This is a genomic window from Bradyrhizobium sp. 197 (genome assembly GCF_023073375.1).
Lineage (GTDB): Bacteria > Pseudomonadota > Alphaproteobacteria > Rhizobiales > Xanthobacteraceae > Bradyrhizobium.
The window spans coordinates 1-111,750 of the sequence record NZ_JADPJJ010000004.1; the positions used below are offsets into that span (position 1 = coordinate 1).

Here is a 111,750-nt window from a genome sequence, read left to right on the forward strand (position 1 = left end):
ATGGAGAACCCGGGCAAGATCATGCTGGAGCTGATCGAGGTCCAGACCGGAAGCTATCTCGGCGAAGACGACATCATCCGGATTGAAGACGACTATCAACGCTCTTGAGCAGAGTGTCGCTCCCACATTCCGCGACCATTTAGAAATTGTCACGCGAACCGCGATGATCGGAACAGGCGATTATGACCGACGACACGCACACGATCCGCAGCGCCCGCCTCACCGCGACCATCAAGGCGCAAGGCGCCGAGATGTGTTCGCTGACGAGCGATGCTGGCGTCGAATTCGTCTGGCAGGCGGGGCCGGCCTGGCCGCGCCATGCGCCGCTGCTGTTTCCGATCGTCGGGCGTCTCGCCAATGACGAATTGCGGCATCGGGGCAGGACGTACCGGATGACCCAGCACGGTTTCGCCCGCGACAGCCGCTTTGCGTGGGCGGAACGTGGTGAAAGTCGCTGTGTCCTGGTGCTCGAAGACAGCGAGACGACGCGCGCGCTTTATCCCTTCGCGTTCCGCCTGACGGCAACCTATACGCTCGATGAATCCGGTCTCGATCTTTCACTCGCGATCGCCAACACCGGCAAGGAGACATTGCCGGCTTCGCTCGGCGGCCATCCCGCGTTCAACTGGCCGCTTCAGCCGGGAGCGGCGAAGGAGAGCTACGCGCTGACCTTCGCCAACGCAGAGCCATCTCCCGTTCGCCGTCTCGACGGCGGCTTGATGCGCCCGGCGACGGAGCCAAGTCCCGTCAGCGGCACTGTGTTGCCCTTGTCCGAATCCCTGTTCGTCGACGATGCAATCATCTTCGACCGGATCGCGAGCAATTCGGTCGGCTATGCCGCGGGGCAGGCCGCGTCCAGCGGGCCTTGGCTGAACATGTCGTGGCGCGGCTTTCGCGAGCTTGGCGTCTGGTCGAAGCCATCGGGCGCGCCGTTCCTCTGCATCGAGCCCTGGCGCGGCTATGCCACTCCCGCCGGCTTCGATGGCGAATTCACTGACAAGCCGGGCCTGATGCACATCGCAGCCGGCGCAGAAGAGCAATTGTCATTCCGCATCGACGTCGGATCGTCCTGAAGTCGGGTGGCCTCCGCGCGTATCCCGCTGCGGGTTGACGACAGCCCTTAGATCTCGATCCGCGTGAGGTCCTCGCCGAGCACGATGGGACCTGCGTAGTCCCGCCTTACGTCCGCGAGCAGTGCGTTCAACATGGAATCGTCGGTGCGCGGCCGGTGATGGGTCAGCGCGAGCTTCTTGACGCCGGCCTTGGCCGCGACCTTGCCGACCGTATCCCCGCAGGCGATGGTGAATTTCGCAAGCCGGCGCAAGTGCTCGTTGTTGATCTCCGGCGTTGCGAGAAGGCAGCACTGGACCAGCAGGTCGGCTCCCTCTGCCAATCGCTCGAGACCGGGGCAAGGCACCGTGTCGCCGGAAATCGCAATGATCTTGCCCTCGGCCTCGAAGCGGTAGCCGAGACACATCCAGCGTGCGAGGAAGGCGGGCGGCATGTCGAGGCCGTCGCCATGCGAGACGAGCTCGGCGCTGATCTTCCAGCGACCGGTATCGAGAACGGGGCCCGGTAGAATGTCCCTCGCGACGACCGGTTTCCAGCCGCCGAAGCTCGGCTCGCCCTGATCCCGCCAAGTGATGTCCTTGTCGTAGACCTGCGTGACCAGCGTATCGACGAGCCGTTCGGTATCCGGAGGCCCATAGATGCGCAAATCGTCCTTGCGCCCATGCATCCATGAATTGAGCATCACATCGTAGAGGTCGCCGATGTGGTCGAAATGGTGATGGGTGAGAAAGACCGTGTTGATGGAGCCAAGCGGCACACCGGCCTTGCTGAGCTGCACCATGACGCCGCGGCCTGCATCGATCAGGATGTTTTCCTCACCGAGCCTGATCAGCGTGGTCGTCGCCATGCGGCGCGGGTCGGGACGCGGGCCGCCGGTGCCGAGCAGGATGATTTCCATGGCATCTACTCCAGGTGCAGACTTTCGGAGCGTACAGTAGATTTGAAGCTGTTGGCGGGGCAAGCTGCAGCCGGTCGGCCGGGGAGAGAGATGCTCGGCGTCAAGGTCCGCACAACTGTCGCTTGTACCTGCGGCATCCCGCACATGATGCGCGGGATGGGAATTGTGGGCCAATTCATACTTAATGCGTCAAGATCGTGACCAATATTGTTTGGGCGTCACAACACGCCTAGTATTCCGGCAGGCAATGGGGGCTCGAACAACTCGTGAATGTACGTTCACAGGACGGCGCATCGCCCGGCGACCTGAATTTCCAGGTCGATTCGCAAGCACACAGAACATCCAAGATCGTGGCTGATTCCGCACTTCGGGAATTGCGTCCCGCTGGCCGCGAGCGGCTGATCGTCGTCGAAGACGATCCGGTGACGCGGACGATGCTGGTCGGCTATTTCAGCGAGAACAATTTTGACGTCGTCGGCGCCGGCTCCTGCGCGGAGTGCCGCCAGGCGCTGCGGGCGCGGACCGATCTCGTCTTCCTCGACGTGCAATTGCCTGATGGCGACGGCTTCGATCTCGCCAAGGAAATCCAGGCGACCAGCAACGCGGGCATCATCTTCGTGACGCGCCGCGACACCGACGTCGATCGTATCCTCGGCCTCGAGATCGCGGGCGACCATTACGTCACCAAGCCGATCAATTTGCGAGACCTGCTCGCGCGCGCACGCAGTGTGCTGCGGCGGCGCTCGATCGATCGTAAGGCGGCGCGCAACCACAATTCGATCGCCTTCGGCGACTGGATCATCGACCTGACACGGCGCGAGCTGCTCGGCAGCGACGGCAAGCCGGTGGCGCTGACGCGCGCCGAATTCGACCTGCTCGCGGCGCTCGTCGGTGCCGACGGCAGGCCGCTCAGCCGCGACTATCTGATCGAGGTCGTCAGCAACCGCCAGGCCGAGGTCGACATCCGCACCGTCGACGCTCTGGTGGCGAGGCTGCGCCGCAAGCTCGTCGGCAGCGGCACGCCTGTCATCACCACCGTCACCGGCATCGGTTACAAGCTTGCTCTCAGCGAGCGGCTCTAGACGCAAGCGCAGCACAAAATGGTGCCGGCTGCGCCATCGGGTTCAGCCACTGAAACCGACGAGGAACCGAATGGCAAGAAAGGCCGACAGCGCCACGGCGCCGGTAGCGACGATTGCGAACAGAACTCTCAAACTATTGTGCATGATCTCTATTCAGGTTCAGTTTCAAAAATGTTGTTCGTCCAACCGCTGCTCGTCTCAAGACAGGCAACTCTATTGACGTGATGCGACCCGTTTCCTCTTGGCTTCGATGCGGGCCTTGATGAGGCGGACCCGGGCTTCCTGTGCTGCCCAATATGCTCTGCTCGCTACGGCCGTGCCTTGACGGTAACGCGCGTAAACGTCCTTCGGCTGTGCCGGTCCCTTTTGATTGTGCGCTGACTTCGAGACGGTGGGCGCCGTAGTTGGCGCCGGTGCTACATCTGGGACGGTCGCAGCTTGGTGTCCCACCGTCGTCGAGTTCATGGAGACAACACGATTGCGGGCACGATTACAATAGACCTGCGAGCGCGGAGTCATGGACTCCTCGTCGTGACCTGCTCGATATTTCATCAGGGCACGGCAAAGGTCCCCGCCTGCCAGGCGCCATGCGCGGTTCAGATAGAGAACGCCGTAGTGGATGTTGATGTCGGGCTCTGCGAGCTCTGCGTTATTTCCCCGGAATCCGAGCATCGCTGCCGTTTCGGGCCGAATCTGCATGAGGCCGATCTCGCCGACTGTGCCGATGGTGCCCGGATTGTATCCGCTTTCAACGAACACGACGGCCTCCGCTATGTCGGCGGGCAGATTGGTCCTGGCCGTTTCTCTTTCGATAATTTTTCGGATCGCCGCCCGCGACGTCGGCGTCTCTCCAGCGCCGAGATCTGCATTGTGACCGCCAGTCGCCAACGTCGGTTCCGCGTCGTTCAGAGCGTTGTCCTGAGCGTGCACGGAGGTGGATGCCAACCAAAGCACAGCGATCGCAACGTGTTTCCACGTCGCGCGGGCATTGATGCGTGTTCGATCCCGCAGCATGGAGCACGTATTATATCCTTCGAGTTAACAACCGATTTTCTGGCGGCCCGGGGTGCGGCTCGGCTCGGAAGGCGCAAGCGGCCAACGGTGTAATGAGGCTATCGCGACCGCGAGCTCTGGTCGGTTGATGTGCTTTGAGCACCGCCAGCCAATTTGTCGTCGATCGCATAGAGCGCGCAGATGGGCGACCATTTCATGCAGGCGCCAAGCGAATCGCGCTGGGCGTCATCGGTCGTGTCACGCCCCGAACGCCAGCCGTAACCGCCGTTCGGCGACACCGCAAAAGCCTTGTGCGGCATGGTGCTGGCGAGATAGCGCGAGAATTCGGCGCGCGCGGTCTCATTGAGCTGGCCGGGCGGCGGCAGCGGATCGGGCGGGCTCAGGATATTATGGCCGAGGGAGCGCTCGCGCAGGAAGGCGTCGAGATACGGCGTCCATTGCGGGCGGCCCACCACCGAATAGAGATAATGGCCATCGTCGCCGTAAGGCGGCGCCGCACTGAATTTCGCGTTGCCGCCGGCGGCGCGAAATCCGTCATGGAGGCGGTGCGCGAGATCGGGACCGAAGAAGGAATCATTGGTGGCATAGACCCACAGCATCGGCACGCGTGAGGTCTTGCCGAAGGTGGCGAAGGCCTGCACCAGCCCATCGGGATTGCAGACGTCGTCGTCATCGCGCGAGCCGCGGCCGCCGGCAAAGCTGATCGCGGCGACGAGGCCGGCCGGCGCCTGCGCGGTCAGCGCGACGGTGGCGAGCCCGCCGGCGGAATGGCCGACCGCGATCATGCCCGACGTCGTCACGTCGGCCCTGCGCGCCATCGCATCGATCGCCGCGCGCAAATCCGCCACCGCGACCGCTGCCGCCGGCAGGTAAGCGGCATTCGCGCAACCGCCGACGCTGTCGACGCGGCCGCCCGGCGAGGTGCCGTAGCCGCGCCGCATCACGATCAGCGCGGCAAAGCCGCGCCGGGCATATTCAAGAGCGATGCCGTAATATTTGTGCGCGGACATCGTCGCGCGATCGTCAAAACTGCGCGGCGAGCCGTGGCTGAGCAGCGCAAGCGGATAGCGCTTCGTGCCGGCCGGCCGGACCAGGAACGCCTCCAGCCCCTGCGACCCGGCCTCCGCCATGGGGATGCGCAAATCCTCGGTGTAGAACTCCGCGGCCATCGCATCGGCCACGATGCCGGCCATCGCAAGCCCGGCAATCAGAACAACCAAGAGCCTCTGAAACAGCGTCATGCCCCGACTCGAAAAGCCCCGATCGAAAAGACCATAGCATGATCTCAGGAACGGCCGCCCCGCCGCGCGTGTTGTGCCCTTGGCGGGAGCCCGGCCGATGCTATGGTATTCCGCAATTTCTACGACAGGACGAGGTATATTCAGTGGCTGATGTTCATCCCGCGGCGGGCAAGCAGGCCTCGCCGGACGCGCTCACCAACATTCCGCGGCTGGTGACGGCCTATTTCGCTGGCAAGCCTGATGTCGCCGATCCCGCGCAGCGGGTGGCGTTCGGCACATCCGGCCATCGCGGCACCTCGTTCAAGAACAGCTTCAACGAGGGCCATATCCTCGCGACGACGCAGGCGATTTGTGATTATCGACGAGAAAAGGGGCTGACCGGTCCGCTGTTCATCGGCATCGACACCCATGCGCTGGCCGAGCCGGCGCTGGTCAGCGCCGTCGAGGTGTTCGCGGCCAACGGCGTCGACATCATGATCGACAAGGACGGCGGCTACACGCCGACGCCGGTGATCTCGCACGCGATTCTGACCTACAACAAGGGCCGCACCTCGGGCCTTGCCGACGGCGTCGTCGTCACGCCGTCACATAATCCGCCGGAGGACGGCGGCTACAAGTACAATCCGCCCCATGGCGGCCCGGCCGACACCGACGCGACCTCCGTGGTCGAGAAGCGCGCCAATGCCTATCTCGCCGATGGCCTCAAGGGTGTGAAGCGCATCGACTACGCCAGGGCGCGCAACTCCGCGAACGTCCACGCCTATGACTTCATCACGCCCTACGTTGCCGATCTCGGCAACGTGGTCGATCTCGACCTCGTCAAATCCGCCGGCATCAATATCGGCATCGATCCGCTCGGCGGCGCCGCCGTGCATTACTGGCATCCGATCATCGAGCGCTACGGCCTGAAGGCGACCGTGGTGAACGAGGCGATCGATCCGACCTTCCGCTTCATGACGGTGGACTGGGACGGCAAGATACGCATGGATTGCTCCTCACCTTACGCAATGGCCAGCCTGATCGCGATGCGCGACCGCTTCGACGTCGCCTTTGCCAACGACACCGATGCCGATCGGCACGGCATCGTGACGCGCACCGGCGGACTGATGAATCCGAACCATTATCTCGCGACTGCGATCTCCTATCTGTTCGCGCACCGCCCGAACTGGGGCAAGGATGCCGCGATCGGCAAGACCGTGGTGTCGAGCTCGATCATTGATCGCGTCGCCAAGAAGCTCGGCCGCAAGCTGGTCGAGACGCCGGTCGGCTTCAAATGGTTCGTCGACGGGCTCCTCAGCGGCGGTTTTGGCTTCGGCGGCGAGGAGAGTGCAGGCGCCTCGTTCCTGCGCCGTGACGGCACGGTGTGGACCACCGACAAGGACGGCATCATCCTCGGCCTGCTCGCCGCCGAGATCATGGCGAAGACCGGCCGCGATCCGAGCCAGCTCTTCAACGACCTCACCGCCGAGCTAGGCGTGCCCCATTACGCGCGCATCGACGTCGCCGCGACCACGCCGCAGAAAAACATCCTGAAGTCCGTCACGCCCGAGCAGCTCGGCCTGAAGGATCTCGCCGGCGATCCAGTCCGGGCGACGCTGAGCAAGGCGCCCGGCAACGGCCAGCCCTTCGGCGGCATCAAGGTCGAAACCGATTTCGGCTGGTTCGCCGCGAGGCCGTCGGGCACCGAGGACGTCTACAAGATCTACGCGGAAAGTTTTCGCAGCACCGAGCACCTGAAGCGGATCCAGGAAGAAGCGCAGGCGGGGTTGATGAAGGTGTTCGGAGCGTAAAAGGCGTAGGACAAGCGCCGGTCTTGCCTCCTTCGGAGATGGTGCTTCAGCCGCGGCGATTGTCGCACGTCATGGCCGGGCCTTGTCCCGGCCATCCACGTCCTTGCCGTGCCACGAAGGCTCGTGCGCAGCGCCTGTTCTTGTAGTTTCCTGGCTCTGTATACCGTTAGAGAGACAAAGGTATTTAGATACGCTGTTTCGCCCTTGAACGATTTCATTCCTGCGATATTGTATACACAACGTATTCAACAGCCTTGGGAGCGAGACCGGTGACAAAACCCTTCCCGATGAACGCCTGGTACGTCGCCGCGTGGGATGCCGACGTGAAGCCGGCGCTGCTGCCGCGGACGATCTGCGGCAAGCATGTCGTGATGTACCGCAAGGCCGATGGCTCGGTGGCCGCGCTGGAGGATGCCTGCTGGCACCGCCTGGTGCCGCTGTCCAGGGGCCGGCTCGAAGGCGACACCGTCGTCTGCGGCTATCACGGCCTGAAATACAATGCGCAGGGCCGCTGTACCTTCATGCCTTCGCAGGAAACCATCAACCCGTCGGCCTGCGTCCGCGCCTATCCCGTGGTCGAACGTCACCGCTACATCTGGCTCTGGATGGGCGATCCCGCCCTGGCCGATCCCGGGCTGGTACCCGACCTGCACTGGAATCACGACCCGGCCTGGGCCGGAGACGGCAAGACCATCCACGTCAATTGCGACTACCGCCTCGTGCTCGACAATCTCATGGACCTCACCCACGAGACTTTCGTGCACGGCTCGTCCATCGGCAACGAGGCGGTCGCAGAGGCGCCGTTCGACGTCACCCATGGCGAGAAAACGGTGACGGTGACGCGCTGGATGCGCGGCATCGAGGCGCCGCCGTTCTGGGCCAAGCAACTCGGCAAGCAACCCGGCAAGTCCGGTCTCGTCGACCGCTGGCAGATCATCCGCTTCGAAGCGCCGTGCACGATCGCGATCGACGTCGGCGTGGCCCCGACCGGCACCGGCGCGCCGGAAGGCGACCGCTCGCAAGGCGTCAACGGTTTTGTGCTCAACACCATCACGCCCGAGACAGAGAAGACCTGCCATTACTTCTGGGCCTTCGTGCGCAACTATCAGCTCGGCGAGCAGCGCATCACCACCGAGATCCGCGAAGGCGTCTCCGGCATCTTCCACGAGGACGAGCTGATCCTCGAGGCGCAGCAGCGCGCGATGGACGAGAACCCCGATCGCATCTTCTACAACCTCAACATCGATGCCGGCGCGATGTGGACGCGTAAGCTGATCGACCGGATGGTGGCCAAGGAAAACCCGCCGCAGCACCTCCAGGCCGCGGAGTAAGCGTATGGCCGAGCGTGAGGTCGACCGCTCCGTCTCGCAGACCGTAAAGGCGCAGCTCGCGCTGCGCGACCAGATCCTCTCGGGCGCGTTGCGGCCCGGCGAGCGCATCTCCGAACTCCAGGCGGTGGAGACCACCGGCGCCTCGCGCACTCCGGTGCGCATGGCGCTGGTGCGGCTGGAGGAGGAGGGGCTGCTGGAGGCGATCCCGTCCGGCGGCTTCATGGTTAAGGCGTTTTCGGAACGCGACATCTCCGATTCCATCGAGCTGCGCGGCACGCTGGAGGGCCTTGCCGCGCGCTTTGCCGCCGAACGCGGCGTCTCCGCGCGCGAGCTCGAGCCGCTCAAGGAATGCCTCGCGGCGATCGACGAGCTGCTGCGCCAGGTCCCGATCTCGGTCGATGCCTTCTCGTCCTATGTCACGCTGAATGCGCGCTTCCACGCACTGCTCACGGAATTGTCGCGCAGCCCACCGTTGATCCGGCAGATCGACCGCGCCTCGGCGCTGCCGTTCGCCTCGCCAAGCGGTTTTGTGATGGCGCAATCTGCATTGCCCGAGGCGCAGCAGATCCTGATCATCGGCCAGGAGCACCACCGCGTCGTGATCGACGCCATCGAGAACCGCGAGGGCGCGCGCGCCGAAGCCGTGATGCGTGAGCATGCGCGCCTCGCGGTGCGGAACTTGCGGCTTGCGCTACGCAACAGGACTCATCTCGACCTGCTGCCGGCGCTCGCGCGGATCAGCTCCGCCGCAACCGAATAGGGCAGTCACCATGCGCTTCATCGAAACCTGGATTCCGGCGACGCTCGTCTCGACGCGCGATCTCGCGCCGGGCATCCGCGAATTCCTGATCCTGCCGGACCGGTTCGACGGCGCCGCCTATCCGGTCGGCAGCCACGTCAATGTCAGCGTCACCATCGACGGGCAGCCCGAGACGCGGTCCTATTCGCTGGTCGGCGAAGCCTCGTCGCGCGGCTTGAAGATCGCGGTGCGCCGCGCGGAGGATTCGCGCGGCGGCTCGCGCTATATGTGGTCATTGCAGCCGGGCGCGCGGCTCGACATCACGACGCCCGCCTCGCTGCTCGCGGTCGACTGGGCGCGCCAAAACTACTGTCTGATCGCCGGCGGCATCGGCATCACGCCGATCCTCGGCGCCGCGCAGGCGCTGGCGCGGCGCGGCGCCGATGTGGTGCTGCACTATGCCGTGAGTTCGCGCAACGACGCTGCCTATCTCGACGATCTTGCAAGTCTGCTTGGTGATCGTCTGGTGGTTCATGCCAGCAACGAAGGCCGCCGGCTCGATCTCGACGCGTTGTTTGCGTCATTGGCGCCGGGCACGCTGGTGCTGTTCTGCGGCCCGATGCGGATGCTGGATGCCGCGCGACACGCCTGGATCGGCGCGGGCCATCCGCTTCCCGATCTCCGCTACGAGACGTTCGGCTCCAGCGGCACGCTGCCGACCGAGACATTTCGCGTGCGCCTGAAGGGCTCCAACGTCGAGCTCGAAATTCCGCGCGAGCGCTCGATGCTGGACGTGCTCAATGCCAACGGCCACGACGTGATGTACGATTGCAAGCGCGGCGAATGCGGCCTGTGCGCCATCGACGTGGTCGAGGTCGACGGCGAGATCGACCATCGCGACGTGTTCTTCAGCGACCATCAGAAGGAGAGCAACCAGAAGATCTGCGCCTGCGTCTCCCGCGCGCGAGGGACGATCACCATAGACACGCTGTTGCGCGCGGATGCGATTTGACGGAATTGCAGCGGGATCCAACTGGCGGAATGGAAGGCGCCACGGGCTCCACCTCGCCCGCAAGCGGGAGAGGTCGCGCCGAAGGCGCGGGTGAGGGCTCTCTCCTCTTGGGGGCTCCCTCTATGGAGACACCCTCTCCCCAACCCTCTCCCGCTTGCGGGAGAGGGAGCGCACCTCCTCCGTAGCAGCACCAATCCTACTCCTAACGCGCGCTACGCCGCGTAACTCGCCCGAAGCTTCTTCGGATCCAGCAGCGCTAGAACATGATCCGTCGACACCGGCCGGCTGATCAGATAACCCTGCACCTCGTCGCAACTGATCTGGCGCAGATATTCGAGCTGGTCCGCGGTCTCGACCCCTTCGGCGACCACGTCGATGCGCAGGTCGCGTGCGAGGCCGATGACCGACTTCACGATTGCGGCGCAGTCCGGTTGCACCAGCATGTCGCGGATGAACGATTGGTCGATCTTGATGCGGCTGAATGGCAGCTTGCGCAGGTAAGTCAGCGAGGAGAAGCCGGTGCCGAAATCGTCGAGCGCAACCGTGACGCCGAGTTCCAGCAGCGCGTTCAGGACCGACGCGGCCGAGCCGTATTTCGACAGCAGCATCGATTCGGTGATCTCGATCTCGAGCCGGTGCGGCGCGATCTTCGCATCGGCAAGCGCCTGCACGATGATCTGGAGGATGGCTGTGTTGTGAAACTGCGCGGCCGAAAAATTCACGGCGACCCTGATCTCCTCGGGCCACTCGGCAACCGTCGCGCAGGCGCGGCGGACGACCCATTCGCCGATCTCGTGGATCAACCCGGTCTCCTCCGCGATCGGTATGAATTCGCTCGGCGGCACCAATCCGCGCTGGGGATGCTGCCAGCGCAGCAGCGCCTCGAAGCCGGTGATGCGGTTGTCGCCGAGGTCGAGGAACGGCTGGAACACCAGGAACAGCTCATCCCTGGCGATGGCGCCTTCCAGATCCGATTGCAGCGCCTTGCGGTCGCGAGACACCTTGTCGTCACTGGCCTCGAAGAAACACACTGTGCCGGGGCCCGCTTTCTTGGCACGGTAGAGCGCGGCATCGGCATTCTTCATGACGTCAAGCGGTGTGTTGCCGTCCCGCGGAGCGAGCACGATGCCGACGCTGGTCGCGCCGACGACCTGGCGGCCCTCGATCTGGAACGCTTCGTCGAACGCCGCAATGAAGCGCTCGGCGATCTCGAGCGCATCCTCCGGCCGTGCCAGATTGGCCATCACCAGCGCGAACTCGTCGCCGCCGATGCGTGCGACATGCTCGGCCGCGCGGGTGCAGCGTTGCAGGCGGCCTGCGATCTGGATCAAAAATTCGTCGCCGGCGGGATGGCCGAACTTGTCGTTGACCTCCTTGAAGCGATCGAGATCGAGCAGAAGCACCGCGAATTCCTCGCCGGACAGAGCGAGCCGCTTCAAGGCAGCATCGAGCGTTTCGTTGAAGGCGACCCGATTGGGCAGATGGGTCAGAGAATCCTGCCGCACCGTGCGCTCGGCCTCGATCTGCCGCATCACGCGTCGTGCGAACGCCAGCGAATTGACGAATACCGCACGCAGCAGCACGCTCCCGTACACCACCACCAGGATAGCCATCAGCATATAGGCGGGATCACCGTCCCGGCCGAGGCAGATCGCGATGCCGATGAAGATCGGTGTCGTAAAAGCGATCGCCGCAATCGGGATCGTGGCGAAGGCCAGCGCGCCGCCGGCCAGCATGCCCGAGCAAAGGCAGGTAATGACGAGCTGGCCGCCGGTCGCTGCGTGGGCGAAGAAGGCGACCGGGACGATGCCCCAGGCGGCGCCAAGCACGAAAGCGTTGCGCACCAGCCGATGCATTGCCCGGCGCGAGACGAATTGCGGTTTGGTGATGCGGCGTGAGGCGTGCGATTGCAGGCCGAACGCGATCGCTGCGCCGGCCACGACGATGGCCCAGGCCAGCGCAAACTTCCAGTCGGGCGAATGCCACAGCGCAACAGCGAGTACGGCAGCATTGCAGGCGTTCGCCAGCATGATGGCGACCGAATAGCCGAGCACCAGCGACATCTGTTCGGCGCGGATATGGCCGGCGACGGCTTCGTCGGTTGCAGGACCGCCAAAGGCCGACAGATCGCCGGCGAACAGCCGCGCGAAATAGCTGGTCGTTTGAGTCCGCATTGCAGAGCCTAGCAGCATGGGCCGGTTGTCCGGCCCGACCCGGAGAATTCGCTGCAAACCTTTGACGAACTATGAATTATCCGAGCTTGCGACGATCACCGCGACCACTTCTGCGTGTTCGTCACGGAGTATCGATAACAAATCGATACAAATGCGCGGCGGTAACGCTCAGCCGAGAGCGGATGCTCTTGAACTCGCGCCGCAACCAGGGCGCGTTCCACCCATGTCGCGGAGCGGGTCAGAGGATCTTGTCGGGCCGCAAGCGGACTTGCGGCCCGACGCCTCATCATAAGTCCAAGCGGCCTTGAATCAGGCGAGGCCTTGTTCGGCCAGGAAATGCGTGAGCCTATCGATCTGCCGGAAGTCTACGAGGGCGGCAATGTAGCCGTCAGGACGCACCAGCACCCAATCCCCCGGCGACACGGAATATGCCGCGCGAAAGTGCTCGCTTTCGTCGACGAGCTCCGCACCTGGACCGATGCAGTGGATGTGCAGTCCATTGCACGCCGATAGCGCTCCGCGTTTTACCTGATAGCCAAGCAGCGTCCAATGCGGCCCCTTGAGCAACCCGAACAAGCGTATGGGCTGTCCGGCGGCCCCGCGTAGCGGCGCATCCGGTGCACGGTTTCCCCCGCGGGGACCTTCCAGACGTCCCGGTATTTCCAGCGTCAGCGGTGATCCCGGATAGCCGATGTCGAGTTGCTGCACCTCACGGCCGCGTCTCATATCGCCGCGTTTGGCGGCTTCCAGCAATACGGTGGCAAGGCCGAGCATGCTTGCAGCGACGGGTCGACGTTCTCTCTCATAGCTGTCGAGCAGAGTTGCGGAAGCGCCACGGATGACCGCCGCGAGCTTCCAGCCGAGGTTGTAGGCATCCTGCACGCTGGTGTTGAGGCCTTGTCCACCCGTCGGCGGATGAATGTGAGCCGCATCGCCAATCAGAAATGCACGGCCGTCCCTGTACCGATCGGCGAGGCGCGCGTTCATCTGATAGGCCGACGCCCAGTGCACGCGCCGGATGCGGATATCGTTGCGCCCCGTGCGCTCGGCGACCATCGCTGATAGCCCGTCGGCCGATAGATCGACTTCGCCTTCGAGCGGAACCGGTGCCTGCAACTGGAAGAGCTCCGTCCCGGCCAGTGGACACAGCGCGATCTGGCGATCCATTGCACCATCGTTGAAGCGGTGCCACGCCGTGCGGTCCAGCCCCGTCAGGACAATATCGGCGACGACGGCACGCACGCCAAGCGTCTTGCCTTGAAAACCGATATTGAGAGCGTGACGGACGAAGCTGCGGCCTCCATCGGCGCCGGCGAGGTAACGCACCCGCACCGTCTCCTCACCGGCCGGGCCTGACAGACGCGCAGTCGCGCCGTCCTGATCCTGCTCCAGGCCCACCAATTCGCGGCCGAATTCCACCCGCCCGCCAAATTCGAGCAGGCGTTCGCGCATCACGCTCTCGGTCAGAAATTGCGGGATCATTAGCGCCATGTGGTAGGGCTCTGCGGGTGTCGGGGCGGTTTGCTCAGAAACCTCCGACTCGATGAAGCTGCCATCGTCCCGATATTTCCGCTGTGGCGGGTAGAGACCGCCGGCCGCAACGATACGATCGATGATGCCGAGGTCCTCGAAAATCTCCTGGGTTCGGGGCTGGATTCCCTTGCCGCGAGACCCGTGAAACGGACCGTCGCTCTTCTCGATCAGCCGAAAGGATATGCCCCGCCGGGCGAGATCGATAGCGAGCGTAAGGCCCGCCGCGCCTGCTCCGCATATCAGAACATCCGGCTTGAATTGCTTTGTCATGGCACCCTCAATATGTGTAATATGCACGCATTAAGCAGAGGGCAATCGGAATGTCAAGAAGGGTGCAAAATACACATATTAAAAAGCAGGTGCGCTCTCTTCACGAAGCGTTGATCGACATCGCCAGTGTCATGAATCGCCGGCAGGGCGACGACATGATGATTCGCGAAGCGGGCATATCGCTCGATCGCGCGCTGTTTCCGCTGCTCGTGGGCATCGAGCGGCGTGGTCCGATCGGCGTCGTCGACCTCGCCGATCGCATGGGACGGGACTACACGACGGTCAGCCGGCAGGTCGCGAAACTGGAAAGTCTAGGCTTGATCAAGCGCCGCGCCAGCGAAGCGGATCGCCGTGTCAGTGAGGCCACGATCACCCCGAGCGGGAAAGCCATGACGGACGCGATCGACCGGGCACGCGAACGGATCGTCGCGGCGATGTTTGCGACCTGGGACGATCAGGATGTCGAGGACCTGGTGCGTTTGATGCGCAAGCTCGCGGACGCGATGATCGCGCCTGATCGTCCGACGTGAAGTCTGATCGGACGCCCGCAAGTGCAGCGCTTGGTCAGTGCCCCAGCTGCTTCGGGTCGTAATAGAACCGTTCTTCGATCAACTGATCGCCCCGCCACGTCTGCCATGCGATCTCATCCAACGTTCGGATGATGCCTTCGGCGTTGGTGAAGCTGAAGGTCCAGCGCGTCGCGACATGGTCGCCCTCGATCAGGCTTGGCCCGATGCGGACCGCCTTGACCTCCCTGGAGGCGGACAGCACGCCGCGCTCCTTGGCTACGAGCTTGTCGCGGCCGACCGTTGGTGCTGCGTTGTTCTCGTAGGTCGCAGCCTCGGGCGTATAGAACTGCTCGATCGCGCCGATGAAATCCCCGGTCTCCAATCGCTTGGCAAAAGCTTCGACGACGTCACGGCTCGGCATGGCACACCTCACGAATAACCGACTGATAGTCGGTAAATACCGACTGGTAGTCGAAAAGTCAACTGGCTGCCTGTGCCGAATTCGATTAGACGAAGACTCATGGCGAAACAGGCGGAGCGGCGGGCAGCGACTTCGGAGGCGATCCTGACGGCGGCGCGCCGCTTGTTGGGAGCACAAGGATTTGGCGCGACGACGATGGACGAGATCGCCGAAGCCGCCGGCGTCGCCAAGGGCGCGGTCTATCATCACTTCAAGACCAAGGAGGCGGTGTTCGAAGCGGTGTTCGACCAGGTCTCGCGCGATCTGGTCGCCGAGATCGACAGCGCCGCGCGGGCCGAAAAGGACGTGCTTGCTGCGATGGTCGCCGGCACCCAGCATTATTTTGCCGCAACCGCCAAGGGCCCGACCGGTCAGATCATCCTGCGCGACGGCCCGGCCGTGCTCGGCTGGGAGCGCTGGCGCGAGATCGACGCCAAACATTTCGGCGGCAAGCTGCCGCGTGCGATTGCGGCGGCGATGGAGGCCGGGCTGATCGCACGGCAGCCGGTCGAGCCGCTGGCCCGGCTTCTGCTCGGTGCGGTGACGGAGGCCGCGGTCGCCTGCGCCGGGCGCGCGGATATCGCAAGGGCAGGGGCGGAATACGCCCGTGCGTTCAAGTCGCTGGTCGAGGCGCTGCGCGTCGCTGCATGATCGTGCTAAGTGACGAAACGGAAACGCCCACACCCAACAAAAAGAACAGTAGCGCATGAACGCAACTTCCTCCCTCACGCCCTCCGATCCTGAATTCGACTACATCATCGTCGGTGCCGGCTCCGCCGGCTGCGTTCTCGCCAACCGGCTGTCGGCGAACGGCAAGCATAGCGTTTTGCTGCTTGAAGCAGGCCCGAAGGATTCCAACATCTGGATCCACGTGCCGCTCGGCTACGGAAAGCTGTTCAAGGAAAAGACCGTCAACTGGATGTACCAGACCGAGCCGGAGCCCGAGCTGAAGGGGCGCCAGGTGTTCCAGCCGCGCGGCAAGACGCTGGGGGGATCGAGCTCGATCAACGGCCTGCTCTATGTCCGCGGCCAGCACGAGGACTATGACCGCTGGCGCCAGCGCGGCAACACCGGCTGGGGCTATGACGACGTGCTGCCCTATTTCAGGAAGGCCGAGAACCAGTCGCGTGGCGCGGATCAATATCACGGCAGCGGCGGCCCGCTGCCGGTGTCCAACATGGTCGTGACCGACCCGCTGTCGAAAGCCTTTATCGACGCCGCCGTCGAGAACGGCTTGCCCTACAATCCTGATTTCAACGGCGCCACACAGGAAGGCGTCGGCCTGTTCCAGACCACGACGCGCAACGGCCGCCGCGCCTCGACGGCGGTGGCCTATCTTGGCCCCGCCAAGACGCGCGGCAATCTCAAGATCGAAACCGGCGCGCTCGGCCAGCGCGTGCTGTTCGAGGGCCGCCGCGCGGTCGGCGTCGAATACCGTCAGGGCGCGACGGTGCGCCGCGCCCGCGCGCGCAGGGAGATCGTGCTGTCGAGCGGCGCCTACAACTCGCCGCAGCTGCTCCAGCTCTCCGGCGTCGGTCCTGCCGACCTCCTGCGCAAGCACGGCATCGACATCGTGCTGGACGCGCCGGGCGTCGGTCACGACCTCCAGGACCACATGCAGGTCCGCATCGTGATGCGCTGCTCGCAGAAGATCACGCTGAACGACACCGTCAATCACCCGCTCCGCCGCACGCTGGCCGGCGCGCGCTATGCGCTGTTCCGGAAGGGATGGCTGACGATCGCGGCCGGCACGGCGGGCGCGTTCTTCAAGACCAGTCCGCGGCTGGCCTCGCCCGACATCCAGGTCCACTTCCTGCCGTTCTCGACCGACAAGATGGGCGAGAAGCTGCATGATTTCTCCGGCTTCACGGCGTCGGTGTGCCAGCTCCGTCCCGAAAGCCGCGGGACTTTGCGCATCAGAAGCGCCGACCCGACCCTGCCGCCCGAGATCCGCATCAACTACATGTCGACAGAGACCGACCGCACCACCAATGTCGAAGCTCTGAAGATCCTGCGCAAAATATTGCATGCGCCGGCGATGAAGCCGTTCGTGGCTGGCGAGTACGACCCCGGGGCGAAGGTATCCACGGATGCCGAGCTGCTGGATTATTGCCGTGAGCGGGGCAGCACCATCTACCATCCGACCTCGACCTGTCGTATGGGCAATGATGCGCTCGCGGTGGTCGACCAGCGGCTGAAGGTGAGGGGGCTCGAAGGCCTTCGCGTGGTCGACGGCTCGATCATGCCGGACCTCGTGTCGGGGAACACCAACGCGCCGATCATCATGATCGCCGAAAAGGCTTCCGACATGATATTGGAGGATGCGCGGTGAATCCGCGCATCGAGAAGGAGCATACGGCTTGGCTACGCGACTCAAGATCGGCACACGCAAGAGCGCGATGGCGCTGGCACAGACGGAAGAGATCGCGCGCCGCCTGATCGCTGCCATGCCCGATCTCGACGTCGAGATCGTCAAGTTCGACACCACGGGCGATCTCGACCAGACCAGCAAGCTGTTGCCCCATGGCGGCAAGGGCGGTGCCTTCGTGGCGCAGATCCGCGCCGCCGTGCTGTCGGGCGAACTCCATGCGGCGATGCATTCGCTGAAGGACATGCCCGGCAACGAAGACACGCCGGGCCTCGTGATCGGTGCCACGCTGTCGCGCGATCCCGCCAATGACGCGCTGGTGCTGCGTGACGGCGTGACGGTCGAGGCGCTGCGCCAGTCGGGCGGCAAGGGCTTTAAAGTCGGCACCAACGCCGTGCGCCGTGCCGCCTATGCGCGGCGGCTATTCCCCGACGTCGAGATCATCCATTTCCGCGGCGCCGCGGACACGCGCGTGCGAAAACTCGACAATGGTGAGAAGCAGCGCCTGCCGGATGGCGGAGCGGTGGGACCTGCGGATGCGCTGATCATGGCGCGGTCGGGTCTTGACCGCGTCGGCCTTTCGCAGCGCATCGCCTACGAGTTTACCGCGGCGGAGATGCTGCCCGCGGCGGGCCAGGGCATCGTCGCGGTCGAATGTGCCGCGCAGGACTGGCAGACAAGGCAAATCCTCGCATCGATCGACGATCCCTCCGCACATGCCTCTGCCGATGCCGAGCGCGAGGTGCTGTGGGTGCTCAACGGCCACTGCAACTCGCCGATCGCGGGCTTTTCGGCGATTGCGGGCGATCAGATGTCGTTGACCGCGTCCGTGCTCGATCTCTCCGGCGACACCATCATCGAAGCTTTGCGTTCGGGCCCCGCCGATCGCCCACGCGAACTCGGCCGTGCGGTGGGTCTGGATCTGTTGGCCAAGGGCGCCGCGGAGATCATCGAGCGTAGCCGGCCGCGCTAAGCTCTTACCGAAATGCTCATGGGGGCGATGATGGTATCATGCGCCTGTTTTGCCCGACGGGTCAAACGGCCTGGTGGCGGCCGCTCGAGCCATGCCAGCCAAACTTTTTCCCAGCCTAACTTTTTCCCAGCCTAACTTTTTCAATGACTTGGCTACTGTGCATGGGGTTGTTTTCGCGTTTTTTGTTTTTCCGCTCCCCCAAGGCGCGAAATAAATCAACCCCGCACGCGCTTCAGCATCTGCTCGACATGGGCAATCGGCGTCTCCGGCTGGATGCCGTGGCCGAGATTGAAGATCAGCCGCCCTTGCGCAAAATTCGCCAGCACGTTGTCGACCGCGCGATCGAGCGCGGCGCCGCCCGTGATCAGCGCCAGCGGATCGAGATTGCCCTGCACGGCGACTTTGCTTTGCACGCGCTCGCGGATGAAGGCCGGCTCCGCGGTCCAGTCGATGCTGACGGCGTTGACACCTGTTGCCTCGACGAAACCGGGCAATTGCGCACCGGCGCCGCGCGGAAAGCCGATGATCTTCGCGTCCGGCACCTTGGCGCGCACGCCTTCGACGATGCGCCGCGTCGGCTCGACCGACCAGCGCGCGAACTCGGCGGGCGGCAGCACGCCGGCCCAGGTGTCGAAGATCTGCAAGGCGTTGGCGCCGGCCGCGAGCTGCGCCAGCAGATATTCGATCGAGTTCTCGACCAGCACGTCGATGATCTCTGCGAACGCCTCCGGATGCCGGTAGGCCATCATCCGCGCCGGCGCCTGGTCGGGCGTGCCCTGGCCGGCGACCATGTACGTCGCCACCGTCCACGGCGCGCCGCAGAAGCCGATCAGCGCGATCTTGGGATCGAGCGTACCGCGGACGATCCGCAGCGCCTCGAATACCGGCGCGAGCTTGCTGAAATCGGCGTGCTTCGCCAGTGTCGCGACCTTGGCGGGATCATCCAGCGGTTCGAGCCGTGGACCCTCGCCGATTTCGAAGCGCACGGAACGTCCGAGCGCATAGGGGATCACCAGAATGTCGGAGAAGATGATCGCCGCGTCGAAGCCGAACCTCCGGATCGGTTGCAGCGTCACTTCGGCGGCGAGTTCCGGGTTGAAGCAGAGATCGAGGAAGCCGCCGGCCTTGGCGCGCACCTCGCGATATTCCGGCAAATAACGGCCGGCCTGCCGCATCATCCAGACCGGCGGGATGACTTGCCGCTGGCCGGTGAGGACGTCGATGAAGGGTTTTGTCGCAGACTGGGGCACGAACGGTCCTGAAGATGGTTACGGCTCCTGATACACCGCCGCAGCCCCGAGCGGAACAGGGGAACCAGCGCAACTGAACCGCGTTGACCAGCCAACGGAGGAAGAGATCATGGCTGAGACATTCAACCCCGCCCCGCATGACAAGCATGCCGACGATCTGCACGAAGCGCTCGCTGCCGACCGCCACGCCAAGCTTGACGCCGGGCTGGAAGATACCTTCCCGGCCTCCGATCCCGTGAGCGCCGCCCAGCCGGCGCCCTCGAAGGCCGATGCGGATGCCGACAATCCCTCGCTCTGGAACAAGGTGAAGGCCATCTTCGCCTAGCAGCCGGGACGCCGGATTCCGACAGGTTTGCTAATGCCTTGTTAGCGATGTGCTGATGCCGGCGTCCGTACGACTACGGGAAACCGGAGACGTAACCGCATATTGCTGCAGGCGTTTCAGAGTTCGATAACAGAAACGGCAGAGTTTCCGATCATCGGAGAAATCTGCCGCATGAACGCTGTGACCCAAAGAGCCGGATGGAGCCGCCTGCCGCTGCGGGCGGCCGCGTTCGTCGCGCTGACCTGCGCGACCATCCTCGGCGTCAGTGGCTGGCGGGAATGGGCGGCGCGCGACGCGGTGCTCAAGGGCGCCGAGACCGAGATGGCGAACGTTGCGCGCTCGCTGACCCAGCATGCCGAGGACAGCCTCGATCTCCTGGATTCAGGCGTCGTCGGCGTCGTCAGCCGGCTGGAGATGGACGGCACCGAGCCGGCCACGATCGCCAAGCTCAGAACCCTGCTGGAGGCGCGCAAGAAGGCGATGGAGCGCGTCCACAGCCTCGCCATCATCGACGACCTCGGCAATTTGTTGACCTCGCCCGGCACGATCGGCTCGACGTTCAACGACGACGCGTTTTTCCGCTATCACCAGCTCTCGCCGAAACGTGAGCCCCATATCGGCCGCCCGGTGAAAAGCCTGCTGGATGGCGAGTGGGTCGTCACCCTGTCGCGGCGCTTCAACAAGCTCGACGGCAGCTTCGGCGGCGTAGTGCTCGCGACCATCAGCTCGAGTTATCTCTCGCATTTCTACGAGCAGTTCGAGATCGGCCGCAACAGCTCGGTGGCGCTGATGCACGGCGACGGCATGATCATTGCGCGCAATCCCAGCAACGACAGGTTCGTCGGCCGCAGCGTCGGCGACACCCCGCTATTCCGCGACGCCGGCCTGCAGCAGCCGAGCGCTGCCTATCATTTCAAGTCGCCGCTGGACGGCGCCGCACGCGTCAGCTTCTTCAAGCGCAGTAGCCGTTATCCGCTCGTCCTGCTCGCCACCGTCGACAAGGACGAACTGCTGGCGCCCTGGCGCGCTGCAGCGATCTCGCGCATGCTCTACGTGCTCGCGCTGGTCATGCTGATCGCAATCATCGGTGCGGTGCTGGTGCGGCAGCTGCAGCGGGGCCAGCGCATGGCCGCCGCGCTGGTCGAGAAGGAAGCGCATTTCCGGCTGCTTGCCGAAGGCTCCAGCGACATGGTGACGCGTATCGGGCTCGACGAGCGGCTGCGCTATGTCTCGCCGTCGTCGATCCGCGTCGTCGGCTGGCGCGCCAACCAACTGATTGGAACGCCCGCGCTCGCCGGCGTTCACGCGGATGATCGGCCGCAGGTCCAGGCTCTCGTCGATGCCATGAAGCGCGGCGAGAAGGAGGAGGCGCGCGTCACCTATCGCAACGCGCACCGGCTGAACGGCGAAGTCTGGCTCGAATCGACCATGCGGGTGACCCGCAAGGACAATGGCCGCGCCGACGGCGTGGTCGCGATCTCGCGCGACATCACCGAGCAGAAGAAGCTGGAGACCAGGCTGGAAACCCTCGCGATCGAGGACAGCCTCACCGGGCTTGCCAATCGCCGCCGCTTCGACGAACGGCTGAAGGAGGAGTGGGCGCGCGCTTATCGCGACCGCTCCAGCCTCTCATTGCTGATGATCGACGTCGACCACTTCAAGTCCTACAACGACGAATACGGCCATCCCGCGGGCGATGCCTGCCTGCGGCTGGTGGCGCAGATCTTCGCCGCCGAGATGCAGCATCCCGGCGATCTGGCGGCGCGCTACGGCGGCGAGGAGTTCGCCGTGCTGCTGCCGAACACCGACGCCGCGGGCTGCGCCCGGATCGGCGAGCGGATTCGACGGGCGATCCGCGATGCGGGCCTCGTCCACACCAGCAACCATGCGTCCGGCTGCGTCACCGCTTCGCTCGGCGGTGCAGCCTGCCGGCCGGCGCTGGAGCGCACGGCTGGCGTTGTCTCGCTCGTCGAGGCCGCCGACCAGGCGCTCTATGCCGCGAAGGAGGCCGGGCGCAACCGGCTGATGATGTCGGGCGAGGTGACCAACCTTCTGCGCAAGGCGTCCGGTCAGTAACACCGCTCAATTCAATAATGTGGTGGGGGCTCATTGGCTGCTCCCGGCGCATTCGCCTCGGCCTCCTGCAGCCGCTCGCCGAGCTCCGCGATCTTCCGCGTCAGCGCGTCGATCTGCCTCCACTGCGCGGTGATGGTCTGGTTCAGCGTCTCGATCGTGTCGTCCTGATAGGCGAGGCGCGTTTCCATCGTGTCGATGCGCTCGCCGAGCGTCTTGATCTCATTCGTCACGTGCCGTGTCCTTGTCCCTTTCGCGCAATCCAAGTTCGTGCAATCCAAGTTCTTGCAATCCAAGTTTTTGCGAGCCAAGTTCTCGCAAACCATGGCCGAGCGCGACGCGCTCGTCGAACACGAAGCATTCGCCGCGCCAGCGGCTCTGCGCCTCCGGCACCTCTTCCAGATATTTGAGAATGCCGCCCTTGAGGTGATTGACCTCGGCAAAGCCGCGCGCGAGCAGATGCGCGCTCGCCTTCTCGCAGCGGATTCCGCCGGTGCAGAACATCGCGATCCTGCGGTGTTTGGCGGGATCGAGCTGCTCGGCTGCAAATTCCCTGAACTGGCCGAAGCTCTTGATGCCGGGATCGATCGCGCCGTCGAACGTCCCCATCGCCACCTCGAAGGCGTTTCTGGTGTCGAGCACCAGCGTGTCGGGCGCCGTGATCAGTGCGTTCCATTCGCTCGCCTCGACATAGGTGCCGACTTGGCGCGTCGGATCGGCGGCCTGATCGCCGAGCGTGACGATCTCTTTCTTGAGCCGCACCTTGAGCCGGCCGAATGGCATCGCCTCGGCGGTCGAGAATTTCAGTTCGAGATTGTTTAGCCTGCCGTCGAACATGTCGCTGTGCGCGAACTCATGGGCGAGAGCGTCGATCGCCTCGGCCGTGCCGGCGACTGTGCCGTTGATGCCCTCCTGCGCCAGCAGCACGCTACCCTTTAACGCCAGGCCTGCACAGAATGCGCGCAACGGCTCGCGCAGCTCGCGGTAATCGGGCAGGGCGGCGAATTGGTAGAAGGCGGCGACCTTGTAAATCATGGTGTCCGTTTAGCAGGCGGCCCGCGCCCGGAAAACCCGCAACGCGCAGCTCTATTCCCAGCGGGTAGCAGCCATTTCCCTGGTATGCCAGCATTGCCCCGGCGGGCCGGAATGTGTCATGTAAGCCCGGTTTTTCCGACCCCGGCGCACCATCCGCGCGAGACGCCCAACGAGAGCAAGGATTCGATGAGAAACTTCCATTTCCCCGGCAGGTCCACGGTCCACGCCACCAACGCAATGGTGGCGACCTCGCATCCGCAGGCGTCGCTCGCCGCGATCGAGGTGCTGCGCGAGGGTGGCACGGCGGTGGACGCGGCGGTGGCGGGCTCGGCGCTGCTCGGCGTGATCGAGCCGCAATCGACCGGCATCGGCGGCGACTGCTTTGCGCTGATCCAGCCGCGCGGCGAAGGCAAGATCATCGCCTATAACGGCTCCGGCCGCGCCCCCAAGGCGGCGAACGCCGATTGGTATATCGAGCGCAAGATCAACTCCGTGCCGCTGACTTCGGCGCATGCGGTCTCGGTCCCCGGCGTGATCGACGCCTTTGCGACTGTTTTGCGCGATCACGGCAAGTTCGGCTTCGACCGGCTGCTCCAGCCCGCGATCAAGGCGGCCGAAGAAGGCTACGTCGTCGCCCCTCGCATCGCCTTCGACTGGAAGAACCAGTTCGAGAAGCTGAAGCGCGGCACCAACACCGAGCGCTATCTGCTGCCGCACGGCAAGCCGCCGGTGGCCGGCGATGTCATCCGCCAGGCGGAGCTCGGCAAGACGCTGCGGGCGATCGCCAGGGACGGTCGCGACGCCTTCTACAATGGCCCGATCGCGGAAGACATGGTGGAGACCCTGCGCGGAATTGGCGGCCTGCACACGCTCGACGATTTCGCCGCGCACACCACCGAGACGACGACGCCGATCGGCACGATGTACAAGGGCTACGACGTCTGGCAGTGCCCGCCGAACGGACCCGGCCTCACCATGCTGCTGATGTTGAACATCCTGTCGCGGTTCGACCTGACAAAATACGCGCCGCTCAGCATCGAGCGTTTCCATCTCGAAGCCGAGGCCGCGCGCATCGCCTACATGCATCGCGAGCTGCATGTCTCCGATCCCGAGCATATGCAGATCGAGGTCGCCAAAATCCTCGCCAAGGAATTCTGCAACGAGCACATCGACAAGATCCGCATGGACGGTATGCTCGACCTGCCGAACGTCGCGCCGCCGATGAATCCCTCGACCATCTACATCACGGTCGTGGACAAGGACCGCAACGTCTGCTCGTTCATCAACTCGATCGCGCATTCATTCGGCTCGGCGATCGTCTCGAACAAGACCGGCGTCCTGCTCCAGAACCGCGCCGGCGGCTTCCGTATCCAGCCCGGCCACCCGAATTGCATCGCCGGCGGCAAGCGTCCGCTGCACACGATCATGCCGAGTCTGCTCACCAAGGACGGCCGGTCCGTGATGCCGTTCGCAGTGATGGGCGGACAGTATCAGCCGGTTGGCCAGACCCATGTGGTGACCAACATTCTCGACTATGGCTGTGACGTGCAGGAGGCGATCGATATGCCGCGCGGCCTGCATTACGAGGGCCAGTACCAGCTCGAGGACAGCATGCCGGCCGATATCGTCGAAGGCCTGAAGAAGCTCGGCCACAAGACTACCAGCGTGGTCGGTCCGCTCGGCGGCGCCCAGGCGATCTGGATCGACTGGGACAAGGGCACGCTCACCGGCGGTTCCGATCCGCGCAAGGATGGTTGCGCCCTCGGCTACTGACCACCGCGCACGGGGTTCCCTGCGCACGATCAGGAAAAATTGACGAAGGGCGACGCGGCATTTGCTGCGTCGCCCTTTCTCGTTCGGAACGGAGCTCATTGCTTCAGGTTAAGGGCGATGAGCGGTGCAGGTGTGCGCTGCTTTTGCTCGAAGCGGCGGAGGCCCTCCATGTCCGAAAAACCAGGTTCCGGACGATCCGGATTCGATCGGCGCGCCTTCATAGCGGGCGCTGCCGGCAGTGCGCTGGTCCCTATGACGGCGCGCGCGGCCACTCAGGATGCGAGCGTGTCAGCCGCGCAGGATCCGGCGCTTCCGGTTGATGTCACGCTGCGGGTCAACGGCAAGGACAAGCGCCTGCACATTGACGCCCGCACCACGGTGCTCGATGCGCTGCGTGAACATCTCAAGCTCACCGGCAGCAAGAAGGGCTGCGACCACGGCCAGTGCGGCGCCTGCACGGTGCTGATCGACGATCGGCGCGTGGTATCGTGCCTGACGCTCGCGCTCGCAGCCGAGGGGCAGGAGATCACGACGATCGAGGGCCTTGCCACCGACGATCATTTGCATCCGATGCAGCAGGCTTTTGTCGACAACGACGCCTTTCAATGCGGCTATTGCACGCCGGGCCAGATCATGTCCGCCGTGGCCTGCGTCAAGGAGGGGCATGCGGGCAGCGAGGCCGACATCCGCGAATATATGAGCGGCAACATCTGCCGCTGCGCCGCCTATCCCAACATCGTCGCCGCCGTGAAGCAGGCCGCGCCGGAGATCATGAAAGGCTAGGCGCATGCGACCGTTTTCGTATCAGAGAGCAACAGATCCTGACTTGGCCGTGCAGGCGCTCAGCGCTGCCGCGGCTGCGAACAATCCGTTGACGCAGGCCGCGGCACAGCCGCTCGCCGGCGGCACCACGCTGATCGACCTGATGAAGCTGGACGTGATGCGTCCCGCCGCGCTCGTCGATATCAATCCGCTTGCTAGCGGCTGGTCCGCGATCGAATCCAAAGGCGACGGCTTGCGGCTCGGCGCGCTTGCGAAGATGTCCGATGTGGCCGCGCATGCCGAGATCCAGCGCAACTATCCTGTGATCGCGAATTCCCTGAATCTCGCCGCCAGCGCCCAGCTGCGCAACATGGCGACGCTCGGGGGCAACGTGATGCAGCGAACGCGTTGCAGCTACTTCCGCGACGTCTCCTATGAGAATTGCAACAAGCGCAATCCTGGCTCGGGCTGTGCCGCCATGGATGGCGTCAATCGCATGCATGCGGTGCTCGGCACGTCCGATCAGTGTATCGCGACCTATCCCGGCGATTTTGCCCAGGCGCTGATCGCGCTGGACGCAATGGTCGAGATCACCGGCAGGTCCGGCACGCGCAACGTGCCGTTCGCAGATCTGCACAAGGCACCCGGCAGCACGCCCGACATCGAGACCACGCTTCAGCCCGGTGAGTTGATCTCGGCATTCTCCATTCCCGGCCGCTGGCCGCGCTCGGTGTATCTCAAGACGCGCGACCGTCAGTCCTATGAGTTCGCGTTGTCGTCGGCTGCCGTCGCGCTCGACGTGCAGGATGGCACGATCAGGGACGCACGCGTCGCGCTGGGCGGCGTCGCCACCGTGCCGTGGCGGGCGCGCGAGGCGGAGGCGCTGCTGAAGGGACAGAAATTCGACGACGATCTGGCGCAGCGTGTTGCCGCTGCCGCTTTCGCGGACGCGCGGGGACGCCAGCACAACAGCTTCAAGATCGCGCTCGGCAAGCGCGTGGTGGCGCGCGCGCTCCAGCAGGCCGTAACGATGGAGGTCCGATCATGACCGCTGCAGCTCCCGAGCCGAAGGCAAACATGGGCCAGCCCGTGCCGCGCTATGACGCCGCCGCAAAGGTCACGGGCCGGGCGACATATGCGTCCGACATGCCGCTCGACAATCCCGCCTACGCATTCCTGGTCGCCAGTGCCATCGCCAAGGGCCGCATCGACAGCTTCGATCTTGACGATGCCAGAGGTGTCCGCGGCGTGATCGACATCGTCACGCACGAGAACGCCCCGAAGCTGAAGGAGTCGAAGCTGTTCAGCAATGGCGGCTATGCCGGCACCACGATCCAGCCGCTGAAATCGGCCGACATCGCCCATGACGGCGAGATCATCGCGGTCGTCATCGCCGAGAACTACGAGGCCGCGCGCGAGGCCGCCAATCGCGTCAAGGTCAGCTACACGGCCGTAGCGCCGAGTGCGAGCTTCGACTCGCCGGGAACGACCACGGCTGCGGCGAAAGGGCAAAACTCGCAGTTCAAGGAAGACCCGGAGGTCGGCGATTTCGCCAAGGCGTTCGACCAGGCTGAGGTCAAGCTCACCGCCTCCTATGACACGCCGACCCAGCACCACAACCCGATGGAGCTGTTTACGACGAGCTGCGCCTGGATGGGCGATAACCTCGTCATCCATGAGGGCAGCCAGTATGTCTATGGCCTGAAGAACGGCGTCGCCGAGCAGCTCGGCATCGACGCCGACAAGGTCCGTGTCGTCAATCCCTATGTCGGCGGCGGCTTTGGTTCGCGCGGCTCGATGACGCCGCGAACCGCCATTATCGCCGGCATCGCCAAACGCCTGAACCGGCCGATCAAGCTGGTGCCGACCCGCGACCAGGGTTTCACCATCGCGACCTACCGCGCCGAGACGCGCCATGAGATCAGGCTTGGTGCTGGCCGGGACGGCAAGCTGGCGGCTTTGAGGCACGAGGGCTCCGAGGTTTCGTCGCGTCCGGATGCCTATTGCGTCGGCGGCACCAAGACGACGACGCGGCTCTATGCCTGCCCGAACGTCAGCAGTCTGGTGTCGATTGTGCGCGCCGACCGCAACACGCCGGGCTTCATGCGCTCACCGCCGGAGGTGCCATATCTCTTCGCGCTGGAGAGCGCGATGGACGAACTCGCGGCGAAGCTGAACATGGATCCGGTCGAGCTCCGCCGCATCAACGACACCACCGTTGAGCCGATCGGCGGCAAGCCCTATACGTCCCGGTCAATGATGGCGTGCTTCGATGAGGCCGCCAAGGCGTTCGGCTGGTCGCAGCGCTCGCCGCAGCCGAAATCGATGTCGGACGGCGACTGGCTGATTGGCTATGGCTGTGCCGCCACCTGCTATCCGACCCAGATGGCGCCGTCCGCCGCGCGCGTCCGCCTCCAGCGCGACGGCCGTACCCGGGTCGAGATTGCCGGTCACGAGATCGGTACCGGTGCATACACCGTCATCGCGCAGACCGCGTCCGAGCGGCTCGGCGTGCCCCTGGAAAAGGTCGCGGTCTTCGTGGGTGACAGCGACCTGCCGCCGGCGCCGGTTGCCGGCGGTTCGAACTCGACCGCCAGCACCTGCTCGGCAGTGATGATGGTGTGCGATCAGCTTCGCCAAAGGCTGTTCAAGGCCGTGATGCCGGGCGACAGCCTCGCCGACAAGGCCAAGGAGACTGTCGGCATCAGCCAGACGCGAAGCACGCAGGCGGCGAAGAGCGATCGTCCGCTCGATCTGGACAAGGCCTTCGACGCGCTCGGTGTCGGCGTCGTCGAGGAATACGGCGAGTGGAAGCCGGAAGGCGCGCCGCTGGACTCCTTCACGGCCATGCACAGCGGGCACGCGCGCCTCGTCGGTGGTCACTCGATGAAGGACAAGATTGCCTATGCCTTTGGTGCCGAGTTCGTCGAGGTCCGCGTCAACCGCTTTACCCATGAAATCCGTGCGCCGCGGCTGGTGGGAGCCTTCGCGGCGGGCCGTATCATGAATCCGCGCACGGCGCGCAGCCAGCTCATGGGCGGCTTGATCTGGGGCATGTCCTCGGCGTTGCTGGAGGCCACCGAGATCGACGAGCGCAATGCGCGCTACGTCAACGACAATCTTGCCGACTATCTCGTGCCTGTGAATGCCGACGTGCCCGGTGTCGAGGTGATACTGCTCTCCGAGCAGGACGATCACATCAACCCGGCAGGCGTGAAGGGCCTCGGCGAGCTTGCCAATGTCGGCACCAATGCGGCGATCTGCAATGCGATCTACCACGCCACGGGCCAGCGTATCCGCAAGCTGCCCGTGCGGCTGGAAAATATCGAGGTCTAGGGGTGGAAACCGCATGCTCGTTGCGCTAGACACCTTCCGCCTCAAACGGAAGGTGTCTTATGCAGCGTTTACAGCGCGTGCTCCTCGCCATCATGTCGGCACTTGCGATCACCGTGATCGGCAGTGTGTCGACGTTCGTTTCCACAACGGCCTCGGCCCAGACCGCAGGAAAGACCATGACCACAGCTTCAGGATTGCAGATCACCGATAGCGTCGTCGGCACCGGCGCTTCGCCGAAGCCCGGACAGATTTGCGTGATGCACTATACCGGCTGGCTTTACGAGAACGGCCAGAAGGGCAAGAAATTCGACTCGTCGGTCGATCGCAGCGAGCCGTTCGAATTCCCGATCGGCAAGGGCCGTGTCATCGGCGGCTGGGACGAGGGCGTTGCCTCCATGAAGGTCGGCGGCAAGCGTACGCTGATCATTCCGCCGCAGCTCGGGTATGGCGCCCGCGGCGCAGGCGGCGCGATCCCGCCGAACGCAACGCTGATGTTCGACGTGGAATTGCTCGGGGTGAAGTAAGCCCGCAAACAAAAGACCGGCCTCTCGGCCGGTCTTTCGCTTTCAGTCTTGTTTGTGTCAATGCTGGACGTGTTATTCCGTCCCGCGCTTGGCCGTAGCCGCCGCGCGATCGACCGCGTCTTTTGCGGCGTCCTTGGCGTCACCCATGGCCCGCTGGTCCTTGCCCTTCACTTCCTGGACTGCGCCTTCGCCCTTCATGCGGTCTGAGCCGGTGGCTTCGCCGATACCCTGCTTGGCCTTGCCCATTGCCTCGTTGGCGGTGCCCTTGATCTTGTCGGTCGTGCTACCCATGAAACTCTCCTTGCGGTTCGCTTACTGAGACAACGCCCGACGGCTATGAGGGTTCCGATTTTGGCATGGCTTGCGGGCGCGGCTTTGGGTTAGTTTGCCGCGCACGGAACCAACAGAAAGCAAGTCCCATGACCGGCCATGACCATTCGCATTCCCACCATGACCACGATCACGACGATCGCTGGAAACATGACGGCGTGCGCGTCATTCCCGGCAACCAGCTCGATACCAACGTGCCGTCGACGGCGGGCATGGACCGCGCGGCCGCGATCAATTTCGCGCGCGTCGGTGCGCAGAAATTGTGGGCGGGCACGGTCAGCATCAAGCCCGACGCCAAGACCGGCGCGCATCACCACGGCCATCTCGAAAGCGTCATCTACGTGGTGAAGGGCAAGGCGCGGATGCGCTGGGGCGAGAGCCTGCAATTCACCGCGGAGGCCGGCCCCGGCGACTTCATTTTCGTCCCGCCCTACGTGCCGCATCAGGAGATCAACGCCAGCCGCGACGAAGTGCTGGAATGCGTACTGGTGCGCAGCGACGGCGAGGCGGTCGCGATCAACCTCGACATCGAGCCGGTCGAGAAGCCCGAGACCGTGCTGTGGGTCGATCCCATTCACCGCGATCCGAACGAGAAGAAGTAAGGCTGCCCAAAACCGCGCGGGGGCGATGCGACAGAACCCCGCAGGTTAGGGAGCGAAAAATATCCGGAAGCGATGTCGGGTGGCTGCCCAGCCATCCGTCCTTGGGCAGAACCCCGTCCCAGGAGCTTTCGATGCCCAAAATGATTTTCGTCAATCTTCCGGTGACCGACCTCAAGCGTGCCACCGCCTTTTACGAGGCGGTCGGCGCGGTCAGGAACCCGCAATTCAGCGACGATACGGCGAGCTGCATGGTCTTTTCCGAGACCATCTTCGCCATGCTGCTGACCCACGACAAATTCCGCCAGTTCACACCGAAGCCGATCTCGGATGCCAAGACCTCGAACCAGGCGCTGTTCTGCCTGTCCGCGGACAGCCGCAACGAGGTCGACGATATCGTCGGCAGGGCCGCGGCGGCGGGCGGGGCGGCCGATCCCGGCCCGAAGGACGAATACAGTTTCATGTACGGCCGCAGCTTCGAGGATCCGGACGGCCACATGTGGGGTGTGAACTGGATGGACATGGCAGCCTTTGCCGCGCAGTCCGACATGTCGAACGCCTGATCCAAGCCACGACACCACGAAACTGAAGAGGAGCATTCAAGATGTCAAAGGTCGTGCCCTGCATGTGGTTCAACGGCGATGCCGAGGAAGCCGCGAAATTCTACGTCTCGCTCGTTCCGAATTCGGAGATCAGGCACGTTCAGCGCAACGTTTCGGACAACCCGTCCGGCAAGGAAGGCTCCGTGCTGGTGGTCGAGTTCACGGTCGCCGGACAACCTCTGGTCGCGCTCAACGGCGGCATGAAGATGGAATACACCCACGCGCTCTCGCTCATGATCCATTGCGACGATCAGGTCCAGGTCGACAGCGTCTGGAATGCCTTCCTGGCCCATGGCGGCAAGGAAGAGCAATGCGGCTGGCTGCATGACCGCTACGGCGTGTCCTGGCAGGTGGTGCCGAAGGTGATGTTCGAATTCCTCTCGAGCCCCGACAAGGCCGCCGCCGCACGCGCCATGCAGGCCATGATGAAGATGGTCAAGCTGGATGAGGATGTGCTGCGCCGCGCGTTCGAGGGCAAGTCGGCGGCGTGAGGCGGTGGCGGTTCGGCCTAAGACCGGACTCCTCATCCTGAGGAGCTTGCGCAGCAAGCGTCTCGAAGGATGAAAGGCCGAGCTGCTAAAGCGGGGCCTGCATGGTTCGAGACGGCGCGCGCGCGCCTCCTCACCATGAGGAATTAATAATTGATCCGCAGCCCCACGCCGCCATGGATGGTGTTGCCCACCGGCTGCGGACCCAGCGTGCCGTTGGCGAACAGGTCCACGATCCAGCCCTTTTGCACGCGGAAGCCGAGCCGGCCGCCATATTCGAACCAGCCCTGGTTGCCCATGGTCGGCACCACCGTGCCGTCGCCGGTCACGGTGGCGACGATGCCGCTATGGCTGGCGAACGACTGCACCCAGCCGCCATTGATGTTGGCCTCGATATTGCTGCCGTAGAGATGTGTCCACTGGCCGCCGATCTTGACCAGGTTGGTGCGGTCGGTGCCGGTCGCGATGCTGGCGTCGAGCGGATTGAACGCCACCGCGCTGTCGGTATAGCCTGAGACGCGCTGCCAGAGTTGCCAGACCTCGATCGAGGCGGCGACCTCATCGCGGGGCGACACACGGCTGATCCAGCCGGCGCGGCCGTAGACGGCGTAGTTCGAGACGTTGGTCGAACTCGTGACGCTCACCGGGCCGAGGCTGGTGTTGTAGCTGCGGGTGTAGCGCGCTTTCTCCCACGGCGTCAGGATCGTGCCGATGTCGAAGAACGGGCGCGACGAGCCCCAGTCGGTGAAGTCATAGCGCAGCGCGAAAGCGCCGATCGGCGCGCTGGTGATGTTGTAGCCGCCCTCGCTGTACTGCGTGTAGGCGATGCCGGCGAGCAGTGACAGATTGTTGGTCAGCTCCTTGCGGCCGTGGATGCCCGCCGAAAACGAGCCCGCCGAGCCGAACGCGCTGATGCAGTTGCTGCAATTGACCTGCTCGTTGACGCCGAGCAGCACCGTGCCGAGCACCCGGTTGGTGATCATCTGGTTGAAGCGCTGGTTGGCGAGGCCGCCGATCGAGTTGCCGCTGGAATCCGCGCCGGTCGGCGTCGGCGTCGGGCTCGGCGAGGAGGACGGATAAGGGCTCGGCGACGATGACGGGTAGGGGCTGGGCGAGGGCGAGGGGCTGTAGGTTGGCGTCGGCGAGGATGAATAGCTCGGCGCCGGGGTGGGCGTCGACCCTCCGCACTCGGACACGCAATTCGTGGCGGCTGCCGCCGGACGGGCATCGACCGCGACAAACGCAAACGCGGCGGTCAGCACGAGGATGAAGCGCCTGACGTTGAATACCTCCATGGTCAGCGCCCGCACAGCATGCCGTCGTCATGGACGGCGGGCGTGATGGTCGGCGACGCCTCCGCATATTGGTTGACCGCGCACAGCCCGGCGCTCGCGGCGCAGGTCGCGGCAAAGGTCCAGGGCGGCGTATTGGTCTTACTGATAGAGACCTTGCCGCCGGTCGAGGTGATGATTGCGGTGTCGCCGGGCTGCGTGAGCTGCACGCACTGCAAGCTCGTCGTGCATACGCTGGCGGCGCCGTCCTGCAGCACGACGACCGAGCGGCCGCGCTGGGACAGGATATCGAGCGTGGTGCCGCGCACGCCGATGGTCGCGAGCGGCGTCGTGATCTTGTAGGCGGTCTTCGCGGAATGTCCCGTAACGAAACGGAATGCGCCGGTGGTCATGCGGATCGCGACGTCGCGATAGCTGTGCTCGTCGTTGAAGACGGTGCGGTCGAGCTTGAGCGTCGCGCTCGGGCCGAGTGACAGATTGGTGCTGTCGGCCATCACGAAGCGCGCCGCGCTGTCGGCGCCGGTGCGCACGGTCTCGTCGCGCAGCATGCCATCACCGACACTGATCGGCGTCGTGGTCGCGGCCACGCGCACGACCTCGTTCTGGATCACGACGGCTTCACCGACGCGCGTCTGCGCTTGCGCGCAAGGCGCTGCGCACAAGGCGGCCGACAACAGCGTGGAGAAAAGCCAGAAACGCAAATTCATTTCGCAATCGATCGATTTGTCCCTGATCGTACCGGATCGCGCGCGCTTGCGATGTGGCGAAATTATCACAAGCGACGCGGGACCTGCGTTATGCTTAGTGACAGTTGCGGCAGAATGCGTTCAATGAAAAGCGCGATCTTTGTTTTTGTCCGCGGTGACGCAAATTTGCCACGCAAAACTTCTCCACAAATGCCGCTCGACTTGCCCGCAGTTCCGAAGGTGTCGCGGAGCGCAGTGATTGCTGTCGTGATTTTCCTGGTCGCGCATCTCGCGCTGCTGATCGGCCTCACGACGCCGGAGAAGTTCGTCTTCGACGAGGTGCACTACGTGCCGGCTGCGCGGCAGATGCTGGCACCGGCGATGTCGCAACCGATGCTCAATCCGATGCATCCGCCGCTGGCCAAGGAGCTGATCGCGGTCTCGATCGCGGGCTTCGGCGACAACGCGCTGGGCTGGCGCTATCCCGCGACATTGTTCGGGGCGCTCGCGATCGTCGCGACCTATCTGTGCGGCCTCGCGCTGTTCGCCGCGCAAGGACCTGCGATCGCCGCCGCGCTGATCGCCGGCTGCAACCAGATGCTGTACGTGCAGGCGCGCATTGCGATGCTCGACATTTTTGCGTTGGGCTTCGGCCTGCTCGCGATGGCCGCCTTCATGCACGGTTTTCGAAGGGATCGCCCGCATGCGTTGTTCGCGCTCGCGGGCAGCCTGTTCGGCTGTGCTGCGGCCTGCAAATGGAGCGGCCTGTTTCCGCTCGGAATCTGCATCGTCATGGTTGCGGTGATCCGCCTGATGCAGGGCTGGCGCACGCTGTTTGCCGACGCGAAGCCGAGTGACTGGTATCGGCCCGATCTGTGGCCCGATTTTCGGATGCAGCATGCCGCGCTGTGCTTTGCCGTGCTGCCGGCGCTGACGAATCTCGCCGCGTTCGTTCCGCTCTATGGATTGTCGCTATCGGATCTGATCGAGGCGCAGCGCCGGATCTTCGCCGACAACACCACGACGGCGATCGCCGGCCACACCTATATGAGCGCGTGGCCATCCTGGCCGTTGCTCGCGCGACCGGTATGGTTCCTGTTCGACAAGACCACGGAGGACAACGTCTCCGCAATCGTCTTCCTCGGAAATCCGCTGGTGCTGTGGCCCGCGTTGCTCGCGCTCGCGGTCGTGCTGCGCGATTTCGTCGTCGCGCGTCGCTGGGATGCGTTCCTGATTGCGGCCTTCTACTTCGGGTCCTGGCTCGCCTGGGCGTTGCTGCCGCGCACGCTCGGCTTCATCTACTATTATCTGCCGGCTGCGACCGTGGCGTCGCTTGCGCTGGTCTACGTGCTGCGCCGGGACGGTCTGCCCCGCTGGATGTTGTGGGCCTATGTCGGCATCGCAGCGATCGGTTTTGCGGTCATGCTGCCGATCTCCGCGGCGTTTGTCGGCGTGTCGATGCAAACCTTCGGCCGGCTGATGCTGTTCCAGAGCTGGATATGACATCGCCGCCTGCCGGGGGAACGGCGGGCGGCGTCTTCATTGGCAATGACCGGGGAATTACTTCGACGCGGACTTGGTGTCCATGTTGACGACCTGGACGCGGCGGTTGATGGGGTCGGTCCCGTTGGCGGTATCCTTCAGCTTGGTCTTGCCATAGCCGACGGTGACGAGATCGGTGCCGGTGAGGCCGTAGTTCTGCACCAGGTACTTCTTGATGGTGTCGGCGCGACGTTCGGAGAGGCCCTGATTGTATTCTTCGCCGCCGACCGCATCGGTGTGGCCGGCGACCACGAAGGTCGAGCCCTTGAGCGACGGATCGGACAGGGCCTTCCCGAGCGCCTGCACCGACGATACCGAGGTCTTGGCGATGTTGGCCGAGTTGTAGTCGAACTGGATTTCCAGATCGATGTTCGGCTTGGTCGCCGCGAGCTCGGCGATCTGGTCGCGCTCGCCGGTCGAGAGCGACCGGGTCGAGCGGTTGCGCACCGTATTCAGGAACGTCGATTCCTTGGCCTGCACCGTCGGATCGGCCTGCGGACCGGCGGAGAGGCCGCGGGTCGCCGGCTTCGGCTTCAGTGCATCCAGGATCTGGCCTGTGGAGACGTTGTTGTCGCCGGCCAGGGCGAGGCCCGCCGTCATCGACAGCGCTGCCGAGAGAGCAATCGCCTTCAGTCCAAAAAAATTAACAAAACGGGTCATTGTCGTATCCTCGCTGTTACGCCTGATGGCGATTTGATGCTGCGAGCATAGGGAAGGTTCAAAGCACCTAATGTGATCTTGGTCACGGTGGCTATAGCCGCTCCCGGAGTGATCCTAACGCATTTTGCGGCGTGGACATCGATCGTCGCAAAGCCGTCGCGGCATGGTCAGCTCGCGGACAAGATGTCGGCCAGATGCGCGCCTAGCCCCTTCAACCGACAATCACGAGCGAGGGAGCCGAGTTCCATCCAGTGCCGAGGCCAAGTGACTACCAGACCTATCGCAGTGGCCCGACGGAACGGACAGTGCCCCTGAGCTCAATGCCCGTCTATATCGGCGCGGCCATGATCGCGGTGGCGATCCTTCTATCGACGCTGATCACAGGGATGACCTCCCGCTATGTCGGGCTTGAAGGGTCGACCGACGAGAACATGTGGCTGGTCGATCGTCTCACCGGCAGTGTCTATCGCTGCCAGGCGGAGGGGCGCGGCAGAGCCGCGTGCGAGCCGGACGTCGCCACGGGTAGCGTCGGCGATCGGTCCAAAGCCCCGAAAGATGACCGCTGAGCCTCCACTTTCGCACCGCCGACACGCCGGCCAAGGTGGCGGCCAACAAGGAAATGGCCATGGCTAACACCGACATGAGCAATGGCAAGATGAAGAGCGCCTGCATGCACTACATGAAGTCGCAGAAGGCGATGACGATGACATAGGCGCGAGGCGCGCCCATCGACCGCGCTGTCAGCAGTTGGCAGCGCGTTTTTTCTTTGGCCGATGCTTTGCCGTCTCCTTTCTCCCGGCGCGAATTCCGCTACATTCCTTCCCGCAATGTCCCGCGCGCCCAAACCGATTCCACTCACCACGACACAGGCCCGGCAGATCTGGCTTCATGCCCAGCGGCTGGATGAGCGCGCGCCGTTCGGAGGCGGGGCGCAGGCCGTCGCCGACGCAGTCGCCCATCTCGGCTATGTACAGATCGACACCATCAACGTGATCGAGCGCTGCCATCACCACATCCTGTTCAGCCGCATCCCGTCCTACCGCCGCGCCGATCTGCGCCACGCCCAGAGCGTGGACAGAAGCGTCTTTGAATATTGGACGCATGCGCTCTCTTACGTGCCGGCCGGCGACTTCCGCTTCTTCCTGCCGGCCATGCGCGAGCACCGCCGCGAGGGGCACAAATGGTTCGCCTCGGTGATGCCTGCCGACATGCGCAAGGTGATGCGGCTGGTGCGCGCCGGCCCGCTGACGATCCGCGACATCGAGGACGACGTGCTCACCGAGAAGGAGCATCTCTGGCAGAGCCGAAAACCCTCGAAGCGGGCGTTGCAACTCGCCTTCTATACGGGGGCCGTGACCATCAGCGAGCGCCAGGGCATGCTCAAGACCTATGAGCTGATGACGCGCCATTTCGGCTGGGACAAGCTGCCGAAGCCGGCCTCGACCAAGGACATCACGGCCTATCTGCTCGACCGCGCGCTACGGTCGCAGGGCGTGGTGAGCCTCGATTCGATCTGCCATCTCGACGCGCCGCGCAAGGCGGCGGTGGCGGGCCTGATCGCCTCGCGCGCCCGCCGTGGCGAACTCGTGCCCGTGACGATCGACCGTGCCGGCAAGCAGGAGCACTGGGCACAGCCGGCAGCGCTCGAGCCGGGCGAGCGCGCGTCCTCCGATCTCGTCCACATCCTCTCGCCGTTCGATCCGCTGATCATCCAGCGCAAGCGCACCAATCTCTTCTTCGGCTACAACCATCTGTTCGAGGCCTATGTGCCCAAGGCGAAACGCAAGCTCGGCTATTTCGCGCTCCCCGTGCTGGTCGGCGACGAAATCGTCGCCGCGCTCGATCTGAAGACCGACCGGCAGGCGAAGAAGCTGCTGATGCAGAAATGGACCTGGGTCGGGCAGGGCAAGAAGACGGCGGCGCGCAAGGAGCTGAAGCAGAAGATCGAGGAGGAGCTCGATCGTTTCGAGAAGTTTCAGCTGGCGGAGTGAGGATGTCGTCGTAAGCCGGATTGGCGCAGCGTAATCCACCACTGTCTATTTCCGCGGAAGCGAAGGTGGTGGGTTACGCCTTCGGCTGACCCACCCTACGCATCGCGACGAATCGATCAATCCAAGCGCCGAACGCAATCCCGAAACCGTACGCCAGCAAATTCCACAGCGAGAAGATGCGGCCCAAGAGCAGCGCCCCGGCTGTGGTCAGCCTGAACGCATCGAGCCACGGCGTATGCACCTGCCGGGAAAACTCGACGACGACCGCGATCACCATCGCGATGGCCGCGATCTGCGCTCGTGGCAGCCGCGGCAGCAAAACGCCGGCCAGCAGAAACACCATCGTTGCCCACAGCAGCGAGCCGCCGTACTTCACCACGAAGGCGGGCAGGCCGAGCGGAAAACCGTACCAGCGCAGGGACAGCCTGCAGACGATCACCGCCAGCGCCAGCCCGGCGCGGATCAGGGATGTCCGTAACGGCGCAATAGGTTTATCCGGCTGCGCCCCTTGCATTGCTCGCTCCATTGACTCTCGGCCGATGATGCTCAAAACCGCTCTCTGCCAATAAAAGCAACAATCCCGGGGGGAAGCCATGAGCCAGACCACGACCTATGCCGGTTCGACCGGCGGCGCCAAGAGCGAAATCGAGGCCTCGACGATTCGCGCTATATCCTGGCGCCTGATTCCGTTCCTGGTGCTGGCCTACTTCTTCTCCTATCTCGACCGCGTCAATCTCGGCTTCGCTGCGCTGACCATGAATGCCGAGCTGAAGTTCACGCCGCTGATCTTCTCCTGGGGCGCCGGCATCTTCTTCATCGGCTATTTCATCTTCGAGGTGCCGAGCAATCTGGCGCTGGAGAAATTCGGCGCCAGCCGCTGGATCGCCCGCATCATGGTGACCTGGGGCATCATCTCGGGGCTGATGGCGCTCACGAGCGGTGTCACGAGCTTCTACGTCCTGCGCTTCCTGCTCGGCGTCGCCGAAGCCGGCTTCTTCCCCGGCATCATCCTCTATCTCACCTATTGGTATCCGGCCGAATATCGCGCCCGCTTTCTCGCGGCCTTCGCCATCGCCGTTCCGGTCTCGACCGTGATCGGTGCGCCGGTCTCGGGCCTGCTGCTCGGACTTGACGGTGCGATGGGGCTGAAGGGCTGGCAGTGGCTGTTCATCATCGAGGGCATTCCTTCCGTGCTGCTCGGCATCGTCACCTGGTTCTATCTCACCGACAGGCCGGAAAAGGCGGACTGGCTCTCTGCCGAGCAGAAGACCTGGCTCAAGTCCAGGCTCGATTCGGAAGTCGCGGCCAAGCAGGCGGTGAAGCATCTGTCGCTCGGCGAGGCCTTGTCGTCGCCGAAGGTGATCGCGCTCAGCCTGGTCTATTTCGGCTTCGTCGGCGCGCTCTACGGCATGCAGTTCTGGCTGCCGCAGATCGTCAAGGCGTTCGGCCTCACCAATGCGCAGACCGGCTTCGTCACCGCGATCCCATATCTGTTCGGCACCATCGCGATGATCCTGTGGGCGCGGCACTCGGACGCCACGCGCGAGCGCGTGATGCATGTCGGCGCGCCGCTGCTGCTTACCGCCGCTGCGCTTGCCGTCTCCTCCTATCTCACCGATCCCACCATGACGATGGTGGTGCTGACTGTCGCCGCGATCGGGGTGTTCTGCTGCTTCGGCGTGTTCTGGACCCTGCCGACCGCCTGGCTCTCCGGCACGGCGGCGGCCGGCGGCATCGCCCTGATCAACTCGATCGGCAACCTCGCCGGCTTCGGCGGCCCCTACCTGATCGGCTGGGTCAAGGAAGCCACCGGCCAGACCTCGACCGGCTTGTTGGTGCTGGCGGTCCTGCCTCTGCTCGCCGGCATCCTGGTGTTCATCGGCGGCCACGACAGCAAGCACGAGTTCGCCGAACAGGGGCGGCGAGGGGGCTGATATTCCGGGGTGCTCCTTCGGACCGTCCTGGAAGGGCGAAGCTGCTCCGGCGCACGGATCGCTAACCTGTGCCACGGGATTTTTGTGAGCCAGCCAGCCCGAGAAACACCAGCATGGCGCGATTGAGGCGCAACAGATCCTCGTCGTCGAGCCGCCCGATCAGCATGCCCATCTTGGATTTCGGTACCGTGGTGATCTTGTCGACCATCAGGCGGCATGCCACTCGGAGGCCGTTGCGATCGTTCGGTTCGACCTGCAATCTGAAGAGTGGTGCCTCAGTTTCGAATGTTGTTATTGGGCAAACCGTGATCGATTCCGTTGCGTCAAAATCGTCGTCTTGCACGACGATGATCGGACGCGGTTTCCCTCCGTAGTCCTTTGCGCCTGCTGCTGTCCAAACTTCGCCTCTCTTCATTGGTTCGTGAACCGCCATGCTGGGCACGCTCAGTTGCTGGACCTCCGTCCGCGCGCGGACGAATTTCAGTGGGAGCGAGTTTGGGCCAAAGCCTGCTGCGAAGCTGTTTCGGGCCTGAGGCCCTGCCGACGAGATTCCCTGCGCTGTTCACAGGTTATTCTGTCTCGCCAGGCCAATCGGAGATCGCATCGACGAAAGCCTGATCCTCATCCTCATGCGGGTTCGATGCGACCGCCAATGATTGGCGATGGGCTTCCGCCTTGAAAGAGGCTGAACGTACATCCGGAACCCAGATCTGGATCGGACGGAGCCCCTGCGCGCGCAGCCGCTCTCGATGCTTGCGGACCTTCGCTCGCGACGACTTCGGCTTAGAAGAGGACGGCATAGTTCTCTCCGTTTGGTTACATGTAACCATATCAGGCGAAGAGAGTTCCGCCAATCCACGGAATCTTACCATCCCTTAACGATCACGCTTTCCTGATGACTGACGATTATTGACTTTCATCAGCGATTAGTCGACATTCCTCTCATTGCAGCCGCAGGAGTGTTCTCCGATGTTCGTCCGGTCAGTTTTGTCAAGCTATTCCAAGCTGTTGGCGGGTGTGTCGCTGGCGTTGATGGCTGCCGCCCTGGGCGGGTGCAATGACACCGTTGCTGAAAAGGCCGAGCCGCCGCGGCCGGTTCTGGTCGCAACCGCCCATTATGATGCCGAAACGCCGGAGCGCAGCTTCGTCGGCACGGTCAGGCCGCGGATCGAGAGCGATCTCGGTTTTCGCGTCGCCGGCAAGGTTGCCAAGCGCCTGGTCGAGGTCGGCCAGACCGTCGAGATCGGCCAGCCGCTCGCGACCCTCGATGAGATCGACCTGAAGCTCCAGGCTGAGCAAGCGGTCGCCGAGCAGACCGCTGCGACCGGCGTGCTGGCTCAGGCCGCCGCCGCCGAGCAGCGCGCCAAGGATTTGAAGGCCAAGGGCTGGACCACCGATGCCCAACTCGACCAGAGCCGCGCTTCCGCCGATGAGGCGCGCGCGCGCCTGAATCGGGCCGAGCGCTCGGTCGAACTGACCAATAATTCCCTTTCCTACGCGACGCTCAACGCCGACGCCCGTGGCGTCGTCACCGCAACGCTGATCGAGCCAGGCCAGGTGGTTGCCGCAGGCCAGACCTCGATCCGTGTCGCCCGCTTTGCCGAAAAGGAAGCGGTCGTCGCGATCCCTGAGACGCTGGTCGGACGTGCCAAGTCGGGCGCCGCCAGCGTCACTCTTTGGTCGGAGCCGGGCAAGAAATATACGGCCAAGCTGCGCGAGATCGCGCCGACCGCGGATTCCGCCACGCGCACCTATCTCGCAAAATTCTCGCTGCCCGAGGCCGACGACAAGGTTTCGCTCGGCATGACCGCGACACTGACGCTGTCGGATGCCGCGACCGAGCGCGTCGCGCGGTTGCCGCTGTCGGCGCTGTTCAACGAAGGCGGCAAGCCGTCCTTCTTCGTCGTCGACGACAACGGCGCGGTCACGCTGAAGCCGGTCGCGGTGAAGTCCTACGAGAGCAACGACGTCGTCATCAGCGGCGGTGTCGAAGAGGGCGCCAAGATCGTCGCCCTCGGCGTTCAGAAGCTCGATCCGGGCCAGAGGGTGCGGATCGTATCGTCACTGTCCTTTTAAGTCTCGTTTACGAGTTACGTCGTGTGAGGTGAGTTTCGGCCTAAGCGCAAATGCTGGGGCTGAAGCGGCGAAGCGATCCAGAACCTGCCCAGCCCCCTGGATTGCTTCGCTGCCTCGCGACGACGCGTTGAACAGAGTAGCTGCCTTTTTTTGCAACCGGATCATCTTTGGAGAGTGCGATGAAGCGCTTCAACCTTTCGGCCTGGGCCGTCGGCCATCCGACCCTGGTCCTGTTCCTGATGGTCATACTCGGCATCGCCGGGTTCTTCTCGTATCAGAAGCTCGGCCGTGCCGAGGATCCGTTCTTTACGGTGAAGGTGGTCAACGTCTCCGTGATCTGGCCGGGCGCGACCGCGCAGGAAATGCAGGCTCAGGTCGCCGATCCCATCGAGAAGAAGATCCAGGAGCTGCCCTATTTCGAGAAGGTGCAGACCTATTCCAAGCCCGGCTTCACCGCGCTCCAGGTGACCTTCCGCGATTCCACGCCGCCGAAGGATGTGCCGTATCTCTTTTATCTGCTGCGCAAGAAGCTGGTCGACGTGCAGGCCCAACTGCCCGCGGGGATTCTGGGCCCCGTCGTCAACGACGAGTTCTCCGACGTCGATTCGATTCTCTACATGATGACCGGCGACGGCGCCGATTATGCGCAGCTCAAGAAGGTCTCGGAGGGTTTTCGGCAGCGCCTCCTGAAGGTGCCCGGCGTGACCAAGGTCGACGTCTACGGCAACCAGGATGAGCGCATCTTCGTCGAGTTCTCGCACGCCAAGCTCGCCACCCTCGGCATCACGCCGCAGGCGCTGTTCGATTCGCTCGCCAAGCAGAACAACGTGACCCCGGCCGGCACGGTCGAGACCTCGTCGCAGCGCGTGCCGCTGCGCGTCACCGGTGCGCTCGACGGCGCCAAGGCCGTGGCCGAGACCCCGGTCGAGAGCAATGGCCGCGTGTTCCGCCTCGGCGACATCGCTACTGTCACCCATGGCTATGTCGACCCGCCGAGTTTCATCGTGCGCCAGGAAGGCAAGGCCGCGATCGGCATCGGTGTCGTCACCGCCAAGGGCGCCAACATCCTCGATCTCGGCAAGGAGGTCGAGAAGGCGACGGCTGAATTCATGAAGGCGGTGCCGCAGGGCGTCGACGTCAAGCTGATCGCCGACCAGCCCAAGGTGGTCGAGCACGCCGTCGGCGAGTTCGTGCACTCCTTCATGGAAGCCCTCGTCATCGTGCTGTTCGTGTCGTTCCTGGCGCTCGGCTGGCGCACCGGCATCGTGGTCGCGCTGTCGGTGCCCTTGGTGCTCGGCATCGTCTTCGTCGTCATGAACACGATGTCGCTCGACCTGCACCGCATCACGCTGGGAGCGCTGATCATCGCACTCGGCCTGCTCGTCGATGACGCCATCATCGCGGTCGAGATGATGGTGGTGAAGATGGAGCAGGGTTGGGACCGCATGCGTGCGGCGTCCTTTGCCTGGGAATCCACTGCGTTTCCGATGCTCACGGGAACGCTGGTCACGGCCGCTGGCTTCCTCCCCATCGGCTTTGCCAACTCCGCGGTCGGCGAATATGCCGGCAGCATCTTCTGGATCGTGGCGATTGCGCTGGTCGCGTCCTGGTTCGTGGCGGTGATCTTCACGCCCTATATCGGCGTCATGCTGCTGCCCAACATCAAGGTGCACCATAATCACGATCCGCACGCGGTCTACGAGACCCGCATGTATCGGGGCCTGCGCGCCATCGTGCAATGGTGCGTCAACCACCGCATCACCGTGGTGGTCGCGACCGTCGGCGTTTTCATCGCCTCGATCGTCGGATTCGGCCACGTCCAGCAGCAATTCTTCCCGCTGTCCGAGCGCCCCGAACTGTTCCTCCAGCTTCGCCTGCCCGAGGGCACCGCCTTCAACGTCACGGAAAAGGCGGTGAAGAAGGCCGAGACGCTGCTCAAGGACGACAAGGACATCGAGACCTATACGGCCTATGTCGGGCAGGGCTCGCCGCGCTTCTGGCTCGGCCTCAATCCGCAGCTTCCGAACGAGGCTTTTGCCGAAATCGTCATCGTCGCAAAGGGCGTCGAGGCGCGCGAGCGCATCAAGGCCAAGCTTGAAAACGCCGTCGCCGACGGCGCACTCAACGAGGCCCGCGTGCGCGTCGACCGCTTCAATTTCGGCCCCCCGGTCGGCTTTCCGGTGCAGTTCCGCGTGATCGGCCCCGACGCCAACAAGGTGCGCGAGATCGCCTACCAGGTCCGCGACGTGATGCGGCAGAACAAGAGCGTCAAGGACGTCCAGCTCGACTGGAACGAGCAGTCACCTTACCTCAAGCTCGTCGTCGACCAGGATCGCGCCCGCGCCATGGGCCTGACGCCGCAGGACGTGTCGCAGGCCCTGTCGATGCTGATCTCGGGCTCACAGGTGACGACCGTGCGCGACGGTATCGAGAAGGTGGCCGTGGTCGCCCGTGCGATCCCGTCCGAACGCCTCGACCTCGGTGGCGTCGGTGATCTCACCATCACCTCGCGTAACGGCGTTGCCGTGCCGCTCCAGCAGATCGCCAAGATCGAATACGGCCACGAGGAGCCGATCATGTGGCGGCGCAATCGCGACATGGCGATCACGGTGCGCTCCGACGTCGTCGACGGCGTGCAGGCGCCCGACGTCACCGGCCAGATCACGCCGAAGCTGAAGGCGATCACGGACAACCTCGAGCCGGCCTACCGCATCGAGGCGGGCGGCGCGTTCGAGGAATCCGCCAAGGGTAACGCCTCGATCTTCGTTCTCTTCCCGCTGATGGTCATGGTGATGCTGACGCTGCTGATGTTCCAGCTTCAGAGCTTCTCCCGCTTGATCCTGGTGTTTTTAACCGCACCCCTCGGTATCGTCGGCGCCTCCCTCGGGCTCAACATCGCCAACGCTCCGTTCGGCTTCGTGGCGCTGCTCGGCCTGATCGCGCTCGCCGGCATGATCATGCGCAACGCGGTGATCCTGGTCGACCAGATCGAGACCGACGTTTCTCATGGCTTGACCCGTCGCGAGGCGATCGTAGAGGCCACCGTCCGCCGTGCCCGACCGGTGGTGCTGACGGCGCTCGCCGCCATCCTCGCCATGATCCCGCTGTCGCGCTCGGCGTTCTGGGGTCCGATGGCGATCACCATCATGGGCGGACTGTTCGTTGCGACCTTCCTGACGCTGCTGTACCTGCCGGGCCTCTACGCCCTCTGGTTCCGCAAGAGCCTGGATGAGGCAGGCACCCCCGAGCAGCCCGCCGCGCCGCAGCATGGGAGCGATGACGAGCACGCAATTCCGCTTGCTGAGGCGGCTGAATAAGTGAAGATGAACTGCTGATTGACGAGTCCTGACAGATGACACTGGTTTCGGAACATATCGAAGGCGACACCCGGGATCGTATTCTCGAGGTGGCCGAACGGCTGTTCCGCCAGATCGGCTATCTCAAGACCACGGTCGGGGACATCGCCAAGGAGCTCAAGATGAGCCCCGCCAACGTCTATCGCTTCTTCGAATCGAAGAAGGCGATTCATCAGGCGGTGGCCCGCTCGCTGATGTGCGAGGTCGAACTGGAAGCGCAGCGGATCGTGGCGAGGCCGGTTCCGGTACTCCCGCGCTTCCGCGAGTTGCTCTCCACCATCCATCGCATGAACACCGAGCGCTATGTCGGCGATTCCAAGTTGCACGAGATGGTCGAGATCGCGATGCAGGAGGACTGGGACGTCTGCGTCAACCACATGGAGTGCATTGCCGGGATCATCGGCCAGATGATCGCGCAAGGCGCGGCCTCCGGCGAGTTCGAGGCGCCGGACCTGCAACTGGCCGCGCTCTGCGCCTGCACCGCGATGATGCGCTTCTTCCACCCCCAGATGATCGCCCAGTGCGCCACCAAGCCGGGTCCGACCATCGACCAGATGATCGATTTCGTCATCGCGGGATTGTCCCCGCGGCACTGACGCGGCGGCGGATTTCTTCCTATAAGCAGGCCGACGTAGTCCGGATGGAGCGAAGCGCAATCCGGGCACAAGGACCGGGGAAAAGCCAGCGTGACCGACAAAGACCTGCACTTCTACGAGCCCGCCAAGGGCCACGGCCTCAAGCACGATCCCTTCAACGCCATCGTCGCGCCGCGGCCGATCGGCTGGATTTCGTCGCGCGACACCAACGGCCACGTCAATCTCGCGCCCTACAGCTTCTTCAACGCGTTCTGCTATGTGCCGCCGATCATCGGCTTCTCCTCCACCAACTGGAAGGACACCGTCGCGAACATCCAGCAGACCGGCGAGTTCGTCTGGAATCTCGCCACCATGGACCTGGCCAGGCACATGAACGCGACCGCCGCCCACGTCGGGCCTGAGGTCGACGAGTTCAAGATTGCAGGCCTGACCGCCGTGCCCGGCAAGCTCGTCAATGTGCCGCGCGTCGGCGAAAGCCCGGTCGCCTTCGAATGTAAGGTGGCGGATATCGTCCGCCTCAAGGGCGCCGACGGCAAGGAAGCCAATGCCTGGCTGACGCTCGGCGAAGTCGTCGCCGTCCACATCGATAAGGCCATGATCAAGGACGGCGTCTACCAGACCGCCGCCGCCCGCCCGATTGTCCGCGCCGGCCGCAGCGGTGATTATTTCGAGATCAAGCCGGAAAATATGTTCGAGATGGTGCGGCCGGATTAGCCCGGCCGACCTCGTCGCCTAGCCCCCTCCCGGAACTGCCACCACGCCCCGGCCGTTATAGCCTCTGGGCGGCCGCCCGGCCGCGTCAATTCGCGTATTTTCGCAGGCGAAGTGTTCACCTCCGCCGGCCACTTTTCGCTAAAATGCCCGACAGCCGCGCCGATGCACGAGGTCCGCTATGAGCTTCCGCCGCGATACCATCACAAAGCCGATCTTCTCCTGGGCGCGCGGCGTGCTGCCGGCGATGTCGGACACCGAGCGGGAGGCGCTGGAGGCCGGCGACGTCTGGTGGGACGCCGATCTCTTCACCGGCAACCCTGATTGGTCGAAGCTGCTGAAAGTCCCGCAGGCAACGCTGACCGAACAGGAGCGGGCCTTTCTCAACGGCCCCGTCGACGAGCTCTGCGCCATGCTCGACGAGTGGAAGATTTTTTGGGAATTGCGCGACCTGCCGCAGGACGTGTGGGCCTTCATCAAGCGCGAAAAATTCTTCGGCATGATCATTCCGAAAGAGTTTGGCGGCCTCGGCTTTTCGCCCTATGCGCATTCGGAAGTGGTGCGCAAGATTTCGACCCGCTCGATCGCCGCCGCGGTGACGGTGATGGTGCCGAACTCGCTGGGCCCCGGCGAGCTCCTGATGCACTTCGGCACCAAGGAGCAGCAGCAGCGCTGGCTGCCGCGTCTTGCCGACGGCCACGACATTCCCTGCTTCGGTCTCACCAGCCCGGAAGCCGGATCCGATGCGGCCTCGATGATCGACACCGGCATCATCTGCAAGGGCGATTTCGAGGGCCGCGAGGTCATCGGCCTCAGGCTCAACTGGCACAAGCGTTACATCACGCTCGGTCCCGTCGCGACGCTCTTGGGCCTCGCCTTCAAGGCCTATGACCCCGATCATCTCGTCGGCGATCAGGAACAGCTCGGCATCAGCGTGGCGCTGATCCCCACCCATCTGCCCGGCGTCGAAATCGGCCATCGCCATCTGCCGTCGATGCAGGTGTTCCAGAACGGCCCGAACCGGGGCCACGACGTCTTCATCCCGCTCGACTATGTCATCGGCGGCCAGGAGCGGTTGGGGCAGGGCTGGAAGATGCTGATGACGGCGCTCGCCGCCGGCCGCGGCATCTCGCTGCCATCGCTGTCCGCGGCCGGCGCCGCCTATGCCGCCCGCACCACCGGCGCCTATGCCCGCATCCGCGAGCAGTTCGGCATCTCCATCTCCAAGTTCGAGGGCGTCGAGGAGCCGCTCGCCCGCATCGTCGCGACCGCCTATCAGCTCGACGCGGCACGGCGGCTCACTTGCGCCGCGCTGAATGCCGGCATCCATCCCGCTGTCATCTCCGGCATCATGAAGCTGCACGCGACCGAGCGGATGCGCACCGCGGTCGACGACGCCATGGACATCCATGGCGGCAAGGCCGTGATCGACGGTCCGCAAAACTATCTCGGCAATCTCCACCGCGCCGTCCCGGTCGGCATCACCGTCGAGGGTGCCAATATCCTCACCCGCAATCTCATCGTGTTCGGGCAGGGCGCCATCCGCGCGCATCCTTATCTGCTCGACGAGATGAATGCGCTTGCCGATACCGACCGTGAACGCGGGCTCACCGCCTTCGACAAGGCGTTCTGGAAGCATGTCGGCCATAGTTTCGAGACGCTGTTGCGCGCCTTCGGCCGGAGCTGGACCTTCGGTGCCTTCGCGCCAGCGCCCGATGCGGGCGACGCCACGCCATTCTATCGCCAGCTCTCACGCTATTCGGCGGCGTTTGCACTCTGCGCCGACATGGCGCTGTTGACGCTCGGCGGCGCGCTCAAGCGCAAGGAGATGCTGTCGGCGCGCTTCGGCGACATCCTGTCCGAGCTGTATCTGCTCTCTGCCGCGCTCAAACGCTGGCAGGACGAGGGCCGGCAGAAGGAGGATTTTGCCGCGCTCGAATGGTGCATGGCGACGGGCTTCAAGACCATCGAGAACCGGCTCGCGGAGATACTCGCCAATCTGCCGAACCGCTTTGTCGCCGGTTTTCTCAAGCTGGTGGTCCAGCCGTTCGGCGCACGGGTGCTGGGTCCCTCCGACCGCGTCGTGCACCAATGTGCAAGCCTGGTGCTGGAGCCCTCGGCGGCGCGCGAGCGCCTTACGCCGGATCTTGCCCATGTCGATGACGACGGCGGCTTTGCCCGGCTGGAGCGCGCGTTCAAGCTGGTCGCAGGCACGGACGCCATCGCCAATCGCATGCGCGCGGCGCATATGAGCGACTGGAGGGATGCGGTCGCCAAGGGCGTGATCACGCAGGCCGAGGGCGAGCAGCTCGCCGCGGCTCGCGAAGCCGTCGCAAAAGTAATCGAGGTCGACGATTTTGCGCCGGAGGCGCTGTCGCCGATTTACAAGAAAACCGGCGACGTGCATCAGTTCTTCCAGGAACTCGGTGACCAAAGGGCGGCGAGCTGATGGCACGACCGGTATTCATCGTCGACGGCAGCCGAACGCCATTTCTGAAAGCGCGTTCGGGGCCGGGTCCGTTCACGCCGGTCGATCTCGCCGTGCAATGCGGCCGGCCGCTGTTGGCGCGCCAGCCGTTTTCGCCTGATACCTTCGACCAGGTCATTCTCGGCTGCGTCAACGTGATCGCGGACGAGATGAACCCGGCCCGCGTCGCCGCGCTTCGGCTCGGCATGGGCGAGGACATGGTCGCCTTCACAGTGCAGATCAATTGCGGCTCCGGCATGCAGTCGATCGACACCGCCTACCGCTACATCCGCGAAGGTCATGCCGACATGATCCTCGCCGGCGGCACCGAGGCGTTGAGTCATGCGCCGCTGGTCTGGCCGAACTCCGGCGTGCGCTGGTTCGCCGGCCTTGCCACCGCCAAGGGCGTGGCCGCGAAGCTTGCCGCTGCCTTCAAATTGCGGCCGCGCTATCTCAAGCCGATCATCGGGCTCGAGCGTGGTCTCACCGATCCCATCACCGACCTGAACATGGGCCAGACCGCCGAGGTCGTCGGCCATCTCTTCGGCATCACCCGCGCCCAGTCCGACGCTTACGCCGCCGAGAGTCATCGCCGGCTTGCGCATGCGCAGACGTCGGGTTTTCTGAGGGGCGAGGTCGAGACCGCATTCGCCCGTGACGGAAAATTCTTCGACCATGACGATGGCGTGCGGCCGGATTCGTCGGCCGAGACGCTGGCAAAACTGAGACCGGTGTTCGAGCGTCCCTGGGGCCAGGTCACCGCCGGCAACTCCTCGCAGATCACCGACGGTGCGTCCTGGGTGATCCTGGCTTCCGACGAAGCGGTCGCCAAGTACAAGCTGACGCCGAAGGCGGTTATCGTCGACAGCAACTGGGCCGCGCTCGATCCTGCTATCATGGGGCTCGGTCCCGTGATGTCGGCGACGCCGCTACTGAAGCGCAACAACCTCACCATCAAGGATGTCGAGACCTGGGAATTGAACGAGGCCTTCGCCACGCAAGTGCTCGGCTGCCTTGCCGCCTGGAATGACGACAAATTCTGCCGCGAGATTTTGGGGCTCGACGGCGCGGCCGGCGAGATCGACCGCGAAAAGCTAAATGTCGACGGCGGCGCCATCTCGCTCGGGCATCCCGTCGGCACCTCCGGCAACCGCATCGTGCTGCATCTGGTCAATGCGATGAAGCGGCTCGGCACGCGGCGTGGCGTTGCTACTGAGTGCATCGGCGGCGGGCTCGGCGGCGCCATGCTGATCGAGGCGGTGTGACCATGGATTCCAGGATCATGACCGCGCTCGGCGATCGCGTCCTCACGCTCGGGCCGCAGCCGGCGTCAGACAGTCCCTACAAGAACTTCAAGCTGGCGCGCGATGCCGACGGTGTCGCCTGGCTGCTGTTCGACCGCGCCGGTGCCAGCGCCAACACGCTGTCCTCGGATGTGATGGAGGAGTTCGACACCGTGCTCGCGGCGATCGAGACCGAGCGTCCTGCCGGCCTCGTGATCCGCTCCGCAAAATCGTCCGGCTTCATTGCCGGCGCCGACGTCAACGAATTCCGCGGCGCCAGCGATCCCGCAATGGTGGAGATACGGATCCGCGCCGCGCATGCGGTGGTCGATCATCTGGAGGCGCTGAGGCTGCCGACCGTCGCTGTCATCCATGGTTTCTGTCTCGGCGGCGGGCTCGAGGTCGCGCTCGCCTGCCAATCGCGTATCGCCATCGACGGCGCGCGCTTCGGCTTTCCGGAGGTGATGCTCGGCCTGCATCCTGGTCTCGGCGGCACAGCGCGTTTCACCGCGCTGGTCAATCCGGCCCAGTCGATGGCCCTAATGCTGACGGGCCGCACCATCGACGCGCGCCGCGCCAAATCGCTCGGCCTCGTCGACACCGTGACGCAGGAGCGCCATGTCAGCAATGCGGTGAAGGATGCGCTGTTTGGCCGGTTGAAGCGGGCGCGCCCGGGGATTCTCACCCGCGCCGCCAATTTCGGACCGGTGCGGGGGCTCCTTGCCAGGCGCATGCGCAGCGAAGCTGCGAAGGCTGCGTCCCGCGAGCACTATCCCGCGCCTTACGCGCTGATCGATCTCTGGGAGACCCATGGCGGCAGCAAAGCCGCGATGCTCAGGGCAGAGCAGGCCTCATTCGCCAAGCTGATGGTGACGCCGACCGCGCAGAATTTGATCCGCGTGTTCTTCCTGCGCGAGCAGATGAAGAAGGCGGCAGGCCCCGGCAACACGGTCAAGCAGGTTCACGTCATCGGCGCTGGCGCCATGGGCGGCGACATCGCGGCCTGGTGTGCGGGGCAGGGGCTGCGCGTCTCGCTTGCCGACATGAAGGCGGAGCCGATCGCGGGCGCGGTCAAGCGCGCCGCCGATCTTTTTGGCAAGATCATCCGGAAGCCCACCGATGTCCGCGACGCGCTCGATCGCCTTATCCCCGATCTGGACGGCGAGGGTGTCCGCAACGCCGATCTCATCATCGAGGCGGTGCCGGAAAAGCTGGAGCTCAAGCAGAAGGTCTATGCGAGTATCGAGCCGAAGATGAAGCCGGGCGCGATCCTTGCGACCAACACCTCGAGCATTCCGCTCCAGGACCTGCGCACGACGCTGGCGCGGCCGGAACGCTTCGTCGGCCTGCATTTCTTCAATCCGGTGTCGCGGCTGCAATTGGTCGAAATCGTCAGCCATGACGGCAACGATGGGCAGGTGCTCAAGGAAGCACTCGCCTTCCTCGGCGCCATCGACCGACTGCCGCTGTCGGTGAAAAGCTCGCCCGGCTTCCTCGTCAACCGCGCGCTGACGCCCTACATGCTGGAAGCGATGGTGATGCTGGACGAGAAGACCGACCAGCGCCTGATCGATGCCGCAGCCGAGCAGTTCGGCATGCCGATGGGGCCGATCGAATTGGCCGACCAGGTCGGGCTCGACATCTGCATTGATGTCGGCGACATGCTGCGCACCAAGTTCGGCGATCTGCTGCCGCCGACGCCGGCCTGGCTGCGCGAGAAGGTCGCCAAGGGCGAACTCGGCCGCAAGACCGGCAAGGGTTTCTACACCTGGAAGGACGGCAAGGCGGAGAAGGCGCCGTTGCCGGAAACCGGCCCCCGCGTCACCGAGCAGATGATCGACCGGCTGGTGCTGCCGATGTCCAACGTCTGCGTCGCGGCGCTTCGCGAGGGTATCGTCGACGATGCCGACATGGTCGACGGCGCCATGATCTTCGGCACCGGTTATGCACCGTTCCGTGGTGGTCCGTTGAACTATGCGCGCACGCGCGGCGTGGAGAATGTCGTATCCACTTTGCGCGCGCTGGCCGGGAGATTCGGCGAGCGCTTTGCGCCGGATCCGGGCTGGGACAATTTCAAGTGAGCAAATTTCAAGTGAGAGAGGCATGAACGAACAAGCCAATACCGGGCCGAGCGGCGATCTCTGCATCCGCACGCTGGCGATGCCCGCCGACACCAATGCAAACGGCGACATCTTCGGCGGCTGGCTGCTCAGCCAGATGGATGTCGGCGGCGGCGTGTTTGCGTCAAAAGCCGCGAAGTCGCGCACGGTGACCGTCGCAATCGAAGCGATGAATTTTCGCAAAGCGGTCTATGTCGGCGATCTGGTTTCGGTCTATGCCAATCTCGTCCGCGTGGGCCGTACCTCGATGACCGTGCATCTCGAAGCCTGGGCGCTGCGGCGCAGGGAGCTCCAGCCGATCCTGGTGACCGACGGCAATTTCACTTACGTCTCGATCGACGACGACGGCCGTCCGCAAACGATCCAGAGAAACGATCCATCAATCGCGACGTAACCGCGCGCGACGCATGACCGCGCGGCGTTGCGCCTGCCATCGTCGCGTCTTCGCCAAGAACAAGTCATAAAATGGATGAGGTCCCGGCGTACTCAATTTCCCGTCGATTCGGGTGGAAACAGGCTGATTTGCTCAAGGAACCTTTGGGCACCGATGCCGTTATTTGCCCGCACTGAGGAATCTAAGGGCCATGCCGGACAGCTACATCATCGAAGTCAATTCGCAGACCGCAGGTATCGTCGTTCGTTCTCAAGGGGGCTACTGCTTCTTCGCCTCATCCGACCGCTTCAACCGCCTTGAAGGCCAGCTCTTCCGCAACGCCCGCGAAGCCGAGCGCGCCGCGCGCAAGCTGGTTAACGGTGATGTGAAGGAAGCGGCGTAGTAGTCCCGCTGGTCATTTCGGGTCGCGCGTAGCGCGAGAGGTAGGAATCTTTTGCCGCGAACTCTGCCTTCCCTTCTCACCTTTATGGGAGAAGGTGGCGCGAAGCGCCGGATGAGGGGACGTTTCAGCAGATTCAGAAGCGAGAGATTCGTTCTCGGAGAGAAACCCCTCACCCGACTTCGCTTCGCGAAGCCCCACCCTCTCCCACAAGGGGGAGAGGGAAGAGCCGTTGTTCACAACTTCGTCGCCGACCTTGAGAGCAGCTTCCAGTCGTCGCCCTGCTTCTGCCAGTTCATCAGGATGTGAAGGTTGGTCGGCACTTTTTTCCCATCTGCCGCCATCTCCTGTTCCGCCACCCAATGGAAGCGCACGATCGCGGCGGGGCCGACGACCTTGATGGTCGGGTCCTTGTACTCGATCGACAGGAATTTCGACTTGCCGTCGGTGGCGTTGGTGACGAAGGTTGCCTTGTCCTCGACCTTGCCGCTGGAATGGCTGTAGCTGACATCGTCCCAGCACAGCGCACCGAGCGCCTTGGGATCGGCGGCGATCTGGGCGAGACGGAAGGCCTCGACCTTCTTCGCCACGGCTTCCTCGTCCGCCGATGCCGCCAGCGCCGGTGTCGTGACAGCTGAGACAGCAAGCGCCGAGACGGCAAGAGTCGAGAGAGCCAGATCGCGTCGGTTGATCGTCATCGTTTCCTCCTTTTTGATCTTGCAGCCAGTGTTGCAGCCGCGCGCGACTTTGTCGAGTGGCGCATCTTCGTCATGGGGATGCGTCATTGCGCGATCGAGAGCGTATTGATACGTCTTTCGCATCAATGCGCTGCGCATTTGGGAAAGTACGGACATGATCGACGCGATGGGCAGGGCGCTGCTGTTCGATATCGACGGCACGTTGGCCGACACGGATTTCCTTCATCGCGAGGCGTTCCATCGCGTGTTCGCCCCGCGCGGCCATATTGTGGATGAGGAGCGCTTCAAGCGCGAGCTCCAGGGTTTTTCCAATGTGTCGATCGGGGAGCGGTTTCTGCCGAACGAATCGCCGGAACGTCGCGTCGCAATCCTCGGCGAGAAGGAGGCGATCTTTCGTGACCTGGTGGTTGGACAGATCGTGCCGCTTCCGGGCCTGATGGCGCTGCTCGACCGTGCCGATAGCGCCGGCATTCCCATGGTGGCCGTGACCAACGCGCCGCGTCTCAACGCCGAGCTGCTGCTGTCGGGCCTCGGCATTACGGACCGCTTCAAGGCGATCGTGATCGGCGACGAGCTGCCGCACGGCAAGCCGCATCCGCTGCCCTATCAGGAAGGGCTGCGCTTCGCCGGCGCCAGCGCGGCGGCCTCGATCGCGTTCGAGGATTCCCGCTCCGGCGTGCAATCGGCCGCCGCCGCCGGCATTCCGACCATCGGGATGCGCACCACTCTCGGCCACGCCGACCTTGTTGCCGCCGGCGCGGTCGCTTCCGCCAGCGCTTACGACGATCCGACACTGCTGGCGCGCCTCGCCGCCGCGATGGCGTGGTGAGGACGTTGGTCCGTTAACCGTGATCGGCACGCGCATTGACCGAACGCGCGAACCGCCGCACCATGCGGCTTCCTGACTTGAGGCTATTGTCGTGACCGGACTGACTCATCGCCAAGCCGAAATCCTCAACATCGCGCGGGCCTCGGGCCGCGTCATGGTCGAGGAGCTGGCGCGCCGGTTCGAGGTCTCGGCGCAGACCATCCGCAAGGACCTCAACGATCTCTGCGAGCGCCGCTCGCTGACCCGTATCCATGGCGGCGCCATCATCGCCTCCGGCGTCGAAAACCTCGCCTATGAGGCGCGGCGCTTCGTCGCCGCCGACGAGAAGAAGGCGATTGGAGCCGCGGCCGCATCGCTGATCCCGAACGGCTGCTCGCTGTTCATCAACATCGGCACCACGACCGAGGAGGTGGCGAGCGCGCTGACCTCGCACGAGGACCTCCTCGTCATCACCAACAATCTCAACGTCGCCATGCTGCTCTACCGCCATCCCCGCATCGAGGTGGTGGTTGCCGGCGGCACGGTGCGGCGCGCCGACGGTGCGGTGGTCGGCTCGACCGCGACGCAGCTGATCGGCCAGTTCAAGGTCGACTACGCCATCATCGGGGCGTCCGCGATCGACGAGGAAGGCGCGCTGCTCGACTTCGACTATCGCGAGGTCCAGGTGGCGCAAGCCATCATCGCCAACGCCCGCAGCGTCATGCTGGTCGCGGATTCCACAAAACTTCGCCGCAGCGCACCGGTCCGCATCGCCCATATCAGCCAGATCCAGACCTTCGTGACCGATCAGGAACTCCCCGAGCGCCTCGCCACGATTTGCCATGCCAAGGGCATCGAGGTGATGGCAGCGATGCCGAAGGGGGCGGATATCGATGAGGCGGCCGAACCGGCGCAAGAGGCCGCGCCGGTCGTTCGGTTGCGTTAGATGGCTGCGATCGATCCGGAGCTGACATCACGCCGCAGTTCACAGACCAAAACGCTTCAGGTCCTCCGGCAGGAAATCTCGACCTGTCCGGTTCTTGACGCTTGGCAGATTTGATACTCTTTTCCGCCAGGCGATGAGGGATTTGCACGCATCGGGAATCGATATCCCCGCTGCGCCAGCGAAGTCCAGGCTCGCAAAGACCGTGATATCCGCCATCGAGAAGGCGTCGCCGGCAACGAACGGTGTGTTCTTCAGGACGCCGTCGAAATAATTCATGCCGCGGATGACCCTGGCGCGCTGTCGCTCACCCCATTCCTTCCTGCCGGCCCATTCCGGAGCCACATAGGGCTGCATCGCAGGCCCGAGGCCCGACGTGGCATAGTGAAAGTAGCCGTCGACCGCGCCCATGAGCTCGGCCTCGGCGCGATTCTGCATCATATGGATCACCGCCTTCTCGCGCGGTGTCCTGCCGGTGAGGACCGGATGGCCATCGAGATGGTCCAGATATTCGGTGATGGCCGTCGACTCCGAGATCAAGGTGCCGTCATCGAGTTCGAGCACCGGGATTTTTCCCGAGGGGTTGATCGCGAGAAACGGCGCCTGCTTGTGCTCTGCCCCGATCAAATCGACGCTGACGAACTCGACCCGGTCGTCGAGTCCCTTTTCGGAAAGGACGATGCGAATGCGCGAGGAATTGGGAAATCCGGGCCGATCGTAGATTTTCATGAGAACATTCCTTTATCTATCGATAGATAGGTGGGTAGCCGATATGGGGCCTTTGCAATGGCGGAGTCAAGGGCTATCTATCGGTAGATAGATGGGGGCGAACGATGACGGCCGATACCAAGCAGGTGATCATGGATGCGGCCCGCGCGATGGTGCAGGCGCGCGGCTACAACGGCCTGAGCTTTCGCGACCTGGCGAAGGAGGTGGGCGTCAAGAGCGCCAGCGTCCACTATCATTTTCCGACCAAGGGCGATCTTGGCGCCGCGCTTGCGCGTCGCTATGCCGACGAGGCGATCGAGATCTTCGACGGGTTCCTCGAAGCCTCGCAGGACGTCGGGGCCTGCCTGAGGATGTATACGGACGTCTTCCGTTCCGCGCTGTCGAACGACAACAGGATGTGTCTGTGCGGGATCATGGCCGCCGAGCACGATGACTTGCCGGCCGAAGTCAGAGCTGAGGTCGACAGGTTCACCGACGTCAACATCCGGTGGCTGGTCAAATTGCTGTCGCGTGGAAAGAAGGCGGCAACGGGAGCGATTGAGCAGCGGGCGCTCGCGATCTTCGCGGCCGTCGAGGGCGCACAGCTCGTCGCGCGCGGGCGAGGCGACATCGCGGTCTACGACCAGGCGATCGAGGCTTACAGGGCGGCAGGGCTGCTGCCCTGAGTTTTGGGTCGGCCGACGTCTTAGTCTTATACGTCGTCCCACGGGTTGAGCAGCACGACGCCGAATGCCGCAAAATCCTTCACATTGCGTGTGGCGAGTGTGAGGTCGTTTGCGAGCGCGGTCGCGCTGAAGAATCCATCTATCACGGACAGAGCGATGCCGCTGCGGCGGCTCTGCGCCATCAGGTCGCCCCAGCGCTCGGCGACCGCATGGTCGATCGGCAGGATGCGCCCGGCAAAACGCTCCGGCAGATCATGCGTGAGCCAGGCAGTCAGTGCCGCGCGCCGGCCGCCGTCATCCAGCAGTGCGATGCCACGGCGAAGCTCCGCGATCGATGCCACGCTGATGAAGGCGCGGTCCTCGTCGATCGTATCGAGCCACGCCAAAACTTTCGGGGAAGGCGTCGGCCGCCGAACCTCCGAGAGCACGTTGGTGTCGAGCAGCAAGTTCACGGCATCTCGTCGCGCGGCGTGTCATGCACGCGTTCAAGATCGAGGTCGGCGCCGCGTAATGGCGACGCCAGCAGGAATTCGGCCAGCGTGCCTTTGCGCGCCGTCTTGCGCGCCCACTCGTCGGCGGAAACGACAACCGCATTGGGCCTGCCGTGACGGGTGATGACCTGCGGGCCGGACTGGGCGCGGTCGATCACCTCGGAAAGCCGTGCCTTGGCGTTGGCAAGCGTCCAGATGTCATCGGTTGGAAGCGCATCGGGTGCAGTGTTGGAGTCGGCCATGAGAATATCGACCAATATGACTACTATGACTATAATTCTCTGAAGCTAAGCATTCAAGGGTGCTTTTGCCGCTGGAATTGCCAGCCCAGGCTGCTCAATTCCGCGTCTGTCTGCCCCACTTAAAAGTTCCGCTTTCACTTCCTTTCTTCTCTCTTTCATCTTGCTTTCGTTTTTCGGTGTGATCTAATCAAAAACGAAAGTAACCGCTCGATTGAACGGGCGGTCGCCGGGGGATGCGTCTGTTGGAGCGTATTTTTGACCTCGCCATCATTGGAGGCGGTGTTAACGGCTGCGGCATCGCGCGCGACGCGGTGGGCCGTGGCAACACGGTTTTCCTGTGCGAAATGAACGATCTGGCGAGCGGGACGTCGTCCTGGTCGACTAAACTGGTGCATGGCGGCCTGCGCTATCTCGAATATTACGAGTTTCGCCTGGTCCGCGAGGCGCTGATCGAGCGCGAGATCCTCTGGGGCATCGCACCCCACATCATTCGCCCCTTACGTTTCGTTCTGCCGCACCATGCAGGCCTGCGACCGGCCTGGCTGCTGCGCCTCGGCCTCTTCCTCTATGACCATATCGGCGGCCGCCATCTGTTGCCGGCGACCCGCTCGGTCGATCTCAGGCGTGACGAGGTCGGTCGCCCGCTGATCCCGAACCGCTATACCCGCGCGTTCGAATATTCCGACTGCTTCGTCGATGACGCCCGTCTCGTCGTGCTCAACGCGCGCGACGCCGCCGACAAGGGCGCCGAGATCCGCACCCGCACCCGGGCGACGGATATCAAGCAGTCCGACGGCATCTGGACCGTCAGCATGATCGACACGCTGACCGGCGCGCGCTCGTCGATCCAGGCTCGTGCGCTCGTCAATGCCGGCGGGCCCTGGGTCGAGGACGTGCTCGGCAGTGGCGCCGGCGTCAACGCGAAAGCCAAGGTGCGCCTGGTGCAGGGCTCGCACATCGTCGTGAAAAAACTCTACGACCACGACCGCGCCTACATGTTCCAGAACGCGGACGGCCGCATCATCTTCGTGATCCCGTATCAGGACGATTTCACGCTGATCGGCACCACCGACCGCGACTATGACGGCGATCCGGCCAAGGTGAAGGCGACGGCCGAGGAGATCCAGTATCTCTGCACCGCGGCAAGCGAATATCTGGCCAAGCCGGTCACGCCTGACGACGTGGTCTGGACCTATTCCGGCGTGCGCCCGCTCTATGACGACGGCGCCAGCGAAGCCAAGGCCGCGACGCGCGACTACGTGTTCGAGCTCGACACGCCCGGCGGCGTGCCGCTGCTGTCGATCTATGGCGGCAAGATCACGACCTACCGCCGTCTCGCCGAGGAGGCGCTGGAGCGGCTCGCGCCCTATCTTCGCAGTGCGAAAGCGCGCGAGGGCTGGACCGGCAAATGGCCGCTGCCCGGCGGCGACATGGGCGTCTCCGATGTCGACGGCCTGATCGCGGAGCTTCAGCGCGGCTATCCCTTCCTCAGCCACGAGCATGCGCGGCGGCTCGCGCGCGCCTATGGCACAAAGGCGATCAAGCTGCTCGGGGATGCGAAATCCGCGGCCGATCTCGGCCAGGCCTTCGGCGCGACGCTGAGCGAGCGCGAGGTCCGCTATCTCATGGCCAACGAATGGGCCGTCACTGCCGAGGACATCGTCTGGCGCCGCTCAAAGCTCGGCCTGCGACTAAGCGCCGACGAAATCGCGGCGCTTGACGACTGGATCAGGACCCACGCCGTGCAGCAAAGTCCCCTGCTGGAAGCCGGAGGACGCTCATGGCGGTGACACTCGATCACGTGACCCGGACTGTCGACGGCGTCCCGCACATCCGCGACGTCTCGCTGACGCTCGAGAGCGGTACGCTCAACGTGCTGCTCGGGCCGACGCTGTCGGGCAAGACCTCGATCATGCGGCTGCTCGCAGGCCTCGACAAGCCGACTTCGGGCAAGATCTTGGTCAACGGCAAGGACGTCACCGGCGCCGACGTGCGCAAGCGTTCGGTCGCGATGGTCTACCAGCAGTTCATCAATTATCCATCGCTTACAGTCTATGAGAACATCGCGTCGCCCTTGCGTGTGCAGGGCAAGCCGCGCGCTGAAATCGAGGCGCGCGTGGCGGAAGCCGCAAGGCTGCTCAGGCTCGAGCCGTTCCTGAAGCGCACGCCGCTCCAGCTTTCCGGTGGCCAGCAGCAGCGCACCGCGATCGCGCGCGCGCTGGTGAAGGGCGCCGATCTCGTGCTGCTCGACGAGCCGCTCGCCAATCTCGACTACAAGCTTCGTGAGGAGCTGCGCGCCGAGCTCCCGCGCATCTTCGAGGCTTCCGGCGCGATCTTCGTCTATGCCACCACCGAGCCAACCGAGGCGTTGCTGCTCGGCGGCAACACGGTGTGCATGTGGCAGGGTCAGGCGCTCCAGATCGACGAGACCGCCAACGTCTACCGCCGGCCGCAGACTTTGCGCGTCGCGCAGGTGTTCTCCGACCCGCCGCTCAATCTCGTCGGCATCGAGAAAAAGAACGGCTCTGTGCAATATGCCGGCGGCGCGGCGTCGCCGGCCTCGGGTCTGTATTCGTCGCTGGCCGACGGCGCCTACCGGGTCGGCTTTCGCGCGCATCAGCTCGCGCTCGCCAACGGCCAGGCCGATCGCCACGCCTTCCATGCCACGGTAACGGTGACCGAAATCACCGGTTCGGAGAGTTTCGTGCATCTGACCCGCGACGGATCGAAATGGGTTGCGGTGTTGCACGGCGTGCACGAGTTCGAGCCCGGCCAGACCATCGACGCCGTGCTCGATCCCAATGATGTCTTCGTTTTCGATGCGGCAGACCGTCTGGTCGCCGCACCCGGCAATACCTGAGGGAGATGCGACATGGCCCGCATTGACCTCGTCGATCTCGCGCACTCCTACGGCGGCAACGATGCGCCGCAGGACAGCTTTGCCCTGAAGCCTGTGACCATGACCTGGCGTCAGGGCGGCGCCTATGCGCTGCTCGGGCCGTCCGGCTGCGGCAAGACCACGCTGCTCAACGTCATTTCGGGCATCATCACGCCGTCGCGGGGGAAAATCCTGTTCGACGAGGTGGACATCACACCGCTGTCAACCCAGAAGCGCAACATCGCCCAGGTGTTCCAGTTTCCGGTGATCTACGACACCATGACGGTGGGGCAGAATCTGGCGTTTCCACTGAAGAACCGCGGCGTGCCAAAGGCCGAGATCGACAAGCGCGTCGCCGAGATCGGCCGCCTGCTCGATCTCGAACCCTATCTGAACCGCAAGGCGACGCGGCTCACGGCTGACGCCAAGCAGAAGATATCGCTCGGCCGCGGCCTGGTGCGCTCCGACGTCGCCGCCGTGCTGTTCGACGAGCCGCTCACCGTGATCGATCCCGAGCTGAAATGGCAGCTCCGCTCCAAGCTGAAGGCGCTGCATCGCGAGCTCGACCTTACGATGATCTACGTCACCCACGACCAGACCGAGGCGCTGACCTTTGCAGACACCGTCGTCGTCATGCACGACGGCCGCGTGGTGCAAAGCGGCACCCCGGCCGAGCTGTTCGACAAGCCCGCGCACACCTTCGTCGGCTATTTCATCGGCTCGCCCGGCATGAACATCCTGCCGGCCGAGGTGAGGGGCCGCGAGGCCAAGATCGACGGTCACGTCATCGCGCTCAATCGCAGCTACGACAGCCTTCCGGCAAGCGCGAAGATCGAGATCGGCGTGCGTCCCGAATTCGTCGAAACCGTTGCGCCGGCACCGGGCCTGCTCAGCGCAAAAATCGAACGCATCGACGATCTCGGCCGCATCCGCTTTGCGCGTGCGCACCTCGGTGATGCAAAACTCGCGGCGCGGGCGCCGGCCGGCTTCACCAGCCCGGACGGCACGGCCGGCCTGAAATTCGATCCGTCGCACGTCCACGTTTATGCCGACAGCCTTCTGGTGGAGGGAGCCGCCTGATGGACAAGACCGTCAACCAAAAGGCCTGGTTCCTGGTGCTGCCGGTATTCCTGGTCGTCGCCTTCTCGGCAGTGCTGCCGCTGATGACGGTTGTGAACTATTCGATGCAGGACACCTTCGGCAACAACCAGTTCTTCTGGAACGGTGTCGGCTGGTTCAAGGAATTGCTCGACCCTTCGACCGACCTCGGCGGCCGCTTCCTCGCCTCGCTCGGCCGCAATCTGTTCTTCTCGATGGTGATCCTAGCGATCGAGGTGCCGCTCGGCATCGTCGTCGCGCTGTCGATGCCGCGCCAGGGTTGGACCGTCGCGGCCTGCCTCGTCATCCTCGCGCTGCCGCTGTTGATCCCCTGGAACGTGGTCGGCACGATCTGGCAGATCTTTGGCCGCCCCGATATCGGCCTGCTCGGCTATGTGCTCAACGCGATCGGCATCGACTACAATTACGTCTCCAATGCCGTCGATGCCTGGGTCACCGTGATCGTGATGGACGTCTGGCACTGGACCAGCCTGGTCGCGTTGTTGTGTTATGCCGGCCTGAAGTCGATCCCCGATGCTTATTACCAGGCAGCTCAAATCGACGGCGCCTCGCGCTGGGCGGTGTTCAAGGCGATCCAGCTGCCCAAGATGAACCGCGTGCTGCTGATCGCGGTGCTGCTGCGCTTCATGGACTCGTTCATGATCTACACCGAGCCGTTCGTCGTTACCGGCGGCGGGCCCGGCAATTCGACGACCTTCGTGTCGATCGAGCTCGTCAAGATCGCGCTCGGCCAGTTCGACCTCGGCAAGGCCGCCGCGCTGTCGCTGGTCTACAATCTGATCATCCTGATCGTCTGCTGGATCTTCTACACGGTCATGACCAATGCCGGCGCCGAGCGGAAGCCGCAGGAAGGAGCCGCGTGATGCATTCGATCCCCGGCCGTCGCCTCATCATGGCGCTGTTTTTGATCTTCCTGCTGTTGCCGATCTACTGGCTCGTCAACATGAGCTTCAAGACCAACGCCGAAATCGTCTCGACGATGACGCTGTGGCCGCACGCCCCGACGCTCCAGCACTACAAGCGCATCTTCACCGACGAGAGCTGGTATTCCGGCTACATCAACTCGCTGGAATACGTCGTCCTCAACACCATCATCTCGATCTCGGTGGCGTTGCCCGCGGCCTACGCGTTCTCGCGCTACCGTTTTCTCGGTGACAAGCATCTGTTCTTCTGGCTGCTGTCGAACCGCATGGCGCCGGCCGCGGTCTATGCACTGCCGTTCTTCAATCTTTATTCGGCGATCGGGCTGTTCGATACGCCTTGGGCGGTGGCGCTCGCGCACTGCATCTTCAACGTTCCGCTGGCGGTCTGGATCCTCGAAGGCTTCGTCTCCGGCGTGCCGCGCGAGATCGACGAGACCGCCTTCCTCGACGGCTATTCCTTCCCGCGCTTCTTCATCAAGATCCTGGTGCCGCTGATTGCGAGCGGCATCGGCGTCGCCGCCTTCTTCTGCTTCATGTTCTCCTGGGTCGAGCTGCTGCTCGCACGCACGCTGACCTCGGTGCAGGCCAAGCCGATCGCGGCGATCATGACGCGCACAGTGTCGGCCGCCGGCATGGATTGGGGGCTGCTCGCGGCAGCCGGCGTGCTCACCATCATTCCGGGCGCGCTCGTGATCTGGTTCGTCCGCAACTACATCGCGAGCGGTTTCGCGCTCGGCCGGGTCTAGGAGGCATCAATGGAATCTATTGCATGGATGGCCTGGACGCTGCCGACGGCGATCTTCTTTGTCGCGCTCGCCTGCACGCTTGCCGTGATGACCTGGCTCGGGGTGGCCTATCCCGAAACCGAGCGCGTCGGCGTGCTGCGCATCCCCACCACGCGCGGCGACCGCCTGTTCATCTCCCTGATCATGGCGGCTGTCATCCACTTGCTCTGGATCGCCTTCGCCGGCACCGACTCACTCGCCACGCTGCCGATCGGCGAGGACGGACTTGAAATTTCGCGCCTTTGGCTCGCATCAGGAATTTCGCTGGCCATGGCCGTGCTCATTTTCCGCACGGTCTAGCCCGCGAAGGGACGGCCAGATCCGGGACCAACCCGGGCCTGTAGAAAGTTTGTCGCTGCAACGGAGGAACAACATGCGGCAGTTTAGGAGAAGGGAACGTCCATTGACCAAGAATAGCTTTCTGACGATGTCCAGCGTCGCCGCCATCGTCGCGGTGTCGTTGGCCGTCTCGGCGCCGGTGCGCGCTGCCGACGATGCCGCAATCCAGAAATGGATCGCGGAATTCCAGCCCTCGACGCTGTCGAAGGACGAGCAGAAGAAGGAGCTTGAGTGGTTCGTCAAGGCGGCCGAGCCCTTCAAGGGCATGGAGATCAATGTCGTCTCCGAGACCATCACGACCCACGAATACGAGTCGCAGACGCTGGCGAAGGCGTTCTCCGAACTCACCGGCATCAAGCTCAAGCACGACATCATCCAGGAAGGTGACGTCGTCGAGAAGCTGCAGACCCAGATGCAGTCCGGCAAGAACGTGTACGACGGCTGGATCAACGACTCCGACCTGATCGGCACGCACTTCCGCTACGGCCAAACCATCGCGCTGTCGGACTACATGACCGGCGAGGGCAAGGACGTCACCGATCCCCAGCTGGACGTCAACGACTTCATCGGCAAGTCGTTCGGCACGGCCCCGGATGGCAAGCTCTATCAGCTGCCCGACCAGCAGTTCGCGAACCTCTACTGGTTCCGCTACGACTGGTTCACCAACGCCGACTACAAGGCCAAGTTCAAGGCCAAGTATGGCTACGAGCTCGGCGTGCCCGTGAACTGGTCCGCCTACGAGGACATCGCCGAGTTCTTCACGAACGACATCAAGGAGATCAACGGCGTCAAGGTTTACGGCCATATGGACTATGGCAAGAAGGACCCGTCGCTTGGTTGGCGGTTCACCGACGCCTGGCTGTCGATGGCCGGTAACGGCGACAAGGGCATTCCGAACGGTCTCCCGGTCGACGAATGGGGCATCCGCATGGAAGGCTGCCGTCCGGTGGGCTCCTCGGTCGAGCGTGGTGGCGACACCAACGGCCCGGCCGCGGTCTACTCGATCACCAAGTACCTCGAGTGGATGAAGAAGTATGCTCCGCCGCAAGCGCAGGGCATGACCTTCTCCGAGTCGGGTCCGGTGCCGGCGCAGGGCAACATCGCCCAGCAGATGTTCTGGTACACCGCTTTCACCGCCGACATGGTGAAGCCGGGCATCGCCGTGATGAACGCGGACGGTACGCCGAAGTGGCGTATGGCTCCGTCGCCGCACGGTTCGTACTGGAAGGAAGGCATGAAGCTCGGCTATCAGGACGCCGGCTCCGTGACGCTTCTCAAGTCGACCCCGGCGGATCGCCGCAAGGCAGCCTGGCTCTATCTCCAGTTCATCATCTCCAAGACGGTGTCGCTGAAGAAGAGCCATGTCGGTCTCACGTTCATTCGTGAATCCGACATTTGGGACAAGTCGTTCACGGAGCGTGCGCCGAAGCTCGGCGGCCTGATCGAGTTCTACCGCTCGCCCGCGCGCGTGCAGTGGACCCCGACCGGCAACAACGTGCCCGACTATCCGAAGCTGGCGCAGCTGTGGTGGCAGAACATCGGCGATGCGTCGTCCGGTGCGAAGACGCCGCAAGCCGCGATGGACTCGCTTGCCGCCGCCCAGGACTCCGTGATGGAGCGTCTGGAGAAGTCCGGCGTGCAGGGCGCCTGCGGTCCGAAGCTGCACAAGAAGGAAACGGCCGAATACTGGTTCGCAAAGGCCCAGAAGGACGGCACGATTGCTCCCCAGCGCAAGCTCGCCAACGAGAAGCCGAAGGGCGAGACGGTCGACTACGACACCCTGATCAAGTCGTGGCCGGCACAGCCCCCGAAGCGCGCGGAAGCGAAGTAAGGCACATCAACGTAACGACGAAAGGCCGGGAGCAATCCCGGCCTTTTTCTTTTTGTTGTCGTGGATTTTGCTCCACACCGTCATTGCGAGCGAGCGAAGCAATCCAGAGTCTTTCCACGGAGGTAGTCTGGATTGCTTCGTCGCGTTGCTCCTCGCAATGACGGAGGATGGAGCGACGACGACGCCCTACTCCGCCGGTTCAGTCGTCAGCGCCGGGTAATCCGTGTACCCCTTCGCACCGCCGCCGTAGAACGTGTTCTTGTCCCAGTCGTTCAGCGGAGCGCCCTGCTTCAGCCGCTCGACCAGGTCGGGATTGGAGATGAACGGCTTGCCGAAGGCGATGAGATCGGCCGCGTTCGCCTCCAGCACCTTGGCGGCGAGGGCGAAATCATAGCCGTTGTTGGCGACGTAAGCGCCGGCGAAGCGCTTGCGCAGGCCCGCATAGTCGAACGGCGCGATGTCGCGCGGACCGCCGGTGGCGCCTTCGACGACGTGGAGATAGACGAGCTTGAGCGCGCTGAGACCGTCGACGATATGGTCGTACAAGGCTTGCGGGTTCGAGTCCGAGATATCGTTGGCCGGTGTTACCGGCGAGACGCGAATGCCGGTGCGCTCGGGGCCAGCCTCGGCCACGACGGCCTTGGATACTTCCAGCATCAGCCGCGCGCGGTTCTCGATGGAGCCGCCATAGGCGTCGGTACGCTTGTTGGTGCCGTCCTTGGCGAACTGCTCGAGCAGATAGCCGTTGGCGCCGTGGATCTCGACGCCGTCGAAGCCGGCTTCGAGCGCATTCTTCGTGGCGCGCTTGAAATCGTCGATGATCCCGGGAATTTCGGCGAGCTCGAGCGCGCGGGGCTCGGAGACGTCGGCGAAGGTACCGTTCACGAAAGTCTTGCCCTTGGCGCGGATCGCGCTCGGCGCTACCGGGGCTGCGCCATTGGCCTGGAGATCGACATGCGAGATGCGGCCGACATGCCAGAGCTGGATGAAGACCTTGCCGCCGCGCTCGTGGACTTGATCGGTGACCTTGCGCCAGCCGGCGGCCTGGTCCCTGGAGTAGATGCCGGGTGTGTCCTGGTAGCCCTGGCCCTGCTGCGAGACCTGGCTCGCTTCGGTGATCAGAAGCCCTGCGGAGGCGCGTTGGCCGTAATAGTCGGCGGCGAGCGCACCGGGCACGAACGTGCCGGGAACGGCGCGGTTACGCGTCAGCGGTGCCATCACGAAACGGTTCGCAAGCGTGATCGGGCCGAGCTTGTAGGTGTCAAACAATTTGGTCGAACGGCTCATGGGAATGCTTCCAGGCGGTGAAAGGTCTGCAACACTTGTGCATCGCGGCAATCAGCGCAAGGGAGGAGCCATACGGAAAGTGCAGGCGAGCTACGCAGCAAGGCCCGCGTAGCACAATTCGTATGCAGTTTCGGCCGCGACAGCGGAATTCCGCTGCCGCGGGCCATAACTTAATTCGCGCCGAGGAAATCGCGCTTGCCGATCTCGACGCCGGCGTGGCGCAGAAGGCCGTGGGCAGTTGCGGCGTGGAAATAGAAGTTCGGCAGCGAGAACGCGCTCAGGAATTGCTGGCCCTTCATGGTGATGGATTTGTCGGGGCCGGCCGGGAAGGTGACGTCCTTGGTGTCGGCGCCCTCGAACTGCTCGGGCTTGAACGATTTCACATAGTCGATGGTCTTCGCCAGGCGCTGCTTCAATTCGGCAAAGCTGGTCTCGGTGTCTGCTGTGGAGGGCACTTCGCTATGGGTCAGCCGGGCGCAGCCCTTGGAGGCGAAATCGCTGACGAGCTGGATCTGCTTCGACAGCGGCAGCATGTCCGGAAACAGCCGGGAGCCCAGCAGGACGCTCGGGTCGACCTTCTTGGCCGCGCAGTGCGCCTCGGCTTTCGTGAGCAGGCCGGTCAGGCTGTTCAGCATTTGCAAATAGGCGGGGACGACGGCGTCGTGAAAGGACATGTGATGCTCGCTCTTGTGGTGGGGAATCTCAGGAGAAACCTGAGCCACTCACATGGGGCCATCATGGAAAAATACAATCGCGGGAGCCGCTTGTGCGGTGCGAAAATTCTACCGTGCCATCGCCGCAGGCTGCGCCTGTGCCGTGCCACCGCGCATCCGGGCCAAAAGCTCGGAGGTCGGCCAGGAATCGGCCGGCAGACCGTATTTGACCTGCATCGCCTTCACTGCGGCGCGGCTCTGCTGGCCCAGCACGCCGTCGACCTTGCCGACATTGAAGCCGGCCTGGACCAGAAGCTGCTGCAATTGCTTGAGCTCGTTGAACGGCAGCTGCGCGACCGGTGTGGTCGGCTTGCGCATCGGTGCTGCGCCCGCAATGCGCGAGGCGAGATAGCCCGCGGTGGTCGAATAGATCAGCGAGTTATTCCACTCGGTATAGGCCGCGAAATTCGGATACGCCATGAAGGCCGGCCCGTTGCGTCCCATCGGCAGCAGCACGGAGGCCGCGAGATTGTCGCTCGGCAGCGGCCTGCCGTCGGGATAGGTCACCCCCAGCTGCGCCCATTTCGCGCGCGGCTGCTGCACGGTGAGATCGGTCTGATCCCACGGCAGGTTTTGCGGCACCTTGATCTCCTCCAGCCACGGCTCGCCGCGCCGCCACTTCAATCCGTTGGCGATGTAGTTCGCGGTCGAGCCGATCACGTCGTCTTCGCTGCGGAGGAGATCGCGCCGTCCGTCGCCGTCATAGTCGACGGCATAGTTGACGTAATGCACTGGCAGGAATTGGGTCTGACCGAGTTCGCCGGCCCAGGAGCCGATCATCTCGTCGGGTGTGAGATCACCGCGGTCGATAATCTTCAGCGCGGCGATGGTCTCGTTCACGAACATCTCTGAGCGGCGGCAGTCATAGGCCAGCGACACCAGCGATTTCAGTGTCGGCAGATTTCCCATGTTGACGCCGAAATCGCTCTCCAGTCCCCAGAACGCGGCGATCACCGCCGGCGGCACGCCGTATTCCTTTTCGGCGCGCGCGAACGCGGCCGCATGTCGCTTGATGTGCTGCTGGCCGTTCTGCATGCGATAGGGCGCGGCCATGCGGCCGGCAAATTCAGTGAAGAGCTGGCCGAACACGCGCTGGCCGCGGTCGCGATTGACGATGCCCTGGTCGTAGACGAGGTAGGGCGAGGCCTGCGCCATCGTTCGCTGCGACACGCCGGCCGCCACCGCCTGCTGTTTTACGTCAGCCAGGAAGTGATCGAAGTTCGCGCCATTGTGGCACGACGCCGCGCGTGGGGAGGGCGCAGTGGCCCTGGGGGCCGCTGGCTTTGCGGGCGGTGGCGCGAACTGTGCGGAGGCGGGAAAGGCGAGTGTGAGCAGAGCGGTGGCCGCGATCGCAATTCGGGTCTGGGGCATGGGGTTTCCGCAAGGGGAGGAGACGCTTGGATTCTTGACGAAGTTTAATGGAATGATCGGGCTCAAACCAGTGCCGCGGCTCCGCGACGCACCTGGAAACCTTGCGGGTGGGGCGGGGTCGTCCCTACCTCATGCTTGCCGGCCTGCAACGCCTTCAGCGGCGGCGACCGGACCCGGGAGAGGGCCATGAACTATCTTCGTACCGCAATGCTGCTCGCAGGCCTCACCGCCCTGTTCATGGGCGTCGGCTATCTGATCGGCGGTGCTGGCGGCGCCATGATTGCGCTCGTCATTGCCGCGGCGACCAATCTCTTCACCTACTGGAACTCGGACCGCATGGTGCTGAGCATATACGGGGCTCATGAGGTCGACCGCAGCAGCGCGCCGGAGCTGGTCGGGCTCGTCGCCGAGCTTGCGCGCCGCGCCGGCTTGCCGATGCCGCGCGTGTTCCTGATGGACGAGCCGCAGCCCAACGCGTTTGCCACCGGGCGCAATCCCGAGAATGCCGCGGTTGCGGTCACCACCGGGTTGATGCAGCAGCTCAGCCGCGAGGAGCTCGCCGGCGTGATCGCGCACGAGCTCGCCCATATCAAGCATCACGACACGCTGCTGATGACTGTTACCGCGACCATTGCCGGTGCGATCTCGATGCTGGCGCAGTTCGGCATGTTCTTCGGAGGCAACCGCGACAACAACGGCCCGGGCATCGTCGGCTCGATCCTGATGATGATCCTCGCTCCGATCGGGGCCATGCTGGTGCAGATGGCGATCAGTCGTACGCGCGAATACGCCGCGGACAATCTCGGCGCACGCATCGCCGGTCAGCCGATTTGGCTCGCATCGGCGCTGGTGAAGATCGAAGACGCTGCGCATCAGGTCCCGAACCTCGAGGCGGAGCGAAATCCCGCCACCGCGCATATGTTCATCATCAATCCGCTGTCGGGCCACGGCGTGGACAATCTGTTCGCCACCCATCCGTCGACGCAAAATCGTATCGCGGCGCTTCAGCAACTCGCAGCCGAGCTTGGCGCTCAGGCGTCGCCGTCGATCGGCGCCAACGAGAACTATCCGCCGCGGGGTCCGTGGGGTCGCTCCTCTTCACGCGGCCCTTGGGGCTGATGCGGACGCGGCTGGGAATTTGCATGCTTTGTGACCTGACGCACACAGGCTGGTCCCAGCCGGTGTTAACACCTTCGCGAAACTGTTCCTTCGAAAGGGGATGCGTGGCCGGCCCACTGCCTGCCACGGTCGAAGATGACCAAAGCTGCAGTACCATTGCTGATCGTCCTGGGCGTGCTCATTGGCCTGTCCACGCACACGGTCGTCAATTGCGGGGACGAGGACGATCCCGACATCTGCTCGGCGGTGATCGGCTTCTCGCCGCTGCGGGGATCGCTGATCGCCTTTGCCTATGAGGGGCGCGGGCGGATCGCGCTGCGCCATGGCGACTGGCGGCGGGCGATCGCGGATTTCGACGAGGCCATCCACCTCAATCCCAACCGCGCCTCGCTCTATCGCGAACGCGCTCTGGCGCGCCGGCAGAACGGCGATTTCGAACTTGCCATCGAGGATTACGACGAGGCGATCGCGCATGATCCGAGGCTCGCCGCGCCCTATCACCAGCGCGGTCTCGCGCTCGCCGCCACCGGCGATCTCGATCGCGCGATCCTGAGCTACAACACCGCGGTCCGCCTCGACCCCTCGGATGCGCAGGCCCGGCTCGCCCGCGGCCTCGCATTCCTCGCCCGCGGCCGGGCGGATGAGGCGCGCGCCGATTTCGAGGCCACGCTGGCGCTGCCCGCCGGCAAGGATGATGCCCACACTCGCGATGCGGCGCGCGCAAAACTCGCCGAACTCGCGAGCGCCGAGCCCACCGAAGTGGCCGCACCAAGACGGTGAGTAGCTTACTTCGACTTCCTGGCTTTGGCCTTCTTCGCCTTCTTCACAGGCTTTTCCTTGGCGGCTTTCTTCTCCACCTTTACTGCGACCGGCGTGCTGGCGGCAATCCGCATCGACCGTGCGTAGCTGTCGGCGACATTGTCGGCGGACATCTGCAGGCGCTTGGCGGCGGTGGTGGCCTGCTCCATGGTGGCCTTCGCCATTATCTTGAAGCGATTGCCGGTCTCCTTGCTCTTGGCCTTGGCCGCAAGGCCATTGAAGCGATCCCGCCGCTCCTTGGCGCGGGTCATCAGGCCCGTATGCAGCTGTCTGGCCAGTTGCCGGATCACGACATCCAGGTCGGCGTCCGCCATGTTGTTCTATCCTCTTCGAAAACAGTATCGATGCGGGCGGGACTATGCAGATCGGGCCCCGCCTTGGCAATTCCCCGCCGGGAGTCATCCGCAGCTTCCGGTTTACAAAACAAAAAAGCCGCGCATTTCGCGCGGCTCTTTGGCTTGGTTTGGCGCTTTCCGCGTTACTTCAGCGAGGCGACCGGGCCGCTCGACGCTGCCGGATCTGGGTCGAAGCCGAACACGCCGACCAGATATTTGTAATAGTCCGGCATCTTCTCCTTGAGCGTCTCGCGCGACTTCGGGTCGTGGAATTCGCTCTTCCCGGCCAGGAAGATGCTGGCGGTCACCGCAAAGAATTCCATGTGATTCTTCATCGCATAGGCTTCCTTGGGCAGGAGGTCCTTGGACTTGGCGTAGGCGTAATAGCCGATCACGCCCTTGTTGGCGTAGCCGTCCGGCAACAGCCGCGCGTGATAGGCGTGCAGGAGTTCGTGCAGCAGCACGGCCTCCTTCTCGTAACGCATCATGTCGGGCCGCAGCATGATTACGCCGAGGCCCGAATCGACCGCGAGGTCGACCGCATTGGGATTGGTCCAGCGCTGCGTGGCATGGTCCCAAACAGTGAGCGTTCGCGGCACGCGGCGCTCGACGTTCGGGGCGACCCGGCCGTAACAGGCAGTCGCGGCGCCGTCGTCGAGGCAGGCGAGCTCGCTCGCAATGATCGGGACGGTGCGGAAGAAGCGCAGGACGCGCGGCGAGAGGCCGGCACCCTCGACCACGTCGATCTGGCTCTTCAGATTCTCGGTGAGCTTGTCGACATCCTTGCGGTCGGAATTCTCCGAGATGTCGAACATGTAGCCGCGGTAGCTCTGGAAACCCGGCGGCAACGCTTGCGCCGCGCCGGCGGACGCATCGAGCGGTCCGGCATTGGATGGATTGGCCATGAGCGCGCCGACAATGGTCGCGGTCAGCAGCAGCGCAATGCGCATGATAAACCCCCTGATGTCACTTTACGCGGCAGACTAAGCCATCGTTGTTTGCGAAAAGTGAGTGGGGCGAGACTAAGGCACCGATGTTGAGGCGTGCTTAACCGTTGGTTGCAGATCGCGGAAGTGGATTAGTGCCGGGTTAACCAACCGTGGATCGCCCGCACGGTTCGGCGTAGCATGCGGTGCGGGCACCGGGCCCGTAGATCAAGACAGCCGGTAGGAGGATGCCATGTATGCCGCCATCCGTCAGGCCAAGGCGAAAAGCGGGAGCGCGGAAGAGCTGGCGCGCCGCATCAAGGACGGCGCCGTTCCGATCATCAGCGACGTCGACGGTTTCCGCGCCTATTACGTCGTCTATGCCGGCGACGACACGGTGACCGCGATCTCGATCTTCGACAAGTTCGAACAGGCGGAGGAGGCGAACCGGCGCGCGATCGCCTGGATCGAGAAGGATCTCGGCCCGCTGCTTGCAGGCGACGCCCGCGCCGCCGCGGGGCCGGTGATCGTGCATACGCTGGCGTAGGACTTGGGTGCAGCCGCGCATTCAACTGTCATCGCCCGGCTTGACCGGGCGATCCAGTACTCCGAGACAGCAGCGATTGAACCGATAGGCCGCGGCGTACTGGATGCCCCGCCTTCGCGGGGCATGACAGCGGTGTGCTTCACAGCTCCCTCGCATTCGAGAACGCGAAACTCGACACCCGCCGCGTCGTCTCGTCCAGGATCAGCGTGCGCGTGATCGGCGGCTCCGCGCGCTGAGCGCAGTTTTCGCGCTCGCAGAGGCGGCAGTTGACGCCGATCGGCGTGCCCTCTGTTTTCTCCAGATCGATGCCGGCGGCATAGACGAGGCGCGCGGCGTGACGGATCTCGCAGCCGAGGCCGATGGCGAAGCGCGGCTGCGGCAGCGGGTGCGGCGCGACGGGACGGCGCACCATCTGCGCGATCGAGAAATAACGCGTACCGTCGGACAGCTCGATCACCTGCTTGAGCAGGCGATCCGGGGTGTCAAAGGTCGAGTGCACGTTCCACAGCGGACAGGTGCCGCCGAATTTCGAGAACGGGAATGTGCCGGAGGAGAAGCGCTTCGAGACGTTGCCGGCATTGTCGACGCGCAGCAGGAAGAAGGGAATGCCGCGCGCGTTCGGCCGCTGCAGGGTGGTGAGTCGATGGCAGACCTGCTCGAAACCGGAATTGAAGCGCTGCGCCAGCAGATGGATGTCGTAGTTCAGCGCTTCCGCCGCGGCGAGGAACGGCGGGTAGGGCGTCATCACGGCGGCCGCAAAGTAGTTGCCGAGCGTGATGCGGAACAGGCGGCGCGGTGTGTCGTCGAGCGGGCCGGCGCGGCCGATGATGGTCTCCAGTTGCTGCGCGCATTCGCTCAAGCCGAGCTGGAAGGCGAGCTGGAACGCGCGGCCGGGCGCGTCGACCAGTTCGGAGATCAGGAGCTGGCGGCGATGGCGGTCGAAGCGCCGCAGCGTCTCGCGCATCACGTCCACCGGCATGATGCGGGTCTGGATCGAATGCTTCTCGCGCAGTCGCGCGGCGAGCGCCGCATAAAGCTCTTCGGCCGGCACGTTCAGTTCGTCGCGCAGAGTTTCCGCGGCTTGCTCGAGTTCCGGAAAATAGTTGCGGTTGGCCTCGATAAGCTCGCGGACGCGTTCGACCGGATTGGCCTCATAGCGCGTGCCGACGTCACGGTCGGCCATTTGCGCCGCGGCCAGGGTCTCGCCCTGGCGCGCCTCGGTATAGGCGGCGTATAGCCGCTGCAGCGCATGGGTGACGCCGGGGCAGAGTTCGGCGAGATCGCGCAGTTCCTGCTTGGGAACGTCGATCTGGCGGAACAGCGGGTCGGAGAAGATCTCGTTGAGCTCGGCGAAAAAGCGATCCTCGTCGGCGGTGGCGAGGTCGCGCAGGTCGAGGTCATAGGTCTCGGCCAGCCGCAGCAGGATCTGCGCGGTCACTGGACGCTGGTTGCGCTCGATCAGGTTGACATAGCTCGGCGAGATCCCGAGCCCCTCGGCCATCTGGGTCTGCGACAGCCCCAATTGCTGCCGGATCCGCCGAAAGCGCGGGCCGACGAAGAGCTTCTTGCTGGAACCGGCGGGCATTTTCAGGTCTCCCGAGGCATCAAGGACAGTTTGATTGACCTATATCCTTTACAAAATTTACAAAAAAACATCTATTACATGTTCCGATGTTACATGACATCACCATTCAAATACAAGGCCTCTGTACGACCTGAGCTTTCTCGCGTTTAGCTTCTGACACGCATCTCGCAATGCATTGTCAAGAATGTCGATGGCAGAAATCGCCGTCGTCAGCGAAAGGATCAGGCACATGAACTACCAGCCCCGCGGCATCACCACCCTCCAGCGCCCGGCCTCGTATCAGAGCGAGATCGAGGCGGCCCAGTCGCTCCTCGAGACCCAGCCGACCTGGAACGGTGTGTCGGCCGAAGCCGTCGCCCGCATGCGCCTGCAGAATCGCTTCAAGACCGGCCTCGACGTTGCCCGCTACACCGCGGCGCTGATGCGAGCCGACATGGCCGCCTATGACGGCGACCCGACCAAGTACACTCAGTCGCTGGGCTGCTGGCACGGCTTCATCGCCCAGCAGAAGCTGATCTCGGTCAAGAAGCACTTTGGCAAGACCGATCGCACCTATTTGTACCTGTCCGGCTGGATGATCGCGGCGCTGCGCTCCGAGTTCGGTCCGCTGCCCGACCAGTCGATGCACGAGAAGACCTCGGTGCCGGCGCTGATCGAAGAGCTCTACACCTTCCTGCGTCAGGCCGATTCGCGCGAACTGAACGACATCTTCCGCAGTCTGGATACCGCCCGCAAGGAAGGCGACAAGGCGAAGGAAAAGGCGCTGATCGAGAAGATCGACAACTTCAAGACCCATGTCGTGCCCGTCATCGCCGACATCGACGCCGGCTTCGGCAATGCCGAGGCGACCTATCTGCTCGCCAAGAAGATGATCGAGGCGGGTGCCTGCGCGCTCCAGATCGAGAACCAGGTCTCGGACGAGAAGCAGTGCGGCCATCAGGACGGCAAGGTCACCGTGCCGCACGAGGTGTTCCTGGCGAAGATCCGCGCCTGCCGCCACGCCTTCCTCGAGCTCGGCGTCGAAGACGGTGTCGTCGTGACCCGCACCGACTCGCTCGGTGCCGGCCTGACGCAGCAGATCGCCGTCAGCCACAAGCCCGGCGACCTCGGCGACCAGTACAACAGCTTCCTGGATTGCGAGGAAGTAACGGCGGAGAACGCCCGCAACGGCGACGTCATCATCAACCGCAACGGCAAGATGATGCGTCCGAAGCGGCTGCCCTCCAATCTCTATCAGTTCCGCCCGGGCACCGGCGAAGACCGCTGCGTGCTCGACAGCATCACCTCGCTGCAGAATGGTGCGGACCTGCTGTGGATCGAGACCGAGAAGCCGCATATCGAGCAGATCGCCAAGATGGTCGATCGGATCCGCAAGGTCGTTCCAAACGCCAAGCTGGCCTACAACAACTCGCCGTCGTTCAACTGGACGCTCAACTTCCGTTGGCAGGTCTACGACGCGATGAAGGAGGCCGGCAAGGACGTCAGCAAGTACAATCGTGCCGAGCTGATGAAGCAGGAATACGACGATACGCCGCTGGCGAAGGAAGCCGACGAGCGCATCCGCACCTTCCAGGCGGATTCGGCCAAGCGCGCCGGCATCTTCCACCATCTGATCACGTTGCCGACCTACCATACGGCGGCGCTCTCGACCGACAATCTGGCGAAGGAGTATTTCGGCGACCAGGGCATGCTCGGCTATGTCAAGAACGTCCAGCGCGCCGAGATCCGTCAGGGTATCGCCTGCGCCAAGCATCAGAACATGGCCGGCTCCGACATCGGCGACGACCACAAGGAATACTTCGCCGGCGAGGCTGCCCTGAAGGCGGGCGGTGCCCACAACACGATGAACCAGTTCGGCTAACGCATCACGCTATTCGACAGGAGACTGACAATGACCAACAGCAATTTCTGGGTGATCGGCGGCGAGTTCGGTTCGATGAACTTCCACAAGCTGGTGGAAGGTTCGGCCCAGGTGCAGGGTCCGTTCAAGACCCGCAAGGAGGCCGAGGACGCCTGGCGCTCGGTTTCGGAAGAGAACCGCCACAAGGCCGGCGTTCGCTTCTCGATCGTGGAAGAGCCGTCGCGGGTTTCGGCCTGACAATCTGAACTGATAAGAAGACGTCCAAGGACGGATGGTCCCATCCGGCGCAAGCCGGGTGGGATCGTCTGTTTTTGGCACAGGTGAACGGCCTGTGGGCGCCGTAAGTAACTGGAATTGTGGGGCCTTTGCGGACACATTGGTTGCTGATAGGTTAATGGAAGGAAGTCAGGACGAGGCCGACAATGTCAGAGCCCGAAACCAGCGGGATCCACCCCGGCCAGCCACGCCCGGTGCGGCTGCGCGATGCGCTGTTGCGGGCGCGGATCGAGGCCGCCGACCGGACCGGCGTCGTCGTCGATCTGCGCGATGCCGAAGTGGCAAGGCTCGAGATCCTCAACGACGCGCTCGATCCCCTGTTCGCGCAGGTGCCCGAGCGGATCGACCTGTTCGACCGCGGCATCAGCCAGGGCGATACGCCGAGACTCTGGATCGACGTCGTCGCGCACATCGTGATGGGCCGCGACAAGCGGATGTACCGCTTCGTGCAGGACACCCGCTTCGGCCGCATCGTGCTCGCCGAATCCCACGACACCACTGTCATCGTCGAGGCCGTGACTGATTACGTCGCCCGCCGCATGATCGAGCGCGAGCATGCGATGGTGGTCCCGCCTGAGCCGAAGCCCGAGGTCGCGCCGCCGCCGCGCCGGTCGCGCGTCTGGCCGTTCGTGTTCGGATTTGTGCTCGGCGCCGCCGCGCTGTTCGGGGTTGCCGTGCTGGCGGCCCTGCGAAACTTGTGAATTTCTCCTCCGTCGCAATGACGGCGTGGCCTCAAATCAACCTGACATGCTTCATCTGTACGATCTGAAGCCCAGCCCCCAGGCTCCGCACCGCCTGCTCGCATCGCCAGCCGGCATTATCCTTCTCGATCGTGAACAGATTATAAGCCGCGGCCGGGGTGTGCCCGTGCGCGAGCGCGGAGGCCGACGGCGCGCCGATCGCGGGAATGTTGCCGTTGGGGCCCTCGAACCACATCGTCGAATGAATGTGGTCGTGCCCGTGCAGGATCAGCTCGACCCCGTGGCGTTTCAAAAGCGCCAGCAGCGCGGCGGAGTCAGTCATCCGCTTGTGGCGCGCGCCGGACTTCAACGGATGATGCACCAGCAGCACGCGAAAGACGTCCTCGGCTGCAAGCCGTTCGAGCACCTCTTCGAGGGCCGCGAGCTGATCGCGTCCGAGCGTGCCCGTCGCCATCAGCGGCAAGGTGGGCACCGCCGTGGACAGGCTGATCAGCGCGAGCGGCCCGCGCCGGCGCACGGAAGGAAAGCCGATACGGCCGTCGTCGCCCGCAAGATAGGGCGCGAAGGTCTCGCCGAAACGATGCGAGGTGGCGCGGACATAGGCGTCGTGATTGCCGGGAATCGTGGTGACGCGGTCGGGCGGGCCGACGCCGTCGAGCCAGGCCCGCGCCGGCGCGAATTCGGCTTCCAGCGCGAGATTGACGAGATCGCCTGTGACCGCGATGTGGTCGGGACCTTGCGCCTTCACGTCGGCGACGAGTGCGTCGAGCACCTCGCGGCGCTGGTATTTGTGACGGTTGCGCGTCCAGTTGATATAGCCGAGCGCGCGCTTGCCGGCGAGCTCGATCAACCGCGGCTTCGGCAACTGCGGCAGATGCGGGTCGGACAGATGGGCGAGCGTGAAGGGGGCCATGGAGCGCGATTGCCTCGCTATTCGTCCGCTGTAATGGCAAGGTCGCAGGCAACGCGCAAGCGAAGCCTGAACGGGGCGCCACGGGAGCCTGATGGGAGATCGTCTCAATAGCGTCCGACGGATATTCGAGCCGCTGCTGCGGCGAATCTTCCACGCCTATTTCCTGCTCGTCCGCGGCATGACGCTCGGCGTTCGCGCCGTGGTGCTGGATGCCGAGAGCAGGGTGTTCCTGGTCAGGCACAGCTACGTCACGGGCTGGTATCTGCCCGGCGGCGGCGTCGATCTCGGCGAGACCATGGAGCAGGCGATGCGGCGCGAGCTCAAGGAAGAGGGGGATATCGATCTCACCGGCGCCGCCGTGCTGCACGGCATCTTCCTCAACAGCCACGTCTCCCGCCGCGATCATGTCGCGGTCTACGTTGTCAGGCAGTTCAAGCAGGATCGCCTGCCGCAGCCCAACCGCGAGATCGCCGAATGCGGGTTCTTCGCCGTCACGGCGCTGCCCGAGGGGACCACGCCCGGCACGCGGTTGCGGATCGCGGAAGTCCTTCACGACAGGCCGCAGATTGCGACGTGGCGATGATGGCTGCCTGTGCTAGTAAACCGCGCCTGCGGTCTCGGCGCATGGACGAGGGATGAAGATTGTCTGAATCGACGAGGTCATGGCCATTCCGGGTCGCCGTGCTGGTTCCCTGCTACAATGAGGAAGCCGCCGTTGCGACGGTCGTCGCCGATTTCCGCAAGGCACTGCCTGCGGCCGAGGTCTACGTGTACGACAACAACTCGACCGACCGCACCGCGGCGATCGCGCGCGAGGCCGGAGCAATCGTGCGCAGCGAACGGCGCCAAGGCAAAGGCCATGTCGTGCGCCGCATGTTCGCGGACATTGAGGCCGACATCTACGTGCTCGTCGATGGCGATGCGACCTACGACGCGCCGAGCGCGTCGCGCATGATCGACCAGCTCCTCGATGATCATCTGGATATGGTTGTGGGTCTGCGTGTCGATCAATCGCAGGCGGCCTACCGGCGCGGTCATCGCATCGGCAACCGGCTGTTCACCGGTTTCCTGGCTTCGACCTTCGGCCACGCCTTCACGGACATCCTGTCCGGTTACCGCGTGTTCTCGCGCCGGTTCGTCAAATCCTTCCCCGTCCTGTCCGGCGGTTTCGAGATCGAGACCGAGTTTGCGGTCTATGCGCTGGAATTGTCGCTACCGGTTGCCGAGGTCGAGACGCCGTATTATGCGCGCCCGGAAGGCTCCTTCTCCAAGCTCAATACTTGGCAGGATGGGTTGCGTATCTTCAACACGATGCTGAAGCTCAACCGGTCGGAGCGGCCGCTGCGCTTCTTTTCGGCGATCGGCATCGTCCTCGCGCTGCTGTCGATCGCTTTCGGAGTGCCCGTCGTGATCACCTTTCTCGAGACCGGTCTCGTACCGCGCCTGCCGACCGCCGTGCTCTCCATGGGCCTGATGATCATGGCGCTGCTTTCGGCTTCGTCGGGGCTCGTGCTCGACACCGTGACGCGCGGCCGGCGGGAAATGAAGATGCTCGCCTACCTGTCCCACCCGCCGCTCGGGAGGAACTGAAAACCTCCGGGGGCAGGCGCAATCCCATGGACCGTTGCCCTCCAAGGTGATATCCCGCCGACGCCGCCTGACGCGTTTTCCGACGCGAACCGATGACTCCCGCCTGAAGATGCCGTGACGCGATGAACGATCTCTCTCTCACCATCCGGTCGGAAGCCGCCGGCGATGCTCAGGCGATCGAGCGGCTGCACGAACGCACCTTCGGACCGGGCCGCTTCGTGCTCAGCGCGTACCGCATTCGCGAGCATGTGGATCACGTGCTCGATCTATCCTTCACCGCCCGCGTCGGTACGTTGCTGGTCGGATCCGTACGGCAATTGCCGGTTTGCGTCGGCGACACGCCTGCACTGCTGCTCGGGCCCCTGACGGTCGAGCCTCCGTTCCGCGGCCGCGGCGTCGGCCGGCTGCTGCTCGAGCGCGCGCTGAAGGACGCCAAGGCGCAGGGCCATCGCCTGGTGCTGCTGGTCGGCGACGAGCCCTATTACAGCCGCGTCGGCTTCAAGCCGGTGCCGAAGGGGCGCGTCACCATGCCGGGTCCGGTCGATTACAGCCGGCTCCTCGTCGTCGAGCTCGTCGAGGGCGCGTTCGAAGGCGTGTCGGGGCCGGTCGGTCCCGACTGGAGCAAGACGCGAACCTGACGCGCCATCGCTTCGAATCTCACATGAAGGTAGGGCAGTGCCGGTCGATCAACAATATTACCGGGAGGTGGCGTCCGGGAGCACGGCGGAAAAGCTGCTGATCGCGGCGCGCGACCGCATCTTCCAGGATTTCATCGCCCAGATGCAGCCGTCTGCCTCGGACGAGATCCTGGACGTCGGTGTTTCCGACGTGATCAACGACGGCGCAAACGTGCTGGAAAGAAGCTACCCGCATCAGCACAGGATCACGGCTTGCGGGCTTGGCGAAGGAATAGGGTTCAAGGCGGCTTTTCCGCTTTGCCGTTACGTGCAGATCGAACCGAATACACGGCTGCCGTTTGACGACAATGCGTTCGATGTCGCGACGTCCAATGCTGTGCTCGAGCATGCCGGCAGCCACGGAAAACAGGTGCTCCTGGTCAAGGAGCTTTGCCGCGTTGCGAGGCGGGTGTTCATCACGGTGCCCAACAGGTACTTTCCGGTCGAGCACCACACGGCCATCCCGCTGGCGCACTATCTGGACGGCACCTTCAGGATCGCCTGCAGGATCGCCGGCAAGTCGGAATGGACCGACGAGCAGAACCTGATCCTGATGACGCGAAAACGGCTGTTGGGGTTCGCCGCGCTGGTCGCCAAGTCCTCCCTCCCCAAGTCCTCCGTCCCTAAGTCCGCGGCCGTGGGCTACACCGGTTTGTCGCTCGGTCCGCTATCGTCCAATCTCTATCTTGCATTCCGCTAAAGCAGCGCCGGCGCCGCCCGCCGCATCATGATCCCGATGAAGAAAATCCATACCAGCAAAGCCGTCTTCGCCGTCTTGTTTCTCGCGGTGCTGGTTGGCCATTTCTGGACGATGTTGCGATGGAATGAGGATCGTGGCGTCTATGACGACATCTGCTACCTGCGGCAGGCGCATCTTTTCCAGAGGTTCGGTCTCGCGGAGGGCTTCGACACCAGCCTCACCCGCGACGACGATGGCTATCTGAAAGCAAAGCTGAAGGAGATCGGCTACCCGAACTGGGACGATGCGACCGCTGCGCCCTGTCACAATTTGATGCCGGCAACGGGGAAGGTCGTCATTCAATACCCGCCGGGTGTCGGCCTCGTGTTGACGTTGTTTCCGCCAGGGCACCAGGTCGTGCCCATGTACATGCTGGCGACCATCGTCGTCCTCGGCTTCGCGCTGTTTGCTCTTGCGCTCGCGCGCAGCACGAGATCGGTCCTGATGGCCGGGACGTTCGGCTGTCTTGCGATCTACCTGATGGTCAATCCGGTCAAGGCGAGCTACTCGATGGCCCCGACGGTCGTCGTGTGCGCGCTCGCAGGATGTCTCACGGCGCGATGGCTGGCGAGCCCGCGATCCCAACCGAGGATCTGGCTACTGGCGCCAATCGGTTTCCTGCTCGGATTGACCGTCGATTTCCGATTGGCCAATCTTTTCCTGGCGTCCGGCTATGGCATGTTTCTCCTCGTCGCGTTCCTTGCGGAACGGACGATGTCCCGGTTCTTGCAGGGGGCCGTGTTCGGCGTCGCGTTGCTGGCCGGCGTGATACCGACCATCCTCTCTTACGCCGTCAACGCCGGCAGTCCGTTCGCGTCGACCTACGGCAATAACCCCGACGTCAGGCCGCTGGATTTTTCGTTCGCAGTGGTTCGGGACTATCTTGCCGACCCGCTCCAGACCTTGCTGATCGTCATTGGAATTGCAGGCTCGATCTGGCTGTTGCGGCAGGCGAATGGCACTCGCCGTGTCGCGCAGCTCACGATGACCAATCTGGCGCTCAATCTCGCCTTCTTCTTCACCTATCCGATCGCGACGCCATATTACACGATCCCCATTTCCCTCCTGACACTGTGGAGCCTGCTGTTTGCCGTCCTGTTCCAGGAAGCGGCAGAGGATGCCCCTGCAGCGGCCACTTTAGCGAAAGCGCGATGAACTCAGGCTAGCTGTCGCGATTTCGGCGTCGCAGATGCATCGTCCCGGAGTTCGCTTTCGCTCCATCCGGGCTAGGGCGCTGTTAAAGCGCTGCGACCGCGCCTCATACTCCGTCATTGCGAGCGGCTTGTCCGCCGAAGCTCGAGAGCGAAGGCGGAAGCGAAGCAATCCAGAATCTTACCGCACAGGCAGTCTGGATTGCTTCGTCGCAAGGCTTCTCGCAATGACGATGTGGAGGCAGCCTTTTAGAACTTGAAGTTGGCGAACGCCCTGACGCCGATGCCAGGCATCAAGACCTCGTCCTTGGTGTAGGACACCGAGTTGCGGATGTTCTCGTTCAATAGATTGTTGCCGACGAGGCCGACCAGCATCTCGCGCGCGCCGAATGCATTCGGGTTGAGCTTGGTCTTGTAGCTGACCTCGGCCTTCAGCAAATTGTAGCCCGGTGTCGGCGTCTCCGCGATCACAGCGACGTTGTTCTGAGCGAAGGCGTGCAACAGATTGACGCGCATCAGCCAGTTGTCGTCGCGCCAGAACACGCCGCCGCCCAGTCTCAGCGGCGGAATCCGCGGCACGTTGGTGCCGTCGGTGAAGGTGGCACGCACGACGTCGAACTGGTTCTCGATGCCCCAGATGCCGCCCTGGAATGCACCGACATCGAACTGCGACTGGAATTCGCCGCCGCGGAAGTTGGCATTCCGCTGCGAATAGACCGCTAGGTTCAGCTCGGCACCGGGCGTGCCGCAGGAGGCAAAGTCGCCGTCGCACATCACGCCGGTGAGGCGGCGATAGATGAAATTGTCGAAATGCGTGTAAAAGGCGGTCGCCTCGAACCGGAACGGTCCGGTCGCCTTGCGCAAGCCGATTTCGACGGACTTCGCGGTCTCGATCGTGAGGTTCGGATTGCCGATGTCGAAGGTCGCGGTCGCATCATGGCCACCGCGCGAGAACAATTCGGCCGGCTTCGGCGCGCGCTCGACATATTGTGCGGTGATGCTGCCGACCATGCCGCCCGGCAGGTCCTGCAACAGGCCGATGCTGCCGCTCTTCGGCGTGAACGACGGATTGTGGACGATGCTTGTTTGCGGTGACCCGTCGGGCAGGAAGTCTGCGGGGAAATCGGGCGTGGACCCGTGCAGTTCGACATGTTCGATCCGGCCCGCGATTTGCGCCCTGGTCTGTTCGCTGAACTTGAACTCGTTGAAGACGTAACCCGCGACGCGGTAGTTTCGGTTCGGGTCCCACAACCCGTTGAACAGCGCGCCCGGATCGTCCGGACTTGGCGCCGTCAGCTCCTGGTGGCCCGCCTGGAAGCCGAACGCGGTCGTCACCTCGGCAAAACGGGCGTTGAACGGCATCAGCTGCACCTCGGTGCGGATCTCCTGCTCCTTGTTGGTGAAGGTCTGCCGCACGCCGTCGGTGTTGGGGTCGGCGGGATCGGCAAGGCCGATCTCGTTGTGCCGGTAGTCGGTCGCGCCGGCCCAGAAGCGAACGATTTCGATCGCCGCAGCGTCGGGATGGTACTCGCCCTTGACGTTGATCTTGGTCTGGTGAGCGTCGATCCGGGTGTTGTGGTCGGCGCCGTCGATGCCGGGGATGTGGTAGAGCGCGTCGTTCTGCGTGATCGCCGCACCGATATAGCCGCCCTGGAAGAAGTAGGAGCCGCCGATCGAGCCGCCGTCCGAGCGCGTCGCCGAATTGGGCTGGCGCCCGTTGGCGATGGAGCGCGTCTGGTCGGCGAGGTACGGGTAGCTCGGGATGCTGTAATCGGTGGTGTTGCGGCCGTAGACGTCAGCATGGAAGGCGTAATTGCCGCCCCCGGTGTCGAGCAGCACGCCGCTCTCGACGCCGCGATCGACCGAGCTGAACGCGCTGCGCGTTTCGGCGGTGACGCAAGGCGACGTCGCGGCGCCGGCGAGCGGCGCCTTGACCGGCAGGCCGAAACTCTGGAACGGCTGGGCACCGCAGTTCGGCAGCGCATCCGGAATCCGGTTGTTGGTGGCGCTGACGACGCCACCGATCGAGGTCGAGCCATAGCGCAGCGCGGCCGGCCCGCGCACCACCTCGACCTGGTTGGTCGCCAGCGGATCAATCGGGACGAAGTGATCCTCGCCGAGGTCGGAGGCACCACCGGCATTGGTGCCGTTCTCGACGATGCCGACGCGGTTGACGTCGAGACCCCGGATGATCGGCCGGCTGGAGGCGCCGGGCGCGAAGCTCGAGCCGGTGATGCCCGGCTTGGAGAACAGGAGATCGCCGAGCTGACCGCCGCCTTCGCGGCGGATCTCCTCGTTCGGCACGACTGTGACGGTGGCGAACTGGTTGGTCACGATCGGCAGCACGCCCTGCTGAGGTACGGCGGGCGTGGAGGCTGCCGGCGTGGCGACCGCCGCGCGTTCGTGGCTGCGTGCCCGCGCGGTTCGCGTGGCGCGGCCCGGGTTGCGGGTCGGCACCACCGCCCTGCGCACGATGGGGCTCGGAGCCGTCACGGTGACGGCGGGGATTTCGGTAGACGCCGGCTTGTCCTGAGCCAGCGCCGGGGTGGCGGCGGCGCCGAGCAGGAGCAGGCTTGCTCCGCCAAGGCGCTGCGCGCGCCGCAATTCAAATGACATGGTTCTGATTCCAGTCAGGCGCCGTCCGCATATTCGTGTGTTGATCGGAGGCGGCCTGCCGTCGCTGCGCGACGGAATTCGACTTCAACTGCTCCCGGGCATGCGCCGAATTTCGGCGAGCCCAGACGTGATCACGTGATGTCTGGAGTCAGGACGCGGGAGGGGCGCGCGGCTGGAACGCCGAGCCGGCCGACTTCAGATGGCTGAATTCAGCGTCGGTGGTGCGATAGAGCAGCTCGATCGCCTGCGGCAGCAGCAGCACAGGCGGCGCCGCGAACATGACGGTGCCCGCCATCGCGACCAATGCGCAGATCGCGCAATTGTCCTCGCCCGGCTGCTCCCGGTCGGGACCTGCCGGCGATTGCCTCTCGACCGCGGCACGGTGGATCGAAGCGACACCGTTGGTGCTGTCGGTCTGCTGGAGCGAGGCCTGGGCGAGGGGAGCGGCCTGGGCGAACCAATGGCTGTGGCCGAACGTCAGCGCGAACTGCACCAGCATCGCGAAGATCGCGAGCCGGGCGCCGTGCCTGATATTCGACCGGAACCACTTCATCTGAAAACGCCACCCCACATCGCGGGGGCATCATCCCCTGATCCCGCGACGTTATAATGTAACATCGCCAGATCGGTCAGCGGATGTCAACCGCAGTCGCACCGATCCGCTCGGGCGGATTGCTGATGTGTCGTTCGCGCAACGGGACGTTCAGCGCCCTTCGCGGACCCAGGTCGCGGCAAAGGCGCCGAGCAGCAGCAACAGCCCGATCAGGCCGGCGAAGATCGGCAGCACGCCGACGCCCTTCACGACGCTGGCGTCGCGCATCCGCACGCCCATCCAGCCGTCGCCATGGAAGACGCTCGCCGAGCGGACCGGCAGGACGCGCGGCAGCTCGACGTTGGCGCCGTCAACCACGCGCACGGCGTTGCCGCCCGTGGCCTGCGTCAGCGGCTTGAGAGTCTCGGTGGTCGAGGTAACTTCCGAAAACTCCTTCGGATTGGTCGGGCCGACATTGATCAGCGCCTTCAGCGTGCCGTCGGTCGCCTGCCACAGGCCGAGCTCGCTCGCCGGCAGGCTGGCGCGCCATTCGCCGGGATCGCCGGGCGCAAGCGTCAGATCGCGCGCCACGCCCGACGGCGAGGTCACGCTGACCGGCTGGACGCTGTCCGCCATGGTCTGGCGCACCACCACGAGATTCTTGCCCTGCACCTGCAGGCGCAGCGCTTCCTCGTCCAGATCGGGCTGCTTCATCAGCCAGTGCGACATGCGCCGCAACAGATCGAGATGCGGGCCGCCGCCTTCATAGCCGCGCGCCCACAGCCAGATGTGGTCGGAGAGCAGCAGCGCGACGCGGCCCTCGCCAAAACGCGACAGGAACAGCAGCGGCTTGCCGTCGGCGCCGGTCATCACCGGCGGGTTGACGGAATTGCGGGTGTCGACGGTGCGGAAGAAGCGGCTCCAGTGCGGCGGCTCGCTGGCGGAGCCTTCGAGGCCGCGCGTGACGGGATGGCGTTTGCCGACGTCGGACAGATGCGCGTAAAACGGCTTTTCCGTCACGCCGACCGGCTCTGCCGGCAGCACCGAATCCAGCGGCGTGCGCCAGATGCTGGTGTTGGAGGCGTAGTCGGGGCCGGCCGAGACCAGCACCGCGCCGCCGCCGCGAACGTAGCGTGCGATGTTGTCGAAATAGGCGATCGGCAGCACGCCCTGGCGGGCATAGCGGTCGAAGATGATCAACTGGAATTCGTTGATCTTCTGCTGGAACAGCTCGCGGGTCGGAAACGCGATCAGCGACAATTCGTTGATCGGTGTGCCGTCCTGCTTCTCCGGCGGACGCAGGATGGTGAAGTGGACGAGATCGACGCTGGCGTCGGACTTGAGCAAATTGCGCCAGGTGCGCTCGCCGGAATGCGGCTCGCCCGAGACCAGCAGCACGCGCAGCTTGTCGCGCACACCGTCGATGGCGACGACGGCGCGGTTGTTCACCGGCGTCAATTCCCGTTCGAGCGGCGAGGCCTCGATCTCGACGATGTTCGGCCCGGCATGCTTGATGTCGACCTCCACGCTTGCGGCCTGGCCGCTTCCCAGCGTGCGCTCGTTGATGACCTCGCCGTCCCTGCGGACCGTGACCTTGGCGCGCTCGCCGCTGACGCCCTGGTCGTCGAGGCGGTAGGTGATGGTCTGGGGCTGCCCGACGATGCCGAAGCGCGGCGCCGCCAGGATCGCGATGCGGCGGTCGCGCTCGTCTTTCTGTCCGGTGATCAGCGCGTGAACCGGCGCCTGGAAGCCGAGCCCGGCGGCGTTGGCCGGAATGTCGTGGACGCGGCCGTCGGTGATCAGGAAGGCGCCGGCGACGCGGTCGACCGGCACGTCGGCAAGTGCCGAGGCCAGCGCGCCGAACAGCTTGGTGCCGTCGGTCTCGCCGTCGGCCTGTCCGGCGTCGACGACGCGGACCTCGAGCCCCTTGATCTTCTTCAGGCTGTCGACCAGCGCCTCCTGCGCTTGCGCAGCCTCGCGATTGCGATTGCCGAAGTTCTGGCTCGGGCTCTTGTCGACGACGACTGCTGCGACCGAGGTGAGGGGATCGCGGTCCTCGCGGGTGAAGGAGGGATTGGCGAGCGCCAGCAGGAACAGCACCAGCGCGGCGACGCGCACGGCAGCGCCGCGCGCCCGCGCCAGCAGCAGCACGAGCGCGATGACGACGATCGCGGCCAGTGCGAGCCACAGGACGATCGCTGGAACAAGCGGTGTGAACGCGATGCCGTAATTCATATCGCACTTCTATTCATTGTGAGCATGACCTCTTCGGAAAACCGGTTCCCACTTTTCCGGATCATGCTTATTGCCCCAGCCGTTCAATCAACGCCGGTGCGTGCACCTGGTCGGCCTTGTAGTTGCCGGTCAGCGTGTACATCACGATGTTGGCGCCGGCGCGGTAGGCGAATTCGCGCTGGCGGGGGTCGCCGCCGGTCACCGGCAGCATGGCCTGGCCGTCGGGCCGAACGGCCCAGGCGCCGGCGAGGTCGTTCGAGGTGATGATGATCGGCGAGACGCCGTCGCCGCCGCGTGCCGGCCGCTGCGCGCTGTCGTCGTCGTCATCGCGCGGCAAGGTCTCGACCCAGGTCTGGCCGGTGTTGAAGCGGCCGGGGAAGTCGCGCAGGAGATAGAAGGTCTTGGTCAGCACGTGCTCGCGCGGCACCGGCTCGAGCTCGGGCACGTCGAGCGAGGACAGGATTTCGCGGAGCGTCTGCATGGCGGGGGTCTGCGCGGCGCCGTTTGCGCCGGGCGGTGCTTCGACCGCGTCGCGGGTATCGAACAGCACGGTGCCGCCCTGCTTCATGTAGGCGTCGATCTTGTTGATGGCGTCCTGCGGCGGCTTGGGCGCGCCGGGCACGATCGGCCAGTAGATCAGCGGGAAGAAGGCGAGTTCGTCGCGCGCCGGATCGATGCCGACGGGATCCCCGGCCTCGAGCGCGGTGCGCTGCGCCAGGAACAGCGTCAGTCCGGACAGGCCGGCCTTGACGATGGAATCGACGTCGGCATTGCCGGTCACGACATAGGCGAGTCGGGTCTGCGACACCGCCTTCATCGCGAACTCGTCGGACGCGCTGTCCGCGTGCGACGGCGTCGGCACGAGCGCCACGAAGCCTGCGAGCGCCAGTCCGAAGACGATCATCGCGGGCGCGGCGCGGCGGCGCAGCAGCGCGGCGAGGCCGCCGCCGAGCACCGCGACGATGATGGCGTCGATCAGGAACAGCGCGAGCGCCGTCGACAGCAGCCAGCCGCGCAAGTCGCGCGGCTCGGCATTGGTGTAGGTGGCGTGCCGGGCGCGCAGGCTCGCGGTGTTCAGGGCTGCGATACGGTCGGCGCTGGCAAGCGTGTTCACGGCGAGCGGTCCTTCTGCCGGACCATAGAAGCCCGGCGGATGATCGGGTGTGGCGCGGTCGCGATAATCCGCGGGCAGCGGCTTTGCGGCGGCGGGCGGCGGGCCGAAGGCTCCGAAGCCGTCGAGGATGTGCAGCGGCGCCACCGTCTCGGCGGTCGCCTCAGTGGCAACCCCGGCGCCGGGCTTGGCGGTATAGCCGGACATGTCGACGACACGCCGCAGGATTTCGACGAAGGTGCCGGACATCGGCAGATCCGACCAGCGCATGTCGGCGCTGACGTGGAACAGGCTGACCACGCCCTTGCCGCGATGCTCACCGGTCACCAGCGGCGTGCCGTCTTCCAGCGATGCCCAGCTCTTGGTGGCGAGCACGGCGTCGGGCTCGGCCAGCACCTGGCGGTTTATGGTGACGTCCTTGGGGACCACGACGCCGGCAAACGGACCGTCGGCCGCGAACGAGGCCAGATGTTGCGGCTTTTCCCAGGTGAGGCTGCCGCCGAGCGTCCGGCCGCCCTTGCGCAGCTTGACCGGCACGAGATCGTCTTCGGCCTGCGCCAGTCGCGGACCGGCGAACCGCACCAGCACGCCGCCCTGGTTGATCCAGGCATTGAGACGCTCGCGGATTTCAGGGGCGATGGTGCCGACATCGGCAAGGATGATCATCGGCAGCTTCTGGTCGAGGAACTGCGTGATGCCCTGCTGCGGCGCGCCCTTGTCGGCGAGCCGCACGTCGGCGAACGGCGCCAGCGCGCGGGTGAGATAGAAGGTCGGCGCCAGCAGCGGCTGCGCTGTTTCGCTGCTCGCGCCCGAGACGATGCCGATGGCGCGGCGGCGCCAGCGCTTGTCGAGCAGCTGCACCGCGCCGGCGGAGCGCTCACCGGCAATTTCAAGCCGCGTGATGTCGTTGCGCAGCTCGACCGGCAGATCGAACGCCGCTTCGGTTTCCTTGTCCTGCGGGCCGAACGAATAACGCGCTTCTCCGATCGGCGAGGCCTTCTGGTCCAGCGCGCGCACGGTGCCGATGGCAATGCCGCTGTCGGTGCGCAGCACCTTGACCGTCATCCTGGCGGCGGCGTTCTCGGCCGCGACCAGGGCCAGCGGCGAGGAGGTGCCGCCTTCGAACACGGTCAGGCTGCGGTCGCCGATGCTCTTGCCGAGGCCAGCCACGAATTCCTCGCCGCGACCGGTGTCGACGCCGTCGGAAAGCCAGGCGATCTCGCAGTCGCCGGTCGCTTTCAGGAAGCGATCGATTGCGGTCAGGGTCTCGACGCGGTCGATCGAATAGGGCTTCGGCGTGAGCTGCCGCAGCGCCACGCGCGCGGCGCCCGCCGGCATCAGGGTGATATCGCGGTTCGGCTCGGACAGCGGCGCCAGCGCAATCGCACGGCGGTCGTTCTCGGCATTGGCGATCAGCTCGTCGGCGGCCCTGATCCGGATGTCCCAGTTCGATGCCGCGCTCCAGCCGTCGTCGAACATGATCATCAGCGGCGCCTTGCTGGCGGCGATGCCTGTTTGCGGATTCCAGATCGGGCCGGCGGCGGCGAAAATGACGAGGGCCGCAGCCAGGAGCCGCAATGCGGTCAGCCACCACGGCGTCCGTGAGGGCGTCTCTTCGCGCGGTGCGATGTCGAACAACAGGCGCGTCGGCGGAAACTCGATGCGGCGCGGCCGTGGCGGCATCACGCGCAGCAGCCACCATAGCACCGGCAGGCTGACGAGGCCGATCAGGAGCAGCGGTTCGGTGAAGGCGAGCGGCAGTCCCATCATGCGGCGGGCCCCGCCTTGATGGTCGTGGTGCGGGCGCCCGACTTGCTCACCTGCATGCCGGCATGCAGGAACAGCAAGAGCTCGGCCGCGGAGCGGTCGGTCGCGTGCGTCGTGAACAGCCAATCGAGCTTGTTGGTCTCGGCGCGGATCTGGTCGCGGTGCAGCGCGAGCCGCGCGGTGTAATCCTGCGCCCAGCTCTCGGCGCGGCCGGCGGTGATCACGCCGAACCCTTCGGGCTCGACAAACTCGACGCGTCCGGAATAAGGAAACGACTCTTCGGCGGGATCGACGATCTGCACCAGCATGCCATGGGCGCCGGAGCCGGACAGGCCCGCGAGCGTCGTCCCGATCTCGGAGATCGGCGACCAGAAATCCGACAGCACGATCGTCTCGGCCAGCGCCGCGGGCACGAAGGACGGCGGCAGGCTCAGCCGGTCGGCATCGTCATGCATCATCGCCTGCGCCATCTTGTCGATGACGCTGCGGCTCGCGGTCGGTGTCATCAGCCCGGGAATGCCGACACGTTCGCCGCCGGAGACGAGCAGCTCGGCCAACGCGAAGGCGACGATCAGCGTCCGCTCGAGTTTGGATTCGCGCGCAGTCTTCGAGGCGAAGGCCATCGAGGGGGAGCGGTCGGGCCAGATCCAGACCGTGTGCGAGGCTTCCCATTCAAGCTCGCGGACATAGAGATGATCGTCACGCGCCGAGCGCCGCCAGTCGACGTTCTGCGCCGGCTCGCCGGAGACGAAGCGGCGGTACTGCCAGAAATTTTCGCCGGCGCCTGCGCGCCGTCGGCCGTGCAGCCCGTGAATGACGTTGGCGGCGATACGGCGGGCCTCGAGCACCAGGCGCGGCAGCGAAGCGGCGAGCGTGCGGCTTTCGCCATCGGCACGTCGGATCGCGATGATCTCCTTCGCTGCTTGCCCGTTCTCTGCGGCCATCAACCGATCCGTGTTTTCAATTGCCGGATCGCGTCCGGAATCGTGCGGCCTTCGGCGCGCGCCTGGAATGTCAGCGCCATGCGGTGCTTCAGCACGGGCTCGGCGAGGTCGAGCACGTCGTCGATCGAGGGCGCGAGGCGCCCGTCGATCAGCGCGCGTGCGCGCACCGCGAGCATCAGCGATTGGCTGGCGCGCGGGCCCGGTCCCCAGGCGATGAACTTGCCGGTCTCGCCGCTCTCCGGACCCGGACGGGCCGAACGGACCAGCGACAGGATCGCCTCGACCACGGAATCGCCGACCGGCAGGCGCCGGATCAGCCGCTGTGCGGTGATCAGCGCGTCCGCGGTCATCGATCCCCTGGCCAGCGTCTCTTCCGCGCCGGTGGTCTCGAACAGGATACGGCGCTCGGCGTCGCGATCGGGATAGTCGACGTCGATCTCCATCAGGAAACGGTCGAGCTGCGCTTCCGGCAGCGGATAGGTGCCTTCCTGCTCCAGCGGGTTTTGCGTGGCGAGCACATGGAACGGCTTCGGCAGATCGTGGCGCGCGCCGGCAACGGTGATGTGCTGTTCCTGCATCGCCTGGAGCAGCGCCGACTGCGTGCGCGGGCTGGCGCGGTTGATCTCGTCGGCCATCAGCAGTTGCGCGAACACGGGGCCGGAGATGAAGCGGAAGGCACGCTTGCCGCTCGTGCTTTCGTCGAGCACTTCGGCGCCGAGAATGTCCGATGGCATCAGGTCGGGCGTGAACTGGATGCGCTTGGCATCGAGGCCGAGGGTGATGCCGAGCGTCTCGACCAGCTTGGTCTTGGCGAGACCGGGGACGCCGATCAACAGCGCATGACCGCCGGAGAGGATGGTGACCAGCGTGTTCTCGATGACGCGGTCCTGGCCGAAGATGACGGACGCGATCGCATCCTTTGCCGCGCGAATCTGGCTCGACACCTGCTCGGCCGAACGGACTACTCCGTCTTCGAGCTTCTCGACACTCTCCGCCATCCGTTAGCTCCTTCAGCCTGCCATGCGGCTCGCTTGCGTCGTCATGTCATCACATGGGCCCTATGCTAGACTTGCAGGAAGGCCATGTATTCGTTGAATTAACCTATCCCCACCTTATCGGCTTAGGGCTATGTAGGGCATCACGAAGTGGAGACCTCCACACCGGACTGATCCGGAGTGGAACCGTGCACCGACAGACGACGTAGACTTACAATTCAGACCTGCACCAAACGTGCCAAATGACAGAGTCAGGGCAAACCATGGCGAACCAAGGGCAGAGCGCCGATCGCGGTCTTGAGGGGCTGACTGCCGCCGCCAAAAGTGCTGCCGATGCCGAAGGCGTCAAAAAGGGCCTGCCTCCGGTGCATCTGTGGAATCCGCCGTTTTGTGGCGATCTCGACATTCGAATCGCTTCCGATGGCACTTGGTACTATATGGGGACGCCAATCGGCCGCCACGCGCTGGTCCGCCTGTTCTCGACCATCCTCAAGCGTGAAGGCGACAAGCATTTCCTCGTCACGCCGGTGGAGAAGGTCGGCATTCGCGTCGACGACGCGCCGTTCATGGCGGTCGAAATGCAGAAGGACGGCGAGGACAACCACCGCGTGCTCCGCTTCCGCACCAATGTCGACGACTGGGTCACCTGCGATGCGGCGCACCGGCTGCGCTTCGAACGGGGCGAGGGCGGCGGACTGACGCCCTATCTGCATGTCCGCGCCGAACTCTGGGCCAAGGTCACCCGCGCGCTCTATTACGATCTGGTTGACATGGGTGAGGAGCGGATGGTCGATGGCCAGCCGATGTTCGGCGTCGAATCGGCCGGCGAATTCTTCGCCATGGCCGATGCGGAGCAGGTGAGGGCCGCGCTTTGAACAAGCCTATCCTGAAGACCGATCCCGCCACGTTCGGAGCGGCCGATTTTTTCGCCCGCTCCAAGGCGCGATTAGGCTTCGACGTGCCGCCCGGCCTGTTCGATCCCAACATCATTCCGGCCTCGGGCGATCCCGGCACCGACAAGATGCTCGAGATCATCGCGCGTGAGCAGCCGGTGCGGCCGGCGGCGGTTTTGATCGCGGTGGTCGATCATCCCGAGCCGACCATCCTGCTGACGCAGCGCTCGGCGCATCTGAACGACCATGCGGGCCAGATTGCCTTTCCCGGCGGCAAGATCGACGCGACCGACTCCTCGCCGCTCGATGCGGCGCTGCGCGAGGCGGAGGAGGAGATCGGGCTGTCGCGCGACTTCGTCGAGCCGATCGGCTATCTCGATCTCTACGGCACCGCGTTCGGCTTCCGCATCCTGCCGACGGTAGCCCGGGTGCGGCCGGGTTTTGAGCTGACGATCAACCATTCCGAGGTTGATGATGCGTTCGAAGTGCCGCTATCCTTCCTGATGAACCCGGCCAACCACCAGGTGCACAGCAAGGAATTCCGCGGCATGGAGCGGTCCTACTACGCGATGCCGTTTGCGGAACGCTACATCTGGGGGGCGACGGCCGGAATGCTGCGTGTGCTTTACGAGCGGATCTATTCATCATGATCCGCCCGGTTCTGACCGAGATCGGAATTTTCCTCGTTCCCTTCGCCGTCTATGCGCTGTTCCTGGCCGCCAGCCGTTCCGGGCTGTTCGTGCAATCGTCCTGGCCGATCACCATCGTCGCGCGTCTCATGCTGGCGGCACTCGTGCTGGTGATCGCGGGGCTGATCGGGTTTGCGCATTTCTCCGGCGCGGCTCCGGATTCGACCTATGTCCCCGCCCATGTCGAAAACGGCAAGCTCGTGCCGGGCGTGGAAAGATAGGGGCCGGCCGATGAGCGCGGAGCCCATGCTCGCCGATGCGCCCTGGCTGATTTCGGGAGGGACCGCGCGCGTCCTGGAGCTGCTCAACGCCGATGGGGAGGAGGCGCGGGTGGTCGGCGGCGCCGTGCGCAACGCGCTGCTCGGTCTCGTGCCCGGTGATATCGACATCGCGACCACGGCGCTCCCGCACGAGGTGGTGCGGCGCGCCAAGAGCGCCGGCATCAAGAGCGTGCCGACCGGCATGGACCACGGCACCGTCACGCTCGTCATCGACAGCCAGCCATACGAAGTCACGACGCTGCGCGAGGACACCGAGACCTTCGGCCGCAAAGCCAAGGTCGCGTTCGGCCGCGACTGGGTGAAGGACGCCGAGCGGCGCGACTTCACGATGAACGGGCTCTCGGTCGATGCTGATGGCGTTGTCTACGATTACGTCGGAGGCGTCGCGGATGCGGCCGCGCGGCGCGTGCGCTTCATCGGTGATCCCGACCAGCGCATCGCCGAGGATTTCCTGCGCATCCTGCGCTTCTTCCGCATCCACGCCGCGTTTGGCGCCGGCGATCCCGACCGCGACGGCTATCTCGCCTGCATCCGCGGCCGCGCCGGCCTAGCGAGCCTGTCGGCCGAGCGGCTGCGCATGGAGATGCTGAAGCTGCTGGTCGCTCGCGGCGCGTCTGCCGCCGCGCTTGCGATGGCGGATGGCGGATTGCTGCAAGCGCTGACCGGCGGCGTCGCCTACACCGGGCCGCTCTCGGCGATGATCGCGATCGAGCGTGAGCTCGGCCTCGCTGCCAGCGCAACGCGGCGGCTCGCTGCGCTGACGGTCGCCGTGACTGAAGATGCAAAACGCGTCGCCGCGCGCTTGAGGCTCTCCAATGCGGAAACCAAGGCGCTCGATTCGATGGGGCACCGCTGGTGGCGCCTGGCGATCAAGGACGAAGCCGATGCGCGGCGGCTGCTCTATCGGCTCGGTGCGGAGCGCTATCACGATCGCGTGTTGCTTGGCTGGGCGCGAGGCGGCGATCACGTCGGCTCGTCGCGATGGCGTGTGCTCGCCGAGCTGCCGCAGCGCTGGACTGCGCCGAAATTTCCGCTGAAAGCTGCCGACTTCATCGCGCGCGGCATGGCGGAAGGACCCGCGCTCGGGCATGTGTTGACGCTCGCCGAGGACGCTTGGCTTGCGGCGGATTTTCCCCTAGAGGACACCGCACTCGCTTCCATCGCCGATCAAGCAGCGGCACGCGTCAGCCGCGACGAGAAAACGTGACCATCGTCTCAGGCTTCGCCGACATCTCGATCTTTCAGCTTCTGCTGGTCGCGTTGATGGCGCTGTTTGCTTCGATCATCGGTGGTCTCGCCGGCTACGGCACCGGCGCTCTGATGCCGCTGGTGCTGGTCCCTCTCGTTGGCGCCGAGCCGGTAGTGCCGATCATCGCGATCTCCGCGATCTTCACCAATTCCAGCCGCGCGATTGCCTATCTGCGTTACGCCGACCGCCGCCGCGCGCTGATCGTGCTCGCCTGCGCGGCGCTGACGACGGCGCTCGGCGCTTACGGCTATACCCGGCTGACCAATGCCGGCGCCGCGCTGGTGATCGGCTCCATGCTGATCCTGAGTGCGCCACTGCGCCGGATGCTCCGTCGTCGGCAGGTCAGGATCGGCGACACCGGCCTTGCGGCCGGCTCCGTCGGCTACGGCGTGCTGGTCGGCGGCACCTCGGGCTCCGGCGTGATCCTGCTCTCGCTGCTGATGGCCGCGGGACTCGAGGGCGCCGCCGTGATCGCGACCGACGCGATGATCTCGCTCGGCACGGGTCTGATCAAGATTTCGGTGTTCGGCCTCGCCGGCGCGGTCACCGCGCGGGTGCTCGCCTTTGCGCTGCTGATCGGCGGGATCGCGATCCCCGGCGCGTTCCTCGCCAAAGCCTTCGTCGAGCGGATGCCGGTGCATATCCACACCGCGATCCTCGATGTCGCGGTGATCACCGGCGGGCTGGTGATGATCTCGGCGGCTGCACGACAGCTGATCTGATAGATTATCGCGGAGCGGGACGCGTAGTTACCTCTCCCCGGGACAGAGCGCATATGGGCGCCGAAGCTTCCACAACGTCACGGCCGGGCCTGTCCGGACAAGCCCGGGCATGACGACCTTTTGGGTTACGATGACAGTGCACTTAATCATCGCCGTCAGACTGCGCTGGCTTCGGTCCGCGCTTGCCGGGCTTGAAGCGGGTCGGGTCAATTGGGTGTATCGTAATTCCCGCTGCCGTGGCCTTCGCCTTCCGGTATCGCTCCGCCGGTTCTAAGTGTCATATGTGACTTTTGGAACGGAGGCGCTTCGTCGGGCGTTTCCGGAGCAGGCCGAGGTACGTCTTCCGCGTCCACAATGTTGCGTCCAGCAAGGACGAGCAAGGGGAGGAACTGCGAGACGACAAAGCCGCGTGGCGAGAGGCCACGAGCTTCGCTGGCTCTATTCAAGGATGTCGACGGCAATTCCGCCCGGCCAAGAGTGGAGCCTGGGCCTCGACCCTCTTTGCGATGGTCTGTGGAGACAAGAAATGAGCTCCGTAGACATTGTTGTTCCCTGCTTCCGGTATGGGCAATTCCTGCGAGACTGTGTCGAGAGCGTTCTGGCGCAATCCGGCCCCGAGTTGCGCGTGCTCATTATCGATGATGCGTCGCCCGACAATACAGTGGAAGTTGCGGAAGAGTTAGCCCGCTCCGATCCCCGGGTGGATTATCGCAGGCACACCTCGAATCAAGGGCTCATTGCTACCGCCAATGAAGGCATCGCCTGGGCGAGAGCCGAATATATGCTTCTGCTGTCTGCGGACGATTACCTGTTGCCCGGCGCCCTTGCGAGATCGGTCGCGCTGATGGACGATCATCCGTCTGTCGCTTTCACCTTCGGCGGCGCGGTTGTTCTTGATCAACAGGGGGAGCGTTCGCGGCGTAGAACAGGCGTGGGATCAAGAACCAACATTTTGTCCGGCCTCGATTTCATTACACTTAGCGGCGCAAAAAACATTGTGCTATCACCAACAGTAGTGGTTCGTACGAGCCTGCAGAAAAGATTGGGCGGGTATTTAGCTGATTTACCCTACGCTTCCGACATGGAAATGTGGTTCCGGCTCGCCGCGCACGGCGACGTCGGGGTCATTGCCGCTGATCAAGCCGTGTATCGAGCGCACTCGGCCAACATGTCAAGCGAGCCTTCGCGGGAGCAAGACCTGCTCCAACGCAAGGCGGCGATTGAACATTTCCTGACTAGTGGTGCTGCCAGGTTGACCAACGCTGCTGATCTTCGTGCCTGGATGAACCACATGTTGGCACTTGAAGCGATCGGTTGCGCAAGCACTGCCTTCAACGAAGGAGCGATAGAAAGTTCAGCAGGCCTTTCTAAACTTGCGGTCGGTATTGATCCGAGCGTTCGAAGAACGCGTCGTTGGTGGTTTCTTGCCTGCAAGAAGCTTCTTGGGCTGCGAGGATGGCAGCTCGTGCGGCCTGCAGTTGAATGGTTTAGAGCTATCTTACCGAACGAGCCCCGCGGAGCGGACTGAATGTGCGCAAGTTGAGATCTGAGATTTTGAACCGGAACGGACCTCGTCAAGCGAACGCACCTGTTGCAGACGATCTGTACAACACGTACCGTCGCCGATACCGATGCAAGGAACCCAATGACTGATCGAGAAAAGATTCTAATCGCTCTTCGAGAAAAGCCTCTGAAGACTTTCGAAATCATGAAGCGCGTCAACATAAAGAACCAGGACGACTGCCAATCGCTCCTGTTGAAGATGCGTGACGACGGCGCGGTGAAGTTCGATATTCACAAGGGACATTGGCTCGTCGCGTGACGGCGTTCGTTTGGTCGCCAGCGGCTGGTGGAATTGCTTCCAAGTTCCTTTCAGCGAGAGAACGACTAGCCGCCTTCGGGCGGCTTTTCTCTTGGCGGTAACTTCCGTGGGTCACTTTTCAGAAATGGCCTTGGGCTGCGGGATGTCCGTTCGCAGGGGTAAACCTGACCTTAATGGATCAAACTGCCGACTTCCGCAATTGACCCGAACCGGACGTCACCTCTCCGGTATCCCGGCGAGGTGCATGCCCCGAATTATGCGCCTAAATGCGGCCCGGAACTGCTCATTGCCGGAAAATGGAGAGGCTTTCAAGCGGCGGGTGGTGAAACCTGGATCAAGGGCAAGTCCGGCTTTCGCGGCGGCTCGCGCCTCATCCAGCTCACCGGAAAGCGAAAGCGTAGCGGCGAGTATGAAACGAGCCCAAGGATAATTTGTATTCGTCTTCAAAGATCGACGTAACCACATAATTGCCTCGGCATCGGCTCCGAGCTGCAATTTTGCAAGCGCCACATAACTCATCCAGCGATGCGCAGCCTCATCAAGCGGGGATAATCGAAGCGCTTCTTGTATATGTGCCTCGGTTTCTATCGGCCGACCATCCAGATATTTAACAGCACCGAGAGTACTATGCGCTTCAGCTAAGTTCCAATTTAAAGCCAATGCGTGCTCGCATTCGGCCACGCCCTGCGCTGCACGACCTGTGCAGCATTGGACACAGCCTAGAAACATGTGAGCCAGCGCGTGTTGCGGATCTAGAGATAAGCATTCACAAGAGCTGCTTCAGCCGCCCTTAATCGGGGAGCCGCATCATCGACGATAAAATGGACGGCACTTGCTGTGTCGATTGCCGCGATGCCGACCAATGCATCTACATTTTCGGCATCGAGTTCTAGGGCGCGTTCGAAATAGCCTCGCGCTTGCCTCATGTGCCCTGGGGTCCAGCTCTTGTTCCAACACGCCATCCCACGGAAATACAGGTCTAAAGAACTGGGCTGCAATAAGCGCTCAGCCCGTCTCGCCTCAGCCGCGATGGGTTGAGCCTTTAAAGTGTTTGCAAGTCTGGATACGATCTCGTCCTGTATGTCGAACAGAGCCGCAACAGGTTTGTCGAAACGCTCGGACCAGAGGTGATGAGCGGTTTTGGCATCCACAAGCTGCACGTTCACCCGAAGCCGGTTGCCGCTATGCTGTACTGAGCCCTCAAGCACATAGCGGATGTTCAACTCCCGCCCGATCTCCTTGAGGTCAACCGCTTTGTCCTTGTAGGTAAATGCGGTGTGGCGGCCGATCACGAACGAGCCCCTGATACGCGACAAGTCCGTGGTCAGGCTCTCCGTCACACCATCGACGAAGTAGTCTTGCGCCGGATCACCGCTGAGGTTGGCGAAAGGCAACACCACGATGGAAAGATGAGGCGGTGAAAGCGGGGTCGGCCTCGGGCTTTCCGCTTGGGTCGCCAAAACCGCGGCATAAGCCCGGACCGGGCGGTCGATGTTTTTGAGGTTCTGCTCGCCCAGATCGGCGAACTCAACCCCGACCTTGCCCCGGATATAATCGTAGGCGGAAGCCGAGATGCAGATGCCGCCGGGTTCCGCGATGCTCTCAAGTCGCGCCGCAATGTTGACGCCGTCTCCAAAGATGTCCTGCGGCTCGACGATGACGTCGCCAATATTGACGCCCACGCGGAAAGCAATACGCCTGTCTTCCACCTCACCGGTTGTAAGTTCCTTGATGCGGGTCTGAAACTGCACGGCGGCTCGAACCGCTTGGACGGCGCTCGGAAATTCTGCCAAGAGCCCGTCGCCGGTGTTCTTCACGATGCGGCCGCCGTGTTCGGCGATTGAGGGGTTAACGGTATCCGTTAGGAGCGCGGCCAGTTTGGTATGGGTGGGCTCCTCGTCGCTATGCATGAGCCGCGAATAGCCAGCCACGTCAGCGGCCAATATCGCCGACAACCTGCGCTCGACCCGGGCTGGTCGGTCTTGCTCCATAGCATCGGGACCTCGGCTTCGAGTTATACGACAGACCCGCTAAGATGGCCACTCAGGCTGATGTCCGCTTGTGACTCGTAGCGGTCGGCAGTGTTGTTTCTATTGAAAGTTGAGTGCGACCTCGGCACTATAGCACGGTTGCAGCAGGTCAAATGGGATGGGGAAATGGCTATGAGCATCGAAGAACGTGTGGAAGATGATGTTGCCAAGGCAAAGCGAGCAAGATCACTTGCTAAATTGAAGGCGGACTACGACAGGTCTTCGAGGGATTAGAACGCCCGAAGGGCGGCGCATCTATGATGCAGCCGTTAGGTTCGACGGCGCAAAACAATTGGCTGCATCAAAAGCAACCAGCAAGAAGGAAGCCGCACTGCTGCTCAAGCAAGGACTTGAGCATCTAAGTGCGGAAACTGAAAGAGCCCTCGCTCTCAATCCAAAATCTAAACCTGTCAAAAAGAAACCTATTTCAGTGAGCATGAAGAAAAAACGAACTTCTCTCTCCGCTTCTTCCAGTTGGCGGAAACGAATTTGAGGCCTCCGGCGGGTTGTCGGCCATGTGACGCTCCACGTCGCCGCGCGACGCGAGCGCCGGCGGGAGGCTGCGCGATCTCAACCTAGTAGGCGGGAATGTCGCTTTCGTCGTCATTCGGGCGAGTTCGGGAAATCCACGTTAGGTTTACGTCCTCCCAAGCCTCAGCGGTCATCGCCGGCTTGTCCAGTATTGACCCGAAGCTGACGATCCAGCGTTTAGCATCTCACGGCCCTGCTATTTGACGCGCCGTCTTCAGGCAACCATAAGAGGCGCTGACCATTGCCGAGCGAATGCAGCATGACACATGACACTTGGTTTGCGATCTATTTCACTTTCCTTGTGTTCACCCACGAACTTGCTCGTGATCCCGGCAAATTCGTCCCTGCTTTCCTCGTCCTTGCGATGCTCAGCTATATCGGGTTCGAATGTATCCGAGCCTTCCGTCGTGGGCGGCAACGATTGGCCGACGAGCGTAATCAAGAGCCGCCGGACACCAATTCTGATTACCGCTAGTGGCCCTTTCGCGACATCCAGCGATGTCCGCGAGTGCGCCGTTGTTGGCAGAGAGGCGGACATCAGGAGATATCACGGCGACAGTGCACTCGGCTCACGGCTGCGCTTCAGCCAAGTTGCAAAGAAGCGATCGGCACAATATCGTCGGTGGTCCCCCCAATTTCTGACGTCCAATCTTCTCAGGAGCCAACACTATGAATGTGGTCTCAGTGCCCAGCGGGATCAATCGTCCTCCAGGGAGGGTCGATATCCCGTCTGCCTGGCAAGGCGCTGAGATGAAGGCCAATCCTGATCGATGGTTGATATCGCTCTCTGCCGGCGAGATCGCCGAGCTCGAGAACGCAGCTGAAACATATCTCGGCAGAAGCAAAGAAATCGCAGAGATCACGAAGGAAAGCTTTCCGCTTCCTCATCTCGGCGCGCACCTGGAAGATCTCAAGAAGAAGCTGTTGGTCGGCTTGGGATTCGAAGTCATACGCGGCCTCCCGGTGGCAAAATATAGCCAGAAGTTTGCCGCTACGATATTTTGCGGGGTGGGCGCGCATCTTGGATCGGCGCGGTCTCAGAATGCAGCGGGTCACATTCTCGGTCACGTCCGTGACACAGGAGCCGATGCGAAGGATCCGAACACTCGAATTTATCAGACTTCGGAACGTCAGACATTCCACACGGATTCGTCCGACGTGGTCGGATTGTTATGCATTCGCGAGGCGATGGAGGGAGGGGATTCTCTCCTTGTCAGCACGACGACAATCTACAACGAGATGTTTGACAGACGTCCCGACCTTGCCGCTCTCTTGTTTGATCCGATCGCGACAGACCGGCGAGGCGAGGTGCCGGAGAACGAAAAGCCATATCTTGAAATCCCGGTGCTGAATTGGGATGCGGGGTTCCTGACCGGGTTCTATCAGCGCCAGTATATCGACAGTGCGCAGCGCTTTCCCGATGCGCCGAGACTGACGCCCGCTCACGTCGAGGCACTCGATCTCTTTGACGCGCTCGCAAACAGCCCCACTCTGCATTTCGGCATGCGGCTTCAGCCGGGTGACATGCAGTTCGTTTACAATCATGCTTTGTTGCATGATCGGACCGGATTCCGTGATTGGCCCATTGCAAACCAAAAGCGTCATTTGTTGCGGCTTTGGCTCAGCATGGAAGGCGACCGGCCGCTGCCCGATTGTTTCAAGCAGCGCTATGGTTCGATTGAGATTGGCAACCGTGGCGGCATTATCACCAAAGGTACCAGTCTGAACGTTCCGTTGGATTGACGTTCGAAGCATCCAGCGATGTCCGCTCTTGCGCCGTTGTTGGCATAGAAGCGGACATCACGTGCGGCGGAGCCGAGCACTCCGACCTAACGAGGACGCGGTCTCAGGCCTGCCTACTCCTCGTCTTCGTCCTCGTCATCCTCGTCCTCGTCCAATTCTTCCAGCTGTTCGAGCACGGCCAGCGGCAGCGTCTCGCGGAACAGGTCGCCTTCCGCGCCCATCCAGAGGCAGAGCACGTCGTCGCCCTTCACTTCCGCAACGGTGAGCGGCTGCCCGCCGGATTTCAGCATTACGATATCGCCGACTTTCAGTTCCATGGATGGTCCTTTCAGGTTGATTGACAGAGAGTTGATTGACGAGAGAAGAGTTAGCAAGCCGTCATGACATGCCGATCACGGCTGCGGGTCCGCGGATGCGCTACGGCTGCGCGTGTCCGCCGCGCAGACTGAAACGTCGATGACGGAGGTTCGAGTGGGGGATCGCTCGATGGGCACGCAAGGGCTCTTCGGTCCTGGGCGCGGCGATGATGCCACCATGCCCGTGTTTTGCCCGACGAGTCAAAGAGTTTCGTTAAATCCGTAAGTCATTGGTTTTACAGCGGTCGGCTACTGTGCATGGGGTTGTTTTCGATGTTTTTTGTTTTCGCGGCCTTGATCATCCCGGCAAAAGTTCGCCGAGCGAGCGGATGATGCGGTCAGGCTTGACGGGCGACCCTTCAGGCAGGCCGTCGCCATGCACGTCGATCCAGATCGAATAGATGCCGAGACGCTGCGGAGTCACCACTTCCCATTCCAGATTGTCGCCGATCATCCAGGTATCTTTTGCGGTAACGCCGAGCGTGTCCATCGCGTGCAGGTAGGCGCGCTCCTCGGGCTTGCCAAAACCGTGCTCGCCTTCGATCTGGATGTGGTGGAAGCGGTGCGCCAGCTCGAAGCGCTCGACCTTGGCGCGCTGGGTGTCGGCGGCGCCGTTGGTCACCAGCGCGAGCTTGATGCCGAGCGCTTTCAATTTGTCGATGGCCTCATGCGCGCCGGGGAAGACGAACATCTCCTCCTCGCGATAGGTGGTGAAGCGGTCGGCGAGGCGAATGGCGAGGTCGTCGGGCAGGGCGCGGTAGCCGGCGGCGGCGAGCGCGGCAAAACCGCCCTTGACGGTGAGGTGACGAGCTTCGGCAAGCCTGAGCCGCCACGAGGCGTCCCCATTGGCCCAGAAGTTTTTCGCGAAAGCGAGCACCGTGGTTGCGACCTGCTGTGGCGGCAGCGGCGCGAGCTCTTCGGCAAACTCGTTCGCGATCGTGTTCCAGGCGATCTCGGGCCGGCCATAGGCCGACAGGATGGTGTCGTCCATGTCGATCAGCATGGCGCGCGGCAGCGGCCTGATTGCGGGCTTCATCGGAGTCATGGCCATTTCACCTCCGGCGGCAGCGACGACAGGATCGAATCGACATTGCCACCGGTCCTGAGCCCGAAGATGGTGCCGCGATCGTAGAGCAGATTGAATTCGACATAGCGGCCGCGCCGGATCAATTGCTCCTCGCGATCCTCGGCCGTCCAGGCGGTCGCGAAATTGCGCCGCACGATCTCAGGATAGATCTTCAGGAAGGCGCGGCCGACATCCGCGGTGAAGGCGAGGTCGGCGTCCCAGTCGCCGCTGTCGTGCCAGTCGTAGAAGATGCCGCCGATGCCGCGGGCTTCTTTCCGATGCGGCAGGTGGAAATACTCGTCGCACCACTTCTTGTACTTGTCGTAATCGGCGATGCCGTTCGGCTGCGTGCAGGCCTGTTTCATCGCGGCGTGGAAGGCGATGGTGTCGGCGTCGTCCTGCGTCCGCCGGCGCTCGAGCACCGGCGTCAGATCGGCGCCGCCGCCGAACCAGGCTTTTGTGGTGACGACAAAGCGCGTGTTCATGTGCACCGCCGGCACGTGCGGATTGCGCAGATGGGCGATCAGCGAGATGCCGGAGGCCCAGAACTTCGGGTCGTCCGCCGCGCCCGGAATTTGCGCGCGAAACTCCGGCGCGAATTCGCCGTGCACGGTCGAGCAATGCACGCCGACCTTCTCGAACAGGCGGCCGGACATCATCGACATCACGCCGCCGCCGCCGGCCGCGCCGGTATGATCGGTGCGCTGCCAGGGCGTGCGTTTGAAGCGGCCGGGCTCGCCCGGATAAAGGTTTTGCGGCGCGTCGTCTTCCAGCCGCTCGAAGCTCGCACAGATGTCGTCGCGCAAAGCTTCGAACCAGACGCGGGCGCGCGTCTTGCGGTCTTCGATCAAGCTCGGGTCCAATGTGGATGTCATTCTTTCAGCCCTGCGGACCGTAATAGGTGCAGCTCTCGCTGCAACTGTCGCGATGGATGCTGACGCGGGTCAGCTTGCCGATATGCGCCAGCCGGTCCCAGACGAAGAGCGAGAGGTTTTCCAGCGTCGGTGCTCCCAGCCCCTCGACCTTGTTGAGGAACTTGTGGTCCAGCATCACGCGCACGTCCTCGATGGCGCGCTGAAGGAGGCCGAGATCGACCACCATACCGGTCGCAGGGTCCGGCGTGCCGCGCACCGTCACCTCGGCGCGAAAGGAGTGGCCGTGGATCTCTTCGCTGGCCGCGCCGAACGTCGTTCCCGACAATGAGTGCGCCGCCTCGAAGCGAAACGATTTCGTCAATTCCCACATCTGTTCGAAAACCAATCCTATCTGATACCGAGCGACTTGTGCGTCTGCACGCTGAGCCGCCATTGCGGATGATTGAGGCAATAGTCGATCGCGCGCGCGGTGTTTTCGGCGACCTTGGGCCCGTCCATCGGCTGCAGCGAGAAGCGCTCGAAGGCGAGGCCTGCGAAGGCCTCCGGTGCGGCGAGTGGCTGCGGATAGACCAGCTTCAGCTCGTGGCCGCGCCGGACCACCAGGTCGCTGCCGCCCTTCGGGCTGACGCAGATCCAGTCGAGTCCCTCGGGCGGGGCGACCGTCCCGTTGGTCTCGACGCCGATCTCGAAGCCGCTTGCGTGGAGCGCATCGACCAGTGCGGCATCGACCTGGAGCAGCGGCTCGCCGCCGGTGAGCACCACGTAACGGTTGTCGGTAGAGGCTGTCCATTGCGCGGCGATGGTGCCGACCAGTTCCGCGGCCGAGGCGTAGCGCCCGCCCAGCGTGCCGTCGGTGCCGACGAAGTCCGTGTCGCAGAATTTGCAGGTGGCGCCCGCGCGGTCGGCCTCTCGCCCGCTCCAGAGGTTGCAGCCCGCAAAACGGCAAAATACGGACGCGCGTCCGGCATGTGCGCCTTCGCCTTGCAGAGTCAGGAAGATTTCCTTGACCGCGTAACTCAACCGTCTCTCCTCAATCCTATGGGCCCTTCAATCCTGTGAGGCCTCGGGGTTCCGGATCTGCCGCAGCGCTTCGCCTGCGGCCATCGCCGCGGTCATGGCGACATTGAGCGACCGTAGCCCCGCCGTGATCGGAATCACCAGCCGCGCGTCCGCGGCCTCGACCACCGCGTCGGTGACGCCGGCGCTCTCGCGCCCGAATAGCAGGATGTCCGTCGTCTGGTAACGGAAATCGCGGTAGTCGGTGGCCCCTTTTGTGGTGAACAGCAGCAGGCGAGCGCCTTGCGCCGCGCGCCATTGCTCGAATTTCGACCAGGAGTCGTGACGGGTGATGCTGACCTGATCGAGGTAATCCATTCCCGCCCGGCGGAAATGCCGGTCGGAGACGGGAAAGCCTGCCGGTTCGATGATATGGGCGGCCACGCCCAGACAGGCGCAGAGCCTGAGAATCGTGCCGGTGTTCTGGGGGATGTCGGGTTGGAAAAGCGCTATCTGCATGGGCTGTGCCGGGTTCGGTGCGGGCCGGAAATGTCTCAATAAAACATCGCTGGCCGCGGAATTCGTGCATTGCACGCTCCCGCGCCGATAGCGGGCTTGCGCTCGCCCGGCAAGGGTGCCAATAGAACGATTCTGGACTGCTGTTTTCGCCTTGTTTTGGTGGGGACACGTGAAGTTCTGCCGCCGCGGGGGGGCCGCGGGCGCTAGCAGGCTGTTCTGGGGACCTTGGGGCCCTCTGGAGCGGTTCCGCCGGCAGAATAAGAAGAAAGGGTTGGAATCGTGACGACAGCGTCTTCGGCGGACCATCCGACACGCCGTGATTTCTTATTCGTTGCAACGGGGGCAGCCGCAGCAGTAGGGGGCGCAGCCGCGCTCTGGCCCTTTATCTCCCAGATGAATCCTGATGCGTCGACCATCGCCGCCGGTGCGCCGATCGAGGTCGATCTCAGCCCGGTCGCCGAGGGGCAGGACATCAAGGTGTTCTGGCGCGGCAAGCCGATCTATATCAGCCACCGCACCAAGAAACAGATCGACGAGGCGCGCGCCGTCAATGTGGCGAGCCTGCCCGATCCGCAGTCCGACGAGGCCCGGGTCAAGTCCGGCCACGACCAGTGGCTGGTTGTGATCGGCATCTGCACCCATCTCGGCTGCATCCCGATCGCACATGAAGGCAATTACGACGGGTTCTTCTGCCCCTGCCATGGTTCGCAGTACGATTCGTCCGGCCGCATCCGCCAGGGGCCCGCGCCCGCGAACCTGCCCGTGCCGCCGTACCAGTTCGTTTCCGACACCAAAATCCAGATCGGCTGAGCTTCGGACCCGCGTCCGAAGCTTCGCGCCGTCTCGTCGTTATATTTCCTCAGGATCGCATCATGAGCGGACCATCCGACTACCAGCCGAGCAATCCGGCCCTGCAATGGATCGAGCGACGTCTGCCGATCATGGGCCTCGTCCACTCGTCCTTCGTTGTCTATCCCACCCCGCGCAACCTGAACTACTGGTGGACCTTCGGCGCCATCCTCTCCTTCATGTTGGGGATCCAGATCCTGACCGGCGTGATCCTGGCGATGCACTACACGCCGCATGCCGATCTCGCCTTCAAGTCGGTCGAGCTATTGGTCCGTGACGTCAATTACGGCTGGCTGCTGCGCAACATGCACGCCGTCGGCGCCTCCATGTTCTTCGTCGCTGTCTACGTCCACATGCTGCGCGGCCTCTATTACGGCTCCTACAAGGAGCCGCGCGAAGTGCTCTGGATCCTCGGCGTCATCATCTACCTCCTGATGATGGCGACCGGTTTCATGGGCTACGTGCTCCCCTGGGGCCAGATGAGCTTCTGGGGCGCCACCGTCATCACCAATCTGTTCTCCGCCATTCCCTATGTCGGCGAGAGCATCGTGACGCTGCTGTGGGGCGGCTATTCGGTCGGCAACCCGACGCTGAACCGCTTCTTCTCGCTGCACTATCTGCTGCCGTTCCTGATCGCGGGCGTCGTCGTGCTCCACGTCTGGGCGCTGCACGTCGCCGGCCAGAACAATCCTGACGGCGTCGAGCCGAAGACGGAAAAGGACACGGTTCCGTTTACGCCGCACGCCACCATCAAGGACGGCTTCGGCGTCGCCTGCTTCATGCTGCTCTATGCCTGGTTCATCTTCTACATGCCGAACTATCTCGGCGACGCCGACAACTACATTCCGGCGAACCCGGGCGTGACACCACCGCACATCGTGCCGGAATGGTATTACCTGCCGTTCTACGCGATCCTGCGCTCGATCCCGAACAAGCTCGCGGGCGTGATCGGGATGTTCTCGGCGATCATCATCCTGTGCTTCCTGCCCTGGCTCGACGCCGCCAGGACGAAGTCGTCGAAGTACCGTCCGCTGGCCAAGCAGTTCTTCTGGATCTTCGTCGCGGTCTGCATCCTGCTCGGCTATCTCGGCGCGCAGCCGCCGGAAGGCATCTACGTGATCGCCGGCCGGGTCCTGACGTTCTGCTACTTCGCCTACTTCCTGATCGTGCTGCCGCTGCTCTCGCGCATCGAGACGCCGCGTCCGGTGCCGAATTCGATCGCAGAGGCGGTTCTTGCAAAGACCGGCAGCAAGGCGACGCCGATGGTGTCGACCGTGATCGCTCTTGCGCTGGCGGGCGCGTTGTTTGCGGGCTCAGTCGACAGCGCCCGCGCCGAGGAAGGCGGCACCAGGCCGCCGGGCAACAACTGGTCCTTTGCGGGCCCTATCGGCAAGTATGACCGCGGCGCGCTCCAACGCGGTCTGAAAGTCTACAAGGAAGTCTGCGCCAACTGCCACAGCCTGTCCTTCATCGCCTTCCGCAATCTCGGAGATCCCGGCGGCCCCGGCTATTCGACCGCGCAGGTGGCAGCCTTCGCCTCCGACTACAAGGTCAAGGACGGTCCGAACGATCAGGGCGACATGTTCGAGCGCCCGGGCCGGGCCGCGGACTATTTCCCCTCGCCGTTTCCAAACGAGCAGGCCGCACGTGCGGCGAACGGCGGCGCCGCGCCGCCGGATCTGTCGTTGATCACGAAGGCGCGTTCCTATGGGCGCGGCTTCCCGATGTTCGTCGTCGACTTCTTCACCCAGTACCAGGAGCAGGGCCCGGATTACGTCGCGGCAGTGCTGCAGGGCTTTGAGGACAAGGTGCCGGAAGGCGTGACCATCCCGGAGGGCTCCTACTACAACAAGTACTTCCCGGGCCACGCCATCAAGATGCCGAAGCCGCTCAGCGACGGCCAGGTGACCTATGACGACGGCTCGCCGACCACGGTCGCGCAGTATGCCAAGGACGTCACCACGTTCCTGATGTGGACCGCGGAGCCGCACATGGAGGCGCGCAAGCGCCTCGGTTTGCAGGTGTTCGTGTTCCTGATTATCTTCGCGTTCCTGATGTACTTCACCAAGAAGAAGGTCTGGGCCGACTCGCACTGAGCGGTTCGAGGCGAAACGAGAATTTAAGAAGCCCCCCGCGAGGGGGCTTTTTTGTTGCACACGAGCGTGTGTTGTCAGGCGCGATTGCCTATCGCGCTCCTAGCGGCCAAAGTACCGCCAACCGCTCCCCAGAAACCCATCGGAGGACACCATGGGAACCGCCATCACCTTCAAGCGCCCGGACGGCAAGGACGGATCGGGCTATCTCGCCAACACCGCGCGCGGCAACGCGCCGGGCGTGGTCGTGATCCAGGAATGGTGGGGCCTGTCGGACCAGATCAAGGGCCTGTGCGATCGCTTTGCGCTGGCCGGTTTCGACGCGCTCGCGCCCGATCTCTACAAGGGCAAGGTGGTGCCGTATCACGACACGGACGCCGCCGGCAAAGAGATGAACTCGCTCGATTTCATGGACGCCACCACGCAGACCGTGCGCGGCGCCACGCAATATCTGTCGCGCAATGGGGCCAAGGTGGGGCTGACAGGCTTCTGCCTCGGCGGTGCGGTGACCATCATTGGTGCGACCAAGATCCCGGAGCTTGCGGCCGGCGTGGTGTTCTACGGCATTCCGCCGGAGCAGGCTGCCAAGCCTGCCGACGTCAAGATCCCGCTCCAGGCCCATTTCGCCAACAAGGACGATTGGTGCACGCCGCAGGTCGTGGATGCCTTCGAAAAGGGCATGAAAGCGGCCGGCAAGTCGCTGGAGCTGTTCCGCTATGACGCCGAGCACGCCTTCGTCAACGAGCAGCGCCAGGCCGTGCACGACCGCGAAGCCGCCGAACTCGCCTGGGGCAGGGCGACGGAGTTTTTCAAGAGGCATCTGGGGTAGGGCGCGCTGGTCGATCAACGCTCTCGCTGCTTGACTATTGAAAATGATTCCGTGCAATCATAGGCTGCAGTTGCGTGGCTATTCGCTATGCGACGGCGGAGGTGGGCCATGATTGTGGATGGCCGTTTGACAACGGTTGTCGTGCCTCGCACGGCGCTGGAAGCGGCTCGGGACGCCGAGAAGGCTGAATATCTAACCGGCGCTGTGGTCGACTACGTCAACGAAATTCAGCGCGTCGGCGTCTACTCGGGACGTGAACTGCCCGCTGTGGCCACGCAAGCGTATCACGCCGATTACTATCTCGCTCAGGTCGACAACGGCGGTCACAGTCAGTTCATCGGTAACACGGGCGTCGAGATGCTTCCGACGACATCCGGCGATGCACTCGCTGGACTGAAGGCCATGGGTGCGAGTGCGCAACACCAGATCTTGCAGGAGATGATCACCTGGGTAGAGGCACATCCCGGCGAGGCTGCGCTGCAGACCGGATTCGAAAACCGCGCCGCGGCGCTCAGCGCGCTTGATAGGCGCTTCTTTGCGGCAGAACGGCAGCAACCAATGACCCAACTAGCGGCCCGATGGATCGCAAGCTGGCCCGAATTGCACGCCGTCGCGCAGGAGCAATATTCTTCCGAAATCGAGCGGCTTGCGCAGCTTAACCCACATCTGTCCCACCGCCGGATCTGGCGAAGCGTTCGCCACATCCATTTCCAGATGACTGACGACTTGCAGATCACGGTCGCCGCGGCCTGCGGAGCGGTGAGGCCTGACCCGGAGCTCAAGGTCATGGTGCTTCCAGGATTCGACACGGATGTGGAGGGGCAGCAATGCACGGCGTTCGGCGTAAGGACCAACAAGGGCTCGCGGCTATGTGTCTTTGACGAGGCGGGTGGACGACTTTATGAACTTGCCACGCGCCCTATGATAGTGGGCGCGCGGCTGTCGACTGTGGGGACTGACACGATCCAGAATTTCTTGAGAATTGCCGAGCAAAACTTTGCGGCCGAAGCGATCGACCTGCTGTTGCGGAAGTTAAGTCTGGGTCCCACCGCGGCGATCACGGCCTTGAGCGTGAGCGACGATCGAGCCAGTTGGTGTGCGGTCACAGGAGAGACCAGCGTTTTGGTCGAAACCTTTGGCGACCGCGCCCAGGTCATCGGATCTGACGGCGAGCTCGTGCTCACGGTAATGCGAGACGAAGTCGAGCGTCACGCCGCAGACGCGGCCGTTGGGCGCGACAGCCTGCAAGACCGGCCATAACCCTCGTTGCGTTTGCGCCATTTTGCCGGTCGGGCCGGCCCAGCCGCTCTTGACGCCGTCCCCGCGCCATGATGAGTATCCGCTCTATGAGCACCGCCGTCCGCCCATCCCGTCTTTGGTGGCGCACCTCCTAAGAGGTGGCCGGTGCGATTTATTCTCCCAAAATCGTCTGAGGTCGCCCACGCAGTGCGGCGGCCTGATCGTTTGTCCTGTGTGGCGTTCCCTCGGCAAGTTTCGTAAGAGGACGACATGAACAGGACCGTCTTTGCCCTCCCGGCTCGAAGCGACTATGTGACCCGCGCGGGGCTTGCGATCACGCGCGTGGCCGAGCAGTTCACCGGCGGCGCCAACCGGCTCGACGATCTCGTCAACCTGCTCGACCGTCGCCGCGGCGTGGTGCTGTCCTCGGGCACGACCGTGCCCGGCCGCTACGAGAGTTTCGACCTCGGCTTCTCCGATCCGCCGCTCAAGCTCGAGACAACAGGTTTCAATTTCAATCTGGAAGCATTGAACGAGCGCGGGCAGGTGCTGATCGCCTTCGTCGCCGACGTCTTGCGCGAGCCCTGCGTCGTGATCTCCGAGAAGACGTCCACGCGCCTTGCCGGTCATATCGTCCGCGGCGAAGCGCCGATCGACG

Annotated in this window: 109 protein-coding genes and 1 pseudogene (1 of these 110 only partly in view); 70 read left to right on the forward strand and 40 right to left on the reverse strand. The window is 63.9% G+C overall.

Going from position 1 to position 111,750, the window contains the following annotated elements; genetic code table 11:
- Both IVB27_RS00860 and IVB27_RS00865 read left to right on the forward strand, forming a co-directional pair.
- Window positions 1-108: hypothetical protein (locus IVB27_RS00860; protein ID WP_247368311.1), on the forward strand; the 108-nt coding region annotated here is incomplete at its 5' end.
- A gap of 74 nt (window positions 109-182) precedes the next feature.
- Window positions 183-1,073: an aldose 1-epimerase family protein gene (locus IVB27_RS00865; protein WP_247440648.1), complete on the forward strand. Its 891-nt coding sequence runs from the start codon at window positions 183-185 to the stop codon at window positions 1,071-1,073.
- A 47-nt stretch (window positions 1,074-1,120) separates the two neighbouring features.
- Here IVB27_RS00865 and IVB27_RS00870 read toward each other — a convergent pair whose 3' ends face one another.
- On the reverse strand, window positions 1,121-1,969 hold the full coding sequence (locus IVB27_RS00870) for an MBL fold metallo-hydrolase (protein ID WP_247440650.1): 849 nt from the start codon (window positions 1,967-1,969) through the stop codon (window positions 1,121-1,123).
- A gap of 266 nt (window positions 1,970-2,235) precedes the next feature.
- On the opposite strand from IVB27_RS00870, the gene IVB27_RS00875 reads away from it, so the two are divergent.
- Complete coding sequence (locus IVB27_RS00875) at window positions 2,236-3,051, forward strand: response regulator (RefSeq protein WP_247440652.1); 816 nt, start codon at window positions 2,236-2,238, stop codon at window positions 3,049-3,051.
- A 213-nt stretch (window positions 3,052-3,264) separates the two neighbouring features.
- Here the strand turns inward: IVB27_RS00875 and IVB27_RS00880 are convergent, their stop codons facing one another.
- Entirely contained in the window at window positions 3,265-4,065 is an 801-nt protein-coding gene (locus IVB27_RS00880) for a transglycosylase SLT domain-containing protein (RefSeq protein ID WP_247440654.1), read from the reverse strand.
- A gap of 98 nt (window positions 4,066-4,163) precedes the next feature.
- Complete coding sequence (locus IVB27_RS00885) at window positions 4,164-5,306, reverse strand: alpha/beta hydrolase family protein (protein ID WP_247440655.1); 1,143 nt, start codon at window positions 5,304-5,306, stop codon at window positions 4,164-4,166.
- Window positions 5,307-5,449: 143 nt separating this feature from the next.
- Here IVB27_RS00885 and pgm point away from each other — a divergent pair, with 143 nt between their 5' ends.
- The 4 genes from pgm to IVB27_RS00905 all read left to right on the forward strand — a co-directional run bounded on the left by pgm (window position 5,450) and on the right by IVB27_RS00905 (window position 10,178).
- The gene (gene pgm, locus IVB27_RS00890) at window positions 5,450-7,096 is read left to right on the forward strand and encodes a phosphoglucomutase (alpha-D-glucose-1,6-bisphosphate-dependent) (protein WP_247440657.1); all 1,647 of its coding nucleotides are present in this window, start codon (window positions 5,450-5,452) and stop codon (window positions 7,094-7,096) included.
- Between the two features lie 269 nt (window positions 7,097-7,365).
- A complete protein-coding gene (locus tag IVB27_RS00895; RefSeq protein WP_247340563.1) occupies window positions 7,366-8,427 on the forward strand; it encodes an aromatic ring-hydroxylating dioxygenase subunit alpha in 1,062 nt (353 codons plus the stop codon).
- A 4-nt stretch (window positions 8,428-8,431) separates the two neighbouring features.
- Window positions 8,432-9,187, forward strand: coding sequence for a GntR family transcriptional regulator (locus IVB27_RS00900; RefSeq protein ID WP_247440659.1), 756 nt, complete (start codon window positions 8,432-8,434; stop codon window positions 9,185-9,187).
- A 10-nt stretch (window positions 9,188-9,197) separates the two neighbouring features.
- Window positions 9,198-10,178 carry a PDR/VanB family oxidoreductase gene (locus IVB27_RS00905; protein ID WP_247440662.1) on the forward strand — a complete coding sequence of 327 codons (981 nt, stop codon included), beginning with the start codon at window positions 9,198-9,200 and terminating at the stop codon, window positions 10,176-10,178.
- Window positions 10,179-10,390: 212 nt separating this feature from the next.
- Here the strand turns inward: IVB27_RS00905 and IVB27_RS00910 are convergent, their stop codons facing one another.
- Window positions 10,391-12,352 carry a putative bifunctional diguanylate cyclase/phosphodiesterase gene (locus IVB27_RS00910; RefSeq protein WP_247440663.1) on the reverse strand — a complete coding sequence of 654 codons (1,962 nt, stop codon included), beginning with the start codon at window positions 12,350-12,352 and terminating at the stop codon, window positions 10,391-10,393.
- 309 nt (window positions 12,353-12,661) lie between these two features.
- Window positions 12,662-14,155 carry an FAD-dependent oxidoreductase gene (locus tag IVB27_RS00915; protein ID WP_247440666.1) on the reverse strand — a complete coding sequence of 498 codons (1,494 nt, stop codon included), beginning with the start codon at window positions 14,153-14,155 and terminating at the stop codon, window positions 12,662-12,664.
- A 50-nt stretch (window positions 14,156-14,205) separates the two neighbouring features.
- Here IVB27_RS00915 and IVB27_RS00920 point away from each other — a divergent pair, with 50 nt between their 5' ends.
- Complete coding sequence (locus tag IVB27_RS00920) at window positions 14,206-14,685, forward strand: MarR family winged helix-turn-helix transcriptional regulator (RefSeq protein ID WP_247340552.1); 480 nt, start codon at window positions 14,206-14,208, stop codon at window positions 14,683-14,685.
- 34 nt (window positions 14,686-14,719) lie between these two features.
- On the opposite strand, the gene IVB27_RS00925 is transcribed toward IVB27_RS00920, so the two are convergent.
- The gene (locus IVB27_RS00925; RefSeq protein WP_247440668.1) at window positions 14,720-15,085 is read right to left on the reverse strand and encodes a nuclear transport factor 2 family protein; all 366 of its coding nucleotides are present in this window, start codon (window positions 15,083-15,085) and stop codon (window positions 14,720-14,722) included.
- A gap of 99 nt (window positions 15,086-15,184) precedes the next feature.
- Here IVB27_RS00925 and IVB27_RS00930 point away from each other — a divergent pair, with 99 nt between their 5' ends.
- Genes IVB27_RS00930 through hemC form a run of 3 tightly spaced genes read left to right on the forward strand, consistent with a single transcriptional unit; the run spans window position 15,185 to window position 18,465 of the window.
- On the forward strand, window positions 15,185-15,775 hold the full coding sequence (locus tag IVB27_RS00930) for a TetR/AcrR family transcriptional regulator (RefSeq protein WP_247440670.1): 591 nt from the start codon (window positions 15,185-15,187) through the stop codon (window positions 15,773-15,775).
- Between the two features lie 55 nt (window positions 15,776-15,830).
- A complete protein-coding gene (locus IVB27_RS00935) occupies window positions 15,831-17,456 on the forward strand; it encodes a GMC family oxidoreductase (protein ID WP_247440672.1) in 1,626 nt (541 codons plus the stop codon).
- A gap of 28 nt (window positions 17,457-17,484) precedes the next feature.
- A complete protein-coding gene (gene hemC, locus IVB27_RS00940) occupies window positions 17,485-18,465 on the forward strand; it encodes a hydroxymethylbilane synthase (protein WP_247440673.1) in 981 nt (326 codons plus the stop codon).
- A 215-nt stretch (window positions 18,466-18,680) separates the two neighbouring features.
- Here hemC and hemE read toward each other — a convergent pair whose 3' ends face one another.
- A complete protein-coding gene (gene hemE, locus IVB27_RS00945; protein WP_247340547.1) occupies window positions 18,681-19,715 on the reverse strand; it encodes a uroporphyrinogen decarboxylase in 1,035 nt (344 codons plus the stop codon).
- 109 nt (window positions 19,716-19,824) lie between these two features.
- Between hemE and IVB27_RS00950 the strand changes: the two genes are divergently transcribed.
- Entirely contained in the window at window positions 19,825-20,040 is a 216-nt protein-coding gene (locus tag IVB27_RS00950) for a hypothetical protein (protein WP_247340543.1), read from the forward strand.
- 171 nt (window positions 20,041-20,211) lie between these two features.
- Entirely contained in the window at window positions 20,212-22,116 is a 1,905-nt protein-coding gene (locus tag IVB27_RS00955; protein ID WP_247440675.1) for a sensor domain-containing diguanylate cyclase, read from the forward strand.
- An 11-nt stretch (window positions 22,117-22,127) separates the two neighbouring features.
- Here IVB27_RS00955 and IVB27_RS00960 read toward each other — a convergent pair whose 3' ends face one another.
- On the reverse strand, window positions 22,128-22,346 hold the full coding sequence (locus tag IVB27_RS00960) for a SlyX family protein (RefSeq protein WP_247440677.1): 219 nt from the start codon (window positions 22,344-22,346) through the stop codon (window positions 22,128-22,130).
- Window positions 22,336-23,148, reverse strand: a complete 813-nt coding sequence (gene trhO / locus IVB27_RS00965) for an oxygen-dependent tRNA uridine(34) hydroxylase TrhO (protein ID WP_247440679.1) — start codon at window positions 23,146-23,148, stop codon at window positions 22,336-22,338. The genes IVB27_RS00960 and trhO overlap by 11 nt, the downstream gene beginning before the upstream one ends.
- Window positions 23,149-23,334: 186 nt before the next feature.
- Between trhO and ggt the strand changes: the two genes are divergently transcribed.
- The 5 genes from ggt (at window position 23,335) to IVB27_RS00990 (ending at window position 29,543) form a co-directional block, all read left to right on the forward strand.
- Window positions 23,335-24,921: a gamma-glutamyltransferase gene (gene ggt / locus IVB27_RS00970; RefSeq protein WP_247440681.1), complete on the forward strand. Its 1,587-nt coding sequence runs from the start codon at window positions 23,335-23,337 to the stop codon at window positions 24,919-24,921.
- A 168-nt stretch (window positions 24,922-25,089) separates the two neighbouring features.
- Window positions 25,090-25,704 carry a (2Fe-2S)-binding protein gene (locus IVB27_RS00975; protein ID WP_247340533.1) on the forward strand — a complete coding sequence of 205 codons (615 nt, stop codon included), beginning with the start codon at window positions 25,090-25,092 and terminating at the stop codon, window positions 25,702-25,704.
- 4 nt (window positions 25,705-25,708) lie between these two features.
- Window positions 25,709-26,731, forward strand: coding sequence for an FAD binding domain-containing protein (locus tag IVB27_RS00980; RefSeq protein WP_247440683.1), 1,023 nt, complete (start codon window positions 25,709-25,711; stop codon window positions 26,729-26,731).
- Entirely contained in the window at window positions 26,728-29,019 is a 2,292-nt protein-coding gene (locus tag IVB27_RS00985) for a xanthine dehydrogenase family protein molybdopterin-binding subunit (protein ID WP_247440685.1), read from the forward strand. Before IVB27_RS00980 ends, IVB27_RS00985 begins: the two co-directional genes overlap by 4 nt.
- A gap of 59 nt (window positions 29,020-29,078) precedes the next feature.
- Window positions 29,079-29,543: an FKBP-type peptidyl-prolyl cis-trans isomerase gene (locus tag IVB27_RS00990; RefSeq protein ID WP_247440686.1), complete on the forward strand. Its 465-nt coding sequence runs from the start codon at window positions 29,079-29,081 to the stop codon at window positions 29,541-29,543.
- Window positions 29,544-29,615: 72 nt separating this feature from the next.
- Here IVB27_RS00990 and IVB27_RS00995 read toward each other — a convergent pair whose 3' ends face one another.
- The gene (locus IVB27_RS00995) at window positions 29,616-29,834 is read right to left on the reverse strand and encodes a CsbD family protein (RefSeq protein ID WP_247440689.1); all 219 of its coding nucleotides are present in this window, start codon (window positions 29,832-29,834) and stop codon (window positions 29,616-29,618) included.
- Window positions 29,835-29,962: 128 nt separating this feature from the next.
- On the opposite strand from IVB27_RS00995, the gene IVB27_RS01000 reads away from it, so the two are divergent.
- The 3 genes from IVB27_RS01000 to IVB27_RS01010 all read left to right on the forward strand — a co-directional run bounded on the left by IVB27_RS01000 (window position 29,963) and on the right by IVB27_RS01010 (window position 31,565).
- On the forward strand, window positions 29,963-30,475 hold the full coding sequence (locus IVB27_RS01000; RefSeq protein WP_007595213.1) for a cupin domain-containing protein: 513 nt from the start codon (window positions 29,963-29,965) through the stop codon (window positions 30,473-30,475).
- A gap of 131 nt (window positions 30,476-30,606) precedes the next feature.
- Window positions 30,607-31,035 carry a VOC family protein gene (locus IVB27_RS01005; RefSeq protein ID WP_247440690.1) on the forward strand — a complete coding sequence of 143 codons (429 nt, stop codon included), beginning with the start codon at window positions 30,607-30,609 and terminating at the stop codon, window positions 31,033-31,035.
- A 41-nt stretch (window positions 31,036-31,076) separates the two neighbouring features.
- The gene (locus tag IVB27_RS01010; RefSeq protein WP_247340510.1) at window positions 31,077-31,565 is read left to right on the forward strand and encodes a VOC family protein; all 489 of its coding nucleotides are present in this window, start codon (window positions 31,077-31,079) and stop codon (window positions 31,563-31,565) included.
- A 143-nt stretch (window positions 31,566-31,708) separates the two neighbouring features.
- On the opposite strand, the gene IVB27_RS01015 is transcribed toward IVB27_RS01010, so the two are convergent.
- Both IVB27_RS01015 and IVB27_RS01020 read right to left on the reverse strand, forming a co-directional pair.
- Window positions 31,709-32,857, reverse strand: a complete 1,149-nt coding sequence (locus tag IVB27_RS01015; protein ID WP_247440692.1) for a hypothetical protein — start codon at window positions 32,855-32,857, stop codon at window positions 31,709-31,711.
- A 2-nt stretch (window positions 32,858-32,859) separates the two neighbouring features.
- Window positions 32,860-33,561 carry a FecR family protein gene (locus tag IVB27_RS01020; protein WP_247440693.1) on the reverse strand — a complete coding sequence of 234 codons (702 nt, stop codon included), beginning with the start codon at window positions 33,559-33,561 and terminating at the stop codon, window positions 32,860-32,862.
- A gap of 51 nt (window positions 33,562-33,612) precedes the next feature.
- Between IVB27_RS01020 and IVB27_RS01025 the strand changes: the two genes are divergently transcribed.
- The gene (locus IVB27_RS01025; protein WP_247440696.1) at window positions 33,613-35,043 is read left to right on the forward strand and encodes a phospholipid carrier-dependent glycosyltransferase; all 1,431 of its coding nucleotides are present in this window, start codon (window positions 33,613-33,615) and stop codon (window positions 35,041-35,043) included.
- A gap of 57 nt (window positions 35,044-35,100) precedes the next feature.
- Here IVB27_RS01025 and IVB27_RS01030 read toward each other — a convergent pair whose 3' ends face one another.
- Window positions 35,101-35,742, reverse strand: a complete 642-nt coding sequence (locus IVB27_RS01030; protein ID WP_247440698.1) for an OmpA family protein — start codon at window positions 35,740-35,742, stop codon at window positions 35,101-35,103.
- A gap of 320 nt (window positions 35,743-36,062) precedes the next feature.
- Between IVB27_RS01030 and IVB27_RS01035 the strand changes: the two genes are divergently transcribed.
- Both IVB27_RS01035 and IVB27_RS01040 read left to right on the forward strand, forming a co-directional pair.
- Complete coding sequence (locus IVB27_RS01035; protein ID WP_247440700.1) at window positions 36,063-36,308, forward strand: hypothetical protein; 246 nt, start codon at window positions 36,063-36,065, stop codon at window positions 36,306-36,308.
- A gap of 261 nt (window positions 36,309-36,569) precedes the next feature.
- Window positions 36,570-37,733 (forward strand): winged helix-turn-helix domain-containing protein, encoded by a 1,164-nt coding sequence (locus IVB27_RS01040; RefSeq protein ID WP_247440702.1) that lies wholly within the window; start codon window positions 36,570-36,572, stop codon window positions 37,731-37,733.
- A gap of 73 nt (window positions 37,734-37,806) precedes the next feature.
- Here the strand turns inward: IVB27_RS01040 and IVB27_RS01045 are convergent, their stop codons facing one another.
- Complete coding sequence (locus tag IVB27_RS01045; RefSeq protein ID WP_247440703.1) at window positions 37,807-38,247, reverse strand: ribosomal maturation YjgA family protein; 441 nt, start codon at window positions 38,245-38,247, stop codon at window positions 37,807-37,809.
- A 79-nt stretch (window positions 38,248-38,326) separates the two neighbouring features.
- On the opposite strand from IVB27_RS01045, the gene IVB27_RS01050 reads away from it, so the two are divergent.
- Window positions 38,327-39,667 carry an MFS transporter gene (locus IVB27_RS01050; protein ID WP_247440705.1) on the forward strand — a complete coding sequence of 447 codons (1,341 nt, stop codon included), beginning with the start codon at window positions 38,327-38,329 and terminating at the stop codon, window positions 39,665-39,667.
- 61 nt (window positions 39,668-39,728) lie between these two features.
- On the opposite strand, the gene IVB27_RS01055 is transcribed toward IVB27_RS01050, so the two are convergent.
- Both IVB27_RS01055 and IVB27_RS01060 read right to left on the reverse strand, forming a co-directional pair.
- Entirely contained in the window at window positions 39,729-40,082 is a 354-nt protein-coding gene (locus tag IVB27_RS01055) for a type II toxin-antitoxin system PemK/MazF family toxin (protein ID WP_247440914.1), read from the reverse strand.
- A 154-nt stretch (window positions 40,083-40,236) separates the two neighbouring features.
- Window positions 40,237-40,539, reverse strand: coding sequence for an antitoxin MazE family protein (locus IVB27_RS01060; RefSeq protein ID WP_345946801.1), 303 nt, complete (start codon window positions 40,537-40,539; stop codon window positions 40,237-40,239).
- Between the two features lie 97 nt (window positions 40,540-40,636).
- Between IVB27_RS01060 and IVB27_RS01065 the strand changes: the two genes are divergently transcribed.
- The 9 genes from IVB27_RS01065 (at window position 40,637) to IVB27_RS01105 (ending at window position 53,052) form a co-directional block, all read left to right on the forward strand.
- Complete coding sequence (locus IVB27_RS01065) at window positions 40,637-41,743, forward strand: efflux RND transporter periplasmic adaptor subunit (RefSeq protein ID WP_247440709.1); 1,107 nt, start codon at window positions 40,637-40,639, stop codon at window positions 41,741-41,743.
- 179 nt (window positions 41,744-41,922) lie between these two features.
- Complete coding sequence (locus tag IVB27_RS01070) at window positions 41,923-45,060, forward strand: efflux RND transporter permease subunit (protein WP_247440711.1); 3,138 nt, start codon at window positions 41,923-41,925, stop codon at window positions 45,058-45,060.
- Between the two features lie 35 nt (window positions 45,061-45,095).
- The gene (locus tag IVB27_RS01075; protein ID WP_247440713.1) at window positions 45,096-45,695 is read left to right on the forward strand and encodes a TetR/AcrR family transcriptional regulator; all 600 of its coding nucleotides are present in this window, start codon (window positions 45,096-45,098) and stop codon (window positions 45,693-45,695) included.
- A 90-nt stretch (window positions 45,696-45,785) separates the two neighbouring features.
- On the forward strand, window positions 45,786-46,409 hold the full coding sequence (locus IVB27_RS01080) for a flavin reductase family protein (RefSeq protein ID WP_247340480.1): 624 nt from the start codon (window positions 45,786-45,788) through the stop codon (window positions 46,407-46,409).
- Window positions 46,410-46,587: 178 nt separating this feature from the next.
- Window positions 46,588-48,855: an acyl-CoA dehydrogenase gene (locus IVB27_RS01085; RefSeq protein ID WP_247440715.1), complete on the forward strand. Its 2,268-nt coding sequence runs from the start codon at window positions 46,588-46,590 to the stop codon at window positions 48,853-48,855.
- The gene (locus IVB27_RS01090) at window positions 48,855-50,138 is read left to right on the forward strand and encodes an acetyl-CoA C-acetyltransferase (protein ID WP_247440717.1); all 1,284 of its coding nucleotides are present in this window, start codon (window positions 48,855-48,857) and stop codon (window positions 50,136-50,138) included. Before IVB27_RS01085 ends, IVB27_RS01090 begins: the two co-directional genes overlap by 1 nt.
- 2 nt (window positions 50,139-50,140) lie before the next feature.
- Window positions 50,141-52,237 carry a 3-hydroxyacyl-CoA dehydrogenase NAD-binding domain-containing protein gene (locus IVB27_RS01095; protein ID WP_247440719.1) on the forward strand — a complete coding sequence of 699 codons (2,097 nt, stop codon included), beginning with the start codon at window positions 50,141-50,143 and terminating at the stop codon, window positions 52,235-52,237.
- 22 nt (window positions 52,238-52,259) lie between these two features.
- Window positions 52,260-52,670: an acyl-CoA thioesterase gene (locus IVB27_RS01100; RefSeq protein WP_247440721.1), complete on the forward strand. Its 411-nt coding sequence runs from the start codon at window positions 52,260-52,262 to the stop codon at window positions 52,668-52,670.
- Between the two features lie 190 nt (window positions 52,671-52,860).
- Complete coding sequence (locus IVB27_RS01105; protein WP_247440723.1) at window positions 52,861-53,052, forward strand: hypothetical protein; 192 nt, start codon at window positions 52,861-52,863, stop codon at window positions 53,050-53,052.
- Between the two features lie 233 nt (window positions 53,053-53,285).
- Here IVB27_RS01105 and IVB27_RS01110 read toward each other — a convergent pair whose 3' ends face one another.
- Window positions 53,286-53,747, reverse strand: a complete 462-nt coding sequence (locus IVB27_RS01110; protein ID WP_247340470.1) for a nuclear transport factor 2 family protein — start codon at window positions 53,745-53,747, stop codon at window positions 53,286-53,288.
- Window positions 53,748-53,901: 154 nt separating this feature from the next.
- On the opposite strand from IVB27_RS01110, the gene IVB27_RS01115 reads away from it, so the two are divergent.
- Together IVB27_RS01115 and IVB27_RS01120 are read left to right on the forward strand one after the other, a co-directional pair.
- Window positions 53,902-54,576, forward strand: a complete 675-nt coding sequence (locus IVB27_RS01115) for an HAD family hydrolase (protein WP_247440724.1) — start codon at window positions 53,902-53,904, stop codon at window positions 54,574-54,576.
- 91 nt (window positions 54,577-54,667) lie between these two features.
- Entirely contained in the window at window positions 54,668-55,501 is an 834-nt protein-coding gene (locus tag IVB27_RS01120) for a DeoR/GlpR family DNA-binding transcription regulator (protein WP_247440726.1), read from the forward strand.
- Window positions 55,502-55,540: 39 nt separating this feature from the next.
- Here IVB27_RS01120 and IVB27_RS01125 read toward each other — a convergent pair whose 3' ends face one another.
- The gene (locus IVB27_RS01125; protein WP_247440729.1) at window positions 55,541-56,227 is read right to left on the reverse strand and encodes a glutathione S-transferase family protein; all 687 of its coding nucleotides are present in this window, start codon (window positions 56,225-56,227) and stop codon (window positions 55,541-55,543) included.
- Window positions 56,228-56,331: 104 nt separating this feature from the next.
- Here IVB27_RS01125 and IVB27_RS01130 point away from each other — a divergent pair, with 104 nt between their 5' ends.
- On the forward strand, window positions 56,332-56,892 hold the full coding sequence (locus IVB27_RS01130) for a TetR/AcrR family transcriptional regulator (protein ID WP_247340460.1): 561 nt from the start codon (window positions 56,332-56,334) through the stop codon (window positions 56,890-56,892).
- Between the two features lie 26 nt (window positions 56,893-56,918).
- Here IVB27_RS01130 and IVB27_RS01135 read toward each other — a convergent pair whose 3' ends face one another.
- Entirely contained in the window at window positions 56,919-57,344 is a 426-nt protein-coding gene (locus IVB27_RS01135) for a type II toxin-antitoxin system VapC family toxin (protein ID WP_247440731.1), read from the reverse strand.
- Window positions 57,341-57,625 carry a type II toxin-antitoxin system Phd/YefM family antitoxin gene (locus IVB27_RS01140; protein WP_247440733.1) on the reverse strand — a complete coding sequence of 95 codons (285 nt, stop codon included), beginning with the start codon at window positions 57,623-57,625 and terminating at the stop codon, window positions 57,341-57,343. Before IVB27_RS01140 ends, IVB27_RS01135 begins: the two co-directional genes overlap by 4 nt.
- A 233-nt stretch (window positions 57,626-57,858) precedes the next feature.
- On the opposite strand from IVB27_RS01140, the gene glpD reads away from it, so the two are divergent.
- The 7 genes from glpD (at window position 57,859) to IVB27_RS01175 (ending at window position 65,500) form a co-directional block, all read left to right on the forward strand.
- Window positions 57,859-59,415, forward strand: coding sequence for a glycerol-3-phosphate dehydrogenase (glpD, locus tag IVB27_RS01145; protein ID WP_247440735.1), 1,557 nt, complete (start codon window positions 57,859-57,861; stop codon window positions 59,413-59,415).
- Window positions 59,406-60,485: an ABC transporter ATP-binding protein gene (locus IVB27_RS01150; protein ID WP_247440737.1), complete on the forward strand. Its 1,080-nt coding sequence runs from the start codon at window positions 59,406-59,408 to the stop codon at window positions 60,483-60,485. The genes glpD and IVB27_RS01150 overlap by 10 nt, the downstream gene beginning before the upstream one ends.
- Before the next feature lie 12 nt (window positions 60,486-60,497).
- Window positions 60,498-61,583 carry an ABC transporter ATP-binding protein gene (locus IVB27_RS01155; protein ID WP_247440739.1) on the forward strand — a complete coding sequence of 362 codons (1,086 nt, stop codon included), beginning with the start codon at window positions 60,498-60,500 and terminating at the stop codon, window positions 61,581-61,583.
- Window positions 61,583-62,485: a carbohydrate ABC transporter permease gene (locus IVB27_RS01160; protein WP_247340449.1), complete on the forward strand. Its 903-nt coding sequence runs from the start codon at window positions 61,583-61,585 to the stop codon at window positions 62,483-62,485. Before IVB27_RS01155 ends, IVB27_RS01160 begins: the two co-directional genes overlap by 1 nt.
- A complete protein-coding gene (locus IVB27_RS01165) occupies window positions 62,485-63,291 on the forward strand; it encodes a carbohydrate ABC transporter permease (RefSeq protein WP_007606994.1) in 807 nt (268 codons plus the stop codon). Before IVB27_RS01160 ends, IVB27_RS01165 begins: the two co-directional genes overlap by 1 nt.
- A gap of 9 nt (window positions 63,292-63,300) precedes the next feature.
- A complete protein-coding gene (locus IVB27_RS01170; protein ID WP_247440741.1) occupies window positions 63,301-63,630 on the forward strand; it encodes a DUF2160 domain-containing protein in 330 nt (109 codons plus the stop codon).
- Window positions 63,631-63,757: 127 nt separating this feature from the next.
- On the forward strand, window positions 63,758-65,500 hold the full coding sequence (locus tag IVB27_RS01175; RefSeq protein ID WP_247440916.1) for an ABC transporter substrate-binding protein: 1,743 nt from the start codon (window positions 63,758-63,760) through the stop codon (window positions 65,498-65,500).
- A gap of 186 nt (window positions 65,501-65,686) precedes the next feature.
- Here IVB27_RS01175 and IVB27_RS01180 read toward each other — a convergent pair whose 3' ends face one another.
- From IVB27_RS01180 to IVB27_RS01190, 3 genes are all read right to left on the reverse strand, one after another.
- Complete coding sequence (locus IVB27_RS01180) at window positions 65,687-66,787, reverse strand: alkene reductase (RefSeq protein WP_247340445.1); 1,101 nt, start codon at window positions 66,785-66,787, stop codon at window positions 65,687-65,689.
- A gap of 170 nt (window positions 66,788-66,957) precedes the next feature.
- A complete protein-coding gene (locus tag IVB27_RS01185) occupies window positions 66,958-67,461 on the reverse strand; it encodes a DUF1993 domain-containing protein (protein WP_247340442.1) in 504 nt (167 codons plus the stop codon).
- Window positions 67,462-67,569: 108 nt separating this feature from the next.
- Window positions 67,570-68,871: a lytic murein transglycosylase gene (locus tag IVB27_RS01190; RefSeq protein ID WP_247440742.1), complete on the reverse strand. Its 1,302-nt coding sequence runs from the start codon at window positions 68,869-68,871 to the stop codon at window positions 67,570-67,572.
- 186 nt (window positions 68,872-69,057) lie between these two features.
- Between IVB27_RS01190 and htpX the strand changes: the two genes are divergently transcribed.
- Together htpX and IVB27_RS01200 are read left to right on the forward strand one after the other, a co-directional pair.
- Window positions 69,058-69,990 (forward strand): zinc metalloprotease HtpX, encoded by a 933-nt coding sequence (gene htpX / locus IVB27_RS01195; protein ID WP_247440744.1) that lies wholly within the window; start codon window positions 69,058-69,060, stop codon window positions 69,988-69,990.
- 135 nt (window positions 69,991-70,125) lie between these two features.
- Window positions 70,126-70,770 carry a tetratricopeptide repeat protein gene (locus IVB27_RS01200; protein WP_247440746.1) on the forward strand — a complete coding sequence of 215 codons (645 nt, stop codon included), beginning with the start codon at window positions 70,126-70,128 and terminating at the stop codon, window positions 70,768-70,770.
- Between the two features lie 5 nt (window positions 70,771-70,775).
- Here the strand turns inward: IVB27_RS01200 and IVB27_RS01205 are convergent, their stop codons facing one another.
- Window positions 70,776-71,123: a hypothetical protein gene (locus IVB27_RS01205; RefSeq protein ID WP_247440748.1), complete on the reverse strand. Its 348-nt coding sequence runs from the start codon at window positions 71,121-71,123 to the stop codon at window positions 70,776-70,778.
- Window positions 71,124-71,287: 164 nt separating this feature from the next.
- Entirely contained in the window at window positions 71,288-72,094 is an 807-nt protein-coding gene (locus tag IVB27_RS01210) for a hypothetical protein (RefSeq protein WP_247440749.1), read from the reverse strand.
- A gap of 229 nt (window positions 72,095-72,323) precedes the next feature.
- Here IVB27_RS01210 and IVB27_RS01215 point away from each other — a divergent pair, with 229 nt between their 5' ends.
- On the forward strand, window positions 72,324-72,617 hold the full coding sequence (locus IVB27_RS01215; protein WP_027543691.1) for an antibiotic biosynthesis monooxygenase: 294 nt from the start codon (window positions 72,324-72,326) through the stop codon (window positions 72,615-72,617).
- Window positions 72,618-72,756: 139 nt separating this feature from the next.
- On the opposite strand, the gene IVB27_RS01220 is transcribed toward IVB27_RS01215, so the two are convergent.
- Complete coding sequence (locus tag IVB27_RS01220; protein WP_247440751.1) at window positions 72,757-74,202, reverse strand: helix-turn-helix domain-containing protein; 1,446 nt, start codon at window positions 74,200-74,202, stop codon at window positions 72,757-72,759.
- 229 nt (window positions 74,203-74,431) lie between these two features.
- On the opposite strand from IVB27_RS01220, the gene IVB27_RS01225 reads away from it, so the two are divergent.
- From IVB27_RS01225 to IVB27_RS01235, 3 genes are all read left to right on the forward strand, one after another.
- The gene (locus IVB27_RS01225; protein ID WP_247440753.1) at window positions 74,432-76,063 is read left to right on the forward strand and encodes an isocitrate lyase; all 1,632 of its coding nucleotides are present in this window, start codon (window positions 74,432-74,434) and stop codon (window positions 76,061-76,063) included.
- Between the two features lie 30 nt (window positions 76,064-76,093).
- On the forward strand, window positions 76,094-76,300 hold the full coding sequence (locus IVB27_RS01230; protein ID WP_007595122.1) for a DUF4170 domain-containing protein: 207 nt from the start codon (window positions 76,094-76,096) through the stop codon (window positions 76,298-76,300).
- Between the two features lie 185 nt (window positions 76,301-76,485).
- A complete protein-coding gene (locus IVB27_RS01235) occupies window positions 76,486-77,040 on the forward strand; it encodes a hypothetical protein (RefSeq protein WP_247440755.1) in 555 nt (184 codons plus the stop codon).
- 31 nt (window positions 77,041-77,071) lie between these two features.
- On the opposite strand, the gene IVB27_RS01240 is transcribed toward IVB27_RS01235, so the two are convergent.
- Window positions 77,072-77,953 carry a metallophosphoesterase family protein gene (locus tag IVB27_RS01240; RefSeq protein ID WP_247440756.1) on the reverse strand — a complete coding sequence of 294 codons (882 nt, stop codon included), beginning with the start codon at window positions 77,951-77,953 and terminating at the stop codon, window positions 77,072-77,074.
- A 91-nt stretch (window positions 77,954-78,044) separates the two neighbouring features.
- On the opposite strand from IVB27_RS01240, the gene IVB27_RS01245 reads away from it, so the two are divergent.
- The 5 genes from IVB27_RS01245 to IVB27_RS01265 all read left to right on the forward strand — a co-directional run bounded on the left by IVB27_RS01245 (window position 78,045) and on the right by IVB27_RS01265 (window position 82,114).
- A complete protein-coding gene (locus tag IVB27_RS01245; protein ID WP_247440758.1) occupies window positions 78,045-78,536 on the forward strand; it encodes an NUDIX domain-containing protein in 492 nt (163 codons plus the stop codon).
- Between the two features lie 59 nt (window positions 78,537-78,595).
- Window positions 78,596-79,543, forward strand: coding sequence for a glycosyltransferase family 2 protein (locus IVB27_RS01250; RefSeq protein ID WP_247440760.1), 948 nt, complete (start codon window positions 78,596-78,598; stop codon window positions 79,541-79,543).
- 122 nt (window positions 79,544-79,665) lie between these two features.
- A complete protein-coding gene (locus IVB27_RS01255; protein ID WP_247440761.1) occupies window positions 79,666-80,181 on the forward strand; it encodes a GNAT family N-acetyltransferase in 516 nt (171 codons plus the stop codon).
- A gap of 37 nt (window positions 80,182-80,218) precedes the next feature.
- Window positions 80,219-80,920 carry a methyltransferase domain-containing protein gene (locus IVB27_RS01260; protein WP_247440763.1) on the forward strand — a complete coding sequence of 234 codons (702 nt, stop codon included), beginning with the start codon at window positions 80,219-80,221 and terminating at the stop codon, window positions 80,918-80,920.
- Window positions 80,921-80,956: 36 nt separating this feature from the next.
- Window positions 80,957-82,114: a hypothetical protein gene (locus IVB27_RS01265; protein WP_247440765.1), complete on the forward strand. Its 1,158-nt coding sequence runs from the start codon at window positions 80,957-80,959 to the stop codon at window positions 82,112-82,114.
- A 245-nt stretch (window positions 82,115-82,359) separates the two neighbouring features.
- On the opposite strand, the gene IVB27_RS01270 is transcribed toward IVB27_RS01265, so the two are convergent.
- The 6 genes from IVB27_RS01270 to IVB27_RS01295 all read right to left on the reverse strand — a co-directional run bounded on the left by IVB27_RS01270 (window position 82,360) and on the right by IVB27_RS01295 (window position 92,313).
- Window positions 82,360-84,726: a TonB-dependent receptor gene (locus IVB27_RS01270; RefSeq protein WP_247440767.1), complete on the reverse strand. Its 2,367-nt coding sequence runs from the start codon at window positions 84,724-84,726 to the stop codon at window positions 82,360-82,362.
- Between the two features lie 148 nt (window positions 84,727-84,874).
- Entirely contained in the window at window positions 84,875-85,279 is a 405-nt protein-coding gene (locus IVB27_RS01275; RefSeq protein ID WP_247440769.1) for a DUF2946 domain-containing protein, read from the reverse strand.
- A gap of 150 nt (window positions 85,280-85,429) precedes the next feature.
- Complete coding sequence (locus tag IVB27_RS01280; RefSeq protein WP_247440771.1) at window positions 85,430-87,493, reverse strand: hypothetical protein; 2,064 nt, start codon at window positions 87,491-87,493, stop codon at window positions 85,430-85,432.
- A 67-nt stretch (window positions 87,494-87,560) separates the two neighbouring features.
- Complete coding sequence (locus IVB27_RS01285; protein ID WP_247440773.1) at window positions 87,561-90,374, reverse strand: DUF4159 domain-containing protein; 2,814 nt, start codon at window positions 90,372-90,374, stop codon at window positions 87,561-87,563.
- On the reverse strand, window positions 90,371-91,315 hold the full coding sequence (locus IVB27_RS01290) for a DUF58 domain-containing protein (protein WP_247440774.1): 945 nt from the start codon (window positions 91,313-91,315) through the stop codon (window positions 90,371-90,373). Before IVB27_RS01290 ends, IVB27_RS01285 begins: the two co-directional genes overlap by 4 nt.
- Window positions 91,315-92,313 carry an AAA family ATPase gene (locus tag IVB27_RS01295; RefSeq protein WP_247440776.1) on the reverse strand — a complete coding sequence of 333 codons (999 nt, stop codon included), beginning with the start codon at window positions 92,311-92,313 and terminating at the stop codon, window positions 91,315-91,317. The genes IVB27_RS01290 and IVB27_RS01295 overlap by 1 nt, the downstream gene beginning before the upstream one ends.
- Before the next feature lie 260 nt (window positions 92,314-92,573).
- Between IVB27_RS01295 and IVB27_RS01300 the strand changes: the two genes are divergently transcribed.
- The 7 genes from IVB27_RS01300 (at window position 92,574) to IVB27_RS01325 (ending at window position 97,672) form a co-directional block, all read left to right on the forward strand.
- Window positions 92,574-93,185, forward strand: a complete 612-nt coding sequence (locus tag IVB27_RS01300) for a DUF1285 domain-containing protein (RefSeq protein ID WP_247340413.1) — start codon at window positions 92,574-92,576, stop codon at window positions 93,183-93,185.
- Window positions 93,182-93,853, forward strand: coding sequence for a CoA pyrophosphatase (locus tag IVB27_RS01305; protein WP_247340412.1), 672 nt, complete (start codon window positions 93,182-93,184; stop codon window positions 93,851-93,853). The genes IVB27_RS01300 and IVB27_RS01305 overlap by 4 nt, the downstream gene beginning before the upstream one ends.
- Complete coding sequence (locus tag IVB27_RS01310) at window positions 93,850-94,113, forward strand: DUF6111 family protein (RefSeq protein ID WP_247340410.1); 264 nt, start codon at window positions 93,850-93,852, stop codon at window positions 94,111-94,113. The genes IVB27_RS01305 and IVB27_RS01310 overlap by 4 nt, the downstream gene beginning before the upstream one ends.
- Before the next feature lie 10 nt (window positions 94,114-94,123).
- On the forward strand, window positions 94,124-95,380 hold the full coding sequence (locus IVB27_RS01315) for a CCA tRNA nucleotidyltransferase (RefSeq protein ID WP_247440778.1): 1,257 nt from the start codon (window positions 94,124-94,126) through the stop codon (window positions 95,378-95,380).
- Complete coding sequence (locus IVB27_RS01320) at window positions 95,377-96,144, forward strand: sulfite exporter TauE/SafE family protein (RefSeq protein WP_247440780.1); 768 nt, start codon at window positions 95,377-95,379, stop codon at window positions 96,142-96,144. Before IVB27_RS01315 ends, IVB27_RS01320 begins: the two co-directional genes overlap by 4 nt.
- A gap of 290 nt (window positions 96,145-96,434) precedes the next feature.
- A complete protein-coding gene (locus tag IVB27_RS43510; protein ID WP_524536457.1) occupies window positions 96,435-96,674 on the forward strand; it encodes a DUF6894 family protein in 240 nt (79 codons plus the stop codon).
- Window positions 96,671-97,672 carry a glycosyltransferase family 2 protein gene (locus IVB27_RS01325; RefSeq protein WP_247440782.1) on the forward strand — a complete coding sequence of 334 codons (1,002 nt, stop codon included), beginning with the start codon at window positions 96,671-96,673 and terminating at the stop codon, window positions 97,670-97,672. Before IVB27_RS43510 ends, IVB27_RS01325 begins: the two co-directional genes overlap by 4 nt.
- A gap of 510 nt (window positions 97,673-98,182) precedes the next feature.
- Here the strand turns inward: IVB27_RS01325 and IVB27_RS01330 are convergent.
- Window positions 98,183-99,957, reverse strand: a pseudogene (locus tag IVB27_RS01330) (adenylate/guanylate cyclase domain-containing protein).
- Between the two features lie 331 nt (window positions 99,958-100,288).
- On the opposite strand from IVB27_RS01330, the gene IVB27_RS01335 reads away from it, so the two are divergent.
- From IVB27_RS01335 to IVB27_RS01345, 3 genes are all read left to right on the forward strand, one after another.
- Window positions 100,289-100,489 (forward strand): hypothetical protein, encoded by a 201-nt coding sequence (locus IVB27_RS01335; protein WP_247440784.1) that lies wholly within the window; start codon window positions 100,289-100,291, stop codon window positions 100,487-100,489.
- Between the two features lie 297 nt (window positions 100,490-100,786).
- A complete protein-coding gene (locus IVB27_RS01340) occupies window positions 100,787-101,002 on the forward strand; it encodes a hypothetical protein (protein ID WP_247440786.1) in 216 nt (71 codons plus the stop codon).
- 194 nt (window positions 101,003-101,196) lie between these two features.
- The gene (locus tag IVB27_RS01345; RefSeq protein WP_247440787.1) at window positions 101,197-102,270 is read left to right on the forward strand and encodes a TauD/TfdA family dioxygenase; all 1,074 of its coding nucleotides are present in this window, start codon (window positions 101,197-101,199) and stop codon (window positions 102,268-102,270) included.
- 113 nt (window positions 102,271-102,383) lie between these two features.
- On the opposite strand, the gene IVB27_RS01350 is transcribed toward IVB27_RS01345, so the two are convergent.
- The 6 genes from IVB27_RS01350 to IVB27_RS01375 form a co-directional block, all read right to left on the reverse strand.
- Window positions 102,384-102,587, reverse strand: coding sequence for a YodC family protein (locus IVB27_RS01350; RefSeq protein WP_247340403.1), 204 nt, complete (start codon window positions 102,585-102,587; stop codon window positions 102,384-102,386).
- Window positions 102,588-102,924: 337 nt separating this feature from the next.
- Window positions 102,925-103,677, reverse strand: coding sequence for an HAD family hydrolase (locus tag IVB27_RS01355; RefSeq protein ID WP_247440789.1), 753 nt, complete (start codon window positions 103,675-103,677; stop codon window positions 102,925-102,927).
- On the reverse strand, window positions 103,668-104,567 hold the full coding sequence (gene hemF, locus IVB27_RS01360) for an oxygen-dependent coproporphyrinogen oxidase (protein WP_247340400.1): 900 nt from the start codon (window positions 104,565-104,567) through the stop codon (window positions 103,668-103,670). Before hemF ends, IVB27_RS01355 begins: the two co-directional genes overlap by 10 nt.
- A 4-nt stretch (window positions 104,568-104,571) precedes the next feature.
- Window positions 104,572-104,937 (reverse strand): 6-pyruvoyl trahydropterin synthase family protein, encoded by a 366-nt coding sequence (locus IVB27_RS01365; RefSeq protein WP_247440918.1) that lies wholly within the window; start codon window positions 104,935-104,937, stop codon window positions 104,572-104,574.
- A 17-nt stretch (window positions 104,938-104,954) separates the two neighbouring features.
- Window positions 104,955-105,587 carry a 7-carboxy-7-deazaguanine synthase gene (gene queE, locus IVB27_RS01370; protein ID WP_247440791.1) on the reverse strand — a complete coding sequence of 211 codons (633 nt, stop codon included), beginning with the start codon at window positions 105,585-105,587 and terminating at the stop codon, window positions 104,955-104,957.
- Between the two features lie 27 nt (window positions 105,588-105,614).
- Window positions 105,615-106,082 carry a tRNA (cytidine(34)-2'-O)-methyltransferase gene (locus IVB27_RS01375; RefSeq protein WP_247440793.1) on the reverse strand — a complete coding sequence of 156 codons (468 nt, stop codon included), beginning with the start codon at window positions 106,080-106,082 and terminating at the stop codon, window positions 105,615-105,617.
- A gap of 279 nt (window positions 106,083-106,361) precedes the next feature.
- Here IVB27_RS01375 and petA point away from each other — a divergent pair, with 279 nt between their 5' ends.
- From petA to IVB27_RS01400, 5 genes are all read left to right on the forward strand, one after another.
- Window positions 106,362-106,892 (forward strand): ubiquinol-cytochrome c reductase iron-sulfur subunit, encoded by a 531-nt coding sequence (gene petA, locus IVB27_RS01380; protein WP_007595042.1) that lies wholly within the window; start codon window positions 106,362-106,364, stop codon window positions 106,890-106,892.
- A 62-nt stretch (window positions 106,893-106,954) separates the two neighbouring features.
- A complete protein-coding gene (gene fbcH, locus IVB27_RS01385) occupies window positions 106,955-109,027 on the forward strand; it encodes a cytochrome b/c1 (protein ID WP_247440795.1) in 2,073 nt (690 codons plus the stop codon).
- 151 nt (window positions 109,028-109,178) lie between these two features.
- Window positions 109,179-109,853: a dienelactone hydrolase family protein gene (locus IVB27_RS01390; RefSeq protein ID WP_247440797.1), complete on the forward strand. Its 675-nt coding sequence runs from the start codon at window positions 109,179-109,181 to the stop codon at window positions 109,851-109,853.
- Between the two features lie 108 nt (window positions 109,854-109,961).
- Entirely contained in the window at window positions 109,962-111,113 is a 1,152-nt protein-coding gene (locus tag IVB27_RS01395) for a DMP19 family protein (RefSeq protein WP_247440798.1), read from the forward strand.
- Window positions 111,114-111,362: 249 nt separating this feature from the next.
- On the forward strand, window positions 111,363-111,750 hold the 5' end (the start) of the coding sequence (locus IVB27_RS01400) for an anthranilate synthase component I (protein ID WP_247340381.1). Its footprint extends 1,778 nt past the window's final position; the window shows 388 of its 2,166 coding nt (coding positions 1-388); it begins with the start codon at window positions 111,363-111,365; the stop codon falls past the right edge of the window.

Excerpts from the sequence above, each read along its gene's own strand:
- IVB27_RS01115 (WP_247440724.1), top strand. The coding sequence starts at position 53,902 with ATGATCGACGCGATGGGCAGGGCGCTGCTGTTCGATATCGACGGCACG.
- IVB27_RS01225 (WP_247440753.1), top strand. The coding sequence starts at position 74,432 with ATGAACTACCAGCCCCGCGGCATCACCACCCTCCAGCGCCCGGCCTCG.
- IVB27_RS01075 (WP_247440713.1), top strand. The coding sequence starts at position 45,096 with ATGACACTGGTTTCGGAACATATCGAAGGCGACACCCGGGATCGTATT.
- IVB27_RS01040 (WP_247440702.1), top strand. The coding sequence starts at position 36,570 with ATGTCCCGCGCGCCCAAACCGATTCCACTCACCACGACACAGGCCCGG.
- IVB27_RS01085 (WP_247440715.1), top strand. The coding sequence starts at position 46,588 with ATGAGCTTCCGCCGCGATACCATCACAAAGCCGATCTTCTCCTGGGCG.
- IVB27_RS01095 (WP_247440719.1), top strand. The coding sequence starts at position 50,141 with ATGGATTCCAGGATCATGACCGCGCTCGGCGATCGCGTCCTCACGCTC.
- IVB27_RS01395 (WP_247440798.1), top strand. The coding sequence starts at position 109,962 with ATGATTGTGGATGGCCGTTTGACAACGGTTGTCGTGCCTCGCACGGCG.
- IVB27_RS01155 (WP_247440739.1), top strand. The coding sequence starts at position 60,498 with ATGGCCCGCATTGACCTCGTCGATCTCGCGCACTCCTACGGCGGCAAC.
- glpD (WP_247440735.1), top strand. The coding sequence starts at position 57,859 with ATGCGTCTGTTGGAGCGTATTTTTGACCTCGCCATCATTGGAGGCGGT.
- IVB27_RS01165 (WP_007606994.1), top strand. The coding sequence starts at position 62,485 with ATGCATTCGATCCCCGGCCGTCGCCTCATCATGGCGCTGTTTTTGATC.
- IVB27_RS01375 (WP_247440793.1), bottom strand. The coding sequence starts at position 106,082 with ATGCAGATAGCGCTTTTCCAACCCGACATCCCCCAGAACACCGGCACG.
- IVB27_RS00910 (WP_247440663.1), bottom strand. The coding sequence starts at position 12,352 with ATGCGGACTCAAACGACCAGCTATTTCGCGCGGCTGTTCGCCGGCGAT.
- IVB27_RS01030 (WP_247440698.1), bottom strand. The coding sequence starts at position 35,742 with ATGACCCGTTTTGTTAATTTTTTTGGACTGAAGGCGATTGCTCTCTCG.
- IVB27_RS00865 (WP_247440648.1), top strand. The coding sequence starts at position 183 with ATGACCGACGACACGCACACGATCCGCAGCGCCCGCCTCACCGCGACC.
- IVB27_RS01160 (WP_247340449.1), top strand. The coding sequence starts at position 61,583 with ATGGACAAGACCGTCAACCAAAAGGCCTGGTTCCTGGTGCTGCCGGTA.
- IVB27_RS01220 (WP_247440751.1), bottom strand. The coding sequence starts at position 74,202 with ATGCCCGCCGGTTCCAGCAAGAAGCTCTTCGTCGGCCCGCGCTTTCGG.
- IVB27_RS01170 (WP_247440741.1), top strand. The coding sequence starts at position 63,301 with ATGGAATCTATTGCATGGATGGCCTGGACGCTGCCGACGGCGATCTTC.
- IVB27_RS01300 (WP_247340413.1), top strand. The coding sequence starts at position 92,574 with ATGGCGAACCAAGGGCAGAGCGCCGATCGCGGTCTTGAGGGGCTGACT.
- IVB27_RS01060 (WP_345946801.1), bottom strand. The coding sequence starts at position 40,539 with ATGGTAAGATTCCGTGGATTGGCGGAACTCTCTTCGCCTGATATGGTT.
- IVB27_RS00925 (WP_247440668.1), bottom strand. The coding sequence starts at position 15,085 with ATGCCGAGCCGTGACGTCGTCGAAGCTTTTGCCAAGCGATTGGAGACC.
- IVB27_RS01190 (WP_247440742.1), bottom strand. The coding sequence starts at position 68,871 with ATGCCCCAGACCCGAATTGCGATCGCGGCCACCGCTCTGCTCACACTC.
- htpX (WP_247440744.1), top strand. The coding sequence starts at position 69,058 with ATGAACTATCTTCGTACCGCAATGCTGCTCGCAGGCCTCACCGCCCTG.
- IVB27_RS01055 (WP_247440914.1), bottom strand. The coding sequence starts at position 40,082 with ATGAAGAGAGGCGAAGTTTGGACAGCAGCAGGCGCAAAGGACTACGGA.
- IVB27_RS00975 (WP_247340533.1), top strand. The coding sequence starts at position 25,090 with ATGTCCGAAAAACCAGGTTCCGGACGATCCGGATTCGATCGGCGCGCC.
- IVB27_RS00915 (WP_247440666.1), bottom strand. The coding sequence starts at position 14,155 with ATGACAAAGCAATTCAAGCCGGATGTTCTGATATGCGGAGCAGGCGCG.
- IVB27_RS01065 (WP_247440709.1), top strand. The coding sequence starts at position 40,637 with ATGTTCGTCCGGTCAGTTTTGTCAAGCTATTCCAAGCTGTTGGCGGGT.
- IVB27_RS01280 (WP_247440771.1), bottom strand. The coding sequence starts at position 87,493 with ATGAATTACGGCATCGCGTTCACACCGCTTGTTCCAGCGATCGTCCTG.
- IVB27_RS01350 (WP_247340403.1), bottom strand. The coding sequence starts at position 102,587 with ATGGAACTGAAAGTCGGCGATATCGTAATGCTGAAATCCGGCGGGCAG.
- IVB27_RS01105 (WP_247440723.1), top strand. The coding sequence starts at position 52,861 with ATGCCGGACAGCTACATCATCGAAGTCAATTCGCAGACCGCAGGTATC.
- IVB27_RS00955 (WP_247440675.1), top strand. The coding sequence starts at position 20,212 with ATGAACGCTGTGACCCAAAGAGCCGGATGGAGCCGCCTGCCGCTGCGG.
- IVB27_RS00900 (WP_247440659.1), top strand. The coding sequence starts at position 8,432 with ATGGCCGAGCGTGAGGTCGACCGCTCCGTCTCGCAGACCGTAAAGGCG.
- IVB27_RS01205 (WP_247440748.1), bottom strand. The coding sequence starts at position 71,123 with ATGGCGGACGCCGACCTGGATGTCGTGATCCGGCAACTGGCCAGACAG.
- IVB27_RS01015 (WP_247440692.1), bottom strand. The coding sequence starts at position 32,857 with ATGGAGGTATTCAACGTCAGGCGCTTCATCCTCGTGCTGACCGCCGCG.
- IVB27_RS01290 (WP_247440774.1), bottom strand. The coding sequence starts at position 91,315 with ATGGCCGCAGAGAACGGGCAAGCAGCGAAGGAGATCATCGCGATCCGA.
- IVB27_RS00935 (WP_247440672.1), top strand. The coding sequence starts at position 15,831 with ATGAACGCAACTTCCTCCCTCACGCCCTCCGATCCTGAATTCGACTAC.
- IVB27_RS01240 (WP_247440756.1), bottom strand. The coding sequence starts at position 77,953 with ATGGCCCCCTTCACGCTCGCCCATCTGTCCGACCCGCATCTGCCGCAG.
- IVB27_RS00950 (WP_247340543.1), top strand. The coding sequence starts at position 19,825 with ATGGCTGAGACATTCAACCCCGCCCCGCATGACAAGCATGCCGACGAT.
- IVB27_RS01125 (WP_247440729.1), bottom strand. The coding sequence starts at position 56,227 with ATGAAAATCTACGATCGGCCCGGATTTCCCAATTCCTCGCGCATTCGC.
- IVB27_RS01200 (WP_247440746.1), top strand. The coding sequence starts at position 70,126 with ATGACCAAAGCTGCAGTACCATTGCTGATCGTCCTGGGCGTGCTCATT.
- fbcH (WP_247440795.1), top strand. The coding sequence starts at position 106,955 with ATGAGCGGACCATCCGACTACCAGCCGAGCAATCCGGCCCTGCAATGG.
- IVB27_RS01365 (WP_247440918.1), bottom strand. The coding sequence starts at position 104,937 with ATGTGGGAATTGACGAAATCGTTTCGCTTCGAGGCGGCGCACTCATTG.
- IVB27_RS01235 (WP_247440755.1), top strand. The coding sequence starts at position 76,486 with ATGTCAGAGCCCGAAACCAGCGGGATCCACCCCGGCCAGCCACGCCCG.
- hemF (WP_247340400.1), bottom strand. The coding sequence starts at position 104,567 with ATGACATCCACATTGGACCCGAGCTTGATCGAAGACCGCAAGACGCGC.
- IVB27_RS01010 (WP_247340510.1), top strand. The coding sequence starts at position 31,077 with ATGTCAAAGGTCGTGCCCTGCATGTGGTTCAACGGCGATGCCGAGGAA.
- IVB27_RS01005 (WP_247440690.1), top strand. The coding sequence starts at position 30,607 with ATGCCCAAAATGATTTTCGTCAATCTTCCGGTGACCGACCTCAAGCGT.
- IVB27_RS01130 (WP_247340460.1), top strand. The coding sequence starts at position 56,332 with ATGACGGCCGATACCAAGCAGGTGATCATGGATGCGGCCCGCGCGATG.
- IVB27_RS01070 (WP_247440711.1), top strand. The coding sequence starts at position 41,923 with ATGAAGCGCTTCAACCTTTCGGCCTGGGCCGTCGGCCATCCGACCCTG.
- IVB27_RS01110 (WP_247340470.1), bottom strand. The coding sequence starts at position 53,747 with ATGACGATCAACCGACGCGATCTGGCTCTCTCGACTCTTGCCGTCTCG.
- IVB27_RS01230 (WP_007595122.1), top strand. The coding sequence starts at position 76,094 with ATGACCAACAGCAATTTCTGGGTGATCGGCGGCGAGTTCGGTTCGATG.
- IVB27_RS01185 (WP_247340442.1), bottom strand. The coding sequence starts at position 67,461 with ATGTCCTTTCACGACGCCGTCGTCCCCGCCTATTTGCAAATGCTGAAC.
- IVB27_RS01295 (WP_247440776.1), bottom strand. The coding sequence starts at position 92,313 with ATGGCGGAGAGTGTCGAGAAGCTCGAAGACGGAGTAGTCCGTTCGGCC.
- IVB27_RS01275 (WP_247440769.1), bottom strand. The coding sequence starts at position 85,279 with ATGAAGTGGTTCCGGTCGAATATCAGGCACGGCGCCCGGCTCGCGATC.
- IVB27_RS01175 (WP_247440916.1), top strand. The coding sequence starts at position 63,758 with ATGTCCAGCGTCGCCGCCATCGTCGCGGTGTCGTTGGCCGTCTCGGCG.
- IVB27_RS01345 (WP_247440787.1), top strand. The coding sequence starts at position 101,197 with ATGAATGTGGTCTCAGTGCCCAGCGGGATCAATCGTCCTCCAGGGAGG.
- IVB27_RS01285 (WP_247440773.1), bottom strand. The coding sequence starts at position 90,374 with ATGATGGGACTGCCGCTCGCCTTCACCGAACCGCTGCTCCTGATCGGC.
- IVB27_RS01255 (WP_247440761.1), top strand. The coding sequence starts at position 79,666 with ATGAACGATCTCTCTCTCACCATCCGGTCGGAAGCCGCCGGCGATGCT.
- IVB27_RS00870 (WP_247440650.1), bottom strand. The coding sequence starts at position 1,969 with ATGGAAATCATCCTGCTCGGCACCGGCGGCCCGCGTCCCGACCCGCGC.
- IVB27_RS00995 (WP_247440689.1), bottom strand. The coding sequence starts at position 29,834 with ATGGGTAGCACGACCGACAAGATCAAGGGCACCGCCAACGAGGCAATG.
- ggt (WP_247440681.1), top strand. The coding sequence starts at position 23,335 with ATGAGAAACTTCCATTTCCCCGGCAGGTCCACGGTCCACGCCACCAAC.
- IVB27_RS01045 (WP_247440703.1), bottom strand. The coding sequence starts at position 38,247 with ATGCAAGGGGCGCAGCCGGATAAACCTATTGCGCCGTTACGGACATCC.
- IVB27_RS01090 (WP_247440717.1), top strand. The coding sequence starts at position 48,855 with ATGGCACGACCGGTATTCATCGTCGACGGCAGCCGAACGCCATTTCTG.
- IVB27_RS01270 (WP_247440767.1), bottom strand. The coding sequence starts at position 84,726 with ATGTCATTTGAATTGCGGCGCGCGCAGCGCCTTGGCGGAGCAAGCCTG.
- IVB27_RS01180 (WP_247340445.1), bottom strand. The coding sequence starts at position 66,787 with ATGAGCCGTTCGACCAAATTGTTTGACACCTACAAGCTCGGCCCGATC.
- IVB27_RS01210 (WP_247440749.1), bottom strand. The coding sequence starts at position 72,094 with ATGCGCATTGCGCTGCTGCTGACCGCGACCATTGTCGGCGCGCTCATG.
- IVB27_RS01245 (WP_247440758.1), top strand. The coding sequence starts at position 78,045 with ATGGGAGATCGTCTCAATAGCGTCCGACGGATATTCGAGCCGCTGCTG.
- IVB27_RS01310 (WP_247340410.1), top strand. The coding sequence starts at position 93,850 with ATGATCCGCCCGGTTCTGACCGAGATCGGAATTTTCCTCGTTCCCTTC.
- IVB27_RS01140 (WP_247440733.1), bottom strand. The coding sequence starts at position 57,625 with ATGGCCGACTCCAACACTGCACCCGATGCGCTTCCAACCGATGACATC.
- IVB27_RS00930 (WP_247440670.1), top strand. The coding sequence starts at position 15,185 with ATGGCGAAACAGGCGGAGCGGCGGGCAGCGACTTCGGAGGCGATCCTG.
- IVB27_RS01340 (WP_247440786.1), top strand. The coding sequence starts at position 100,787 with ATGACACATGACACTTGGTTTGCGATCTATTTCACTTTCCTTGTGTTC.
- IVB27_RS01390 (WP_247440797.1), top strand. The coding sequence starts at position 109,179 with ATGGGAACCGCCATCACCTTCAAGCGCCCGGACGGCAAGGACGGATCG.
- IVB27_RS00980 (WP_247440683.1), top strand. The coding sequence starts at position 25,709 with ATGCGACCGTTTTCGTATCAGAGAGCAACAGATCCTGACTTGGCCGTG.
- IVB27_RS01315 (WP_247440778.1), top strand. The coding sequence starts at position 94,124 with ATGAGCGCGGAGCCCATGCTCGCCGATGCGCCCTGGCTGATTTCGGGA.
- IVB27_RS00905 (WP_247440662.1), top strand. The coding sequence starts at position 9,198 with ATGCGCTTCATCGAAACCTGGATTCCGGCGACGCTCGTCTCGACGCGC.
- IVB27_RS01215 (WP_027543691.1), top strand. The coding sequence starts at position 72,324 with ATGTATGCCGCCATCCGTCAGGCCAAGGCGAAAAGCGGGAGCGCGGAA.
- IVB27_RS01020 (WP_247440693.1), bottom strand. The coding sequence starts at position 33,561 with ATGAATTTGCGTTTCTGGCTTTTCTCCACGCTGTTGTCGGCCGCCTTG.
- IVB27_RS00920 (WP_247340552.1), top strand. The coding sequence starts at position 14,206 with ATGTCAAGAAGGGTGCAAAATACACATATTAAAAAGCAGGTGCGCTCT.
- IVB27_RS01050 (WP_247440705.1), top strand. The coding sequence starts at position 38,327 with ATGAGCCAGACCACGACCTATGCCGGTTCGACCGGCGGCGCCAAGAGC.
- IVB27_RS01025 (WP_247440696.1), top strand. The coding sequence starts at position 33,613 with ATGTGGCGAAATTATCACAAGCGACGCGGGACCTGCGTTATGCTTAGT.
- IVB27_RS00990 (WP_247440686.1), top strand. The coding sequence starts at position 29,079 with ATGCAGCGTTTACAGCGCGTGCTCCTCGCCATCATGTCGGCACTTGCG.
- IVB27_RS00885 (WP_247440655.1), bottom strand. The coding sequence starts at position 5,306 with ATGACGCTGTTTCAGAGGCTCTTGGTTGTTCTGATTGCCGGGCTTGCG.
- IVB27_RS01265 (WP_247440765.1), top strand. The coding sequence starts at position 80,957 with ATGAAGAAAATCCATACCAGCAAAGCCGTCTTCGCCGTCTTGTTTCTC.
- IVB27_RS01325 (WP_247440782.1), top strand. The coding sequence starts at position 96,671 with ATGAGCTCCGTAGACATTGTTGTTCCCTGCTTCCGGTATGGGCAATTC.
- IVB27_RS00880 (WP_247440654.1), bottom strand. The coding sequence starts at position 4,065 with ATGCTGCGGGATCGAACACGCATCAATGCCCGCGCGACGTGGAAACAC.
- IVB27_RS00985 (WP_247440685.1), top strand. The coding sequence starts at position 26,728 with ATGACCGCTGCAGCTCCCGAGCCGAAGGCAAACATGGGCCAGCCCGTG.
- IVB27_RS01035 (WP_247440700.1), top strand. The coding sequence starts at position 36,063 with ATGCCCGTCTATATCGGCGCGGCCATGATCGCGGTGGCGATCCTTCTA.
- IVB27_RS01100 (WP_247440721.1), top strand. The coding sequence starts at position 52,260 with ATGAACGAACAAGCCAATACCGGGCCGAGCGGCGATCTCTGCATCCGC.
- IVB27_RS01355 (WP_247440789.1), bottom strand. The coding sequence starts at position 103,677 with ATGGCCATGACTCCGATGAAGCCCGCAATCAGGCCGCTGCCGCGCGCC.
- trhO (WP_247440679.1), bottom strand. The coding sequence starts at position 23,148 with ATGATTTACAAGGTCGCCGCCTTCTACCAATTCGCCGCCCTGCCCGAT.
- IVB27_RS01000 (WP_007595213.1), top strand. The coding sequence starts at position 29,963 with ATGACCGGCCATGACCATTCGCATTCCCACCATGACCACGATCACGAC.
- IVB27_RS01150 (WP_247440737.1), top strand. The coding sequence starts at position 59,406 with ATGGCGGTGACACTCGATCACGTGACCCGGACTGTCGACGGCGTCCCG.